Origin of the sequence: Pseudomonas brassicacearum (assembly GCF_009601685.2) — a bacterium.
In the GTDB taxonomy this organism is placed as follows: Bacteria; Pseudomonadota; Gammaproteobacteria; order Pseudomonadales; family Pseudomonadaceae; genus Aquipseudomonas; species Aquipseudomonas kilonensis_B.
In genome coordinates, this window is sequence record NZ_CP045701.2 from 4,877,643 (window position 1) to 4,991,492 (window position 113,850).

Below are 113,850 nucleotides of genomic sequence, written 5' to 3' on the forward strand. Positions count from 1 at the left end.
GCCAAGGCCATGCAGTACCTCTGCCGCGGTTACGAACAGACCCTGGAAGAAGTCACCAACGGTGCCTTGTTCAGCTCCGACAACAGCGAGATGGTGCTGGTCAAGGACATCGAGTTGTACTCGTTGTGCGAACACCACCTGCTGCCTTTCATTGGCAAGGCTCATGTGGCCTACATCCCGAGCGGCAAGGTGCTGGGGCTGTCGAAAGTCGCGCGCATCGTCGACATGTATGCGCGTCGCCTGCAGATCCAGGAAAACCTCAGCCGCCAGATCGCCGATGCAGTCCAGCAAGTGACCGGCGCCCTGGGCGTGGCGGTGGTGATCGAGGCCAAGCACATGTGCATGATGATGCGCGGTGTGGAAAAACAGAATTCCTCGATGATCACCTCGGTGATGCTCGGCGAGTTCCGGGAAAACGCCGCCACGCGCAGCGAATTCCTCAGCCTCATCAAGTAATCCGTCGCATGAAGAAAACCGGCATCGATCGCCGGTTTTTTTTCGCCTGTGAAAAATCAGGTAAGCTGCGCGCCCTCTTCTTCCCTGCCGCGAGGCTTAATACCGTGATCGTCAAAGCGCTTCGGGTTGGCTTGGGCCAGCTCATCATCTTCATCGACTTCATCACCCGCCCGGGCAAGAAACAGCGCCCGGCCGAGGCCCAGGCGCAGGTCGAGCAGGCCGCTCGCAGCCTGACGCTGTATCAGTTCCACGCCTGCCCGTTCTGCGTGAAGACCCGCCGCACCCTGCGCCGCCTCAACGTGCCGGTGGCCCTGCGCGATGCGAAAAACAACGAGCAGGATCGCCAGGCACTGCTGGAGCAAGGCGGCAGGATCAAAGTACCTTGCCTGCGTATTGAAGAAAATGGCGAGACCACCTGGATGTATGAGTCCAAGGTGATCATTGATTATCTGGATAAGCGGTTCTCGGCAGCCTGATGGTTTTGTGGTGTGGCCACTGACCTCATCGTGAGCAAGCTTTGCTCTCACAGGGACAGTGGTGAATACAAATCCAGTGTTCACCAAGGCCCCCTGTGGGAGCAAAGCTTGCTCGCGATGGGGCCAGCCCCGTCACCACATAAGTCAGGCTGCCTTTACCGCCAACGCCTCCCGCACCACCCCCGCCAACCGCTTGAGCCCCTCATCCAACCGCGCCGGGTCGATGTGGCTGAAGTTCAAGCGCAAGTGCCCCGGATGCTGGTCCGGCTCAGGAAAGAACGGCTCCCCTGGCATGAACGCAACGTCGGCCGCCAACGCGGCGGGGAGCAAGGTGCGGGTGTCCAGCGGTTGCCTTAGAGTCAGCCAGAAAAACAACCCACCCTGGGGCACGTTCCAGTCCGCGATGTCGCAGAAGTGCTTTTGCAGCGCCGCCTGGAACCGATCGCGACGATCCCGGTAGAACTCCCTCAACTCACTCAAATGGCTGCGGTACTGCTCGGTGCCGATCCATTGCAGCGCCTGCCATTGGCCGATGCGATTGGTGTGCAAGTCCGCCGACTGCTTGAGTCGCAACAGGTGCGGGAACAAATCCGGACTGGCGATCAGGTAACCCACCCGCAGCCCCGGCAACAGGGTTTTGGACACGGTGCCGGTGTAGATCCAACTGGCCTTCTTCAAGCGACTGACAATCGGCGTGGCACTGCCACCATCGAACGTCAGCTCGCGGTAGGGTTCGTCCTCGATCAAGGTCACGCCAAATTCGTCTAACAGCGCCGCCACCGCATCGCGCTTGGCTTCGCTGTAACGCACCGCCGAGGGGTTCTGGAACGTCGGAATCAGGTAAATGAACGCTGGCCGATGCTGCTCCAGGCGGGCCCGCAACTGTTTCAGGTCCGGACCGTCGGCCTCCAGGGGCACGGTGATGCAGTCGGCGCCGAACAGTTGGAAAATCTGCAACGCGGCCAGATACGTCGGCGCTTCGAGCATCACCTGCGTGCCCACGTCGATGTGCAACTTGGCCGCCAGGTCGAGGGTTTGCTGAGAGCCACTGACCACCAGCACCTGACTCGCCTCACACGCCACGCCCAGCCCCCGCGCCTGGGCCGCCAGGGCTTCGCGCAGGGCGGGTTCGCCTTCGCTCATGCCGTATTGGCCCATGGACAACGGCATGGCTGCCCATTCCACTTTCGGCAACATGGCTTCGGCCGGCAGGCCGCCGGCGAACGACATCACTTCAGGGCGCTGCGCCGCTGCAAGGATTTCTCGAATCAAAGAACTTTTGAGGCGCGAGACACGTTCGGAAAAAGCCATGGGGTCACCTGTAGCGGGGCACGGGAAGAATGAGTCAAACTGATTGACCGAAATTACGCCGACCTCTGTGGATACGTCAATATGCTTGACCTTAAAAACCCGATTTCCCAACAAAAGGCCATGGAAGCGTTCTTCTTCGGTTACCAGGCGTTTACCGCCAAGGCCGATGAAATGCTCGAGCGTCGTGGGTTGAGCCGGGTGCACCAGCGCATCGTTTTTTTCGTCGCCCGCTACCCATCCCTGAGCGTGAAGGAACTGCTGGCGCTGCTCGGGGTAAGCAAGCAGGCGCTGAACATGCCGTTGCGGCAACTGATGGAAATGCACCTGGTGAACAGCGTCGCGTCCGAGACCGACAAGCGCAAGCGGCTGCTGGAGCTGACGACCGAGGGCGAGCGGTTCGAGCAGGCGTTACGGCGTGAGCAGGTGAAATTGCTGGAGCGGGTGTTTGCCGAGGCTGGGGAGGAGGCGGTGAATGGGTGGTTGGCGGTGAATCTGGGGTTGGGGAAGGGTCAGGTGGCTGTCGACTGAGTTTCCTCTGCAAGGTGTGTATTGCCCGGCCTATTGCCATCGCGGGCAAGCCTTGCTCCCACAGAGGGTCTCAACGGACGCCTGCCGTGCAAGCAAGGCTTGTTCCCATAAAAGGTCTCAACGGACGCCTGCCGTGCCAGCAAGGCTTGTTCCCATAAAAGGTCTCAACGGACGCCTGCCGTGCCAGCAAGGCTTGTTCCCATAAAGGGTCTCAACGGACGTCCGCTGTGGGAGCAAAGCTTGGTCCCATAAAAGGTCTCAACGGACTTCCACTGTGGGAGCAAAGCTTGCTCGCGATGGCGCCCCCAAGGTCGATATATCCCTATCGACCGACATTTCGTCGACAACACAGAAAACATTATTTGCTTTATTTGTATACAAAAGCATAATTCGCTTCGTGCGAGTTCCTGACCATCAGGTCAACATACTTCGCCAGCCTTACCTGCCTCAGCGCATCGCAGCCACCCCCAGGGCGTGTGCGGTGCTGGAAATAACAATAAGACTCTTGAGGAGTACTCGCTGTGGAAAGCCGCAAACCCGAAGCCCAGACGCTGGACCTCTCGCCGCCGCTACGTAGTGGCTGGCTGGAACGCCTCTTCAAACTCAGCTTGCATGGCACCACGGTGAAAACCGAGCTGATTGCCGGCCTGACGACCTTCATCACCATGGCCTACATCATCTTCGTCAACCCCAACATCATGGCCGATGCCGGCATCGATCACGGCGCCGCATTCGTCGCCACCTGCATCGCTGCGGCCCTGGGTTGCCTGTTGATGGGCCTGTACGCCAACTGGCCGGTGGGCCTGGCGCCAGGCATGGGCTTGAACGCTTTCTTCACCTACACCGTGGTCGGCACCATGGGCTACAACTGGGAAACCGCGTTGGGTGCGGTGTTCGTTTCCGGTGTGCTGTTCATGTTCCTGACCCTGTCACGGGTGCGGGAGTGGCTGCTCAACAGCATTCCGGTGAGCCTGCGGTTTGCCATGGGCGCGGGGGTCGGATTGTTCCTCGGGCTGATCGGTCTGAAAACCGCCGGGATCATCGTCGACAGCCCCGCCACCCTGATCAAGCTCGGCTCGTTGCGTGAGCCCGGTCCGCTGTTGGCCGCGGTGTGCTTCCTGATGATCGCCGTGCTCAGCTATCACCGTGTGTTCGGCGCGATCCTGATCAGCATCATCGCTGTGACCCTGGCCGGTTGGGGCCTGGGATTGGTGCAGTACAACGGCGTCATGTCGACACCACCGAGCCTGGCCCCCACCTGGATGGCGATGGACGTGGCCGGTGTGTTCAACGTCAGCATGATCAGCGTGGTCCTGGCCTTCCTGTTCGTGCACATGTTCGACACCGCCGGCACCCTGATGGGCGTGGCCCAGCGCGCCGGCCTGGTGAAAGCCGATGGCAAGATCGAGAACCTGTCCCGCGCCTTGAAAGCCGACAGCGCCTCCAGCGTCTTCGGCGCCATGGTCGGCGTGCCGCCAGTGACCAGCTACGTGGAAAGCGCCGCCGGTGTGGCCGCCGGTGGCCGCACCGGGCTTACCGCCGTGACCGTCGGTGTGCTATTTATTGCCGCCATGTTCTTCGCACCGCTGGCCGGGATGATCCCGGCCTACGCCACGGCCGGGGCCTTGATCTACGTCGCGATGCTGATGATGGGCGGCATGGCCCACATCGAATGGGACGAAGCGACCGACAGCATCCCGGCCATCGTCACGGCCATCATGATGCCCCTGACGTTCTCGGTCGCCGACGGTATCGCACTGGGTTTCATCACCTATGTGGTGCTCAAGGCCGGCACGGGTAAACACAAGGAAATCTCCGTGAGCCTGTGGGTGCTCTGCGCGATCTTCATCGCCAAGTTCATCTTCTTGTAAGCGAGACCGTTTTCACCCGCCTCACCCATTGGGTGAGGCTTTTGTACATCAGGAGCAAAGCAATGAATCTGGAAACCTGGCTGTTGTTCAGTGGTGCCGCCTTGGTGGTGATCCTCATCCCCGGCCCGTTGTCGTTGTTGATGATCGGCAATAGCCTGAACTACGGCCTGCGCCGCTCGTACCCGGCGTTCCTGGGTGGGGTGATTGCCTCGATCTGCCTGCTGAGCGCCTCGGCGCTGGGGCTTGGTGCATTGTTGATGGCCTCGGAGCAGTTGTTCAGTGCCCTGAAGATTGTCGGTGCCCTGTACCTGTTTTATCTGGCCTGGCAGAGCTGGCAGCAATCGCGCCAGCCGTCCCAAGGCACCGACGTGCCGCAAGCCGCCACCGTCCCGCGCTTTCGCGCCCTCTTCGGCCGGGCGTTCGTGCTGGGTGCGAGCAACCCGAAAGACATCCTGTTCTTCGCCGCTTTCCTGCCGCAGTTCTTGAGCGCCGAACAAGCGTTCATGCCGCAGTTGCTTATCATGATCGCCACCTGGACCGTACTCGACCTGCTGTGCAAATTGGCCTACGGCCTTGGCGCCCACGGCGCGGCGCGATATCTGCGCACGGGTAAAGGCCAGGGCTGGTTCAACCGGGTCAGTGCCGGGTTGTTTGGCGGTGCGGGGGCGGCCTCCCTGCTGAGCCGCTAAAAAAGCAAAAGCTTCGCGAGCAAGCCCGCTCCCACAGGTTTTTGTGAACGACAAAAATCCAGTGTGGGAGCGGGCTTGCTCGCGAAGACGCCCTCCCAGACACCCTATTTTTCATGGACGAAAAAAAGCCCGCAGTGTGAGCGGGCGAAAAACCAAAGAAGCTCTATGCGCAGTGGCTTCCAGGACCAGGCAGTTGCTTGGGGGATCAACTGCCTCGATAGGTTGAATAAGCGTAAGGCGAAATCAGCAAGGGCACGTGGTAATGCTCCTGCTCGGCCGAAATGCCGAAGCGCAGCACGACCACATCCAGGAACGCCGGTTCGGACAACTGGACACCACGGGCGCGGTAGTAATCGCCGGCATGGAATTGAATCTGATAGACGCCCGAACGGTAGTCATCCCCTTGCAGCAACGGCGCGTCGCAGCGACCGTCGCTGTTGGTCAGCGCGCTGGCGACCAGTTGCAGTTGCGAACCTTCCACACGGTACAACTCGACTTTGATCGAGCTGCCCGGGCAGCCGTGTGCAGCATCCAAAACGTGAGTAGTCAAACGTCCCATTGATTGTGCGCGCCTCGCTGCAGTGCAGTCCGGCCCGACGCCTCCTGAATCAGTTGAAAGACAGGCCGCACCGTTTCGGAGCACGAAACGCCACGGCGATGAACGAATTAAGACACTTTAAAAGAAAATTGTACACAATAAAAAATCAATATTTTGCCCCTGTGCGTTCCGACCAGGGTTCCAACCCAATCCGAAGCCAAACCAATGGATACGCTATCCTTACATTGATTAATTGACCAGATGGGCAGGTTTCTTGCAGTGTAGACAAACCAAGGGCAGCGGTGAAAATTGCAAAAAATCAGGCTTACAAATCGCACATAAAGTTGTATACAATCATCCCATCGTCGTGACGCCAGCCTATGCTCCATCGCCAGGGCGCCACCCACATGGTTCGAACAAGAAGGAAAACTGCAGTGAGCGCTGACTACCCACGCGACCTGATCGGTTACGGCAGTAACCCGCCCCATCCCCAGTGGCCGGGCAATGCCCGCATCGCCCTGTCCTTCGTGCTCAATTACGAAGAAGGCGGCGAGCGCAACATCCTGCATGGCGACAAGGAATCCGAGGCGTTCCTCTCGGAAATGGTCGCGGCGCAACCGCTGCAGGGCGAGCGCAACATGAGCATGGAATCGCTGTACGAGTATGGCAGCCGTGCCGGGGTCTGGCGGATCCTCAAGCTGTTCAAGGAATTCGATATCCCGCTGACCATCTTCGCCGTGGCCATGGCCGCCCAGCGCCATCCAGACGTGATCCGCGCCATGGTTGCCGCCGGTCACGAAATCTGCAGCCACGGCTATCGCTGGATCGACTACCAATACATGGATGAGGCCCAGGAACGCGAGCACATGCTCGAAGCGATCCGCATCCTCACCGAAATCACCGGCGAGCGTCCGCTGGGTTGGTACACCGGTCGTACCGGCCCCAATACCCGCCGACTGGTCATGGAGGAAGGTGGTTTTCTCTATGACAGCGACACCTATGACGACGACCTGCCCTACTGGGAACCAAACACCCCCGACGGCAAGCCGCACCTGGTGATCCCCTACACCCTCGACACCAACGACATGCGCTTTACCCAAGTGCAGGGTTTCAACAAGGGCGATGATTTCTTCCAATACCTCAAGGACGCCTTCGACGTGCTGTATGCCGAAGGCGCCGAAGCCCCCAAGATGCTCTCCATCGGCTTGCACTGCCGCCTGATCGGCCGTCCTGCCCGCCTGGCGTCCCTCAAGCGCTTCCTTGAATATGCCAAGGGTCATGAACAGGTCTGGTTCAGCCGTCGCGTCGACATCGCCCGCCACTGGCACCAGACCCACCCGTGCCCACAAGCTTCGAAATCAGGAGCTTCGAAATGACTGCCTTCCAGACCCTCAAGCCTTCCACCTTGAGCCGTGACGCCTTCGTCCGGGCTTTTGCCGATATCTACGAACATTCGCCATGGGTCGCCGAAAAGGCTTTCGACCTGGGTCAGGACCCGTCGATCGACCAGATCGAAACCCTGCACCAGCGCATGAGCGATATCCTGTTGAGCGCCGATCACGCCAGCCAACTGGCGCTGATCAACGCTCACCCGGACCTGGCCGGCAAAGCCGCCGTTCAGGGCCAACTGACCGAAGCCAGCACGAACGAACAGGCCGGCGCCGGTATTCACCAATGCTCGAGCGATGAGTTTCAGCGCTTCACTGAGCTGAACGACGCCTATAAGGCAAAGTTCAAGTTTCCCTTCATCATGGCGGTAAAAGGCAGCAACCGGCATCAGATCCTCGCGGCGTTCGAAACGCGCATCCATCACTCGGTAGCCACCGAATTCAAATGCGCGCTGGCAGAGATCAACAAGATCGCGTTGTTCCGATTACTGACCCTTTAGCGAGCAGCCCCGCGACCCGAGGCCCTGCAAGCATCCCCAGCCACTTATTTAAAGGCAGACAAAAAGAATGAAAGCTTACGCCGTACCTTTCGAGAAGTTCGTCAACCTGGCCGACGCCCGCCTGGGCACCAAGATCATCTCGGTCACCGATGACTGGTTCGCCGACGCCAACCGTTTGTTCCAACCGACCCCGGCCGTATGGAAGGAGGGCGTGTTCGATGACAACGGCAAGTGGATGGACGGCTGGGAATCGCGGCGCAAGCGCTTCGAAGGCTACGACAGCGCGGTGATCCGCCTGGGTGTGGCCGGCTCGATCAAAGGCGTGGACATCGACACCTCATTCTTCACCGGTAACTACCCACCGTCGGCCTCCCTGGAAGCCTGCTTCCTGACCGAAGGCGAGCCAGACGAAAACACCCAGTGGACCGAAGTGCTGTCGGCCGTAGAGCTGCAAGGCAACAGCCACCACTACCACGAAATCAACAACGACCAGGCCTTCAGCCACCTGCGCTTCAACATCTACCCCGATGGCGGTGTGGCCCGGTTGCGGGTCTATGGCATTCCATACCGCGACTGGTCAGCCGTGGGCGACAACGAACAGATCGACCTGGCTGCCGCCCTCAACGGCGGTCGCGCCCTGGCCTGCTCCGACGAACACTTCGGCCGCATGAGCAACATTCTCAACCCCGGTCGTGGCATCAACATGGGCGATGGCTGGGAAACCGCCCGTCGTCGTACCCCGGGCAATGACTGGGTCATCGTCGCCCTGGGCCATGCCGGCGAGGTCGAGAAAATCATCGTCGACACCCTGCACTTCAAGGGTAACTACCCGGACAGCTGCTCGATCCAGGGGGCGTTCGTCAAGGGCGGCACCGACAGCCAGATCGAAACCCAATCGCTGTTCTGGCGCGAGCTGCTGCCAAGCCAGAAGCTGGAAATGCACGCCGAACACACCTTCGCCGAGCAGATCAAGGCCCTGGGGCCGATCACCCACATCCGCCTGAACGTGTTCCCGGATGGCGGGGTGAGTCGCCTGCGGGTGCTGGGCAAGGTGTCGAAATAAACAACGTACCTGTGGCGAGGGAGCTTGCTCCCGCTGGGTTGCGAAGCGACCCCGCTTTTCAAATGGGACTGCTGCGCCCGAGGCGTCGGACCGGTCCAGCGGGAGCAAGCTCCCTCGTCACAAAAGCTGAACCACAACACAGAATTTTTGGATAAGAAGACCAGCATGCGCACACTCAAGATCGAACCGTTGACCAAAGAAGCCTTCGCCCCGTTCGGTGACGTGATCGAAACCGACGGCAGCGATCACTTCATGATCAACAACGGTTCGACCATGCGCTTCCACCGCCTGGCGACGGTGGAAACCGCCACGCCGGACGACAAGGCGATCATCAGCATCTTCCGCGCCGACGCGCTGGACATGCCGCTGACCGTGCGCATGCTGGAGCGCCATCCGCTGGGTAGCCAAGCGTTCATTCCGCTGCTCGGCAACCCCTTTCTGATCGTGGTCGCGCCACTTGGCGATGTACCTGTATCAGGCTTGGTCCGCGCCTTCGTCACCAACGGCAGGCAGGGCATTAATTACCATCGCGGCGTCTGGCACCACCCGGTGCTGACGATCGAAAAGCGGGATGACTTCCTGGTGGTTGATCGCAGTGGCACAGGCAATAACTGCGATGAGCATTTTTTCAAAGAGGATGAGTTATTGATCCTCGCCCCCCACCAATAAGAGAAGGTCCGATCACGCGAAAACAAGCGTGACGGGCGAGAGGTAAAGACTGTGGAAGCACATATGCTGGAATGGCTGAACCTGAGCGTACGCTGGGTTCACATGATCACTGGCGTGGCCTGGATCGGCGCGTCGTTCTACTTTGTCTGGCTGGAAAACAACCTCAATCGCGTCAACCCCAGGAGCGGCCTTGCCGGCGACCTGTGGGCCATCCACGGTGGCGGCATCTACCACCTGGAAAAATACAAACTCGCGCCACCGTCCATGCCGGACAACCTGCACTGGTTCAAGTGGGAAGCCTACTTCACCTGGATGTCGGGCATCGCGCTGTTGTGCGTGGTGTTCTATTGGAACCCGACCGTCTACCTTCTGGCCCCCGGCAGCAGCCTGAGCGGCCCCGAAGGCGTCGCCCTGGGCCTCGGTTCGTTGCTCGTCGGCTGGTTCGTCTATTCCTTCCTATGCGACTCGGCCCTGGGCAAGCGCCCTGCCCTGCTCGGCCTGATCCTGTTCGTGCTGTTGATCGCCGCGGCCTACGGGTTCAGCAAGGTGTTCAGCGGTCGCGGTGCCTACCTGCATGTCGGGGCGGTCATCGGGACGATCATGGTCGGCAACGTGTTCCGCATCATCATGCCGGCCCAGCGTGCGCTGGTGGCGGCCATCGCCGAGAACCGCACGCCCGATCCTGCACTGCCGGCCAAGGGCTTGTTGCGCTCGCGCCACAACAACTACTTCACCCTGCCGGTGCTGTTCATCATGATCAGCAACCATTTCCCGAGCACCTACGGCAGCCAGTACAACTGGCTGATCCTGGCGGGGATCGCCGTGGCGGCGGTGTTGGTGCGCCATTACTTCAATACGCGCCATGACAGCAACCGGTTTGCCTGGACGCTGCCGGTCGGTGCCCTGGCGATGATCTGCCTGGCTTATGTCACAGGCCCCAAGCCCATGCCCACCGCACCGGAGGTGGCCAAGGCCCCTGGCGTGATCGAGTACCAACCATTGCCGGAAACGGCAGTGGGGGGTGGCGCGAAACCGGCGACGGCCCCCGCCGCACCGACATCGGCGCCCACCCAGGCCGCCAACGTCCAGGGCCCGTCGTTCGAGAAGGTCCACAGCGTCATCCAGGAACGCTGCTCGGTCTGTCACTCGGCCAAGCCCACCAGCCCATTGTTCAGCGCCGCACCAGGTGGGGTGATGTTCGACACCCCGCAGCAGATCCAGCAACAAGCGGCGCGCATCCAGGCCCAGGCCGTCACCAGCCAGATCATGCCGTTGGGCAACATCACCCAGATGACCCAGCAGGAACGCGATCTGATCGGCGCGTGGATCAACCAGGGCGCGCGGACCAACTGAGCCTCGCGCGCCAATAGCGTCACATGTCATACCGCTGACAGGCCGACCGGTTCACCACCGGTCGCCCGTCAGCGACTGCCTGCGCCTCAACAATAAAAACAAGAGGAAAGCACCAGATGATCCAGCCCCGCCATCACGCCCCAAATTCGCCACGGATGCGCCGTTGCAGGGCACTTGAGCCCCTCAAGGCAAGCCCGTATCCTGCGCGGCCGCTCGAAGCCGGCCGACAACAAAAAACCATCCAATCCTGACCGCCCCGCCAACTTATCCGGGCGCTGGCGGACAAAAAACGCGCCCCTGAAAAACCCTTTACCACTGTTCAAAAAGCAGCTGGACGAGCCTTTTTTGGCGTTGGCTCAGCTCTTGCTATCAGCACTGGCCACAAGCGAAAAGCTGACCAAACGGATGTTTTTATCCGAGGAAAAAGGCGCCACACCAGAGCGCTGATCTGAAAAAAAAGCGGTACCACTTACCTTTGGGAGCAAACCGAATGAAACGTACGTGCACCAGCCTGATACTCGCAGGATCCTTGCTGGCCGGAGGCCAAGCGATGGCCGACGACCTGTTCCAGTGGCAGAACAACAGCCTGACCTACCTGTATGGCAAGGATTTCCAGGTCAACCCGCGCATCCAGCAGACCGTGACCTTCGAACACGCCGACGCGTGGAAATACGGGGACAACTTCTTCTTCCTCGATCGGATCTTCTACAACGGCCAGGACGACAGCCAGTCCGGCCCGAACACCTACTACGGTGAGTTCAGCCCACGCCTGTCGTTCGGCAAGATCTTCGACCAGAAGCTGGAACTGGGCCCGATCAAGGATGTGCTGCTGGCCATGACGTATGAATTCGGCGAAGGCGACAACGAGTCCTACCTGATCGGCCCGGGTTTCGACCTGGCAATTCCCGGCTTCGACTACTTCCAACTGAACTTTTACAACCGCCAGACCGAAGGCCCACGCGCCGGCGACAATGTCTGGCAAATCACTCCGGCCTGGGCCTATACCATCCCCATGGGCTCATCCGACCTCCTGATCGACGGTTTCATCGACTGGGTGGTGGACAACGACACCAACGCCAAGGGCACCTACCACGCCAACCTGCACATCAACCCGCAGATCAAATATGACCTGGGCAAGGCGTTGAAGCTCGGCGCCAAGCAGTTGTATGTGGGCGTGGAGTATGACTACTGGAAGAACAAGTACGGGATCGAAGACAGCGACGGCTTCAAGACCAACCAGAGCAATACCAGCTTCTTGCTGAAGTATCATTTCTGATCCCTGAATTTACATCCGCAGCAATACCCGGTGGGAGCGAGCTTGCTCGCGATAGCGGTGGACCGGCTTGCATTGATGTTGAATGTACCGCCGTCATCGCGAGCAAGCTCGCTCCCACATTGGTTTCGTGAAAGCTAGGATTTAGCGCCCACCGCCAATCCCTTGTGGGAGCGAGCCTGCTCGCGATTGCGATGGACCTGCCTGCATCAAATCAGGACAACCCCAGGAACCGGCTCAATGCCTCACGCTGCGCCAACGCATCCTGGCGTCCCAACTCGATCAATTCGCTGCAATACCCTGACTCGAACAACAGGTAGCTCAGCACCCCCGCACCACTGGTCTTGGTCGCACCCGGCCCGCGCAAGAATAACCGCAGCGCACGAGGCAGCTCCTGGCGATGGCGGGCGGCGATTTCGTCTATTGGCTGGCTTGGGGAAATCACCAATACGTCCACCGGTGCCGCGCCGAGGGCGTGGGCCGGTACGTCATCGGGCAGCAGGTGACTGAAGCCGTTCAGGCGCTCAAGCAACTCGATGTCGCTTTCCAGGCTGTCAATAAACGTGCTGTTGAGCATATGGCCGCCGATCTGCGCCAGGGTCGGTTGCAGGCCGGTGTAGCTGCGCTCGGAGGGATCCTGCCCGCCAGCGCCACGGGGGTTGCCACTGACGCCGATCACCAGCACGCGATTGGCCCCCAGGTGCAAGGCCGGGCTGATGGGCGCCGATTGACGCACCGCGCCGTCACCGAAGTATTGCGGGCCGATCCTGACCGGCGCGAACAACAAGGGAATCGACGAACTGGCCAGCAGGTGCTCCACCGACAACTGCGTCGGCACGCCAATGCGTCGATGTCGCAGCCAGGCACCAATGGTCCCGCGCCCCTGGTAGAACGTAACGGCCTGGCCGGACTCATAACCGAACGCCGTCACCGCCACCGCCCGCAATTGCTGCTCGGCGATGGCCTGTTCGATGCCCGAGGCGTGGAATTGGCTCTGGAGCAGTTGGCGCAACGGCGAACTGTCGATCAACGCCACCGGCAGCTTGGCCCCCAGGCCCAGCAGGCTATGAATGATGAAACGCCTGGCCTGGGCAATGACGCCCAGCCAGTCGCTGCGCATGACCTGGTGGCTGCGCACCGCTTGCCAGAACGCCGTCAGCCGCTCGATGGCGCTCTTGAAGTCCATCGCCCCACTTGCCAGGCTAACCGCGTTGATCGCCCCGGCCGACGTACCGACAATCACCGGAAACGGGTTTCGCGCCCCTTCCGGCAACAATTCGGCGATGGCCGCCAGTACGCCCACCTGATACGCCGCTCGAGCCCCGCCGCCGGAAAGAATCAAACCTGTAACCGGTTCAGCTGGGGTCATCGCAATGCTCCGTGCTCGAGGTGCTGTTGAAAGTGGCGGATGTTGGCTCAACCGCGTTTGTCGTACAGCTTGGGCTCGCCCGGCGGACGGCTCTTGAAGCGCCGATGGGCCCAGAGGTATTGCTCGGGACAATCGCTCACCGACTGCTCGACCCACTGGTTGATGCGGATGCAATCGGCCTCCTCGGTCTCGCCCGGGAAATCCGTCAGCGGGGCCTGGATCACCAGGCGATAACCGCTGCCGTCGGCCAGGCGCTCCTGAATGAATGGCACCACCAGCGCCTTGCCCAGGCGGGCGAACTTGCTGGTGGCGGTGACCGTCGCCGCCTGGATGCCGAACAGCGGGACGAACACGCTCTGCTTGGCGCCGTAATCCTGGTCCGGCGCATACCAGATCGCCCGCCCGGCCCGCAGCAGCTTGAGCATGCCGCGCACGTCGTCACGCTCCACCGCCAGGGAGTCGAGGTTGTGCCGCTCGCGGCCCCGGCGCTGGATATAGTCGAACAGCGGGTTCTTGTGCTCGCGGTACATGCCATCGATGGTGTGCTGCTGGCCGAGCAACGCCGCGCCGATTTCCAGCGTGGTGAAATGCAACGCCATCAGGATCACGCCCTTGCCCTCGCGCTGGGCCTGCTTGAGATGCTCCAGCCCTTCGACATGGGCCAGTTTCGCCAGGCGCGAGCGCGACCACCACCAACTCATGGCCATTTCGAAAAAGGCGATGCCGGTGGAGGCAAAGTTTTCCTTGAGCAGACGCTTGCGCTCGGCAGCGGACTTTTGCGGGAAACACAGTTCCAGGTTACGACGGGCGATGCGCCGTCTGTCGCCGGCCACCCGGTACATCAGCGCGCCCAATGCACGACCGACCCGCAGCAATAACGGATAAGGCAACTGGACGATCAGCCACAACAGCCCCAGGCCGCACCACAGCAGCCAGAAACGCGGATGAAAGAATGCAGCTCGAAAACGCGGGCGATCCATTACAGCTTCCATTAAGACATGGGCCGCGCATTCTACATTGTTCGACCCGGGTTGCGGCTGGCGGACGATCTCGTTATAAGTCTCGGCACTTTTAGTGACAAGCCGTTGTACGCCGACCATGAGCCAAACCGAACCGCTAGACCAAGATCCCGTGTTCCAGCTGAAGGGCAGCATGCTCGCCATTACGGTGCTGGAGCTGGCCCGCAACGACCTGGAAGGCCTTGACCGGCAGTTGGCGGCCAAAGTCGCCCAGGCACCGAATTTCTTCAGCAATGCCCCGCTGGTGCTGGCCCTGGACAAGCTGCCGGCCGGCGAAGGCGCAGTGGACCTGCCGGGCCTGATGCGCGTTTGCCGCCAGCACGGCCTGCGCACCCTGGCGATCCGCGCCAGCCGCATCGAAGACATCGCCGCCGCCATCGCCGTGGACATCCCGGTGCTGCCGCCGTCCGGCGCCCGGGAGCGCGTGCTGGAACTGAGCCCGGTCCAAGCCAGGAAAGCCCCGGAAAAGCCACCAGAGCCCACCATCAAGCCCACGCGCGTGATTACCTCGCCAGTACGCGGCGGCCAGCAGATTTATGCCCAGGGTGGCGATCTGGTCGTGGTGTCCTCGGTCAGCCCGGGGGCGGAACTTCTGGCCGATGGCAACATCCATGTATACGGCCCGATGCGCGGTCGCGCGCTGGCCGGCGTCAAGGGGGATACGAAAGCCAGGATCTTCTGTCAGCAATTGAGCGCTGAACTGGTCTCCATCGCCGGGCAGTACAAGGTCTCCGAGGATTTGCGCCGCGATCCGTTGTGGGGGGCCGGCGTTCAGATCAGCCTGTCGGGCGACGTGTTGAACATCATTCGGCTTTAACGGATACTGCCGCATTTTCCAAGCATCTCTAAAACGAGCGAAAACGGCTTAAACGACGTAGGAAAAAGGATCAGGCAGTGTTTACCGGAGGTAGACCCCGCCCGACATCCGATTCCAGCCAAGCCTGTCCAATTGCAGCGGTTTTCCAGAGATGTTTTTCAGGGGCTGAAAAAGTCCTTTTTCCTTAGGGGTGAAACACCTTGGCCAAGATTCTCGTGGTTACATCCGGCAAGGGTGGTGTGGGTAAGACCACCACCAGCGCCGCTATCGGTACCGGCCTCGCTCTGCGCGGCCACAAGACAGTCATCGTCGACTTCGACGTCGGCCTGCGTAACCTGGACCTGATCATGGGTTGCGAGCGTCGCGTGGTCTACGACTTCGTCAATGTGGTCAACGGCGAAGCAAACCTGCAACAAGCCCTGATCAAGGACAAGCGCCTTGAGAATCTCTACGTGCTGGCCGCCAGTCAGACCCGCGACAAAGACGCGCTGACCCAGGAAGGCGTGGAAAAAGTCCTGATGCAACTCAAGGAAGACTTCGAGTTCGTGGTCTGCGACTCCCCGGCCGGTATCGAGAAAGGTGCCCACCTGGCCATGTACTTCGCGGACGAAGCGATTGTCGTGACCAACCCGGAAGTGTCGTCGGTCCGAGACTCCGACCGCATGCTGGGGCTGCTGGCGAGCAAATCCCGTCGCGCCGAGAAGGGCGAAGAACCGATCAAGGAACACCTGCTGCTGACCCGCTACAACCCGCAACGGGTCAGCGATGGCGAAATGCTGGGCGTCGAAGATGTCAAGGAGATCCTCGCCGTCACCCTGCTGGGTGTCATTCCGGAATCTCAAGCGGTACTCAAGGCCTCCAACTCCGGCGTGCCGGTGATTCTCGACGACCAGAGCGACGCCGGCCAGGCATACAGCGATGCCGTCGATCGTCTGCTGGGCAAAACCGTAGCGCATCGATTCCTCGATGTAACGAAGAAGGGTTTCTTCGAGCGCCTGTTTGGAGGTAGGTAATGAACCTTTTTGACTTCTTTCGTGCCAACAAAAAGCCCAGTACCGCCTCGGTCGCGAAAGAGCGTCTACAGATCATCGTGGCGCACGAACGCGGCCAACGCAGCACCCCTGACTACCTGCCAGCCTTGCAGAAGGAACTGGTGGAAGTGATCCGCAAATACGTCAACATCGGTAGCGATGACGTGCACGTGGCGCTGGAAAGCCAGGGCAGTTGCTCGATCCTGGAACTCAACATCACCCTGCCGGATCGCTGATAGATCCTGCGGGAGCCACGGCGGCTCGGGCTTAGCGCCCTTGTGTAGGAGCTGGCGAAGCCTGCGATCTTTTGATCTTTCACTTGAAACTCAAGGAAGCTCGGAAAAGATCGCAGGCTTCGCCAGCTCCTACATATAGGACGACGGGCCCGAGCCGCCGTTGGCGTTTGTAACGAGACTGTTTTCAATGCCCCTGTCCAACATCCGCATCATTCATCAGGACGCCGCCGTCCTGGTGGTCGACAAGCCGACCCTGTTGCTTTCCGTGCCCGGCCGGGCCGACGACAACAAAGACTGCCTGATCACCCGCCTGCAGGAAAACGGCTATCCGGAAGCCCGAATCGTGCACCGACTGGACTGGGAAACTTCCGGCATCATCCTGTTGGCCCGCGACCCGGACACCCATCGCGAACTGTCCCGGCAATTTCATGATCGCGAAACCGAAAAAGCCTACACCGCGCTGTGCTGGGGCCAACCGGCACTGGACAGCGGCAGCATCGACCTGCCCTTGCGCTACGACCCGCCGACCAAACCTCGGCATGTGGTGGACCATGAACACGGCAAACACGCCCTGACCTTCTGGCGCGTGCTGGAACGTTGCGGCGATTGGTGCCGGGTCGAACTCACGCCGATCACCGGCCGCTCGCACCAATTGCGCGTGCACATGCTGTCCATCGGTCACCCGCTGCTGGGCGACGGGCTCTACGCCCACCCGCAGGCCCTCGCCGCCTGGCCACGCCTGTGCCTGCACGCCAGCATGCTGAGCTTCACCCATCCGCAAAGCGGCGAGCGCCTGCGCTTCGAGTGCCCAGCACCGTTCTAAGAAATGCCACCGTCATTTTGTTGTAGGAGCTGTGTAGGAGCTGTCGAGTGCAACGAGGCTGCGATCTTTCCAAAGACACTTGAATCTCAAGCGAAAAATCAAAAGATCAAAAGATCGTCCGAACGCGGCCCGAGCCTTCGCCATCTCCTACAGAGCCCAGCGGGAGCAAGCTCCCTCACCACAGGTTCAACAACCAGACGCCCCTATAGCTGCGCTCTCTCCTCCCCATCGACCACCAATACGGTAAACTGCCGCCCATTGCTGTCTGGAGTTACTTATGCGCGCAGAGTTGAACCAGGGCCTGATCGACTTCCTCAAGGCCTCCCCTACCCCGTTCCATGCCACCGCCAGCCTTGCCAAGCGCCTGGAGGCGGCAGGCTATCAGCGTCTTGACGAACGCGAGACCTGGTCCACCGAGGCCAACGGTCGCTATTACGTCACGCGCAACGACTCCTCGATCATCGCCTTCAAGCTCGGCCGCAACTCACCGTTGCACGATGGCATCCGCCTGGTCGGCGCCCACACCGACAGCCCCTGCCTGCGGGTCAAGCCGCAGCCGGAACTGCAACGCCACGGGTTCTGGCAACTGGGCGTGGAAGTCTACGGCGGCGCGCTGCTGGCGCCGTGGTTCGACCGCGACCTGTCCTTGGCCGGGCGGGTGACCTTGCGCCGCGACGGCAAGGTCGAAAGCCAACTGATCGATTTCAAGGCGCCGATCGCCACGATTCCGAACCTGGCCATCCACCTCAATCGCGAAGCCAACCAGGGCTGGGCCATCAACCCGCAGAATGAATTGCCGCCGATCCTCGCCCAGTTCGCCGGGGACGAGCGTGTCGATTTCCGTGCCGTGCTCACCGATCAACTGGCCCGCGAACATGGCCTGAATGCCGACGTGGTGCTCGATTACGAGTTGAGTTTCTACGACACCCAAAGCGCCGCGGTCATTGGCCTGCACGGCGATTTCATTGCTGGCGCGCGCCTGGACAACCTGCTGTCGTGCTACGCCGGCCTGCAGGCTTTGCTGAACGCTGACACCGAAGAAACCTGCGTACTGGTGTGCAACGATCACGAGGAGGTCGGTTCGTGCTCGGCCTGTGGCGCCGACGGTCCGATGCTGGAACAGACCCTGAGGCGCCTGCTGCCTGAAGGTGAAGAGTTCGTGCGCACCATTCAGAAGTCCTTGCTGGTTTCGGCCGACAATGCTCACGGCGTGCACCCCAACTATGCCGACAAGCACGACGCCAACCATGGCCCCAAGCTCAACGCCGGACCGGTGATCAAGGTCAACAGCAACCAGCGCTACGCCACCAACAGCGAAACCGCCGGGTTCTTCCGTCACCTGTGCATGGCTGAAGAAGTGCCGGTGCAAAGCTTCGTGGTGCGCAGCGACATGGGCTGCGGCTCGACCATCGGCCCGATCACCGCCAGTCAGTTGGGCGTACGCACCGTGGACATCGGCCTGCCGACCTTCGCCATGCATTCGATCCGCGAACTGTGTGGCAGCCATGACCTGGCGCATTTGGTGAAGGTGCTGAGCGCGTTCTACGCCTCTCGCGAGTTGCCATAGCCACACTGGGCTGCAAGAGATGTGTAGGAGCTGTCGAGCGAAGCGAGGCTGCGATCTTTCCCCAAACACTTGAGCCCCAAGCGAAAGATCAAAAGATCGCAGGCTTCGCCAGCTCCTACAGACCTCTGCGGGAGCAAGCTCCCTCGCCACAATGATGTCTGCCTAAAGATTCGAGGAGGCCATGACATACGTCATCCCACCCCAGCCAAACCCCGACTAGACTGACCTTATCCTTCCCCGACAAGGCTGTCGCCATGATCTCGATGTCTTCGTTCAACGCCATGCTGGTGCCCATCATTGCCGGCATGATCCTGCTGGCCATCGGTTTCAACTTCCGTGACAAGAACGTCGGGGTCTTTGCCATGTGGATCGGCATGTTGCTGATCCTCGTCACGGTGTTGTTCCGCATCCTGGCCAAGCTCAACGAGTCGGCCTGACACCACCTCAGGCGGCAGGCGGTTGCTCCGGCACGTCTACCCCGACATGAATCGCATCGTGTCGCCAGAACTCCAGGTCGCAATCGATCAGCCGCTGATGCTGGTCATAGTTGACCCGGGCAATCCGCAGCCCCGGACTACCCACCGAAACCTTCAACGCCGCCGCCGCTTCCGGCTGTAGAGAGGTGGGCACGATTTCGAACTTCACCCGACCGTAATGCAGGTCGTAATGGCGGGCGTACAGCTCGGTGATGGACTGGTTGAGGTCGAACCCCAAGATGTCCGGAAAATATTGCGGGTTCAGGTAGTGCTCGACGTACAGCACCAGCCGCTCGTCGATACGTCGCACGCGGCAGATCTGGATCACGCTGGACAGCGCCGGCAACTGCAACCAGGCACACACCGCCGCCGAGGCGGGTTGCAGGCGCGCCGAGATCACTTGGGTAGAAGGCACACGCCCCTGGGCCGCGACCATGGCGTGGAAATGGCTGCGCTGCATCAGGTTGTAGGCCAGGCGGGGTGGCGAGACGAACCAGCCCCGGCGCTCCTCCCGATAAATCTGCCCCTGGGCTTCGAGCTGCAACAACGCCTCACGCACGGTAATGCGCGTGGTCCCGAACAATTCACTGAGCTTGCGCTCGGCCGGCAACTTGCTGCCGGGCGCCAGCAACCCGTGGTCGAGCTGCTCTTGCAGGACCTGTCCGATGGCTGTCACCGCTTTGGTTGCATCGATGCGCATCAACGTTACCTATCTGGACTAGACCAGCACTGTTTCGGGGCAAGATCGACTGTTCATCGATCCGCTTCTTCGTCCAGCAAGCCTAGGCACTGCACATGACTGGCAGATGACAGAGCCGCCGAACGGTCGTTTTGCAAGCGTGCAAATTAACGGCCAAGTCCTTGCAGATCAGTTGTTTAACCATGGTCTACGCTTAATTCGCAACCAACCTCCATGAGCCGGGCGTTTCCTGGACCCTCCAACACCGACATCAAAATGTCACAGGGCTCGCCTACATTGGCTCAGGTATTGCTGACCTAGACCAACACAACCGCAAACGCAGCGTTGAAAACGCCCATAGGAGCTTCGGATGAAACAGCTTTTCCTGGCATCACTGTTAGGCTCGACCATTGCCATGTGCACCGCCGCCATGGCCGCTGACACCGATCTGAAAACGTTGGAAGCCGCTGCGAAAGCGGAAGGTGCCGTGAACAGCGTCGGCATGCCCGATGACTGGGCAAACTGGAAAGGCACCTGGGACGACCTGGCCAAGGTCTACGGCCTGAAACACATCGACACTGACATGAGCTCGGCCCAGGAAATCGCCAAGTTCGCCGCCGAGAAAGACAACGCCAGCGCCGACATCGGCGACGTCGGTGCAGCGTTCGGCCCGATCGCGGTCAAGCAGGGCGTGGTCCAACCCTACAAGCCAAGCACCTGGGAACAAGTACCTGCCTGGGCCAAGGACAAAGATGGCAACTGGGCCTTGGCCTACACCGGCACCATCGCGTTCATCGTCAACAAGAAGTTGCTGCACGGTTCCGAAGTGCCGACCAAGTGGGCAGACCTGAAGACCGGCAAATACAAGGTATCCATCGGTGACGTGAGCACCGCCGCCCAAGCCGCCAACGGCGTGCTGGCCGCGGCCCTGGCCAACGGCGGCGACGAGAAGAACGTTCAGCCGGCGCTGTTGATGTTCGCCGACATAGCCAAGCAAGGACGCCTGTCCATGGCCAACCCAACCATCGCCACGATGGAAAAAGGTGAAGTCGAAGTCGGCGTGGTCTGGGATTTCAACGGCCTGAGCTACAAGGCCAAGATGGCCAACCCGGATGACTACGTCGTACTGATTCCGTCCGACGGCTCGGTCATCTCCGGCTACACCACCATCATCAACAAATACGCCAAGCACCCGAACGCCGCCAAGCTGGCCCGTGAGTACATCTTCAGCGACGCTGGCCAGATCAACCTGGCCAAGGGCAACGCCCGTCCGATCCGCGCCGAGCACCTGACCCTGCCGGAAGAGGTCAAGGCCAAGCTGCTGCCCAACGAGCAGTACAAAGGCGTGACCCCGATCAAGGACGCGGATGCTTGGGAAAAAACCTCCAAGACACTGCCGCAGAAGTGGCAGGAAGAAGTGATCATCAATATGGAGTGAGGCAATAGCTCCCGCTCGGCTATCCACAGGCAATGCAATTGTGGGAACAGGCCCTGTGGGAGCAAGGCTTGCTCGCGATAAACGATGACACGGTCTTGCAGTTGAACCGTGTCGCCTTCATCGCGAGCAAGCTTTGCTCCCACAGGCCTGCTCTCACAGTGGAGCTTGCTGGATCCGAGTTTCCTGGTATCTGTCCGGAGTCCCGGTACCCATGAAGCACAACGTCATCCTGGTGGTGCTCGACGGTCTCAACCATGAGGTCGCCCGGCATGCCATGGGGCATTTGCAGGCTTACGTCGGCGCAGGACGCGCGGCCCTCTACAAACTGGAATGTGAGTTGCCCGCCCTGTCCCGCCCGCTCTATGAATGCATCCTCACCGGCGTCGTGCCCATCGACAGCGGGATCGTGCACAACAACGTCTCGCGCCTGTCGAACCAGCGCAGCATTTTCCACTACGCCACCCAGGCCGGCTTGAGTACGGCGGCCGCGGCGTATCACTGGGTCAGCGAGCTCTACAACGTTTCGCCCTTCGTGGCCGGTCGTGATCGTCATACCGACAACCCCGACTTGCCGATTCAATATGGGCATTTCTATTGGAATGACCACTACCCCGATTCCCATCTGTTCGCCGACGCCGAACACCTGCGCCTGCGCTACATGCCGAACTTTTTGCTGGTGCATCCGATGAACATCGACGATGCCGGCCACAAGCATGGCCTCGACACTGCGCAATACCGCAACAGCGCCCGCTCGGCCGACATCAACCTGGCGGTCTACCTGCAAGGCTGGCTCGATGCCGGTTACCAGGTGCTGGTGACGTCCGATCACGGCATGAACAACGACCGCTCCCATAACGGCCTGCTGGCCGAAGAACGGGAAGTGCCGCTGTTTGTCCTGGGCAGCGGCTTCAGTCTCGATCCCGCGGCCACGCCCCGGCAGACCGAACTGTGCGGCACCATTTGCCAATTGCTCGGCGTCGACCACGACAAACCCTATTGCCAGGAGATACTCAAGTGAACGCCATGACGCGCGGCAAATGGCTGGCAGCGTTGTGCCTGGTGCCCTTCGCGATTTTCTTCATCGTGTTCCAGATCGCCCCGCTGTTCTGGGTGCTGGTCAATAGCCTGGAATCGCAAGAGTTCGGCTGGGGCCTGGCCAACTTCAGCAAGATCTTCAGTTCCAAGTTCTACCTGCAAGCGATCCAGCACAGCCTGGAAATCAGCTTCTGGTCCAGTGTGTTCGGCATCGTCATCGCTGTGCTCGGCAGCTACTCCCTGCGCCGCGTGGATTCGCGGCTGCGCAACTTCGTCAACGCCTTCGCCAACATGACCAGCAACTTCGCCGGCGTGCCCCTGGCCTTCGCCTTCATCATTTTGCTCGGGTTCAACGGCAGCATCACGATCATGCTCAAACAGGCTGGGATCATCGAAGATTTCAACCTGTACTCCAAAACCGGGCTGATCATTCTCTACACCTACTTCCAGATCCCCCTGGGCGTGCTGCTGCTCTATCCGGCCTTCGACGCCTTGCGCGAAGACTGGCGCGAATCCGCCGAGCTGCTGGGCGCCAACGGCTGGCAGTTCTGGCGACACATCGGCTTGCCGGTGCTGACCCCGGCGCTGCTGGGCACCTTCGTGATCCTGCTGGCCAACGCCCTCGGCGCCTACGCCACCGTCTATGCCCTGACCACCGGCAACTTCAACGTGCTGCCGATCCGCATCGCTGCCATGGTCTCTGGTGACATTTCCCTCGACCCGAACATGGCCAGTGCCCTGGCCGTGATATTGGTGGCGTTGATGACCGTGGTGACCATCGTCCACCAGTTGCTGCTCAAGAGGAGCTACCATGTCTCGCGCTGAACCGGGCTCCGTCGGGCTCTATCATCGGGCGGTGGTGTACTTGCTGTTCGCCATCCTGCTGCTGCCCCTGGCCGGCACGCTCGTCTACTCCATCGCCAGCAGTTGGTCGGCCACCGTGCTGCCCAGCGGCTTCACGTTCAAATGGTATGTGCAGTTGTGGAGCGATCCACGTTTTCTCCACGCCTTCGGTCAATCGCTGCTGGTCTGCGTCGGTGCGCTGGTGCTCTCGGTGGTGTTGATCCTGCCATTGCTGTTCGTGGTGCATTACCACTTCCCCAGACTCGACGCGCTGATGAACATCCTCATTCTGCTGCCCTTCGCGGTACCGCCGGTGGTGTCATCGGTGGGGCTGTTGCAACTCTACGGCTCCGGGCCGTTGGCGATGGTCGGCACGCCGTGGATCCTGATCGGCTGCTACTTCACCGTCGCCCTGCCGTTCATGTACCGGGCGATCACCAACAACCTGCAAGCGATCAATCTGCGCGACTTGATGGACGCCGCCCAACTGCTCGGCGCCAGCACCTTCCAGGCCGCGTTGCTGGTGGTGCTGCCAAATCTGCGCAAGGGCTTGATGGTGGCGTTGCTACTGTCGTTCTCGTTCCTGTTCGGCGAATTCGTGTTTGCCAACATCCTCGTCGGCACCCGCTATGAAACCCTGCAGGTGTACCTGAATAACATGCGCAACAGCAGCGGCCACTTCACCAGTGCCTTGGTGATTTCCTACTTCTTCTTCGTACTGGTCCTGACCTGGGCGGCCAACATCTTGAGCAAGGACAAAAGCCAATGAGCTACGTCAGCGTCCAACACCTGCAAAAAAGCTACGCCGGCACACCGGTGTTCAGCGACATCAACTGCGAGATCCGCAAGGGCGAATTCGTCACCCTCCTTGGCCCTTCCGGTTGTGGCAAGTCCACGCTGTTGCGCTGCATTGCTGGCCTGACCGCGGTGGATGCCGGCCAAATCATCCTGGACGGGCAAGACATCGTTCCGTTGAGCCCGCAGAAACGCGGCATCGGCATGGTGTTCCAGAGCTACGCCTTGTTCCCCAACATGACCGTGGAACAGAACGTCGCCTTCGGCCTGCGTATGCAAAAGGTCGATGCCGCAGACAGCCACAAGCGCGTGCTGGAGATCCTGCGCCTGGTGGAGCTGCATGATTTTGCCGGTCGCTATCCCCATCAACTGTCCGGCGGCCAATGCCAGCGCGTCGCCCTGGCCCGCTCCCTGGTGACCCGGCCGCGCCTGTTGCTGCTGGACGAGCCGCTGTCGGCCCTGGATGCGCGGATTCGCAAGCACTTGCGCGAACAGATCCGACAGATCCAGCGCGAGTTGGGCCTGACCACGATCTTCGTCACACACGACCAGGAAGAAGCCCTGACCATGTCTGACCGGATTTTCCTGATGAACCAAGGAAAGATCGTACAAAGCGGCGATGCCGAAACCCTTTACACCGCGCCAGTCGACGTCTTTGCCGCCGGTTTCATCGGCAACTACAACCTGCTGGACGCCGACAGCGCGACCAAACTGCTGCAACGGCCGGTGAGCGGCCGTATCGCCATCCGTCCGGAAGCCATCGAGCTGAGCCGCAACGGCGAGGCCGATGCGCTGATCCGCAGCCACAGCCTGTTGGGCAACGTGATTCGCTATCGGGTCGAGGCCCGTGGCGTGGAATTGGTGGTGGATGTACTCAATCGCTCGGCCGCCGACCTGCACCCCGATGGCGCACGGCTGTCACTTTCCATCGATCCGTCGGCGCTGTGTGAGGTAGCCTGATGGCTTTATTGATTTTGAAGCTGATCTTGAAAAGGAAAACGCGCTGATGGCCCTGGCAATTTTTGATCTGGACGAAACCCTTATCCACGGCGACTGCGCCACCCTCTGGAGCGAACAGATGGGACGCCTGGGCTGGGTCGACCCCGAGTCGTTCATGCAGCGCAACAACGCACTGATGGACGCCTACAGCCACGGCAAGCTGAGCATGGAAGAGTACATGGACTTCAGCCTGGAACCGATGATCGGCCGCACACCGGAAGAAATCGAACACCTGGTGGCGCCCTGGGTGGAAGACTTCATCGAACCGATCATCTTCAGCGACGCCACCAAGGCCATCGCCGAACACCGCAAGGCCGGTGACCGGATCCTGGTGATCTCGGCCTCGGGCACGCACCTGGTCAAGCCGATTGCCGAACGCCTGGGCATCGACGAGATCCTGGCGATCGAACTTGAAGTGAGCCATGGGGTGTACAGCGGCCAGACCGTGGGCACCCTGACCTACCGCGAAGGCAAGATCACCCGCCTGCTGGACTGGCTGGATGCCGAGGAAGAGAACCTGGAAGGCGCAAGTTTCTATTCCGATTCGCGCAATGACCTGCCGCTGTTGCTGCGGGTGGATTTCCCCCATGTGGTGAATCCGGACCCAGTGTTGAAGGCCCATGCCGAGCTGGCCGGGTGGCCAATCCATACCTGGAAATAAGCCCCCTAGTGGGAGCGAGCTTGCTCCCACAGGTTCAGCCCAGCAGCAGCCACAGGCTCCAGCCGAGCAACAACAAGCCGCAGAGACGACTGAGCCAGAGTCCCTGCGGCAGGTTTTTCTCCAGCAAGATGAAGGCACCGATCACTGCCACCCAGAGCAGGTTCATTACGCCGACCACGAACAGCAGGCCCATCAGGGCCCAGCAGCAGCCCAGGCAGTAAGCGCCATGGGCCAGGCCCATGCGCCAGCCGCCGAGCACGTTGGGACGCCAGTAACTGAGCAGGAAATGCAGCGGCCCGCGACAATGCTCAAGGCAGACCGCCTTGCCTGGCAGCCACTGATAGACGCCGGCGACCAACAGCAGGCCGGCGCCCAGCGCGGTACTGGTGCTGCGCATCCCCGGACTGAGCAGGGCGAGTTGCTCGAGCGCCCATTGCAACGCCGTGGCGCCCAGGGCGAAACCGGCCCAGACCAGAACGTAGGCGCTGCAGAACAGCAACAGTGCCAAGTGTCGCTGCGGTGCCGGCATGCGCTTGCGCAGCATCTGCTGGTAGATCAGCAGCATGGGCAGGGTGCTGGGCAGCATCATGCCGATCATCATCACCACCCACATGGCGAACATCAGCAGCGCATCGGCCAGGCTCCAGGGCATGAGCATGCCGCCCATTGCCGTATCAGCCATGCCGCCCGGCGCACTCATGTCGCGGCCCATCTGCAGGAGCATCAGCCAGGCCAACGCGGTCAGCGCGAGCAGGCAGAGCAGGAGCAGCAGTTGCTCGCCTGTCAATCGCTTGCTCCGCATCACCGCCTGAGGTTGTGCCATCTTTACGGCTCTATGCCATGGCCGGTGAAGTGCACGTGGGCGAGGTGGCTATGACTGCCCTGGGATTGTAGTTTGAGGGCTGAATGCGTCTGGTAGCTGCCGCTGGCCACTTCGGCCTCAAGGAACTCGAAACCGTTGGGCAGGGCCAGGCGGACTCGATGAGGGGAGCCGTCGATCGGGCTGCGGATCGGCTCGCCGCTGGCCTGCAACACCCCTGGAATGTCCAGGTGCGCCAAGCGCTGATCGACATCGATGGAGAGGGTGATGGGCACGAACAGCGGTTCGAACGCTTCACTCATGGTGCTACTGAACACCTGAAACACGTTGGCCCCAGGGTCGCTCTCCAGGCCAGAAAGGATGGTCAGCAGGGCCTGGCGTTGCGCCTCGTCGGCGCGCTCATCGATGAACACCTGACAACTGCCGTTGCCCTCATGGATGGCGCCCGGCCAAGCGAAGGTGGCGGCCCAGCACAAGCCGTCCAGCGCTACCTGATTGAAATACCCGTGTTCCACTCGCATCGACGCCACCGCCTGGCAGTGACCATGGGTCGGTGGCGCATTGAATTGACAGGGGCAGCCCCAATTACAGTTGCAGGCAATGAATTCGACGCCCTGCATGCGCCATTCGGCGATGGCCATGATCAACCTCTTCACCTGGCGGGTGAGTTGAAAGCTGCGGTAACCCCATCCCCCATTAATTAACGCTAGCAGGGCGCGCGCATCGGATACGGGCTGCCGACCGAAGGTCAGCTTGCCCGTGGGCGCTGGTGAGAGGTGCAAGCCACCGTCGATTGGAGGCCTTGGCTCAACTCCCACAAGGGATTTGGGGTGAACACCGGCTCTATGAGCACCCGAAGCCCCTTGTGGGAGCAAGGCTTGCCCGCGATGGCGGCCGTACATTCAGCATCGATGCAAACTGACCCATCGCTTTCGCGAGCAAGCTTTGCTCCCACAAGTCCGCGTCCAGCTCCGGAAGTCAGCTCAGGCTTTCATCGATCACCAACACGAGCTTGCCGGACACCTGGTTGCTCGCCAGCTCCGCAAACGCCGCTTCGGCGTCCTTGATCGCAAAGGTCTTGGCCAATTGCGGGCTCAAACGCTTGTCCGCAAACAACGGCCACACCTGTTGGCCCAGTTGGCTGATCAGGTCGGCCTTGAACTGCTCGTCACGGCTGCGCAAGGTCGAGCCAAGCAATTGGATGCGCTTGCCCAGCACCTGCGCCAGATCAAGCTCGGTGGAGCGCCCGCCCATCAGGCCGATCAATACCCAGCGGCCGTCAACTGACAAAAGTTTCACGTTGAGTTTGGCGTAGCTGCCGCCCACCGGATCGAGGATCACGTCGAAGGGACCGAGGTCATTCAGACCCTCCAGGCCATCGGTGCGCACCACGCCGCCCTGGGCGCCCAGCGCCTCGCAATAGTCCAGCCGCTCGGTCGAACCGACACTGACCCAACACGGGTTGCCAAACGCCTTGCACAGCTGGATCGCGGCCGAACCGACACCGCTGGCGCCAGCGTGCAGCAGCACTTTCTCACCCGGCTTGAGCGCCGCCAGCTGGAACAGGTTCAGCCATGCGGTGCTGTAGACCTCAGGCAGCGCGGCCGCTTCGGCCATCGACAGGCCTTCCGGCACGGGCAGCACATGACGGCCATCGACCACCACTTCCTCGGCCATCCCACCACCGGCCAACAACGCACAAACGCGGTCGCCGACCTGCCAGGAAGAGCCCGGTCCGACTTCGCTGATCACCCCGGAACATTCCAGCCCCAACACCTGGCTGGCGCCGGGTGGCGGCGGGTAAAGTCCGGCTTTTTGCAGCAAATCGGCCCGGTTCAGGCCGGCGGCTGCCACACGAATACGAACCTGCCCGACATCACACGTCGGATTCGGCTCATCTGCCCATACCACTTGGCCTTCAACGCCTTGCAATGCTTTCACGGTGCCTCCATAGTGAGTCTCGACTGGGCCCGCTGCTTCAACGCCGGGCTTTCTTGCATTATGCGCCCGGGCCACATGGAACCGGCGACTTCAAAGACGGCCTAATATGCGTTATCAATTGTCCCTGCGTCGAATCAGCATGAAGCACCTGTTCCCCAGTACCGCCCTCGCGCTCGTCATTGGCCTCGGCCTGTTACCGCTGTCGAACGATACGTTCGCTGCCAACAGCTGGGACAAGCTTCAGCCCGATCGTGACGAGGTGATTGCCAGCCTTAACGTGGTCGAATTGCTCAAGCGCCATCACTACAGCAAGCCACCGCTCGATGATGCGCGCTCGGTCATTATCTATGACAGCTACCTGAAGCTGCTCGATCCATCGCGCAGTTATTTCCTGGCCAGCGACATCGCCGAATTCAACAAGTGGAAAACCCAGTTCGACGACTTCCTCAAGAGCGGCGACCTGAACGCCGGGTTCACCATCTACAAGCGCTATCTGGACCGCGTGAAGGCGCGCCTGGACTACGCCCTTGCCGAACTGAACAAAGGCGTCGATAAAATCGACTTCAATACCAAGGAAACCTTGCTGGTCGACCGCAAGGACGCTCCTTGGCTCAAAAGCACAGCCGAACTCGATGACCTGTGGCGCAAGCGCGTCAAGGACGAGGTGCTGCGCATGAAGATTGCCGGCAAGGATCCCAAACAGATCCAGGAAACCCTGACCAAGCGCTACAAGAATCAATTGGCTCGCCTGGACCAGACCCGTGCCGAAGACATTTTCCAGGCGTACATCAACACCTTCGCCATGTCCTACGACCCGCACACCAATTATCTGTCGCCGGATAACGCGGAAAACTTCGACATCAACATGAGCCTGTCCCTGGAAGGCATCGGCGCGGTGCTGCAGAGCGACAACGACCAGGTGAAAATCGTGCGCCTGGTCCCGGCGGGCCCTGCGGACAAGACCAAACAGGTCAGCCCGGCGGACAAGATCATCGGCGTTGCCCAAGGCAACAAGGAAATGGTCGACGTGGTCGGCTGGCGCCTGGACGAAGTGGTCAAGCTGATCCGTGGGCCGAAAGGCTCGGTGGTGCGCCTGGAAGTCATCCCGGCCAGCAATGCGCCGAACGACCAGACCAGCAAAGTCGTGTCCATCACCCGTGAAGCGGTGAAGCTGGATGACCAGGCAGCGAAAAAATCAGTCCTCCACCTCAAGCAGGACGGCAAGGACTACAAGCTCGGCATCATTGAAATCCCGGCCTTCTATCTGGACTTCAAGGCCTTCCGCGCCGGGGATCCGAACTACAAGAGCACCACCCGTGACGTCAAGAAGCTGCTGACCGAACTGCAGAAGGAAAAGGTCGACGGCGTGGTCATCGACTTGCGCAACAACGGCGGCGGCTCCCTGCAGGAAGCCACCGAGCTGACCAGCCTGTTCATCGACAAGGGCCCGACCGTGCTCGTGCGTAACGCCGATGGCCGGGTGGATGTGCTGGAAGACGAAAACCCGGGCGCGTTCTACAAGGGGCCGATGGCCTTGCTGGTCAACCGACTGTCGGCTTCGGCCTCGGAGATTTTCGCCGGTGCGATGCAGGACTACCACCGTGCGCTGATCATCGGCGGCCAGACCTTCGGCAAAGGTACCGTGCAGACCATCCAGCCGCTCAACCATGGCGAACTGAAACTGACCCTGGCGAAGTTCTACCGGGTTTCCGGCCAGAGCACCCAGCACCAGGGCGTGCTGCCTGACATCGATTACCCGTCGATCATCGACACCAAGGAAATCGGTGAAAGCGCCCTGCCCGAAGCCATGCCATGGGACACCATCCGGCCTGCGATCAAACCGGCCGTGGACCCGTTCAAACCGTTCCTGGCCCAACTCAAGTCCGACCACGATGCGCGCTCGTCCCAGGACGCGGAATTCGTGTTCATCCGCGACAAGCTGGCCCTGGCGCAGAAGTTGATGATGGAGAAAACCGTCACCCTCAACGAAGCCGAGCGTCGCGCGCAGCATGCAGACATCGAGACCAAGCAACTGGCCATGGAAAACCTGCGTCGCAAGGCCAAGGGCGAAGAACCGCTCAAAGAGCTGAAGAAAGAGGACGAAGACCTGATCACCGAGCCGGAGAAAACCAAGCCGGAAGACGATGCCTACCTGAGCGAGACCGGGCGGATCCTGCTGGACTACCTGAAACTCAACACGGCGATCGCCAAGCACTAAGATGATGGCCATTTAATGGTGACACTCGTCTGAGTGTCATCAAACTGACATCAGTCTGTCGTGAAATACAGGACTGGGTGCCGCGCACCCGGTCCTTTTTTTATCGCCAGAGATTGCCATGACCACGACAGAACAGCTGAGTGCCTTGAGTTCGATCCTGGCTCAAAGCGGTTTGCACAGCCTGTTCCAACCGATCATCTGCCTTTCCGAACGGCGCATCGTGGGTTATGAAGCCTTGACCCGCGGCCCCTCCAACAGCCCGTTGCACTCGCCCATCGCGCTGCTTTCCGTGGCGCGCCAGGCCGGCCGTCTCAGCGAACTGGAACTGGCCTGCCGCCGCAGCGCCTGCCAACGCTTCAATGAGCAACAATTGCCGGGCAAGCTGTTTCTCAACGTCTCGCCCGAGTCTCTGCTGGAATCCGCGCACCAGACGGGGCGCACACTGCAACTGCTGCAGGACCACGGCATTGCGCCCAGCCAGGTCGTGATCGAACTGACCGAACAAACCCCCATCGATGACTTCCAGCTCCTGCAAACCGCGCTGCATCATTATCGTGCGATGGGTTTTTCGATTGCCCTAGACGATCTGGGCGCCGGTTATTCGAGCTTGCGGCTGTGGTCTGAATTGCGGCCCGATTATGTGAAGATCGACCGGCATTTCATCGACGGCATCCACCAGGACGCCCTCAAGCGCGAGTTCGTGGGCTCGATCCTGAAAATCGCCCGGGCATCCCGTGCCCAAGTGATCGCCGAGGGAATCGAACTGTCGGAAGAACTGGCAGTGCTGATCGAAATGGGCGTCGACCTGGTCCAGGGGTATCTGCTGGCCCGGCCTCAGGAACAACCGTCACGCGACGCCCGGGCGCTGATGCCCAAGCAGGACAGCGGCGTGGCGGTCTTGACCGATGAGGTCAACGACCTCAGTGCGCTGCTCAACGAACAACCGGCAGTGGCCCACAACACGCCGACAGCCAACGTACTGGAAGCGTTTCGTCGCCAGGCCAACCTCAACTCGCTGGCGGTGCTGGATGATCAAGGGCAGCCTTGCGGCATCGTCCATCGCCATTCACTCTCGGACGCCCTGCTCAAGCCCTTCGCCACCGACCTGTTCGCCCGCAAACCCATCAGCCGCTTGATGAGCGATGACTTTCTCGCAGTGGAGTTGAACCAGTCGCTGCAACAAGTCAGCCGCCTGATCACCAGTCGCGCCCGACAACGCATCGAAGAAGACTTCATCATCACCCTCAACGGCGGCTACCTGGGCCTGGGCCGAGTGATCGACGTGCTCAAGCTCATCACCGAACTGAAAATCCAACAGGCCCGCTACGCCAACCCCCTGACCCTGCTGCCGGGCAACGTCCCGATCCAGCAATGCCTCACGCGCCTGCTGCAACAACGGCAAGAATCGGTGATCTGCTACGTGGACATCGACAGTTTCAAACCCTTTAACGACATCTACGGCTACGGTCGCGGCGACGAAGTCCTGCTGTGCCTGGCCCAATGCCTGAACGAACGCATCGACCCCAGCCGCGACTTCGTCGGCCACATCGGCGGCGACGACTTCCTGCTGGTCCTCGGCCCGGAAGACTGGCGCAGACGCCTGGACCAACTACTCAGCGACTTCCAGACCCACTGCCGCCGCTTCTACCGCCCCGAACATTTGGAGGCGGGATGTTTTACCGCGTTGAACCGACAGGGCGTTCGACAGGAGTTCGCGCTGTTGTCGTTGTCGATTGGCGTGGTGCACCTGCGCGCCGAGGCCTGTGAGGAGTTGGATGCCAGTCAGTTGGCAGAACTGGCTTCCCAGGCCAAGCATCATGCCAAGGATATTTTGGGCGGGAGTGTGTATTTGGTGGAGGGTTTGGCTGGGCGAGAGTCTGTGGGGGCGTTGGGGTTGACGGTGTGAAATATGTGGCGCAGCCCCGTGCCGAGGGCGCCTGCTCCCGCTGGGCTTTGTAGGAGCTGGCGAAGCCTGCGATCTTTTGATCTTGATCTTGATCTTTCGCTTGAGATTCAACTGTCTGGGGAAAGATCGCAGCCTCGCTTCGCTCGGCAGCTCCTACAGGCGCAGCGGGAGCTAGTTCCCTCGCCACGAAAAGCGGTTTGGTGGTGCAGTAGGGGTCCGTTTCGATCATTCCCACGCTCCTGCGTGGGAGTGTCGCCAAAGGGACGCTCCGCGTTCCGCTTCTGGATGTGACGCAGAACGTTGCGGGATTCATTCCCATGCAGGGCGTGCGAACGTCAATTCTCGGCTTGATATCTCATTAAAGAAGCCAGTAGGACCCGCATAAATTGGCGCTGATCATTAACAACGTCGTCAAAATACGTATCCAAATTCAAGAAAACTCTATCAAAGCTATCACCATTCTCTAGGAAGTAGCTGAGAGTATTAATCAATAAAACTTGCTCTTTTTGGCTATGAAATAAAAACTCCGGACGAATCAACAAATCAAATAGTTGACCCAATTCTTCATCATCATTTACATTTTTTGAAGTTATTACTTCCTCACGCGCCACGTCATGAGTATTTTCAATACTGAAAACAAACAATAACCCCCAGACATCATGCATATCATATGTATTTTTCATGCACCTGATCCTGTATAGGCTGTTTTAGGTCGGCCACTTCCATCAAGAATGACAATCGCCTTCGTACTTTGACCATACTCTAAACTTCCTCGCTTATAACCTTCACCAATTACACGCCCCATTTCAATTGGCTTCTTAGACGCCACAATGCCTGCTCGCCTGAAAATCAACTGAGCACGATGAATAGCATTGAGTTGGTCGCGATGACTAAAAAAACGAGTTGCGGCAGACGGAATGGCAGGTTGGCCTGCATTACTTCCGCTTCCATAAACATCGATTTCCCCAGTGCCCGGGTTTCGGCCTGTCATAACGCGTTCTAGCTGAGCATCCGCCGTAGTTTGAGCACCATGTTTCTGTAAGAAATGCGCGCCCTCAATTGATCGCTCCATCTCATCCAACCGCCGATAGGCATTCGCTTCCGCCAACTCATCAATCCGCGCCCGCCGCTGCTCTGCCGTCATCGGCAGCGCCGGCTCACCCTCATCCACTCCAAGCTTAGCCGTCGAATCTTGCTTACCGGCGGCAGGCTTTTTACACCCGTCGCTTCCCGGACAATCGTCCAACCCCAACGGATCCACCCACCCCGTCGGGTTCAGGGTGTACCTATACCCATTGAGCCCTCCCGCCAGTTTGCTCGGGTCAGGCGTCAAATAGCGGCCGGTCTCGGGATTGTAGTAGCGGTGGCGGTTGTAGTGCAGGCCGCTTTCGGGGTCGAAGTATTGGCCCTGGAAACGCAAGGGTTGTTCAAGCTGTTCGCCGCCGCCGTGCTGGAGTTCGGTGAGTTTGCCGTAGCCGTTGTAGCGCGCCGACCAGACGACCTGGCCGCGGTAGCTGGTCAGTTCCTGGGGCGTGCCCAGGTGGTCGAGGTGGTAGTAGAACGGCGTGGCTTTTTCCGGGCCTTCGCCGTCGAGCATCGCCAGCGGGCGGAAGGTGCCCGGTTCGTAGACGTAGCTGCGGTGGTGGCGTGGGCTGTTTTCGGCGACGACCTGGTCGCCCTGCCAGAAAAATTCCGTGGTCAGGCCGTCTACGGTCTTGCTGATGCGTCGGCCAAAGGCGTCGTAGCGGTAGGAGGTTTCGCGGCCATCGGCCGTGGTGACGCCGATCAGGCGGTGCTGGCTGTCGTAGCGGTAGGTGCTGACCAGGGCCTGGCCGCGGCGTTCGCGGGTGAGGTTGCCGAAGGCGTCGTAGTCGTAGTGGCGGTCGCCCTCCTTCAGCAGGCGGTTGCCCTTGAGGGTGGTCGGGCCGGGGCGGTCCTGCATCATCAGGTTGCCGGCCGGGTCGTGGCAGAAGTGTTCCGGCGGTTCGCTGTGGGAAAAGTCGATGCGGGTCAGGCGATCCAGCGGGTCGTACTGGTAGCTGCGGCGGTTTCGGTTGTCGGAAAGGGTCTGAAGATTGCCCTTGGCGCTGTAGGCATAATCGCGCCAGAACAGTTGCTGCTGTCGGCTCTGCCACACGGTCTGGGCCTTGAGGCGGCCCTGTTCGTCATAGTCGTAGTCACTGAGCAGCCGGCCCTGCTGGCGTTGCCGTTCGCGACCGCCGACGAACCGGTGTTCGGTCAGGCGCGAGCCGTTGAGGTCGATGGCGGTCAGCGCGCCGCCCGGGGCGTGGTGGTAGTCGAGCTGGCTGTCGTCCGGCAGGCGCAAGTGGTTGAGGCGCCCGCAGGCGTCGTAGCGATAACGCAGGGTGCCCCAACCCTGGTGTTCGCAGACCAGCCGGTCCTGGGCGTCGTACTCGAAGGCCAGCGGATGATCGCTGCCGTCGTTGACGTGGACCAATCGGCCCAGTTCGTCGTAGCGGTATTCGATGGCCTGGCCGTCGGGCAAGGTCTTGACCCGCAGCCGCCCGGCCGCGTCACGCTGGTACTGGGTAACCCGTTGCGAACCGTCCTCGCCGTGCTCGGTTTTTTCCAACAGGTGGCCGTTGAGGTCGTAGGCGTAGGCGGTGCGTTGGCCGTCGAAGCCGACCTGCTGTCGGATCAAGCCGTTGGGCGTGTAGTCCAGCTGATATTTTTCGCCGGATTCGTTTTCGATTTCGGTCAGCAACAGCCGAGCCGAGTCGTAGCGGTACTTCAGTTCGCTGCCGTCGGGGTTCAGGCGGCGGCTGACCAGGTGCAGGTCGTCGGCGTATTCGTAGCGGGTGACCCGCCCCTGCTCATCGCACTCGGCGGTGACCTTGCCGTAGGCGTTGTAGCGCCAGGTCCGGGTGGCACCGTTGGGCAAGGTGACTTGCAGCAGCCGGCCGACAGCGTCCCATTGGTAGTGCGTGAGCGCACCGTGTTCGTCCTCACGGCTGAGTAAACGCCCCAGGGCATCGTAGGAAAAACACCGGCGACTGCCGTCGGGCAGGATCTCTTCGGTCAGTTGGCCCAGGCGACTCCAGGTGAACCGATGTTCGCCACCGTCCGAGTCATACGTCGCCAGCAGTTGTCCGTGGGGGGCGTAGGCATATTCCGTGCGCTGGCCGTCCGGGCCAATGAGGACGATCACATCGCCGCGGGCATTGCGCCGGTAGGTCCACACGGCCTTGCCGCGTGAACGGGTGTGCAGGAAACCGTTGCGGTATTCGTAGGACGTCGGCGCCTCGTCCGGTGGAATCAACGCCACCAACCGTCCGACCTCGTCGTAGCGGTATTCGGTCACGGCGCCCAGCGGGTCCTGCTCGGCGATCAGCCGACCTTGTTCGTCGTAGGCCTTGAGGTGCTCGCCGCCGTCGGGTTCGACCTGGCGCACCAGCCGCGCCCGCTCGTCGTGGACGTACACTTCCTGGCTGCCATCGATATTCTGGACAGTGACGCTGCCGTCCTCTCCCCAGGTGTAGCGGCTGTCCATCTGCGCGAACGAAGCCCAGTGCCGCACACAGCGGACCGCCGGGCCGACGCCTTGCCATTCCCAATAAAAACTCGCGCCACCGGCCAGTTGTCGCTGGAGGATGACGTGCTGGTCGTCGTAGTCGTAGCGTTCGCTTTCACCGGCGGCGTTGGTCGCTTCGATCAGTCGGAAACGTCCGTCGTAGCGGTAGGACACCAGCGTCTGTTCGGTCCGCCAGGCTTCGTCTGGCAGCAGTTCAGGGTGAAAGCTCTGGTAGTCGATGGCGACCAGGTGGCGATGCTCGTAACGCAGGCGCAGGCTGCGCCGGGCGCCGTTGTCCAGGCGGCTGATATCGCCGTAGATGTTGCGCTGGATGGTCAAGCGGTTGTCATACCGATCGCTCAGGGCAATCAGATGGCCGTCACGAAAGTGCAGGAATGCTGCGCCGTCACCGGGTTGAGCGACGATCAGTTCGTCCGCCTCGGTCCCCAGGTAGATCGCCGCGCGGGCCAGGCTGTTGTGGATCGCCGGACGTTGCAGGCTGGGGCGGGGAAAGGTGGTGCGGCGGTTTTCCTGGTCGATCCAGATGACCGCCTCGCCTTCGATCAAAAGGCGATGGGCCAGGGCATGGCTCCAGCCGCGCCCGAGGCCGATGTCCAGGTCGGCGGCGCTGGTGCGGTACAAACGGGTGAAGACGAACGGCAAGCGGCCATCGAGGGTGCCGTCGTCGAGGGTCAGCAGTTCTTCGCCGGTGACCATCGACACCGGGCAGCCGTGGGTGCGGGTCTGGGCCGCGGTGTCGGCGCTGTCGCCGCTGGGGTTTTTCGATTGGTTGGAGGCGTCGTCGTGATGTTCGTGTTTTTTCAGCGTGGTGTTGCGCTGCGCATCCCAGCGCAGTTGCATCCGACCTTTCTTGATCCCCGCCGCAATGCCGCGTGCCGCCACGCTCTTGTAGCGGTCCACGTAGTTCATGAAGCCGTTGACCACCGCGAAGATCGCACGGATGAAACGCTGCAGGACACCGAGCAGGCGTAGGCCAACATTCCCCAGGCGCATCGCCAGATAAGCGATACCGGCACCCGCCCCGATGAAGGTCAGGACGACACCGATCAACAGATCGATCAACAGCTGCACCGCCATTCTCGACAAGGCTTCGGCCGTTTCGCCGGCAACCTCACTGGGCGGCAGCATGTCCAGCCAGAGACTGGCGGTGCGTACCAACAGGCACAGCGCCGCTTCGTCGCTGGCCAGCAGTTGCAGCTTGGCCATCACCAGCGGCGTTTTTTTCGCCAGGTCCTCCAGCTGCTTGGCGCTTTCGCCCAACCGATCAGCAAACTGACCGGGATCCTTGAGAATGTCCGAGATCAAGCTGATGCTGTCCCACACACTTTCAATCGCCGCCCAACTGCCGGCGAGCAACCCGTTGCCCACCGCCGCCGCCGACGTTGCCAAGGACTGCTGCGCCCATAGCGGCTTGAAACCCTGCCACTCACCGCGCAACCAGTCCGTCAGATCACGGGTCAAGCCGTCGTATGAAGAAAACAGATGCTCAATCTGCCGGGGAGAAACCTCGCCCTGAACGTGAACCCGATAGGATTTGCCCGCCTCCCCCGTGAAGGTCCCCAGGCCCTGGGCATCCAGGGTGACCGGCGTGACCTCGCCGCTGTCCACATCCACCACATCCACCACGATGTCGCCCAGCGGGATGTCGTACACCGACTCGAACTTGCTCTCGATCGTCATCGGCCCGCCCTTGGGGCACTGGACGACCGTGGAGAGGAAGTCATCGTCACCGGTGCTGACAGCGGTGGTGCTGTCACCAAAGCGGATCACCCGCTCCATGCCCATCAGCGACGGCAGGTCCGCCGCATGACTGGCACGGTCCGCCGCTCTGCCGTACCAGCGCTCGAGCTGCTCGCGGTAGATCGACAGGGTGTCTTTGAAGCTGTCGAGTTCCTGCTCGATATGGCTCACCTGATCCATCAGGACAGGGCTCGCTCAAGGGCCGGCAGGAAAAAACGGTCGAACATGGGCAGACGTCTCGCAGCGCTCAGGGAGCGCGAGACTTTGCCAGGGGGGACTGGGGAATTAAGTCAGGGGAAAGAGATAGAGCGCGTAGGGCGATTCGCTAAATCGTCTGGTCTGCATAACGAATCGCCTGCGGATAATCCTAGAGATCGCGAACTTCAAGTGATTTGAGCTTGATTTCGGCCAGCGGGTGCCCGGCTTTCGCCGCCAAGGCCCACCAACGTGCCGCGTCAACCGGGTCCGGCGCCTTGCTGGCCGTGCCTGCCAGGCTGATCACACCAACCTGGTAGGCAGACTTGCCATCACCGGCCAATGCCGCCAGCCGTAGCAGGCGAATCCCTTCTTCACGGGCACCCAGCCCTTGGCCGCGAAACGTGAGAATGTGCCCATAGAAGCTTTGCGCACCGACGTCACCCAGGTTCGCCATGCGGGAGAATTGGCCCTCGAGCCAGGCCCAGCCACGCGGCTGGCGAACGAACCAGGACCAATGAAACAACCGACGCGCCAGCCAGTAACTGGCCCGCGCCTTGAGTCGCCAGAGCATTCAGGCCTCCGCCGATTCGGGGTACTCGTATTCGAATACCCGAACCACTTCTGAAGCGTGCCAGGAAGCGGCGGCCACGCCATCGGAAGGCCCGGAAAAACGACCCAGGCGTTCAACGCACTCGAAGAACCCCGTGCGCGGCAACCGACTGGCGCCCTGGCTGATCACCAATGAACTGCGCAACGGCTGTTCCGCCCGGGCGTCCAGCGCCGCCAGGTGTTCAAGGGCCGCGGTCAAGGTCAGCATGGCCGGGCTGGGCAGTTGCAGACGCTCCAGCAAGGCGCGGTAGGTCAATAAGTGGCGCTGGCGACGCGCCTGGTCCAACTCACCCAACAACCCATCCCAATGCTGCCGACTGATGCGTACGCTCACGATTCTTCCCTCCAACCCGGCACCGTCAACTCCCAGGCCAGACTGCGCCGAATCGCGGCATCGGGCTGACGCTCGCCGCTCTCGATCAAGGCCAGATAAGACGGGCTGATACCTACCGTGCGGGCCAGCGCCTCGATGGCGATGCCCTTCCCTTCGCGCAAACTGCGTAATTGATCCAGGCCAGGGAGAACCTGGCCCGGTGCCGCCGCGTGACGGACTGTCGCTTCGCGCGGCGGTGCTTGATCGATGCCTGCTGCCTTCAACAACGACTGGTACTGATCCCACGGCAAAACCGCATATTCGGGCTCTCCGTCACGTGTGATTATTTGAATATCCATGTCTACCCCGTAGGACAACAACACTTAGCGAGTCAGCCTTTTTTCTTGGAAGTGTAATCCTAATACCGGCTAAGGTCGCGGGGCGATGAATTCTCAGGGGTAAGTGCTACCGAATCAGGTTTCTTTCTGGCCTTGAAGTTGGAGTTGTTCCGGGGTATCGGGAAGCCTTTCGACCCGGGCCAACTTCTCGGGCGATTGCCGATAACGCCAGGCGCGGAAAGCCTCGAGTTCCACGTCGAGGGTTTTCATGACCCAGGCCAGCACGGCGATATCATCGAACATGCCAAACATTGGCAAGATGTCCGGGATCGCATCCAGGGGGCTGAGGAAATACATGAGTCCTGCCACCACCGACAGCATCGACTTGGCACTGACAGCGCGGTATTCGCCTCGCCAGTAGGCCAGGCACAAGGCCTGCAACAGACGCAGGTCCTCCTTGAGCTTGCCCAGCCGTCCACCCTCACGGGCACTTTTGCTCGCGACGGCGAACAGCAACGTCGGCAATCGACCGCGGGCCAGCAAGCGGCCTGCCAAGGGCAGAAATCGCGCAAAATTCCACGGGGCCTTCATTTTTTCTCCCACTGAAATGTTATCCACACAAATTGTGGATAACCTTGTGAACAGAGCTGCATTTCACCGCTGAAGCCCCCGTTTCATAAGGGCTCGGCTTAGATCGGGCGTTTTTTACTCACATAAAAAAACCCAATATTTCATTGACTTGACCGGCTGACTGCGTCTAGCACAGCGACTGTATTGCCTATGACTATACCCTGCATCCCGCGTTCGGTTTTTTTGCCATATTGCCGCAGCCCAGATGCAACAACGCCCCGCATAAGCGAGGCGTTGTCGTTCTAGCAGACGCGATTACTTGGCTGCGTCTTCTTTTGCCGGATCCTTGATCGCCAGCAGTTCCAGGTCGAACACCAGGACCGAATTGGCCGGGATGGCCGGGCTCGGGCTCTGGGCGCCGTAGGCCAGGTCGCTCGGGATGTACAACTTGTACTTCTCGCCAACGTGCATCAGTTGCAGGCCTTCGACCCAACCCGGGATCACGCCGCTGACCGGCAGGTCGATCGGGCTGCCACGTTCAACGGAACTGTCGAACACGGTGCCGTTGGTCAGTTTGCCGGTGTAGTGAACAGTCACTACGTCGGTTGGCTTAGGTTGTGGACCATCGGCTTTCTTGACCACTTCGTACTGCAGGCCCGAAGCGGTGGTGGTGACACCGGCTTTCTTGCCGTTTTCTTCGAGGAATTTCTTGCCGGCGGCTGCCGACTCTTCGCTCATCTTGGCCATGCGCTCTTCGGCACGCTTTTGCAGCGCGGCAAAGGCTTCGACCAGTTCTTCGTCTTTCAGCTTCTGTTCTTTCTTGCCGACGGCATCTTCGATGCCCTGGGCGACCGCTTTGGAGTCCAGGTCATCCATGCCTTCCTGAGCCAGGCTCTTGCCCATGTTCAGGCCAATACCGTAGGAAGCTTTCTGCGCCGGGGTCTTCAGCTCTACGCTGGTCTGCGAGTCGCAACCCGCGAGTACCAGGCCAACCAGGGCCACCGCCGCCGCCAACCGATGCTGTTTCATGCTATTTCCTTGTTCATGCGCCTAAAGGGCAATCGAATAAAGCCGCGAGCTTATCAGGCGGCCACGACCAATGGCTACCGGCATGTGAGCCACAAAGTGGCGATAAGTTCAGGTCCGCAAACGCTTTTTAAGCCTGTACCAATGAAGCATCTGTCATCTGTTACGCATAGGGACAAATTGCCGCTCCTCCACAGGCCAGGGGTAATGGCCACTTGCCCGTCGCGCAACACTGAGGCATAAGGGCTTATCAAAAAAACAAGGACGTTACCGTGCGCCTTCTCTCTCGCATTCTCTTGCTGCTCCTCGCGCTGCTGATCGTCGTCGTGGCCGTGGTGCTTTATTACGTTGCCAATCCTCGCTTGCCGTTCTACACGCCCGTCGAACAGGTGCATTACCTTGATCAATGGAGCGCTGCCGAGCGCAAGACGTATTACTTCACGCCACAGGGCACCCAGGTCAAAGGCCTGCGCTATGACTGGTTCACCGCCCTCGAATTGCCGTTTTCGCAACAACGCTTCGCTTCGCCTGAATATCTGGCGCGCTTTGGTTTCCTGGTCGATCCGGCGCAGAAAGCCTCGCCAGACAACCCAGGCAACTTGCCGGTAGGGTTTGCGCGGCACCAGAACCCGGGCAGCACCGACCAATTCCTGGATATCACCTGCGCGGCGTGCCATACCGGCGAATTGCGCTTCAAGGGCCAGGCGATACGGATCGATGGTGGTTCGGCTCAGCACGTGCTGCCTTCCAGTGTTCCTACATTACGCGGTGGCAGTTTCGGACAGGCATTGGTCGCCAGTCTGGCGTCTACCTACTACAATCCTTGGAAATTCGAGCGCTTCGCCCGCCAAGTATTGGGCAAGGACTACGACGCCCGCCACGAGGAATTGCGCAAGGCGTTCAAGGTTTCCCTGGACACGTTCCTGCGGGTGGCCTGGAACGACACCCATCGCGGCCTCTACCCCACCGAAGAAGGCCCTGGCCGTACCGACGCCTTCGGCCGCATCGCCAATGCCAGCTTTGGCGACGCCATTTCAACCAAGAACTACCGGGTGGCCAACGCACCGGTGGATTACCCGCAACTGTGGGACATATGGACGTTCGACTGGGTGCAATGGAACGGATCGGCCCAGCAACCGATGGCCCGCAACGTCGGTGAGGCGCTGGGGGTCGGCGCCACGCTGAATTTCTTCGACGCCCAGGGCAAACCGCTGCAGGGCGATGCGCGATACCCCTCCAGCGTGCGTGTGCGCGACTTGAACAAGATCGAAGAAACACTGCAACTGCTCAAGCCGCCTGAGTGGCCTGAAGCGCTGCTGGGCTCAATCGACAAGCCGCTGGCGGCCAAGGGTCGGGCCCTGTTCACCGAAAACTGTGCCGGCTGCCATGTACCCAAGGTGGTCCAAGGACCCGACAGGCCGGTCCAGCAATTGCACATGCTCCCCGTGCAGGTGATCGGCACCGACCCGGGCACCGCCAATAACATCGCCGACCACCGCTTCGACCTGACCAGCCTGCAGTGGGATCCGGCCGAGCTGGCGAAGCTGGAAGTGCAACTGCACCCAACCCCGACGGAACCGCTGGACCTGAGCCAACTCTCGGTCGCCAAAGGCCTGGCCTACGTCACGGCATTCGTCGAGAACCGCGCTTACCGCGACGCCGGCGTCACCCCCGCCGAGCGCCCGGCCCTGGATGGTTTCGGCCTGCCCATCGGCGTACGTGAATTGCGCGCCTACAAGGCCCGGCCGCTGGCCGGCGTCTGGGCCACGCCACCGTTCCTGCACAACGGCTCGGTGCCGACGATCTATCAACTGCTGTCACCCCAGGACGAGCGCGCGACCACGTTCTATAAAGGCAACTTCGAATACGACCCGCGCCACCTGGGCTATCGCACCGAAGCCTTTACCAACGGTTTTCTCTTCGATACCCGCATTACCGGCAACCACAACAGCGGTCACGAATTCCGCGCGGGCGAGCGAGGTAACGGCGTCATTGGCCGCTTGCTGCAACCGCAGGAACGCTGGGCCTTGCTGGAATATTTAAAGGTGCTGGGCGGGCCACTGGAGTCGCAACTGTAATGATGAACCCCACAGGTAAAAGGAAGTTTCAATGTTGATCACGCTCTGGCTGCGCCTCGGCGCCTTTTTGGGCAAGACGCTCCTGTGGCTGCTGGGCATCGGGCTGCTCGGCTGGGCACTGTCCACGGCCTGGTTTGCCTGGCAACACAAGGGACCGGTGCCGGACAAGGAGCAGGTCGCGCCCGGTGAAGCCGCCATGACCCAGGACATCATCCAGACTGCTATTCGCATCGTCGACCAGCACCGCGAGGGCACGCGCTATCTGCGCGACGCCCACGCCAAGGCCCACGGCTGTGTCATGGCCGAAGTCCAGGTGCCGAACGACCTGCCGACACCGTTGCGCCAAGGGGTATTCGCCGAGCCGGGGAAGGTCTGGCAGGCGACGATCCGCCTGTCCAACGGCAACGCCTATCCGCAGTTCGACAGCCTGCGCGATGCACGGGGAATGGCGATCAAGCTGATGAACGTACCGGGCAAGCAATTGCTCGCTGACCGGCAATCACAGGGTGAGCAGGATTTCGTGATGTTCAACCATCCGAACTTCTTTGTCAGTGATGTCGCCGAGTACCGTCAGAATGTGGCCGCCCAGGCCGATGGGAAGAAGGCGATGGCGTTCTTTCCGAGCGTGGATCCGCGCACCTGGCAGATCCGTCATCTGTTCATCGCCCTGGCGACCCTCTCACCGCCACCGGCCAGTCCGACCCAGACCACGTATTTTTCGGTATCGCCCTACAAGTTCGGTGACGCCAACGCCAAGTTTCGCGTCGCGCCGGACCCGGACAGTTGCCCGAGCTACACCCTGCCTCCCCAGAACCAGGACCTGCCGAATTTCTTGCGTAGCGCGTTGAATCAGCAGTTATCCACCGACCGGGTGCCGGCATGTTTTGTCTTGCAGATTCAGCGTCAGGATCCGAGCAAGTACATGCCCATTGAAGACACCAGTATTGAATGGCAGGAAAGTGATGCGCCGTTCGAGACCGTGGCGCGGATCAAGGTTCCGGCTCAGGATTTTGATACGCCCAAGTTGAATCTGGCTTGTGATAATCAGTCGTTCAATCCCTGGTTTGGTATTGAGGCGCATCGGCCTATTGGTGGGATCAATCGATTGCGTAAGGCGGTGTATGAGGCGGTCAGCGATTATCGTCATAGTCGGAATGCTGAGCAGTAGACGATGGGTTTTGGGGGTATATCCGTTTCTTCGGTAACGGATATACACAAAAAAAGAACCAAAAAAAAACGACGCTCTTCCCTGGTAAAGGAAAAGCGTCGTTTCTAGTAGCCACCTGGCGTTCAGCATTCCAGATAACCGAATATGGCGCAGCGGACGGGACTCGAACCCGCGACCCCCGGCGTGACAGGCCGGTATTCTAACCGACTGAACTACCGCTGCGCGTAACACTGAAAGTTTGGTGGGTGATGACGGGATCGAACCGCCGACATTCTGCTTGTAAGGCAGACGCTCTCCCAGCTGAGCTAATCACCCTTCACTTCCGATGCGGGGCGCATTCTCTCACAATTTTTTGTAACGTGCTGATTTAATTAGCAAATTCATCAAAAAACATGAGCAACGCACACCACGGGAACTTCAAACAGCAAAAAGCCCGCGTTAGCGGGCTTCATGTGGTGACCTGGCGTTCAGTGTTCCAGGTTACCGAATATGGCGCAGCGGACGGGACTCGAACCCGCGACCCCCGGCGTGACAGGCCGGTATTCTAACCGACTGAACTACCGCTGCGCGTAACACGTTGAACGAATGGTGGGTGATGACGGGATCGAACCGCCGACATTCTGCTTGTAAGGCAGACGCTCTCCCAGCTGAGCTAATCACCCTTCGCTTTCGGTGTGGCGCGCATTCTACGGAGCACTCTTTAAGCTGGCAAGCACTTTTTAAATTAATTTTTTCAGGCCTTCCAAAGGCTTAGCGAAGGGTTGGCCTATGGCGCCGCGAAGAGAATAATGCCCCCCTTTGTATAAAGGAGAGACTCACCCCATGTGGTTCAAAAACCTGCTTATCTATCGCCTGACCCAAGATCTGCCTTTTGATGCCGAGGCGTTGGAAACTGCACTGGCCAGCAAACTGGCGCGTCCATGTGCAAGCCAGGAGTTGACCACTTACGGTTTCGTCGCGCCGTTTGGCAAAGGCGAGGATGCACCACTGGTGCACGTCAGCCAGGACTTCCTGCTGATCGCCGCGCGCAAGGAAGAACGCATCTTGCCGGGCAGCGTCGTGCGCGATGCCCTGAAGGAAAAGGTCGAAGAGATCGAAGCCGAGCAAATGCGCAAGGTCTATAAAAAGGAACGGGACCAACTCAAGGATGAAATCATCCAGGCGTTCCTGCCCCGTGCGTTCATTCGTCGCTCGTCCACCTTCGCCGCCATCGCGCCGAAACAGGGCCTGATCCTGGTGAACTCGGCCAGCCCGAAACGCGCCGAAGACCTGCTGTCTACCCTGCGCGAAGTCATCGGCTCCCTGCCGGTACGCCCGCTGACGGTCAAGATGGCTCCGACCGCCACCATGACCGACTGGGTCAAGACCCAGAAAGCCGCGGACGATTTCTTCGTGCTCGATGAATGCGAACTGCGCGACACTCACGAAGACGGCGGCATCGTGCGCTGCAAGCGCCAGGACCTGACCAGCGACGAAATCCAGCTGCACCTGAACACCGGCAAGGTGGTAACGCAACTGTCGCTGGCCTGGCAGGACAAGCTGTCCTTCGTGCTCGACGACAAGATGGTGGTCAAGCGCCTGAAGTTCGAAGACCTGCTGCAGGACCAGGCAGAACAGGACGGTGGCGACGAAGCCCTCGGCCAACTGGACGCCAGCTTCACGCTGATGATGTTGACGTTCGGCGAGTTCCTGCCGGCGCTGGTTGAAGCGTTGGGTGGGGAAGAGATTCCGCAGGGGATCTAAACCCCGCCCCGCTGTGGGAGCGGGCTTGCTCGTGAAGACTGACTGACATTCAACGATGATGTTGAATGACACTCCGCTATCGCGAGCGAGCTCGCTCCCACATTAGTATTCGGTGTTCTTAATAATAAGGATCAGGTCATGCGCGCATTGGCTGCATTAAGTCGCTTTGTCGGCAACACCTTCGCTTACTGGGTACTGATTTTCGCGGTCCTGGCCTTCCTGCAACCGCAGTGGTTCGTCGACCTGAAAGTCGCCATCGTGCCGCTGCTGGGCCTGGTGATGTTCGGCATGGGCCTGGCACTCAAGCTGGAAGACTTCGCCGAAGTGGCCCGTCATCCAGGACGTGTAGCCTTGGGGGTGATTGCCCAATTCGTGATCATGCCCGCCACGGCGTGGCTGCTTTGCCAAGCGTTCAGCCTGCCGCCGGAGATCGCCGTCGGGGTGATCCTGGTGGGTTGCTGCCCGAGCGGCACGTCGTCCAATGTCATGACCTGGCTGGCTCGCGGTGACCTGGCCCTGGCCGTGGCGATTTCCGCCATCACCACCCTGCTCGCCCCTCTGCTGACCCCGGCGCTGATCTGGCTGCTGGCCTCGGCCTGGTTGCCGGTGTCGTTCTCGGCGCTGTTCTGGTCGATCCTGCAAATTGTCCTGTTGCCGATCGCACTGGGTATCGTTGCCCAACGCCTGTTGGGTGCCAGGGTGCGTCATGCCGTAGAAGTGCTGCCGCTGATATCGGTAGTGAGCATCGTGATCATCGTCGCGGCGGTAGTGGCAGCCAGTCAGGCGAAGATCGCCGAATCCGGCCTGCTGATCATGGCCATCGTGATGCTGCACAACAGCTTCGGTTATCTGCTGGGGTACTACACCGGGCGCTTGTTCGGCTTGCCGCTGGCCCAGCGCAAAACCCTGTCGCTGGAAGTGGGCATGCAGAACTCCGGCCTGGGTGCAGCGTTGGCGAGTGCACACTTTTCGCCACTGGCGGCAGTACCCAGCGCGCTGTTCAGCGTCTGGCACAACATTTCCGGGGCCCTGCTCTCGACTTACTTGCGGCGCATGAGCGAGAAACTGGACCGTGAGCTACAGGCCCGTCAAGCGGCGGACTGAAGGGTGATCTTGACCGAGTCGTCAGCATTGGGCACTCTTGCGCCCAATGTGGGGACGACCCCGCAACGCTAGAGCGATCGTTATCCGGGGACGACCCCATCCATCGATGAGGTGTGTGATGTCCTGGATCATTCTTTTTTTTGCCGGCCTGTTCGAAGTCGGCTGGGCTGTCGGCCTGAAATACACCGACGGCTTCAGCCGCCCTCTCCCCACTGCACTGACGATCGCCGCCATGGCAATCAGCCTCGGCCTGCTCGGCCTTGCAATGAAGGAACTGCCGCTGGGTACAGCCTATGCGATCTGGACCGGGGTCGGTGCCGTGGGCACGGTGATCGCCGGGATCATTTTGTTTGGTGAGTCGATGGCACTGGTTCGCCTGGCCAGCGTGGCATTGATCGTTGCTGGGTTGATCGGGCTCAAGGTCAGCGCCTGAATTCTCCTGCAAGAGCCAAACCTATGGGGGCAAGGTCTGTGGGATTTAAGCCTGTGGGGAGCAAGGTCTGTGGGATTAAACCTGTGGGAGCAAAGCTTGCTCGCGATGGCGTCCTTGCGATCGCTATCGCGGGCAAGCCTTGCTCCCACAGACCTTGCTCCCCACAGGCTTTAAACCCATTGGGCTTGCTCCCAAAAGCTTTTTGCTTCCACAGTTTTTGTTCTAGCGGACAGTCCCACGCAATTGCCCCACCAACGCCTGCAACTTCGCCGGCTCAGCCACTTCCACCGCGACCGCCGAACCCGCCACCAGCGTCACCCGCGACCAGAACCGGCGAAACAGCCCTTTGGCCGGGTCGCGGCTGAAAAAACTGCCCCACAAGCCCTGCAACGCCAGGGGAATCACCGGCACCGGTGTCTCCTGGAGGATGCGTGTCAGTCCGCTCTTGAACTCATTGATCTCACCGTCACCGGTCAGTTTTCCTTCAGGGAAGATGCACACCAACTCACCGTCCTTCAGGTATTGGGCGATTCGCTTGAAGGCATTTTCGTAGATGTGAATGTCTTCCTGGCGCCCGGCGATCGGGATCGTCCCGGCGGTGCGGAAGATGAAATTCAGCACCGGCAGGTTGTATATCTTGTAGTACATCACGAAGCGAATCGGCCGACGCACCGCGCCGCCAATCAGCAAGGCATCGACGAAGGAGACGTGGTTGCAGACCAACAACGCAGCGCCTTCGTCCGGGATCGCCTCCAGGTTGCGGTGCTCTACGCGGTACATGGAATGGCTCAGCAGCCAGATCATGAAACGCATGCTGAACTCGGGGACGATCTTGAAGATGTAGGCGTTGACGCCGATGTTGAGCAACGACACCACCAGGAACAACTGCGGGATCGACAGCTTGACCAGGCTCAGCAAGACAATGGAGACGATGGCCGAGACCACCATGAACAACGCGTTGAGAATATTGTTGGCGGCAATCACCCGCGCCCGTTCGTTCTCTACAGTGCGCGACTGGATCAGCGCGTACAGCGGCACGATATAGAAACCACCGAAGACGCCCAGGCCCAGGATGTCGATCAGCACCAGCCAGGCGTGGCCGAAGCCGAGCACTTCAAGCCAACCGTGGCCATCGATGCTGTCGGGGACCCCGCCGGAATGCCACCACAACAGCAGGCCGAACACCGTCAGCCCGAACGAACCGAACGGCACCAGGCCAATCTCGACTTTACGCCCGGAAAGCTTTTCGCAGAGCATCGAACCCAAGGCGATCCCCACCGAGAATACCGTCAGGATCAAGGTCACCACGGTTTCGTCACCGTGCATCCACTCCTTGGCATAGGCGGGGATCTGCGTCAGGTAGATCGCACCGACGAACCAGAACCAGGAGTTGCCGACAATCGAACGGGACACTGCCGGGGTTTGCCCCAGCCCCAGTTTCAGGGTGGCCCAGGATTGGCTGAAGATGTTCCAGTTCAAGCGCATTTGCGGCGAAGCTGCGGCCGCGCGCGGAATGCTGCGGCTGGCCAGGTAACCGAGCACGGCAACGCCGATGATCGCGGTGGACACCACGGGTGCGTACTGCGCCGAGGACATCATGATCCCGGCACCAATGGTTCCGGCCAGGATCGCCAGGAAGGTGCCCATCTCCACCAGCCCATTGCCGCCGACCAACTCCTCCTCGCGCAAGGCCTGCGGCAGGATCGAATACTTCACCGGGCCGAACAACGCCGAATGCGTGCCCATGGCGAACAGCGCTACCAGCATCAGTGATAAGTGATCAAACAGAAACCCTACTGCGCCGACCGCCATGATGGCGATTTCGCCGAGCTTGATCAGACGAATCAACGCGTCCTTGGCGAATTTTTCCCCGAACTGCCCTGCCAGCGCCGAGAACAGAAAGAACGGCAAGATAAACAGCAGCGCGCAGAGGTTGACCCAGATCGAGCGATCGCCCTCGATGGTCAATTTGTAGAGGATGGCGAGGATCAGCGACTGCTTGAAAATGTTGTCGTTGAACGCGCCCAAGGACTGCGTGATGAAGAACGGCAGGAAACGCCGCGTGCGAAGCAAACTGAACTGCGAAGGGTGACTCATCTTCCATGTTCCTGAGTGGCGTGGACGCTTATTGAAATGAACGTTTTTCGATCCAGGCCACACATTACCTGTCTTTAGCGATTATTTCGCCAGCCCTGCAATACATGGCGACACAAACAACTCACCGTGCCAGGCGCCCAGTACCGTACGCCGCCCGACGATCAGCCACATCACCACCAGCATCGCCACCAGCACAGCCCCGAACGCGCTGAAAAAAGCCAAGCCCAGCAGATCCGCAAGCTTCAACGTGGTCAACGCGTACACGCCCAGGGGAAAGGTAAAGCCCCACCAGCCAAGGTTGAAGGGGATGCCTGCGCGCAGGTAGCGCGCGGTGATCAGCAGTGCCATCAACATCCACCACAGCCCCAAGCCCCACAGCGTGATACCGGCGACCAGGCCCAACCCGGCGGCGATTTCGCCCACGCCGGGCAGGCCATTGGCGGCAAAAATCAGCGGGGCATCGTTGCCCAGCAGCAACATGCCCAGGGCCCCGGTGCCGATCGGGCCGAGAGCCAGCCAACTCGAGGCGGCCATGTTTTCGTGAGGCAGTTTGTGCAGCGCCATGCGCAACAGCAAAATCGTCAGGATGCTGAACGCCACCGGCAGGGAAAAGGCCCAGAGCACGTAGCTGGTCACCAGCATGACCAGTTGCCCATGAGCGTCGGCCAGATGAGGCGCCAACAGTCCGCCACTGGCCGCCGCGACTTCGGCGGCCACCACCGGCAAGAGCCACACGGCGGTCATTTGATCGATGCGGTGTTCCTGGCGGGTGAACATCAAGAATGGGATCAGCACACCACAGGCCAGCGACAGGGCTACATCGATCCACCATAACGCCTCGGCCACTGCCACCACACCGCTCCCCCAGCGCGGCAGCCCAAATACCAAAAAGCCGTTGATGATGGTCGCCAGCCCCATGGGAATAGTGCCGAAAAACATCGAGACCGTTGAATGGCCGAAAATCCGACGCGCTTCATCGAAGAACAGCACCCAACGGGCCGTGTACATGAGGGCGAACACCACGAACAACAACATGTTGAACATCCACAAGCTTTCACCCAAAGGGCGCAGGCCCGGCACATTCCCAGGCCATTGCGCCAAGGCCAGCGCCAGCACACCGGTGCCCATGACCACGGCAAACCAGTTAGGCGTGAATTGGCGAATGGCCTCCAGCGGCCTGGGCAAATGGCTCAATGGACGCAAACGGTTTTTTGCAGCGCAGCATGTCATGGCGAACTCCTGTCCCCGGATGAGGTGGAGCCATGCTAGAGCCGAATCGAATATCTATATAACGGGTAATTTCTCTATATGTTATAGATTTTGCAGATAACCATCAGACACTGCCTTCGGTCTCGATCACCAGGATCCTCGCTTCGCCCAAGGGCTTGGCCACATGCTCGGTGCCCACCGAGGCGTAGAAAATATCCCCAACCTGCAGCAAAGTCTCCTTTTCGACACCCTCTTCCCGATAGCACATCCGCACTTGTCCATCGAGCACCACGAAGACTTCCTGGCCGTCATTGATGTGCCATTTGTACGGCTGGTCGGTCCAGTGCAGGCGCGTGGTGATGCCGTTCATGTTGGCGATATCCAGCGCCGCCCAGGCACGGTCCCCGGTGAAGGATTTGCTGCGAATGATTTTCAAGAGTTCGTCCGGAAAAAGGCTCAGGCGCCAAGACTAACCCACAGCCGATGGCGCTGCATGCTTGGCTTCAAGGCCCAACGCCATCGCTCAGTGGTTTTATGGACTGACGCACCCCCCACAACGCAGCGGCACACAGCACAATCAACACCGCGCCATAGCCATCGGTGGTTGGGATCAATCCGAACACCCGCGTCAGGTTCCCCGCCAGCAACGACGGCACGCTGAAGGCCAGGTAACTGAGGACATAGAACGCCGACATCAAGCCCGCCCGTTCGTGGGGCAACGCCAGCGGCATGATGCTGCGCAACGCGCCCAGGAACCCGGCGCCAAAGCCGCCGCCGGTGACCAGTGTGCCGGCGAAGAACAAAGGCAAGCTGGCGTCGTGCACCGCTGCCAGTACCAGCGCCAGGCCAATCACCAGCAGGCTCGCGGACAGGCGCAACATTTTGTCTGCTTCTTGGTTGCGCAGCAGGTAGATGGACGACGCACCACTGAGGGTCAGCACCGCCACCAGCGCGCCGCCGATCAGATTGGAGGTCGATCCGGTTGCCGTCCGTACCAGGGACGGTGCCAGCGACAAGTAGAAACCGCCCACGGCCCAGGCCGCCAGATCCAGTGGCAGGACCCGCCACAAGGCTTGCCGTGCCTGGCGCGGCACGTGCAGGGTTGGCCGCAGGGACTGCCAGGCACCGGGTTGCGGGCTGACGCTTTCTGCCAGGCGCCAGAGGTAAATGGCCTGGACCAGGAACAAGCCCAACAGAAGCCAGTACGTCAGCTGCAAGGGCAACGGCGCGAACTCGGCCAGCAGGCCACAGCCCAGCGCCCCGCATGCCATGCCCAACAGCGGCGCGACACTGGTAATCAGCGGACCTTGGCGACGGTCGAAATCCAGCAAGGCAGCCCCCAGCACGCTGGTGGCCATGCCGGTGGCAAATCCCTGGAGCAACCGGGCACTGATCAACCAGGCAACGCTGTCGGCGCAGATAAACAGCAGCATCGCCAGCATGTTGAGCAACAGTGCCACGAAGATCACCGGTTTGCGGCCTAGGTAATCCGACAGCGAACCCACGGTCAGCAAGGCCGCCAACAGGCTGAAGGCGTACACACCGAAAATCAGCGTCAGGATGGCCGGGGAAAACTGCAAGTGTTCCTGATAGAGGTGGTACAACGGCGTCGGCGCGCTGGACGCGGCGAGAAAACCGAGCAAGGTGAGCGCCAGGAATATCAGGCTGGCGCGGGTCGAAGCTGGACGGGACATGGGCACGCTCCACAAGAACATTCACAAAAGCTAATTTTTTGCTTTTGCGGAGTGTGCTACCGGCGTGCGCTTAAAGCAAATTCTTTGTGTTAAGGTCTGACGCATGGCAATTAAAGAAGGTTTACGCCCCGGCGGTAGAAGCGCCCGGGTCCAAGAGTCGATTCATTCGGCTGTTCGCGCCCTGCTGCAAGAGCAGGACCGTGCGACCCTGACCGTGCCGCAAATCGCTGCGCGCGCCGGGGTGACGCCGTCTACCATCTACCGGCGCTGGGGCGATCTGGCGGCGCTGCTGGCCGACGTCGCCATCGCCCGCATGCGCCCTGACGGTGAACCGGCCGACACGGGCAGCTTGCGCGGCGACCTGCGCGCCTGGGCCGAGCAGTATCTGGACGAAATGAGCTCCGAACCTGGTCGCAACATGATGCGCGACATCCAAGCCTGCGCCACCCCGGGGTATTGCGTGGGGATCATCAGCCGTCAGTTGCAGATCATCCTGGATCGCTACCCCGATGAGCCCAATCCAGGCGTCGAACGGCTGATCAATGTGGTGGTGGCACCGACGGTGTTTCGCATTCTCTTTGCTACCGCGCCGTTGGCGGTTGAGGAGTTGTATCGGTTGGTGGATATCGCGCTGGCTCAGTAAGGCCGCCATCGCGAGCTTGCTCGCGATGAGGCCAGCCCCCCCCTGCATAACCCAAGAATCCCCCCCTCTGCGACACCCCACCACGCCTCGACCTTGGTCGACACTGACGAACCCGAGCGGGCATGCGAGACTGTCCTGCCGGGCTCAAGTCCCGGTGTCTTTGTCCGGGAGTTTCCATGTCGCTGTCCAGCGGGCTGATCGCCTTCGTCGCCCTGGTCTATATGGCCACCATGTTCGCCATCGCCTTCTACGGCGACCGGCGCAGCACACCGCTGCCGCCACGGGTGCGGGCCTGGGTCTACAGCCTGTCGCTGGCGGTGTATTGCACCAGCTGGACGTTCTTTGGCGCCGTGGGCCAGGCCGCCGAACAGCTCTGGTCATTCCTGCCGATCTACCTCGGGCCGATCCTGCTGCTGGTGCTGGCGCCGTGGGTCCTGCAGAAAATGGTGATGATCAGCAAGCAGGAGAACATCACCTCCATCGCCGACTTCATCGCCGCCCGCTATGGCAAGTCCCAATCCCTGGCGGTGGTGGTTGCACTGATCTGCCTGGTCGGCGTGCTGCCGTACATCGCCTTGCAACTCAAGGGCATTGTGCTCGGGGTGAACCTGTTGATCGGTGCCGGCGCCGATGCCATGGGCACCCGCGCCCAGGACACCGCGCTGATCGTCTCGCTGATCCTGGCGCTGTTCACTATCGTGTTCGGTACCCGCAACCTGGACGCCACCGAACACCACCGCGGCATGGTGCTGGCGATTGCCTTCGAATCCCTGGTCAAGTTGTTCGCCTTCCTGGCGGTCGGTGCGTTCGTGACATACGGCCTATACGACGGCTTCGACGATCTGTTCAACCAGGCGATGCTCGCCCCACGCCTGGAGCAGTACTGGAAAGAAACCATCAACTGGCCGTCCATGGTGGTGCAGACCGGGGTGGCGATGATGGCGATCATCTGCCTGCCAAGGCAGTTCCACGTGACCGTGGTGGAAAACATCGAGCCCCAGGACCTGCGCCTGGCCAAGTGGGTATTCCCCGCCTACCTGGCCCTGGCCGCGCTGTTCGTGGTGCCCATCGCCCTCGCCGGGCAAATGATGTTGCCCGACTCGGTACTGCCGGACTCATTCGTCATCAGCCTGCCCCTCGACCAGGCCCACCCGGCCCTGGCAGTGCTGGCGTTCATTGGCGGCGCCTCGGCGGCGACCGGCATGGTGATCGTGGCCAGCGTGGCGCTGTCCACCATGGTCTCCAACGACATGTTGTTACCGTGGCTGCTGCGCCGCAACAACGCCGAACGGCCCTTCGAAGTGTTCCGCCAGTGGATGCTGTCGGTGCGTCGAGTGAGCATCGTCGTGATCCTGTTGCTGGCCTACGTCAGCTACCGTCTGCTGGGTTCGACAGCGAGCCTGGCGACCATCGGCCAGATCGCCTTTGCCGCCGTGACCCAACTGGCCCCCGCCATGCTCGGCGCGTTGTACTGGAAACAGGCCAACCGCCGCGGTGTGTTCGCCGGCCTCGCCATGGGTATTTTCCTGTGGTTCTACACCTTGGTATTACCGATTGCCGCCCATAGCCTGGGCTGGTCGCTCGGCAGTTTCCCCGGCCTGGCTTGGCTGCACGGCAACCCCTTGAACCTGCCGATTACCCCATTGACCCAAGGGGTGGTCCTGTCCCTGGCCGGCAACTTCACGCTGTTTGCCTGGGTGTCCGTGCTGTCGCGCACACGCGTCTCGGAACACTGGCAGGCCGGACGCTTCATCGGCCAGGAAATCAGCGCCCGCCCCAACCCCCGCTCAATGCTGGCGGTGCACATCGAAGACCTGTTGCAACTGGCCGCCCGTTTCGTCGGTGAGGAGCGGGCGCGACAGAGTTTCATTCGCTTTGCCTACCGCCAGGGCAAAGGCTTCAACCCGACCCAGAACGCCGACAGTGAATGGATCGCCCACACCGAACGCCTGCTGGCCGGTGTACTCGGAGCCTCTTCGACAAGGGCTGTGGTAAAAGCCGCCATTGAAGGCCGGGAGATGCAGCTCGAAGACGTCGTCCGGATCGCAGACGAAGCCTCGGAGGTGCTGCAGTTCAACCGCGCGCTGCTGCAAGGCGCCATCGAGAACATCAGCCAGGGCATCAGCGTGGTCGACCAGTCCCTCAGGCTGGTGGCCTGGAATCGTCGCTACCTGGAACTGTTCAAGTATCCGGACGGCTTGATCAGTGTCGGCCGGCCCATTGCCGATATCATCCGTTACAATGCCGAACGTGGCCTCTGCGGCCCAGGCGAAGCCGAAGTCCACGTCGCCCGACGCCTGCACTGGATGCGCCAGGGCCGCGCCCATACCTCTGAACGGCTGTTCCCCAACGGACGGGTGATCGAGCTGATCGGCAACCCGATGCCCGGTGGCGGTTTCGTCATGAGTTTCACCGACATCACAGCCTTCCGTGAGGCCGCACAAGCGCTGACCGAAGCCAACGAGGGGTTGGAGCAACGGGTGGCCGAACGCACCCGGGAGTTGTCACAGCTGAACCTGGCCCTGACCGAAGCCAAGAGCACCGCCGAAGCGGCCTATCAATCCAAGACCCGGTTCCTGGCGGCGGTCAGCCATGACCTGATGCAACCGCTCAACGCTGCGCGGCTGTTCTCTGCCGCACTGTCCCACCAACACGACAGCTTGCCGAGCGAGGCCCGGCAACTGGTCCAACACCTGGACAGCTCGCTGCGCTCGGCTGAAGACCTGATCACCGACCTGCTGGATATCTCCCGCCTGGAAAACGGCAAGATCAACCCCGACCGCAAGCCCTTCGCCCTCAATGAGTTGTTCGATACCCTCGGCGCAGAATTCACGGCGCTGGCCCAGGAGCAAGGCTTGAAGTTCCGGGTCCGCGGCTCGCAACTGCGGGTGGACAGCGATATCAAGCTGTTGCGGCGCATTTTGCAGAATTTCCTGACCAATGCCTTTCGCTACGCCAAAGGGCCGGTGCTACTGGGCGTACGCCGGCGCGACGGCGAGTTGTGCCTGGAAGTCTGGGATCGCGGGCCGGGCATCGCCGAAGATAAGTTGCAGGTCATTTTCGAAGAGTTCAAGCGTCTGGACAGCCACCAGACCCGCGCCGAAAAAGGCCTGGGCCTGGGCCTGGCCATCGCCGACGGGCTATGCCGTGTGCTGGGCCACACCTTGCGCGTGCGCTCTTGGCCGGGGCGCGGCAGCGTGTTCAGTGTCAGCGTCCCATTGGCTCATACACAAGCCGTCGTACCGAGCCCCGCGGCCGAACCCAACGGTCATTTGCCAAGCGGCGCCCAGGTGCTGTGCGTCGATAACGAAGACAGCATCCTGATCGGCATGAACAGCCTGCTGACACGCTGGGGTTGCCAGGTATGGACGGCGCGCAACCGGGAAGAATGCGAGCGTTGGCTGGCCCAGGGCGGTCGACCGCAACTGGCGTTGGTGGATTTTCATCTGGACGGCGGCGAGACCGGCACTGAGCTGATGGCCTGGTTGCGCACGCGCATGGGGGAACCCGTGCCAGGGGTGGTGATCAGCGCCGACGGCCGCCCCGAAACGGTGGCCCAGGTGCACGCGGCGGGTCTGGATTACCTGGCCAAGCCGGTGAAACCGGCGGCGTTGCGGGCGTTGTTGAGTCGGCATTTACCGTTGTAGGAAAATCGAGTTCCTACCGCCAGGCATCAAACTTGTGGCGAGGGGGTTTATCCCCGCTGGGTTGTGCAACAACCCCAAGATCAGACACTTCGGTTCAGCAGATGGACCGTGCTAGCCGATTTGCGACTGCTGCGCAGCCGAGCGGGGATAAATCCCCTCGCCACAGGTTTTTGTTTCAACTTAGGGCTTGCATCAACCTTGAGAGGACCCGGCTTCTTCCGGCAACTCAGGCAGCCCATCCGCATCGGTCATCGCCCGTTCAAGCAATTCGCTGGGCAGGCTCTTGCTGGCCCGGGCGCCGAGCAGCTTGAGCTGTTCGCTGCGGCTGATCAGGTTGCCGCGCCCTTCCGTCAGTTTGTTGCGCGCTGCGCTGTAGGCTTTGTCCAGCTGCTGCAAACGACTGCCGATCTCGTCCAGATCCTGGATGAACAAGACGAACTTGTCATACAGCCACCCGGCCCGCTCGGCGATTTCCCGGGCGTTCTGGCTCTGGCGCTCCTGCTTCCACAAGCTGTCGATCACCCTTAGCGTCGCCAGCAATGTGGTCGGGCTGACGATCACGATGTTGCGGTCGAAGGCTTCCTGGAACAGGTTCGGCTCGGCTTGCAGGGCGGCGGAAAACGCCGCTTCGATCGGCACGAACAACAACACGAAATCCAGGCTGTGCAAACCGTCCAGGCGTTTATAGTCCTTGCCGGCAAGGCCCTTGACGTGAGCTCGCAACGACGCCACGTGTTGCTTGAGGGCGTGTTGGCCGATGGCGTCATCTTCGGCGGCCACGTACTGCTGATAAGCCGTGAGGCTGACCTTGGAGTCGACCACCACTTGCTTGTCGCCTGGCAGATAAATCAACACGTCCGGCTGGAAACGCTCGCCGTCGGGGCCCTTGAGGCTGACCTGGGTCTGATACTCGCGGCCCTTCTCCAGGCCGGCATGTTCGAGCACCCGTTCCAGAATCAGCTCGCCCCAGTTGCCCTGGGTCTTTTGGCCTTTGAGCGCCCGGGTGAGGTTGGTGGCCTCGTCGCTCAAGCGCAGGTTCAGCTGTTGCAAGCGCTCCAGTTCCTTGCCCAGGGAGAAACGTTCCCGGGCCTCGGCCTGGTAACTTTCTTCGACGCGTTTTTCGAACGACTGAATGCGCTCCTTGAGCGGATCGAGCAACTGACCCAGGCGCTGCTGGCTGGTTTCGGCGAAGCGCTGCTCGCGCTCATCGAAGATTTTTCCGGCGAGCTCGGCGAACTGTGCCCGCAACTCGTCTCGCGAACCTTGCAGATCATCCAGGCGTTGTTGATGGCTTTCCTGCTGCTCGCGCAGTTCGGCATGCAACGACGCTGCCTGGGCATCGAGCCGCCGCAGTTCGGCTTCCTTGTTGGCGCGTTCGAGGCTCCAGGCGTGGGCCGCATCCCGGGCATTGTCACGCTCGATCTGCAACAACTCGACTTCGCGACAGGCCGCGGCAAGCTCGGCTTGCTTGGCGGCGTTGGCTTGGCTCAGGTCGCTGATCTCGTCACGGCAGGCATCGAGTTGGGCATTGAGGCCGTCGTGGGCCATATGCGCGGTGGCCAGGCGTTCTTCCAGCAAGGCCTGTTCGGTCTGCGCGGCACCGGCCTGGCGTTGCAGGTGCCAGGCCAGTGCCAGCAATGGCACCGCAGCGCCCGCCAAGCCAAACAACAGGCTGGTCAAATCCATAGCCATGACAATTCCTGCCGATCAAATAAAGCCCGAAGGGTAACCAAGCGGCCAGGGGTTGCCCAGCTCGGTCTTCGTTTTCAGCCTTCGATTTCACCGAGGGCCCGGCGGGCTCGATCATCGCCGGCCCGCGCGGCCTGGCGCAGCAGGTCCTGGCCGATGCGGCGATCCCGGGCGTTGCCGCATTCGCGGCACATCAACTGTCCGAGGCGACTTTGCGCGGCTACCACGCCTTCACGGGCCGGTTGCTTGAGTAAACGGCCGGCCAGGTGCTTGACGCTGGGGCTGTCCCCCAGTCGCGGGCTGTCGAGCAGCCACTCGGCCACCCGCATCGAAATACGCTTGGGTGCGGTAACACCAGGGGGTGTGGAGGTAACAGGATTTGATACTGAGCGAAACTTCATAAAACACTGTGGGATAGATCGGAAGGCGCGCCACTCTACTCCTTTTTTCGCACGGGTAAAGTCGAAAAAAAACCAGCACGCCCGTGCTAGAGCAAGCGCTTGGGACAATCCACAGAAGCTGTGGATAACTCAGTGGACAACCCACCCTGAACTCGCGCAAACCCCTGTGGAACGGGGCCTGCGCTCAAACTGACGATTTTTTCACCAGTAAAAAAAAGCGATGTTTTTCATTGACTTAAATTTTGGATACAGGCACCCACCCCGGATTGTTTCGACATGACAGTACGGTGACAAGTGGTGTAGCGAGTGTGCACAAGTAACAGCCGAACGGGTTATAACGCTGCGCTTTTTTGGCGCATCGGGCGGTAAAACCTGGGGATAACCCTCAGGCCTTGCCCGCGATGCGCGTGGCATGGGCACACCTGCGCACGCTTGAATCCTGTGCTATACGCTCGCCTACCCACAGTGAGTTATCGCTCTTTTGAATATTTTTTAACCAACACCCTTTCCTTCATGGTTTCGATCCGTTAGTATCTGCGGCGTTAGTACCAAGCTGAAAGTCAATTCCGGGTCGAACACATCTCCACGGTCAGCCATCCTGCAAAGGACGCCTCACCGAAAAAAGAGATCGGCCTCCTCGATGGTTTCCAGGTAAACCTTGCGCCAACACAGCCTTTGATCGAATGCAAAGGGTGTTGCCAGGCTCATTACTCTGACCGAACCAACCTGCAAAATTGATCAGGATCTTCACCCCGGGCCCAGAACCTTTGCCCTCGATGTGTTGCCTGCCCTCCTAAGTACCTACCTGCCAGCCCAAGCGCGCACTTTTTATAGCGCTCAAACTGGCTGCTTTGTTCCAGTCGGGTTCTTCGTTCGACCAATGGTGGTCGACGTTACTGGAACGTTTTAACGTTGCACGGTTCTTAACCGTGTCATTTGTAGGAACACCCATAACATGTCTACTCAAATCCATACCCAGGACGCTATCCGCACCCTGACCAACGCTTTTGCTCCAATGAACTGCCTGATCATGGCCGCTCGCAAAGGCTGCTTCAGCTTCACCCTGGTCAACGAACACGGCATCGCCCGTCATAGCGAACGCCTGTACCCCGATCAATACTCCAGCGCCGAACCGCTGCAGGCCGTGATTGAGCGTACCCGCCAGGCACTGGTTGCCTGAGGCGCCAGAAAAGCTGAAACCCCAAAGGCCCCGTCAAAAGCGGGGCTTTTTATTGCCTGGAATTTCTCGATTAAGCGAAACGGCGTAAGTACCAAGGGATATAACAGTTATAACCGCTCGTTGAAGATGTTTTAAAAACAGTCCTTTACAACGTAAATATGACACTACACTTCAAGTCAAGCGGCATGATCCGCTTCCGGCGGGGCCTGGACCGATCCACCGCTGCCAAGCCCACACTCTTCAGGTCCCGCCCATTCACACTTCGAGGGTTTTATGGGTATCGCTGCCAGCGAACTGTGTCGATATGTGATCCGCCCGACACTCCTCTACCTTGAGCGTCATAGCGCAACTGCGGAATCCTTGTTGCTTGGTATTGCTGCGAGCCAGTCAGCCCTGGGTTCAGCCCTGCATGATCGCCGCGGGCACGGCCTGTATCGCATTACCGAGTCTCGACACCAGGCACTCTGGGATCGTTACCTGGCGCTGGACCCAGAACGTGCCAGCCTGGTGCGCGGCCTGGCCAGCCAGCACGCCTTTCTCAGCGGCCCGCATCTGGAACTGACCGTCAACCTGCGCTATGCCACCGCCATTGCCTGGCTGTTGGTAGAGGAACAGAACACCCCGCTTCCCGAAGCCGATGACCTGTTGGGCATGGCCCGCATCTGGCGACAAACCTTTCACCCCCAAGGGCGTCTGCGAGATTTCACTTGCGCCTGGCAAAGCTGTGTTTCACCACTGAACCAGGTCGCTTGCTGATAGGAAATTTGGAAACTTCCTACAACGGTCGCGAATTTGGTCGGATTGTCCTACAAAACACCTCTAAATCAAGCGATACAGGCTATAGCGCTTGGCCGAAAATGTTGGTAATTTTCGCTCCGGTGATCATCAGGAGTTCTAACAATGAAAAAAATCGTGCTCAAAACCACCCTTGGACTTGCCGTGACCTTGGCATCCAGCCAACTTTTCGCCAGTGGCTTTGCCTTGAACGAACAAAGCATCAGTGGCATGGGCACTGGTTTCGCGGGTCGCTCTTCCGCTGCCGACGACGCCAGCACTGTATTTGGTAACCCTGCCGGCATGTCGCGCCTCAAGCGTCAGCAAGTGACCGGTGGCTTCGCCGCCATTGACGCCTCCACCGACATCAACGATGCCAGCGGCACCCAGTCCGGCACCAACAAGGGCGACATGGTCCCACTCACGGGCGTTCCGATGGGCTATTACGTCAAGCCTATCGATGATCAATGGGCTTTCGGCCTGGGTGTCTACGCACCGTTCGGCCTGATCACCGACTACGAAAACAGCTTCCAGGGCCGTAACTTCGGCAGCAAGAGCGAAGTGAAGGTCGTGACCTTCCAGCCCACCGTCAGCTATGCCTTCAATGACAAGGTGTCGATCGGTTTTGGCCCGACTATCAACCGGATTTCTGGTTCCCTGGAGTCGTCGCTGACCACTCCATTTTCGCCTAACGACGGCAACGTGCAGATCAAGGGCGACGACATTGGCTACGGCTATAACGTCGGTCTTTTGGTCCAGGCGACCGACACCACTCGTGTTGGCCTGACCTACCACTCCAAGGTCAAGTACAAGCTTGAAGGCCACACTGAAGTGGATGCGGCTGCAGGTACACCTGGGTTCTTGCTGAGTGACGGGCGTTACGACGCTTCGCTGGACATCACCACGCCTGAGTCGGTGGACTTTTCGGTTACCCAGCAAATCAATGATGCCTGGACCGTCTACGCCGGCAGCACCTGGACCCGCTGGAGCCGCCTGAAAGACATTACCGTGAACAATGACGTAACAAGTGGTGGCGCCCTGAACCCGACCCTTTTCGGCACCATCACCGAAGAACAGAACTGGCACGACACCTGGGCCTACGCCATCGGTACGTCCTACCAGTTGAACAAGCAATGGGTACTGCGTACCGGTCTGTCCTTCGACCAGTCGCCTGCCAACAACACCGACCGTTCGCCTCGCATCCCTACCGGCGACCGGACCATCTTCAGCCTGGGCGCCGGCTGGAGCCCGACCGAAGACCTGACCATCGACGTGGCTTATTCCTACCTCAAGGAAGAGAAAGTCAGCGTCAACCGCAGCAATGCTCTGGGCCAGACCTACAGCGCTGAATACGAAAACAGCGCCAACGGTTTCGGTGTCGGTGCAACCTACCGCTTCTGATGTTTCACGGCGAACCTGAACCACTCGCCACCTGAAGCAAAAAAAGCCCCGCACTCTGTAAAGAGGCGGGGCTTTTTCGTGGCAGGGTAGGCGTCAGGGTTTGGAGGCAATGGCCGCTTCTACCGCCTTGATGAAATCGGGATCGTCAGGCTTGATCCGGCTGGAAAAACTGGCAACGACCTTGCCCTGACGGTCCACCACATACTTGTAGAAATTCCATTTCGGCGCGCCGGATTGTTCAGCCAGGTGCTTGAACAGCGGTATCGCATCCGCACCGCGTACCGGCTGAGGTTCGGTCATGGCGAAGGTCACGCCGTAATTGACGTAGCAGACCTTGGCAGTCTCAGCACCGTCCTTGGACTCCTGCTTGAAGTCATTGGACGGCACACCCAGCACTTGCAACCCTTGGTCCTTGTAGCGCTGGTTGAGCGCCTCGAGGCCTTTGAATTGCGGAGCGAACCCACAGAAGCTAGCGGTGTTGACCACCACCAGCGGCTTGCCGGCGAAGCGCTGACACAAATCAATGGTTTCCTTGGCCCGCAGCTTGGGCAACGAACCCTCCAGCAACGGTGGGCAACCGGCGGCCCAGACTTGCCCGGTCACAGCCAGCAACAGGGCGGGAACAGCAAACCAGCGCGTCAACATGTCGATTTTCCTTAAAAGCACGTCAGACCACGACGTTACTCGCAGCGTCCGATGCCGTCCATTGTTCAGCAGGTGCCCATGCCCAATTGCATCAAGGCCAACCCGCCCTGATGCCACCCCCACCAGGCAAATGCCAGCAGCAGGCCGGCACCGATAGCGATCAACCACGGGCCAATGCGACTCATGCTGCGCCGGCCTGGACTTGCAGGCGCGCCACCGGACGTTCACGTACTGGCCAATTCAACGCCGCCGCCAACAGGCTGAGCAGGATCGACACCTGCCAGATCAAGTCGTAGCTGCCGGTACGGTCGTATACCACCCCGCCCAACCATCCACCTAGGAACGAGCCCAACTGGTGGAACAGGAACACGATCCCACCCAACATCGAGAGATTTCGCACACCGAACAAGGTCGCCACCGTGCCGTTGGTCAACGGCACGGTCGACAGCCACAGCAAGCCCATCGCCATGCCAAACAGGTACGCCGTCGTGGTGGTCACGGGCAACCACAGGAACAAGCCGATCACCACCGCACGCACCAGGTACAACCCGGTCAACAGGCGTGGCTTGGACATGCGTCCGCCCAGCCAGCCCGCCGTGTAGGTGCCGAAGATATTGAACAACCCGACCAGGGCTAGCACGGTGGTGCCGACGCTGGCTGGCAGGTGCTGGTCCACCAGGTATGCCGGCAAATGCACGCCGATGAACACCACCTGGAACCCGCAAACGAAAAAGCCAACCGCCAGCAGCCAGAACCCGGAATGACTGCACGCCTCACGCAAGGCTTCGACCAGGGTTTGCTCATGGCCGGCGACCGGCAACGGCGCGTCCTTGAGCATGCTCACCAGCGGCACGATCAACGCCACCAGCAGCCCCAGCGCCAACAACGCCGCCGACCAACCGAGCCAACCGATCAGCCCCAACGTGCCGGGCAACATGGCGAACTGGCCGAAGGAACCGGCGGCGCTGGCGATACCCATGCCCATGCTGCGTTTTTCCGGCGGCACAGCCCGGCCGACCACGCCGAGGATCACCGAAAACGACGTGCCAGACAGGCCAATACCAATCAACAGACCCGCACTCAATGACAACGACCATGGCGAGTCAGCCATACCCATGAACACCAGGCCGACGGCATAGAGAACGCCACCGATCAACACCACTTTCGCCGCACCGAAGCGATCGGCCAGCGCGCCGGTGAAAGGCTGCGCCAGGCCCCAGATCAGGTTCTGCAAGGCAATGGCGAAGGCGAATACCTCACGGCCCCAGCCGAACTCGGCACTCATGGGCGCCAGGAACAGGCCGAAGCCATGCCGTATGCCCAGGGACAACGCCAGGATCAGCGCGCTGCCCACCAGGACCCAACCACAGGTACGCCACATCGATGTCATTCTTGTTCTCCGATCGCGGGTATATACCCACTTATTATCGAACAAACCGGCTTCACGCCAGTTCATCCAGCAAGGCCAGCAAGGTCGCACGCTTTTCGGCGCCCAGCTTATCAATCAGTTTCTGCTGCGCCGCTTCCCAGGCCGGCAACGCCGCCGCGAGCCGGGCCTGCCCCGTTTCAGTGAGCACGACGATGCGGTTACGCAGGTCGTCACCCTCGGCCAGCGCCACCAGCCCTTCGCCTTCCAGCACCCGCAGGTTTCGTCCCAGGGTGCTGCGGTCCAGGCCCATGGCCTCGGCCAGGGAAGAAATGCTCGGCTGGTCCAGGCGCGCCAGGTTGCTCAGTAAAGAATACTGGGCAACGTTGATCCCGAAGCCGTCGAGGGCGCCGTCGTAATACCTGCTGACGCCACGAGCGGCACGACGCAGGTTGATGCACAGACATTGGGAAGGAAGCATGATGCGTGTATATACCCGCGACTGAATGAATGCAAATTTAAATGAACACAGCCCTGCCAGCTAGATCCAGATTCAACTCAACACCGACGCTACCAGAACGGCCACTTCCAGCAGCTCCAGCAAGGCGCCCGCCGTATCCCCGGTGCATCCTTGCAGCCTGCGCAGCATCATCCGCCGCAACCCGATGAACACCAGCGCGGCAACCACCAACATCCACAGCCCCGCCCAGCCCAACAGCAGCAAGCACCCCAGCGCACAGGCCGACAACACCTGCCAACCCGAGCGTCGCGGCAGGTGATCGGCGAGCGCCTGGCCTAACCCACCGGCACGCACATACGGTGTCGTCAGGAATAATCCCAGCAATGCGCCACGCCCCAACATCGGCACGATGAGCAACGCCAAAGCCTGCCCCTGCTCGATCAACGCCACCAGCGCAGCCCATTTGAGCAGCAACACCACCACCAGCGTCACGACGGCAATCGGCCCGCTGCGCGGATCCTTCATGATCAGCAACGTCCGTTCGCGATCACCGAAACCGCCGAGCCACGCATCGGCGCTGTCGGCCAAGCCATCCAGATGCAACCCACCGCTAAGCAGCACCCAGGCCATCAGCAACAGCGCAGCATGAAGCAGCAACGGCGCGTCGAACAATAACGCATCCAACGCCCATAACAGCCCGCCGAACAACAGCCCCACCACCGGATAGAACAACAGCGAACGGCCCAGCTGTTCAGGCTCGGGCATGCCGGACAGGCGCACCGGCAGGCTGCTGAGAAATTGCAAGGCGATCCAGAAAGGCAACATCGTCAATCCGCCTCTTTGAGCACAGGCCCTGCCGACACCGCCAGGGAAAACAGTGCGCCATGGCAAACCTCGACATTGAGCAATTGCTCCCGAGGCAGGCCTCGGGCCTGGGCCAGCAGCAGGCGCATCACGCCACCATGGCTGACCAGCAAGACTCGCTGTCCGGCATAGGCCGTGTGCAGGCGTTCGACTGCCGCCAGCACGCGGCTGGAAAACGCCAGCACCGGCTCGCCCTCGGGCGGTGTAAAGGCATAGGGATCGGCCCAGAACTGCCCTAGCGCTTCGGCGTCGGTGTCCATCAACGCCGCTGCGCTGCGGCCTTCCCAGGCGCCGAAATGCAACTCTTGCAGGTCTTTGTCCAGCTGCACCGGCACACCGAGTCGGCCACCCAGTTGCTCGGCGAAATGGGCGCAACGCTGCAACGGCGAGCTGACCAGGCGATCCCAGGGCCCGCCTTGGGCGACAGCCGCGTGCATCTGCTCCCAGCCCCTGGCCGTCAAGGCATCGTCGAGGCTGCCGCGCAAGCCGCCGCCCAGCTCGGTTTCGCCATGACGCAGCAGGTCCAGGCGCAAGGTCATGCCGGACAATCCGCCACGGCCGCTTCGGCAAACGTCGCCATCTGCCCGTGCAGATCACAGGCCAGGCGCAACAGCGGTACCGCCAACGCCGCACCACTGCCCTCGCCCAGGCGCAGGCCTAGCTCCAGCAGCGGTTCGGCACCGAGGGTTTCCAGCACGTGGCGATGGCCCGGTTCGGCACCGCGATGGCCGAACAGCAACCACGGCCGGCACGCGGGATTGAGCCGCACCGCCACCAGGGCCGCGACGCTGCAGATGAAACCATCCACCAGCACCGCGACGCCCTGCTGGGCACAGGCCAGATAAGCGCCGACCAAGGCTGCGATTTCAAAACCGCCGAGGTTGAACAGGGCCTGCAATGGGTCGTCGCCCTGAGCACCGTGCCGCGCCAGGGCGCGCTCGATGACTTGGGCCTTGCGGCTGACACCCGCCGCGTCCAAACCCGTGCCCGGCCCGACCAGATGGGCCAGCGGGCATTCGAGCAACGCGCAAGCCAGGGCACTGGCAGCGGTGGTGTTGCCGATGCCCATCTCGCCACCGATGAACAACTGCGTTCCGGCGGCGACGGCACGGGCCACGCTGTCACGTCCAGCGTGCAAGGCCTGCTCGCCCTGGCTCGAGGTCATTGCCGGACCATGGGCAAAATTCGCCGTGCCCGGCCCGACGTTCAGGTGCCGTACGCCGGGCAGATCCAGCGAAGGCGTGACGGTGCCCAGGTCCACCACTTCCAGCGACGCCCCCAGCTGCCGCGCCAGGACGCTGATGGCCGCGCCGCCGCTGACGAAGTTGAGCAGCATCTGCCCGGTGACCTCCTGGGGATAGGCCGATACGCCTTCGGCCACCACGCCATGGTCACCGGCAAAAATCGCGATCCACAGCCGCTCCAGATTCGGCTTGACCTGCCCTTGCAGGCCCGCCAGCTGCACCGCCACCGATTCCAGCCGGCCCAGGGAGCCCGTCGGTTTGGTCAGTTGTTGCTGACGGGCCGTAGCCTGCTCCAGGACCTGGGTATCGACGGGCTTGCACGGGTCCAGCCACCAGCTGTGATTCATAACGCAGTACCTTTGAGAGTCAGGGGCAGGCCGGCGACGGTCAACACGACGCGCTGACAACGTTCGGCCAAGGCTTGATGCAGCCAACCGGCTTCATCGACGTAACGGCGAGTCAGCTCGCCCAGCGGCACGACACCCATGCCGGTCTCGTTGCTGACAAAAATGATCTCCCCGGGCAACGCGGCCAGGCAGTCCAGCAGTGCTTCGCGTTCGGCGTTCAGTTGCTCGGGGTCGTCGAGCATCAGCAGGTTGGTCAGCCAAAGGGTCAGGCAATCCACCAGCAGGCATTGCCCGGGGGCGGCGTTTTCCTGCAGCACCCGCGCCAGGGCCAGGGGCTCCTCCACCAGCGCCCATTCGGCTGGGCGCCGTGCGCGGTGTTGAGCGACTCGCGCATTCATCTCGCCATCCAGGGGTTGGCTGGTGGCGATGTAGGTCACTGGCATATGGGTGTCTGTGGCGAGCTTTTCCGCCAGGCGACTCTTGCCGGAACGGGCGCCGCCGAGGATCAGTTGCAGCATGGTGTTTTACCTTTCAAATGGCGGTGTTGCTGCCGGCCCCATCGCGAGCAAGCTCGCTCCCACAGTTGATCTAGGGTGTACATGAATTCTGTGGTCATCAGAGATCCAATGTGGGAGCGGGCTTGCTCGCGAAGGGGCCGGTACAGCCACCTCAAATCCCACAAAGTTCACGCAACACCCCAGTATCCAGATGCCGCTCCACCAGATCCGCCAGCCGCTCGATGTCCCGCTCGCGCAACCCGTGGTAGTCCACCGCCTGCACATCCTGCAACCCGGCCCAGCGCAACAACGCGCTGCTGGCCTGGGGCGATTCGAACAGCCCATGCAAGTAGGTGCCTAACACCTGCCCGTCGAGATTCTGGGCACCGTCGCAACGACCGTCCTCCAGATGCACCGCCGGGTTTTCCAGGGCCGGGCCGGTGGTCACGCCAGCGTGGATCTCGTAACCGCTGACCTCAGCCTCTTCCAAGGCCAGTCGCCCACGCACATTGCGCAATTGCTTCTCGTGTTCCAGCGTCGTTTCGACATCCAGCAGGCCCAGTCCGGCACTGGAACCGGCCGCGCCTTCCAGCCCCAACGGATCGTGGACCTGCTGGCCGAGCATCTGCAAACCGCCGCAGATGCCCAGCAGCTTGCCGCCGTAGCGCAGGTGACGATTGATCGCTGTCTCCCAACCGTTGGCGCGCAGGTAGACCAGGTCGCTGCGCACGCTTTTCGAACCGGGCAGGATGATCAGGTCGGCCGACGGGATAGGCTGGCCGGGGCCGATGAATTGCAAGTCGACCTGCGGGTGCAGGCGCAGTGGATCGAAATCGGTGTGGTTGCTGATGCGCGGCAACACCGGCACCACCACCTTGAGCACCTGTTCAGCCTTGTCGGTTTGGCGCTGGTCGAGGCCGTCCTCGGCTTCCAGGTGCAGGTCCATCACATACGGCAACACGCCGATCACCGGTTTGCCGGTGCGCGCCTCCAGCCAATCCAGGCCCGGTTGCAGCAAGGCGATGTCGCCGCGAAAACGGTTGATGATGAAACCCTTGACCCGCGCCTGCTCGCTGGGCGAAAGCAGCTCCAGGGTGCCGACCAGATGGGCGAACACTCCGCCACGATTGATATCGGCGATCAGCAGCACCGGGCAATCCACCGCCTCGGCAAAGCCCATGTTGGCAATGTCGCCGGCACGCAGGTTGATCTCGGCCGGCGAGCCGGCGCCCTCCACCATCACCACGGGATAGGTCGCGCTCAAGCGCGCGTGGGAGGTCAGCACAGCTTGCATCGCGATGGATTTGTAATCGTGATAAGCCACCGCATTCATGGTGGTCACGGCGCGGCCATGAATGATGACCTGGGCGCCGGTGTCGCTGTTGGGCTTGAGCAGCACCGGGTTCATGTCGGTGTGCGGTTCGAGCCCCGCCGCCTGGGCCTGCACCGCCTGAGCGCGGCCGATTTCGCCGCCGTCGGCCGTCACGGCGCTGTTGAGGGCCATGTTCTGCGGTTTGAACGGCACCACGCTCACACCCTGGCGCCGGACCCAGCGGCATAAAGCCGTGACCAAGGTACTTTTGCCGGCATCGGACGTGGTGCCCTGCACCATCACTGTGGTCATTGAGTGTCCTTGGCATAGGCCTCGAAGGCCTGTTCGAGGCGCAAAAATTCGCTGTCGTCGGCGGGCAGCCCGAAGCGCAGGCTGCTGGTGTTTGTAAACAAGCGCAGGAGAATGCCGCGATGGGCCATGAAATCGTGAAGCCCCAGGGCGTGTTCGGTGACCAACCATTGGAACAATCCGCAGCCGCCCTGCGGCTTGAAGCCGTGGCGTTCGAGCATCAGCGCCAGGCGATCGCTGGTGGCTTCGCAGCGTTGGCGCTGGCGCGCGTGGGCGTCGGTGTCGCGCAAGCACGCCTGGCCCAGCACCCGGGTCGGCCCGCTGACGACCCATGGCCCGACCTGTTCGGCGAGCAACTTGAGCAAACGGCGTTCGGCCAATACAAACCCCAGGCGAACCCCGGCCAGGCCAAAGAACTTGCCGAAAGAACGCAGCACGATCAACCCGACCAGATGGGTGTGCGCCGCCAGGCTCAGTGCCGGGGTGACGTCCATGAAAGCTTCATCCACCACCAGCCAGCCACCGCGCTGGGCCAGGCGGGCATGCCAGTCCAGCAAGCGCTCGGGCGCAAGGCTCAGGCCGGTTGGGTTGTTCGGATTGACCACCACCAGCACGTCGAGGCTGTCGAGAAAGAAATCCACCTCCGACTCCAGCACTTCGCGCACGATGTAGCCGCTGCGGCGCCAGGCTTCGGCGTGCTCGGCGTAACAGGGCGACAAGACACCGACCTTGCCGGCCCGGCGCAGACGTGGCAGCAGCTGGATGGCCATCTGCGAACCGGCCACCGGCAGCACATCCAACGCACCGTAGTAATCGCAGGCAGCCTGTTCCAAGCCGTCATCGGTTTCCGGCAGGCGCGCCCAGGCCCGCAGGGGAATCGCCGGGACGTCGAACGGCCACGGCGCCAGGCCGCTCGACAAGTCGAGCCAGTCAGCCTCGGCAATGCCGTATTGCCGGGCTGCGTTGCGCAAACGGCCACCGTGCTCAAGCATAAAACTCAGCTCCCAGGCAGAGAATCAGCAGCCATAACCATACGCCGCGCTGGACCAATTGCCAGCCGCGATCAATAGCGTCGGCACTCGCCGGCACGCCCTCGCCCAGCGCTGGACGTTGGTGCAGTTCGCCGTGATAAACCGCCGCCCCGCCCAACTCGACACCCAGCGCCCCGGCACCGGCGGCCATCACCGGCCCGGCGTTGGGACTGTCCCAGGTCGGCCCCTGGGTGCGCCAGCACTTGAGCGCCAGACGGGTTTTGCCGAGCAGCGCGTAGGTCAGCGCCACCAGGCGCGCCGGAATGTAGTTGAGCCCATCATCGATTTTTGCCGCCGCCCAACCGAAGCGCTCGAAGCGTTCGTTGCGATAGCCCCACATGGCGTCAAGGGTATTGCTCAGGCGGTACAGTACCACCCCGGGCGCGCCGGCCACGGCGAACCAGAACAGCGCGGCGAACACCGCATCACTGCCATTTTCCAGCACCGACTCGGTGGCGGCGCGGGCCACGGCAGTTTCATCCAGTTCAGCCGTTTCGCGGCTGACCAGATAGCCGACACGCTTGCGCGCCTCGTCCAGATCACCGCTGCGCAACGCCCGCGCCACCGGCTCGACATGTTCACCGAGGCTGCGCAGGCCGAGGGCACAGTACAAGGCGAGGATCTCCACCAGCCAGCCCACCATCGGCGCCCACGAAAGGGCCGTGGCGAGCAAGGTCAACGGCACCACGGCGATGATCCACGCCGTCACCCCATGGCTGCGCCAACCGCGACCTCCGGAATTGAAACGTTGTTCGATGCGATCGGCAAAACCGCCGAACGCCACCAGCGGATGCCAGCGCCGGGGCTCGCCCAGCAGCGCATCCAGCGCCACTGCGGCAGCACTGAGCAACGCCACGCTCATGGGCTCACTCCCCAATGGTTTTCATACAGCAGTTCATTGAGCGGACGCGGTTGCGCCCAGCCCTCCAGGGCGAGCATCGGCGCCGGGTAAAAACCCTCGACCGGCCCCAGGCAGAGGATCGCCAGCGGCTTGGCCCCGGCGGGCAGGCCCAGCAGGTCGGCCAGGGCCTGGGGCTCGAACAGCGACACCCAGCCCATCCCCAACCCTTCGGCGCGGGAGGCCAGCCACAGGTTCTGGATCGCGCAGGACAGCGAGGCCAGGTCCATTTCCGGCAAGGTCCGACGACCGAAGATGTGCCGCTCGCGATCCTCCATCAACGCCGCCACCAACACTTCGGCGCAGTCGTCGATACCTTCGACCTTGAGCTTCATGAATTCATCGCTGCGCTCGCCCAGGGCCTCGGCGGTGCGAATGCGTTCCTGCTCCACCAGCTCGCGGATCTGCCCACGCAAGGCGCGGTCACTGATGCGGATGAATCGCCACGGTTGCATCAGGCCGACGCTAGGGGCCTGGTGCGCGGCTTCCAGCAGACGGCGAAGCAAGGCCGGCTCAACCGTGCCACCGATGAAATGGCGCATGTCGCGGCGTTCGGCGATGGCGCGGTAGATGGCGTCGCGTTCGGCTTGAGAGAAAGCGGTGTCTGTCATGGCCTCTTCGCGAGCAAGCCCGCTCCCACATTGGCTAGCGTTGCACTTGAGATCACTGGGTCCCCTGTGGGACCGAGCTTGCTCGCGATAGCGGTCTCAGGATCAGGCGCAAACAACGCAGCAATCGCCTTGGGATTGGACGGAAAATAAAAATGCACATAGGAAGCCGTCATCCGCCCCTGCCGGAACACCGCTTCCGCCCCACGCCCGCCGTTGGGGCTATGGCCACGGGCAATCGGTTCGAGTTCGGTACTGGTCAGCGAATGATGATAGGTATGCCCACGCAAGGTGCCTTCCGGCAAGTCCACCGATTGCAGCGCCAGGGCCGCCAAGCGCTTTTGCATCTGCGCATCGCCAGCCAGCAAACCCAGCAGTTCGGCGCGCACGCCTTCGACATCGGTCAATGAATCCAGCAGATACAACATGCCGCCGCATTCGGCGAGCAACGGTTTATCGGCTGCGTGATGGGCACGGATCGCCGCGAGCATCGGCGCGTTCCCCGCCAACGCAACGTGGTGCAGCTCTGGATAACCGCCAGGCAGATAAAGGCTGTCCGCCTCGGGCAGTTCGCTGTCATGCATCGGCGAAAAGAAGCTCAACTGCGCGCCCACGGCTCGAAGCAGATCAAGGCTCGCGCCATAAGTGAAGGCAAACGCTTCGTCACGGGCCACGGCGATGCGCACACCGGCGAGCCACGGCTCAACGGCGATCACCTCGGGCGCGGCGAACTCCACCGCTGGCGGCAGCGCCACTTCGCAACTGCCGGCCAGGGCCTCGGCGGCCGCGTCGAGGCGCACGTCCAAGTCGTTCAACTCGCTGGCCTGGACCAACCCCAGATGACGGCTGGGCAATTCGATGCCGGTTTCCCGGGACAGCGCGCCGTACCAGCGCAGGCCTTCGGTCAGGCTGCCTTCGAGCAATTGCGCGTGGCGCAAGGTGCCGACCCGGTTGGCCAGAACCCCGGCGAACGGCAGGTCGGGTTGATAACGGGCCAGGCCCAGGGCCAGCGCGCCGAAGGTCTGGGCCATGGCCGTGCCATCGATCACCGCCAGCACCGGCACGCCGAAATGTCGCGCCAGGTCGGCGCTTGACGGGGTGCCGTCGAACAGCCCCATCACCCCTTCGATCAGGATCAGGTCCGCTTCGGCAGCGGCTTCCCACAATAGTCGGCGACTTTCCTGCTCGCCAACCATCCACATGTCCAACTGATAGACCGGCGCGCCGCTGGCCCGCTCCAGGATCATCGGGTCGAGGAAGTCCGGGCCGCATTTGAATACGCGCACCTTGCGCCCCTGGTTACGATGCAAGCGGGCCAGCGCAGCAGTCACGGTGGTCTTGCCTTGGCCCGAGGCTGGCGCTGCGATCAGCACCGCCGGACAGTGGCGGCGGGTCATGGCGGGATCGCTCACAGTTCGACGCCTTTCTGCGCCTTGATACCCGCCTGGAACGCATGCTTGATCATGCCCATTTCAGTCACGGTGTCGGCCAGCTCGATCATCTCGGGCTTGGCGCCGCGACCGGTCACCACCACGTGCTGCATCGGTGGGCGAGCCTGCAGATCGCTCAGCACTTGATCGAGGTCGAGGTAACCGTGCTTGAGGGCAATGTTCAACTCGTCGAGCACCACCAGGCCGATGGACGGATCACTGAGCAACTGGCGCGATACTGCCCAGGCGGCTTCGGCGGCAGCGATGTCGCGCTGACGGTCCTGGGTTTCCCAGGTGAAGCCTTCACCCATGACGTGAAAGCGCACCTGCTCCGGGAAACGACGGAAGAACAGTTCTTCACCGGTGCTGTTGCGCCCCTTGATGAACTGCACCACGCCGCATTGCATGCCGTGGCCCATGGACCGCGCAAGCATGCCGAACGCCGAACTGCTCTTGCCCTTGCCGTTGCCCGTCAGCACCAGCAACAAGCCGCATTCATTTGGCGAGTTGGCGATGCGCTCGTCGATCACGGCTTTCTTGCGCAGCATGCGCGCCAGGTGGCGTTCGTCGCGATCAGGGGTGTCGGTCATGGGAGCTCTCCGTTGGGATTGGATAACGGCGGGCGGGCACAAAAAAAGACGGCAACAAGCCTGGCATCGCCCACCGTGATGCCGTTGGATGAATCAGGCCGGTCTCCGGGCTCATGAGCGGCGTGGTGCCTGGCTGCGCGCCTTCCCATGTCTGCGACACAGTGGTTTGTGGCCTGCGTGGCCACAAAGCGCAGCGTTGACTCATTTACCGTTGCGGGGGCAGCGCCGGGTTCGTGTGCACTCACCGGCTTCCCTGTTTCACTCTGTCGACCGCAGCCACAGAGCACCTGAAACAAGCCGCGAAGGTTAGAGGGTTGGGGGTGGAGCGTCAATTAAAGCCGCCTGTCGGGGCAATCATTGGCGCCGATCAATAAAATGACGCCAATCTTGTGTGATTCTGCAGCAAGTGATATCAAAGCGACATTACGACCCGATATCACAACAACAAGAGGGCAAAACATGCAAGGCATGCTCATCAGCAATCCGAAATTGGAATTCCTGCGCCCGATGCTGGAACGCTGGTTTGACTGTATCGACCGCTACAACGCCGTGCGTGGCGATAACGACACGCCTTACTGGTTCGATGAAAAAGCCAACCTCGGATTGCTGTCGGCCGCCGCCTGGATGGCTGAGATGGTCACGCTGCAGAACGCGCCGACCCGCAAGCAGAATGAAGAAGGCGAACGCAACGTCAGCGCCGATCTGTTCATCGCCAACACCGAGGAGCGCGCCTTCATCCAGGCCACTCAGCGCTGGCCCAAGGTCAATAACCTGAACCTGACGCAGCCGCTGCTGGAAGCCACCAGCGATGCCAAGCGCATCAGTTATGCCAGCGACCTGAAGCTAGGCTGCCTGTTCGTCTCGCCGCAAAAAGCCCAGCAAAGCGCCACGCCCGAAGAATTGCAGGACATGATTGACGACCTGCAAAAGGAAAACACCTGTGCCGTGGCCTGGTATTTCCCTTACGCCTATCGCAAGTTGCGCAACGAAGCCGGCCATTACCATCCAGGCATTGCAGTGCTGTTCAAGCAAGCCCACGGCTGATTCATTCAACAAGCAACTGGGTAAACAAGCCCCCCACAAGGAGCTTGTTTGCCTGGTTGACGAGGCCTACACGCGGTTGAACCATCACGCGTCTACGCTCCTCTATGAATAACTACATGCATTCATAGGGAAGCCAGCATGCTCAAGCCACCCCATCTTTTGATCGTCGCCCTTGCCGCCGGGCTTGTCGCTTGTGGCGAGTCTTCCACCTTGCAAGTGTCCGACGGCACCGGCCCAGCGCCGAAACTGCCCGAACCGAACAAGACCCTCATCCCCACCGTCAACATCGCCGAAGCCATCGGCTGGCCGCAAGTCGCCAAGCCGACCCCGGCCCAGGGCCTGCAGGTGGGCGCGTTCGCTGAAGGGCTTGATCATCCACGCTGGCTCTATGTGTTGCCCAATGGCGATGTGCTGGTGGCCGAAACCAACGCCCCGCCCAAGCCGGACGATGCCAAGGGCATCCGGGGCTGGGTGATGAAAAAAGTCATGGGCCGAGCCGGCGCCGGCGTGCCCAGCCCCAATCGCATCACACTGCTGCGCGATGCCAATCACGACGGCATCGCCGAAACCCGCACAGTGTTCCTGGAAAACCTCAACTCACCGTTCGGCATGGCCCTGGTCGGCAATGACCTGTACGTGGCCGACACCGACCGGCTGATCCGCTTCCCTTATCGGGACGGTGACACGCAGATCAAGGCACAGCCGACCAAGGTCGTCGACTTGCCGGGGGGCTCCATCAACCATCACTGGACCAAGAATGTGATTGCCAGCCGCGACGGCAGCAAGCTGTACGTCACCACTGGCTCGAACAGCAACGTCGCGGAAAACGGCATGGAGGCCGAAGAAGGTCGCGCCGCCATCTGGGAAGTGGATCGTGCCAGCGGCAATCACCGCATCTTCGCCTCGGGCTTGCGCAACCCCAACGGCCTGGCTTGGGAGCCCCGCAGCGGCGCGCTCTGGACAGCGGTGAACGAGCGCGATGAGATCGGCAGCGACCTGGTGCCGGACTACATCACATCGGTCAAGGAAGGTGCCTTTTATGGCTGGCCTTACAGTTATTACGGGCAGAACGTCGATGTCCGGGTCGAACCACAGAACCCGGCCCTGGTGGCCAAGGCCATCGCCCCGGACTACGCCGTCGGCCCTCACACCGCCTCGTTGGGCCTGACCTTTGCCGAGGGCAGCACCTTACCTGCACCGTTTACCGAAGGGGCCTTCGTCGGCCAGCACGGTTCCTGGAACCGTAAGCCCCACAGTGGTTATAAAGTGATTTTCGTACCATTCAACGGCGGCAAGCCGGTGGGGCAACCCGTGGATGTGCTGACCGGCTTCCTGAACGCCGACGAAAAAGCCCAGGGCCGGCCAGTGGGCGTGGTGATCGACAAGCAAGGCGCGTTGCTGGTGGCCGATGATGTGGGGAACAAGATCTGGCGGGTGTCAGGTAAATAAAGCGACACCCCCCTTGTGGCGAGGGGATTTACTCCTGACCTGTGGGAGCAAGGCTTGCCCGCGATGAAGGCGATGCGGTCTCTCAGAGATCGAGCCGCCTGTTTCGCGAGCAAGCTTTGCTCCCACAGATCAGGGCAACAACAACTCAGGGATTACGCGCCAGATGCTCCGGCTGCAACACACGCTTGGCGCCCAGATAGGCCTTCTGCCAATAGGCCTTGGACAGGCTATCGAGCTTGACCGTGCCGCCTGTGGCCGGCGCATGGACAAAACGGCCCTCACCGACATAGATCCCGGCATGGCTGACCTGGGAGCCGCCGCTGGTGGCGAAGAAAATCAAATCGCCAGTCTGCAAGGCTTCCTTGCCGACATCCGGGGCACGCATGCCGATCATCTCGCGGGTGGAACGCGGCAGGGAAATGCCGGCAACGTCGCGGTACACATAGCCAATCAGACCACTGCAATCGAAACCCGAATCCGGCGTGTTGCCGCCCCAGCGATAAGGCGTACCCACCAAACCCAGCGCCCGGAAGAGCACGTCTTCGGCGACCGGGGAAAAGGATTGCGAGGGTGCAAAGACCACCGGGGCCCGCACTGGAGCAGGCGGCGGAGTGCGGCTGGCGCATGCGCTGAGCAGCGCGGCAAGAAACATTAGAGCGAGGCGGGCCGACGTCGACATATGCAGAACAATCCTGATCTGGATGCGGCTTTTCTGCCGTGGACATGAAAACAAATCCGCCCGCGGAGTACGCAGGCGGATTGCCATCAATCAATGATCATGGATTCTAGCGGCTATGAGGCAAACTTCAAGTAAGACTTTAAGTTTGCCTTACAAACTGTGCGCTTACTTGCGAGCAGTGACCACAGTCGGTGCCATGGCGAGGGCGCGCTTGGCTTCGATGAAGGTCTTGCTCCAGTAGCTGTCGCCCAGGTTGTCGATCCGCACGCCACCGCTGCGGCGGCTGCTGGAATGGATGAACTGGTTGTCGCCCAGGTAGATACCGGCGTGGCTGACGCGACCGCGACGACCGTTGGTGCTGAAGAACAGCAGGTCACCGGGTTCAAGTTGGTTGCGAGCCACCAGTGGGGCGTTCACGTTGATCATTTCGCGAGTGGAACGCGGCAGGTTCATACCGGCCTCTTCGCGGAACAGATAACCGATGAAACCGCTGCAATCGAAGCCGGCTTCAGAGGTACCGCCGAAACGGTAGCGGGTACCGATCAACGACATGCCGCGCTCCAGGATGCTGTCGGCCAGTACTGGAAGCTGGTAAGGCTTGCTGTCGGTGAAGGCTTCGAGCTCTTTGTCGGAGGCCATTTCTTCCTGGAGCGCAACGGAGGAAGACTGGGCGGTAACGGAGTTCTTGACCTGTGGTTGTTGCTCTTGCTGGGACACTGGGGAGTGGACAGCGCAACCAAACAACAGGGTAACGAGTGCGAGAGGCACGAGGGGTGCGAAGCGACTTAGCATGGGCACGACCGTGGCTGAAGTAGTAAAGATGGCGAGACTATGCCTTCTATCAACCTCATTTGCAAATTCAATCGATGCAAATGTGACTTCTCGGTTTTACGTTTACATCTAAGCGCTTAAGCCCATTTTGAACGTCACATGGCCTGCAGCCCGGCAGGACCGTGGGTTCCGTCGCGCCCAAAGAAGGCCATGAGCCACTACCTGCAACGGTTCTACCAGCCCAGGGTTTCTTTCAAAAAAGGAATAGTCAACTTGCGCTGGGCCTGGAGTGAGGCCTGGTCGAGGCGTTCAAGCAGCTCGAACAATGCGCTCATGCTGCGGGTACCCCGGGTTAGGATGAAATGCCCGACTTCGTCGGTCAGGTGCAGGCCACGCCGGGACGCGCGCAACTGCAAGGCGCGGAGTTTGTCTTCATCGGACAGCGGGCGCATCTGGAAAATCAGCGCCAGGGTGAGACGGGACTTGAGGTCCGCCAGCTTCACCGGCAGCTCCCGCGGCGACGTCGACGCGGCGATCAGCAGGCGCCGACCGCTGTCGCGCAACCGATTGAACAGATGGAACAGCGCTTCTTCCCAGTCAGCCTTGCCGGCCACGGCCTGGAGATCGTCCAGGCAGACCAGTTCGTACTGTTCGAGGTTGTCGAGGATCTCGACGCCGCGGTCGAGCAACTCGGCCAACGGCAGGTACACCGCCGGTTCGCCCAATTGCTCGAACCGCAGGCACGCGGCCTGCAATAGATGCGTGCGCCCTACCCCGTCCTTGCCCCACAGATAGATCAGGCTTTCGGTCCAGCCGGCGTCGGCTTCGCAAAGCCGCTCGACATAGCCGAGTGCTGCGGCATTGGCGCCTGGGTAGTAGTTGATAAAGGTGGCGTCATCACGCAGACGCACACCTAGGGGCAGCTGAATCGGTTTCATGCTGACTGAACAGTTCCTCGGGAACCGTTAGTGGCCTCTGTGTAAAGTGAGCAAAGTTTATACCCGTGGCGCGGACCGCACAATGCGCCGGACCACGAGCAAAATCAAAGGTTTGCAGCGGCAAGGGCACGCAGCGTCAGTTTCCCTGACACTCCGCCCGCCATTCGCTCTAAAGATCAGGGTCTTCAACGCTGCTATAGATATCTGAATCCTTGTACAAATCGTGCATATGGCGCACCAGCACCATGATCACCGCCGCCACCGGTAGCGCCAGCAGGATCCCGGTGAAGCCGAACAACTCGCCCCCCGCCAGGATCGCGAAGATCACCGCCACCGGATGCAGGCCAATGCGATCGCCCACCAGCAGCGGCGTCAGCACCATGCCTTCCAGGGCCTGCCCGATCATGAACACCGCGACGATGCCCACCATCGGGTACAGGTCGCCACCGAACTGGAACAACCCGGCGATCAACGCCGCGCCAATCCCAATCACAAAGCCCATGTACGGCACGATGGCGGCCAGGCCGGCGATCAAGCCGATCAACAGCCCCAACTCCAGCCCCACCAGCATCAGCCCTGCCGCATAGATGAAGCCCAGGGCCACCATCACCAGCAGTTGCCCGCGCACGAATGCACCCAGCACTTCGTGGCATTCGCCGGTCAGGGTCATAATGCGTTCTTCGCGATGACGCGGCAGCAGGCTGCGAATCTTCGCCATCATCAGGTCCCAATCCCGCAGCAGATAGAAGGCCACCACGGGAATCAGCACCAGGTTCGCCAACCAACCGATCAACGCCAGGCCCGAGGCCGTGGCCTGGCTCAGGACCACGCCAACGATGTCAGAAGTCTGGCCCATGTGCTCGCTGATGGCCGCCTTGACCTTGTCGAACCTCCAGAAACCGTCCGCCAACCCCAGCTTCGACTGCACCCACGGCACCGCGCTGTGCTGCAACCAATCGAGCATCTGCGGCGCCAATTCGTACAGGCGCACCAGTTGCTTGGCGAGCATCGGTATCAGCACCAGCAGCAGCGCGCTTACGATCAGCGTGGCCAGCGCGAACACTGCCACCACGCCCCAGGTCCGCGACAGACCGAGTTTTTCCAGGCGATCCACCACCGGGTCGAACAGATAGGCCAACAACAGCGCAACCAGGAACGGCGTCAGGATCGGATGCAGCAAATAGATAAGCGCAATCAGCAGGGCCACCCCGCCCAACCAGAACCAACGCCGCGTATCGCCCATGAACCACTCCTAGCTATATAAAGAAAGAAAACCTACCAGCGGAACCGCAGATTGGCTGCCGGCGCCGGCAAAGGTGCTGCAACCGGGGCCGAGCCATCGGCGGCGGGCGGCGCCACAGGCAATGGCGCAACGTCTTCGCCGGGCGGGATCTCCTGCAGTTTCGCCAGGGCCAACTGCGCCTTAAGTTGTTCGGCACTGCCGTTGACCCGATAGAAGATCCGGTCGCCTTCAACCCGCTGCAACTGCCCACCGAACGGTTCGAGCAGGCGTCCAAGCGCCGCGTAACGCTCCAGGTTCATGCCCTGCACTTCCAGCAGTTGCTCGGTGGCCACGCCCGGCTTGGTGACGAAGCGCGGCGCCAGGCGCTGGCTCACCGCAAGCATGACCGCGTCGGCCAGGGCCGCAGCATTGGCACCCTGGGCAGTGCCCTGCTCGCGCTGATCGCCCAGCCACAGGCGCCAGGTGCCGTGCCACTGCTCGCCTTCTTCCTTGGCATGGACCGCCAGCAAGGCGTCTGTTGCGTAGCGCTCCGAGGCATCGCGCAAAGGCGCCGGGTCACTGCCTTCCAGGTTCGGCGCGGTGGCAACGATCTGCTCGCTCAAGTCCGCCAGAGGCAGGTGCAATGCCAGGCCTCGATGCTGGGCGGCACGCCGCAATGGTGTGGCGCTGGCCTGGCCATCGCCCACCAGGCTGGAGCCCTCGACCGAGTCGTTCAGCCACCAGCCCAGGATCGATGGCCGATTGGCGCTCCACAGCGACAACCCTGCCGAGCGCAGTGCCCGGTCGGTGCTCGTCGGGTCGAAGTCCACCTTGAGGCTTTCCGGCGGGCCGGCGTCGTAGCCATATTGAAGAATGATCTGCTGCGGGTCCTGGCGCAGTGCCGCCAACCCGGGATTCTGGGCAGCCTTGGCGTCGCCGGTCAGGCGCAGCACCAGCGTATCCAGGGCGCGCAGCGTCGCCTGGTTGCGCTCCTCCGGTGTTTGGCTGGTGACCGGTTCGAGCACCTGATAGAGACCATTGACGGTTTCGGCATGGCTCGCCAGGCTGATCAGCGACAAGCAGCTCACGGACAAGAATTTGAACAAACGCATGGAAGATTCCCGGACATAACGGCTGGAACAGGCCGTGTGAAGAAGATTGAGCATGGCTGTGACCACAGCACCCGGCAAAACATTCACACGCCCGGTGGAAGTTTCGCACGGTCATCACCATAACCGGTTACCGCTACACCTTATACAGACGCGCTACGCAGTACCAATATAAGAAATATCGGTTTTTTTCCGTGGATATGTCCCTGCCCGTCGGCGCGAGGATGGCCGCTGCCCCTCAAGCCTGATAAAATCGCGCGCCTTCGCAGACCGGCAATGGCTGGGCACCTGGAATAATTCGTACAACGGTTATTCAATGGCCCCGGCGGTCGGTCGTTACCCAGAAATCCCCCCTAAAGGCCTGGATCATGAGCAAGCAACCCTCCCTGAGCTACAAGGACGCCGGTGTAGACATCGACGCCGGTGAAGCATTGGTCGAACGCATCAAGAGCGTCGCCAAGCGCACTGCGCGTCCGGAAGTCATGGGCGGCCTGGGCGGTTTCGGCGCCCTCTGCGAGATCCCGGCCGGCTACAAGCAACCGGTCCTGGTCTCGGGCACCGACGGCGTTGGCACCAAGCTGCGCCTGGCCCTGAACCTGAACAAGCACGACAGCATCGGCATCGACCTGGTGGCCATGTGCGTGAACGACCTGGTGGTCTGCGGCGCCGAGCCCCTGTTCTTCCTCGACTACTACGCCACCGGCAAACTGAACGTCGACACTGCCGCCCAGGTCGTGACCGGCATCGGCGCCGGCTGTGAGCTGTCCGGCTGCTCCCTGGTCGGCGGCGAAACCGCTGAAATGCCCGGCATGTACGAAGGCGAAGACTACGACCTGGCCGGCTTCTGCGTCGGCGTCGTGGAAAAGGCCGAGATCATCGACGGCTCGAAAGTCGCCGCCGGCGATGCCCTGCTCGCGTTGCCGTCCTCCGGCCCGCACTCCAACGGCTACTCGCTGATCCGCAAGATCATCGAAGTCTCGGGTGCCGACATCGAAAACACCCAGCTCGACGGCAAGCCACTGGCCGACCTGCTGATGGCCCCGACCCGCATCTACGTCAAACCGCTGCTCAAGCTGATCAAGGATACCGGCGCCGTCAAGGCCATGGCCCACATCACCGGTGGTGGCCTGCTGGACAACATCCCGCGCGTCCTGCCAAAAGGCGCCCAGGCAGTGGTCGACGTGGCGAGCTGGACCCGCCCGGCGGTGTTCGACTGGCTGCAAGAGAAAGGCAATGTCGATGAAACCGAAATGCATCGCGTGCTGAACTGCGGCGTGGGCATGATCATCTGCGTGGCCCAGGAGCACGTCGAGACGGCCCTGAACGTACTGCGTGAAGCCGGCGAACAGCCTTGGGTCATCGGCCAGATCGCCACCGCGGCCGAAGGCGCTGCACAGGTCGAGCTGAAAAACCTTAAGGCGCACTGATGTCCGCAACCTGTGACGTGGTGGTGCTGCTGTCCGGCACCGGCAGCAACTTGCAGGCCTTGATCGACAGCACACGGACCGGCGACAGCCCGGTCCGTATCCGCGCGGTGATTTCCAACCGCGCCGATGCCTACGGCCTGCAACGCGCCAAGGAAGCGGGCATCGATACCCGAGTCCTGGATCACAAGGCGTTCGAAGGCCGCGAAGCCTTCGACGCCGCGCTGATCGAACAGATCGACACCTTCAATCCGCAACTGGTGGTCCTCGCAGGCTTCATGCGCATCCTCAGCGCCGGCTTCGTGCGTCACTACCAGGGCCGCCTGTTCAATATCCATCCCTCGCTGCTGCCCAAATACAAAGGGTTACACACTCACCAGCGGGCGCTGGAGGCCGGAGACACGGAGCATGGCTGCTCGGTGCACTTTGTCACCGAGGAACTCGATGGCGGACCACTGGTCGTACAGGCAGTAATACCGGTAGAGTTGCACGACACGCCGCAAAGTCTGGCGCAACGGGTCCATGCCCGCGAGCACCAGATCTACCCGATGGCCGTGCGTTGGTTTGCCGAAGGAAGGCTGACCCTCGACGATCGCGGTGCCTCACTGGACGGCCAGTTGCTCGCCGCCAGCGGCCATTTGATTCGATACTAGGAGATTTTATGCGTCGCGCCCTGCTCTTCGCTTGCGCTCTGCTTGCCCTGCCCCTGGCACAGGCTGCAGAACTTCAACCATTCTCCGCCAGCTACACAGCCGACTGGAAACAGTTGCCCATGAGCGGCACCGCCGAGCGCAACCTGACCAAGGAGGCCAACGGCACCTGGAAGCTGAGCTTCAAGGCTTCGATGATCATCGCCAGCCTGACTGAAGAAAGCACCCTGACCCTGGACAAGGACACCCTGCTGCCGCAGTCCTACCACTTCGAACGAGGTGGCCTGGGCAAGGCCAAGAAGGCCGACCTGGACTTCGACTGGAACACCAAGATGGTTACCGGCACCGATCGCGGCGACGCGGTCAAGCTGCCGCTCAACCGTGGCATGGTCGATAAATCCACTTACCAGTTGGCCCTGCAGCACGACGTGGCAGCCGGCAAGAAAAGCATGAGCTATCAGGTCGTGGACGATGGCGAAGTCGATACTTATGACTTCCGCGTCCTGGGCTCTGAAAAGGTCGACACCAAGGCCGGCCAGATCGACGCCATCAAGGTCGAGCGCGTGCGCGACCCGACACAAAGCAAGCGCATCACCGTGCTCTGGTTCGCCAAGGACTGGGACTACCTGCTGGTGCGCCTGCAACAGGTCGAGACCGACGGCAAGGAGTACAACATCATGCTCCTGGACGGTACGGTCAACGGCAAGACCGTGAAAGGCAGCTGATCGACGCCGATAACAAAAAGCCCCGCACATGCGGGGCTTTTTGTTGCCTGGATTTCATGGCCACCCGCTCCCACAGGTATTGGCCTTCATCATGAGCATTGTGTCCCACATGAAATCTTCTTCATGAAAGCCCCCTGCGACCGAATGCCGCGCACTGCCTGGCCTGCAGGAAGCGTGCGACTTTCATGAAAACTTCTTAACGCGCCGAAGCGTTTACTTAGCACGCTACCAAAATCTATAACAAAGTCCTGCACACGCCTTGCTGCAGATAACAGAGATTGGAGCTTGCAAGATGACTGTGAAAGTAACTGAACGCGACGACGCCCACATGTCCCACGAAGGTATTGCCGCCGGTATCCGGATCTGGGATGTGCATCAACAGGATTTGCTGGTGGGGATGTTCCACTCCGAAACGGACGCCCACAGCTACAAGGCCGAGCTGGAGCGTGAGGAACGGCAGCGCTCGCGTGAGACCGCAGAGTCCTGAACAACAGAAACCCCATGGACCTATGCCCCTGTGGGAGCAAAGCTTGCTCCCACAGACTCCCACAGTTTCCCTGGAGACCTCTGCAGATGCTCCAGGTTTTGTGTTTAGCTTGCTGTCCGGCTTACCACATCAAATCATCAGGAATCTGATACGCCGCGTACGGATCATCAGCATCCACTTCTTCGGTCTGGGTGTTGAGCTGGACTATGCGTTGGGGGTCGCGTTCCTGGATCTTCAGGGCCGCCTCGCGCGGGATCACTTCGTAGCCGCCGGCATGGTGGACGATCGCCAGCGAGCCGCTGCTCAGCTTGTTGCGCATCAGGGTATTGACCGAGATGCGCTTGACCTTCTTGTCGTCGACGAAGTTGTAATAGTCCTCAGTGGTCAGCTTCGGAAGGCGCGAGACTTCGATCAATTGCTTGATCTGCGCGGCCCGGGCCTTCTGTTCGGCCTTTTCCTGCTGCTGACGGTTGAGTTCCTGGTCGCGCTTGACCTTTTCGGCCATGGCCTCCTGGGCGGCACGCTGCTGGGAGTCATCCAGTTCGATCTGGCCTTTATGGGCCAGGCGTTGCTGCTTCTGTTTCTCTTTGCCGACCTGCTTGGCCTGCTTTTGGTTGACCAGCCCTGCTTTGAGCAACTGGTCGCGAAGGGAAAGGCTCATGGTGCTTACTCACTTAGGCAACGGCCTCAGCCACAGCTGGGCAAATTCTTTTCCTGACGTTTGGCTTCGCCCCACAAGGCGTCCAACTCTTCGAGGGTGCAATCTTCCATGGGACGATGGGTGTCGCGCAATGCCTGTTCGATAAATCGGAACCGCCGCTCGAATTTTCCGTTGGCGTCGCGCAGTGCGGTTTCCGGGTCGACCTTGAGGTGACGAGCCAGGTTCACCACGCTGAACAGCAGATCGCCGATCTCGTCGCTGATGGCCTCCGGATCGTTGTCGGCCATGGCTTCGAGCACTTCGTCCAATTCCTCACGGACTTTGTCGAGCACCGGCAGCGGGCCAGGCCAGTCGAAACCGACCTGACCGGCACGCTTTTGCAACTTCGCCGAACGGGACAACGCAGGCAGTGCCCCCGGTACATCGTCGAGCAACGACAATTGCTCGGGCGCCGACGCTTTCTCAGCTCGTTCCTCAGCTTTTATTTCCTCCCAGCGCTGCTTGACCTGTTCTTCGCTCAGGCGCGGGATATCCACGGGCGCGTACAGATCACCGGTAGGGAACACATGGGGATGGCGACGGATCAGCTTGCGGGTGATGCTGTCGACCACGCCGGCAAATTCGAAGCGATTTTCTTCCCGGGCCAACTGGCTGTAGTACACCACCTGAAACAACAGGTCGCCCAACTCGCCCTGCAAGTGATCGAAGTCGCCGCGCTCGATGGCATCGGCCACTTCGTAGGCTTCTTCCAGGGTATGGGGGACGATGGTCCGGTAGGTTTGCTTGATGTCCCACGGGCAGCCGTACTGCGGGTCCCGCAGGCGGTTCATCAGATGGAGCAGGTCTTCAAGGCTGTACATCAATCCATCCCATCACAAATAACCCTGTGGGAAATAATCCAATAGGAGCAGCCGGTGGTGAGAGCCTGTGGGAGCAAAGCTTGCTCCCACAGGCTCTCACATTTTCGGACTGCGCTTAACCCGGCGTCCGGTTGCGCCGTGTCTCGATGATGTTCGGCAACTGGGAAATCCGCCCCAGCAACCGCCCCAGCGCATCCAGCCCCGGAATTTCGATGGTCAGGGACATCAGTGCAGTGTTGTCTTCCTTGTTCGAGCGGGTGTTGACCGCCAGCACGTTGATCCGCTCGTTCAGCAACACCTGGGACACGTCACGCAGCAGACCGGATCGGTCGTAAGCGCGGATGACGATGTCCACCGGGTAGGTGAGCACCGGCACCGGCCCCCAGCTGACCTGGATGATCCGCTCCGGCTCGCGACCGGCCAGTTGCAGCACCGAGGCACAATCCTGGCGGTGAATGCTCACGCCACGGCCCTGGGTGATGTAGCCGACGATCGCATCCCCTGGCAATGGCTGGCAGCAGCCCGCCATTTGGGTCATCAGGTTGCCCACGCCCTGGATCTGGATATCGCCGCGCTTGCCCGGCTTGTAGCCGGTGGCCTTGCGCGGGATCAGCTCCAGTTGCTCGTTGCCCCGCTCCGGCTCCACCAGTTGCTGGGCGAGGTTGACCAACTGCGCCAGGCGCAGATCGCCGGCACCGAGGGCGGCGAACATGTCCTCGGCGGTTTTCATGTTGGCTTTTTCGGCCAGCTTGTCGAAATCCACCTGCGGCAGGCCCAGGCGACCGAGTTCGCGCTCGAGCAGGGTCTTGCCGGCGGCGACGTTCTGGTCGCGGGCCTGCAACTTGAACCAGTGGACGATTTTCGCCCGCGCCCGCGAAGTGGTGATGTAGCCCAGGTTCGGGTTCAGCCAGTCACGGCTCGGCGTGCCGTGCTTGCTGGTGATGATCTCAACCTGTTCACCGGTCTGCAGGCTGTAGTTGAGCGGCACGATCCGCCCGTTGATCTTGGCGCCACGGCAGTTGTGACCGATCTCGGTGTGGACCCGGTAGGCGAAGTCCAGCGGCGTCGCGCCCTTGGGCAGGTCGATGGCGTGGCCGTCGGGGGTGAAGATGTAGACCCGGTCCGGCTCGATATCGACCCGCAGCTGTTCGGCCAGGCCGCCGATGTCACCCAGTTCCTCATGCCACTCGAGCACCTGACGCAGCCAGGAGATTTTCTCTTCGTAGTGGTTGGACCCGGACTTGACGTCAGTGCCCTTGTATTTCCAGTGGGCACACACACCCAGCTCGGCTTCCTCGTGCATGGCATGGGTGCGGATCTGCACTTCCAGTACCTTGCCCTCGGGGCCGATCACTGCGGTGTGCAGCGAGCGATAGCCGTTTTCCTTGGGGTTGGCGATGTAGTCGTCGAACTCCTTCGGAATGTGCCGCCACAAAGTATGGACGATCCCCAGCGCGGTGTAGCAGTCGCGCATTTCCGGAACCAGCACGCGAACGGCGCGAACGTCGTAGATCTGGCTGAATTCCAGACCCTTGCGCTGCATTTTTCGCCAGATCGAGTAGATGTGCTTGGCTCGGCCACTGATGTCGGCTACCACGCCGGTGGCCTGCAATTCTTCCCGCAGTTGGGTCATCACATCGGTGATGAAACGTTCGCGATCCAGGCGCCGTTCATGCAACAACTTGGCGATCTGCTTGTATTGATCGGGCTCCAGGTAGCGGAAGGACAAGTCCTCCAGCTCCCACTTGATGTGACCGATGCCGAGACGGTGGGCCAGGGGTGCGTAGATGTCGAACACCTCCCGGGCGACGCGATTGCGTTTTTCGTCATCGGCAGACTTCACGGCGCGGATCGCGCAGGTGCGTTCGGCCAGCTTGATCAGCGCGACGCGCACGTCGTCGACCATCGCCACCAACATCTTGCGCAGGTTTTCCACCTGGCCCTGGGTGCCCAGCACCATGGACTGGCGCGGGCTGAGGCTGGCGCTGATGGCCGCCATGCGCAGCACGCCGTCGATCAACTTGGCCACCACCGTGCCGAAACGCTGGCTGACCACCGGTAGCTGGATCTGCCCTTCGCGCACGCCGCGGTACAACACCGCCGCCACCAGCGAATCCTGGTCGAGCTTGAGGTCAGCGAGAATTTCGGCGATCTCCAGGCCCGTCTGGAAACTCGAGGTGCCTTCGGACCACAGGTTCTTCGCTGCGTTGTGTTGCTGTTCCGCCTCGCGAGCGAACTCGCAGGCGGCTTTCAAGGCTTCGCGATCCAGTGCCGGATCGATACTGACCGCGTGATCGAGCCAAGCCTCGAGATTGATACTGCCGTCGGTGTTGATCGGCTGGTGTGCTCTCACCTGTACCATCTTTACTTACCTTCCCTACGACGCAGATTCAATGCGTCAACTTCGCTGACCTTCATGCCCGTGTTTGCGCCCAGGGCTGTGGCGGGTTGGCACGAACGGGTCAGTCGGACAAGCCATCCTGGCTCGCTTCAAATAACGCCATGGCCTCGACATGCGCCGTTTGAGGAAACATATCGAGAATCCCGGCACGTTTTAACCGGTAGCCCTGCTTGATCAGTTCGACCGTATCCCGGGCCAAAGTTGCCGGGTTGCACGATACATAGACCAATCGTTTGGCACCCAGGGACGACAGCTTGCGCACCACCTCGAAAGCACCGTCACGGGGTGGGTCCAAGAGTACCGCAGAAAAGCCCTCGCCGATCCATTCGGCATCCGCCAGAGGCTGGGATAAATCGGCCTGAAAAAAGGCAGTGTTATTCAAATTGTTGCTGACGGCATTGGCCGCCGCACGATCCACCATGGTCTGCACGCCTTCGACGGCCACCACCTGGCGCACGCTTTTGGCCAGCGGCAAGGCAAAGTTGCCCAGGCCGCAGAACAGGTCCAGCACCCGCTCCTCGGCTTGTGGCGCCAGCCATTGCAAGGCTTGGGCGATCATTGCCTCGTTGACCCCGGCGTTCACCTGGATGAAATCCCCGGGCCGGTAAGCCAGTTCAAGGTCCCAGGCATCCAGGCGAAACCCCAGGGCCTGCCCAGGCTCGACCGGTTGCGGCTCGCCTTCACCATGCAACCACAACTGGGCTTCATGAAACGCGCAGAAGTCCTTGAGGATCGTCAGGTCGGCGTCGGACAACGGCGCCATGTGCCGCAGCAATACCGCAAGAGACGAACCGGCGAACAACTCCACATGTCCCAACGCATGGGGTTTGCTCAAGCGACGCAGCATGTCCGGCAGGCGGCTCATGATCGGCTGCAAGGGCTGTACCAGCACCGGGCAATCACCGATAGCGACGATGTCCTGGCTGCCGACGGCACGAAAACCCACTTCGAGTTTTTTCGCCTTCTGGTCCCAACGCACCGCCACCCGGGCGCGACGCCGGTAACCGAACTCCGGCCCGCTCAGGGGGGCGGCCCATTCCTGCGGCGCCACTCCGGCCACCCGCGACAACTGTTCGGCGAGCATGCGCTGTTTCAGGGCGAGTTGTTCGTCATGGGGCAAATGCTGGACGCTGCAACCGCCGCAACGACCGGCATGGCTGCACGGCGCCGCACGACGAAGGTCACTGGGCAGGAACACACGCTCGGTGCGTGCCTCGACCACTTTGCCATGGGCACCGAGTACCCGAGCCTCGACTTCTTCGCCAGCCAGGGCACCGATGACAAACCAGGTGCGCCCGTCAACAAAGGCGATGCCCCGGCCATCATTGGCCAGACGCTCGATGGTCAAGCGCTGCTTTTTACCGGTGGGCACTTGCGGGGCCCTGCTTCCGCCGCTGGGCTGGAAGCGCAAGCCTCTTTCTTGCTTGGCCATCAGTTGGGCGCGTCGAAAATGCCGGTCGACAGGTAACGGTCGCCACGGTCGCAGATGATCGCGACGATCACCGCATTCTCAACTTCCTTGGACAGGCGCAGCATCCCCGCCACGGCACCGCCCGAGGACACGCCGCAGAAGATGCCTTCTTCGCGGGCCAGGCGACGGGTCACGTCCTCGGCTTCGCTCTGGGCCATATCGATGATGCGGTCCACGCGGTCGGCCTGGTAGATCTTCGGCAGATATTCCTCGGGCCAGCGACGAATGCCCGGGATGGCCGAACCTTCCATCGGTTGCAGGCCGATGATCTGCACGTTCGGGTTCTGTTCTTTGAGGTAGCGCGAGGTGCCCATGATGGTGCCGGTGGTGCCCATCGAGCTGACGAAATGGGTGATGGTGCCATCGGTCTGGCGCCAGATCTCAGGGCCGGTGGTGGTGTAGTGGGCCTCGGGATTGTCGCCGTTGGCGAACTGGTCCAGCACCTTGCCACGACCCTCGGCCTGCATGCGCTCGGCCAGGTCCCGGGCGCCTTCCATGCCCTGCTCCTGGGTCACCAGGATCAACTCGGCACCGTAGGCGGTCATCGCCGCCTTGCGCTCGGCGCTGGAGTTGTCGGGCATGATCAGGATCATCTTGTAGCCCTTGATCGCCGCCGCCATCGCCAGGGCAATACCGGTGTTGCCGGAAGTCGCCTCGATCAGCGTATCGCCGGGCTGGATCTGCCCGCGCAATTCGCCACGGGTGATCATCGACAGCGCCGGCCGATCCTTGACCGAACCCGCCGGGTTATTCCCTTCGAGCTTGAGCAAAAGCGTATTGGTGGTCACGCCAGGCAAGCGCTGCAAGCGGACCAGCGGAGTGTTGCCGACGCAATCGGCGATGGTTGGGTACTGCAAAGTCATGGCGTATTCGCAATCCGGGCTGCGGGGGCGCCTATCATACCGGCAAACCTGGCGAGGCCATATCACGCAAAGTAAGGGGGTTATGGCTTATGGGAATAAGCGAGGCGTAAGCCGGGGGCACTGCTGTGTGGAAGTAATCCTTTCCCTACAGAGCCGAGAGCTCAGATCGTGCACACATACCTGCTGTAAGCACCGTCTGTCAGCATTCCTTCTGCCTGCTTGTGGGCTCGTTCCTTTTACATGGAGGGCAAGCATCCCAGGCTATCTGGCTTTTGCACCGTGTTTCTTTACAGTTGCACCGCTAAACGTACAAGCAGGATGCAAAGCAATAACGATGGTCAACGCTTGGTGGAAACAAAGAGATCCGCAGCCCAGCGCCCGGCTACGCTTTGACTGGGTGGGGGGTCGTGGAACGCTTACGTTTTTGGGACCGTTTCGCGCCACGGCGAGAGCACGCTCCCTTGCAATAGGGTCCACGTTCGATGAGCTATGGGGCGTTACCTGTCCCAAAGCAACTGCAAGACGACAGGAGCGTATCCGAACGGGGACAAGTTATAAGACCTATTTTACAAAGATCCCCCGCCCGCAAATCGCTACACTGCGCAGGTAATGCGTGCCGGATGCGCGCAATGCTCAATCAGACCGCTGGATGCAGGAGACAAGTGTGCTCAAGAAACTGGGAATCAAAGGCCGTGTGCTGTTGCTGACCCTGTTGCCGACCAGCCTGATGGCGCTGGTCCTTGGCGGCTATTTCACCTGGATGCAGCAATCGGACCTGCACGCCCAGTTGTTGCAACGTGGTGAAATGATCGCCGAACAACTTGCGCCGCTGGTCGCCCCGGCCATGAGCCGCCAGGACACCGATATACTGGAACGCATCGCCACTCAGTCCCTCGAAGAGACAGACGTGCGCGCTGTAACCTTCCTCGCTCCCGACCGCATACCGCTGGCCCACGCCGGCCCGACCATGCTCAACCGGGCGCCGGAGGGCAACAGCACGCATCTGCTGCAACGCACCGGCAACGACGCCACGCGCTACCTGCTGCCGGTGTTCGGCAAGCACCGCAACCTGGCGGGCGAACTGATTCCCGAAGAATCCGACCGCCTGTTGGGCTGGGTCGAGCTGGAGTTGTCCCACAGCGGCATGTTGCTGCGCGGCTATCGCAACATGTTCGCCAGCCTGCTGCTGATCGCCGCAGGCCTGTGCCTGACCGCGTTGCTGGCCCTGCGCATGGGCCGCACGATCAATCGCCCGCTGAGCCAGATCAAGCAGGCCGTGGCGCAACTCAAGGACGGTCACCTGGAAACCCGCCTGCCGCCGCTGGGCAGCCAGGAGCTGGACGAACTGGCCTCAGGCATCAACCGCATGGCCAGTACCTTGCAGAACGCCCAGGAAGAACTGCAGCACAGTATCGACCAGGCCACCGAAGACGTACGCCAGAACCTGGAAACCATCGAGATCCAGAACATCGAGCTCGACCTGGCCCGCAAGGAAGCCCTGGAAGCGAGCCGGATCAAATCCGAGTTCCTGGCGAACATGAGCCATGAAATCCGCACACCGCTCAACGGCATCCTCGGCTTTACCCACCTGTTGCAGAAAAGCGAACTGACCCCGCGCCAGCTCGACTATCTGGGCACTATCGAGAAATCCGCCGACAGCCTGCTGGGGATCATCAACGAGATCCTCGACTTTTCGAAGATCGAGGCCGGCAAGCTGGTGCTCGACAGCATTCCGTTCAATCTGCGGGACCTGCTGCAGGACACCCTGACCATCCTCGCCCCCGCCGCCCACGCCAAACAGTTGGAACTGGTGAGCCTGGTCTACCGGGACACGCCGTTGTCGCTGGTGGGCGATCCGCTGCGCCTCAAGCAGATCCTGACCAACCTGGTGAGCAACGCCATCAAGTTCACCCGCGAGGGCACCATCGTCGCCCGGGCCATGCTCGAAGACGAGCACGAAGATAGCGTGCAGTTGCGCATCAGCATCCAGGACACGGGTATTGGCCTGTCCAACCAGGATGTGCGAGCGCTGTTCCAGGCGTTCAGCCAGGCCGACAACTCACTGTCGCGGCAACCTGGGGGTACCGGGTTGGGCCTGGTGATTTCCAAGCGCCTGGTGGAACAGATGGGCGGTGAGATCGGCGTCGACAGCACACCGGGCGAAGGCTCGGAGTTCTGGATCAGCCTGCGCCTGCCCAAGACCCGTGACGATGCCGAGGACCTGCCCGGCCCGCCGTTGCTGGGCCGCCGAGTGGCGGTGCTGGAGAATCACGAACTGGCCCGCCAGGCCTTGCAGCACCAGCTCGAAGACTGCGGCCTGCAAGTGACGCCGTTCAACACCTTGGAAAGCCTGACCAACGGCATCACCATCGCCCACCAGACCGATCATGCGATCGACCTGGCCGTGCTGGGCATCACCAGCAACGACATGCCACCGGAGCGCCTCAACCAACACATCTGGGACCTTGAGCACCTGGGCTGCAAAGTGCTCGTGCTGTGCCCCACCACCGAACAGACCCTGTACCACCTCTCGGTGCCCAACCCTCACAGCCAGCTCCAGGCCAAGCCCGCCTGCACCCGCAAGTTGCGCCGCGCGCTTTCCGACCTGGCCAACCCGCGCCCGGCCCGCAGCGAACCCCATGAGCCGGTATCCAGCCGTGCCCCGAAAGTGCTGTGCGTAGACGACAACCCGGCCAACTTGCTGCTGGTACAGACCCTGCTCGAAGACATGGGCGCCAAGGTGCTGGCCGTGGAAAGCGGCTATGCGGCGGTCAAGGCCGTGCAGAAGGAAACCTTCGATCTGGTCTTGATGGACGTGCAGATGCCCGGCATGGACGGTCGCCAGAGCACCGAGGCGATCCGCCAGTGGGAAAGCGAGCGGCACTGCACACCGCTGCCGATCGTCGCCCTCACTGCCCACGCCATGGCCAACGAAAAACGCGCCCTGTTGCAAAGCGGCATGGACGACTACCTGACCAAACCCATCAGCGAGCGGCAACTGGCCCAGGTGGTGCTTAAATGGACTGGCCTGGCCCTGCGCAACCAGTCACCGGAGCGCAGTGGCGACGCCCAGGGCGGCAGCGAACTGCTGGTGCTCGATCACGAAGAAGGCCTGCGCCTGGCCGCCGGCAAGGCCGACTTGGCGGCGGACATGCTGGCGATGCTGCTGGCGTCCCTGGAAGCTGACCGTGAAGCGATCCGCCAGGCCTACGAGGCCAACGACCAGAACGCCCTGATAGAGCGCGTCCACCGCCTGCACGGCGCCACCCGCTACTGCGGCGTACCGCAATTGCGGGCGGCCTGCCAGCGCAGCGAAACCCTGCTCAAGCAACAGGATCCCAAGGCCGCCGCCGCCCTGGAAGAATTGGAGCGGGCCATCAACCGCCTGGCCAGCGAGGCACGTATCAGCGCCTGATCCAGGGCAATATCCTGGGAACCGGATTCGCTGAAAATCCACGTTCCGACCCAGGACCGTAGGAGCTGCCGAGCGAAGCGAGGCTGCGATCTTTACGCTGACGATTGAGTCGCAAGCGAAAGATCAAAAGATCGCAGCCTCGCTTCGCTCGACAGCTCCTACGAACTTGTTTTTTGTGCCCGGAGGCCGCCATGCGCGTGATTTTTTTCAGCAGCCAGACCTACGACCGCGACAGCTTCAGCAACGCCCCGGCGCCCGCCGGCCTTCAACTGCAGTTCCAACCCGCTCGCTTGAACCTGGACACCGTGGCCCTGGCCGAACGCCATGAAGTGGTGTGCGCCTTCATCAACGATGACCTCAGCGCCCCGGTGCTCGAGCGGCTGGCCCAAGGCGGCACGCGGCTGATCGCCCTGCGCTCGGCCGGCTACAACCATGTCGACCTGCTTGCCGCCAAGCGCCTGGGCTTGAGCATCGTCCGGGTGCCGGCCTACTCGCCCCATGCCGTGGCCGAACATGCCGTGGCGTTGATCATGGCCCTCAATCGCTGCCTGCACCGCGCCTACAACCGCACCCGGGACGGCAATTTCAGCCTTCATGGGCTGACCGGGTTCGATCTGGTGGGCAAGACGGTCGGGGTGATCGGCACCGGGCAGATCGGCGCGACGTTCGCACGGATCATGGCCGGCTTCGGCTGTCAGTTGCTGGCTTACGACCCCTACCCCAACCCGCAGGTCGAAGCCTTGGGCGCCCGCTACCTGCCCTTGGCCGATCTGCTCGCGCAGGCGCAGATCATCAGCCTGCATTGCCCGCTCAATGAACAAAGCCGACACCTGATCAACGCCCAATCGCTGGCTTCGATGCAACGCGGTGCCATGTTGATCAATACCGGGCGCGGCGGCCTGGTGGACACACCGGCCTTGATAGAGGCGTTGAAAAGCGGCCAGTTGGGCTACCTGGGCCTGGATGTGTACGAAGAAGAGGCCCAGTTGTTTTTCAAGGATCGCTCCGACCTGCCCTTGCAGGACGACGTGCTGGCCCGGCTGTTGACCTTCCCTAACGTGATCGTCACCGCCCACCAGGCGTTCCTGACCCATGAGGCCTTGGCGGCGATTGCCATGACCACTCTGGACAACATCGCCGCATGGGCGGCCGGTACGCCGCAAAACCTGGTGGACAGCTGATCCCACAGGGATGGAGTTTCGTCGGTCAGATCCCTTATGGATCATCCCAAGCCATGCCCCGTGCTAGCATGTCGCGCCTATTTGGAGGACCCATGGCCGAACACGATTTCCGCTACACCCTGATGAACCCGCAGCACACCTTGACCGAAGTCCGCGCGCTGGCGCCGGGCCGCTACCAGGTCACCGGCAATGGCGGTTCGATCCAGGCCAACGATGTGTTGCTCGTCACGCTCAAGGGCAGCAAGGACTTGTCCATGCGCCTGACCGTGGACACCGTGCGGCACCTGCTCAAGCCCATGGGCCAATGGACGGCCATGACCACCGGCCCGGTGTTCGGTGAACTGGCGATTCATACCTGGCAGGTCAATTGTGACGCTTGCGCCAAGGAACTGAGCTTCGAATTCGCCGTCGATGCCAAGCTTGGCGTCAAGGCCGAGAAACCGGCCGCCACCGCGCGAATCGCCGAACTGGGCTGGACCACCGTGGGTGAAAAACACCTGTGCCCGAAATGCCAGGAAGCCGCCTGATGAAACGCTTGGCCCTTTGCGCGTCGATCGGCATGAGCCTGTTGGGGTGTGCCGCGGAACCTGTGCAGCTGCAACATGACCGCAGCTACATCCTGGAGTGGATCGGTGAGCGGCCATTGATGGACTACAGCCACCTGACCATCACCCTTGGGGATGACGGTCGCGCCTATGGCAATGGCGGCTGCAACCACTGGTTCGCGCCCTACACCCTGGAAGGCCACCGCTTGAGCTTTGGCAAGATCGGCAGCACGCGCAAACTCTGTGCCCCGGCGGTGATGGAGCAAGAGAGACGCTTCTTGCAAGCCTTGGAAAAGGTCGAACGCTGGGACATCTCGCCCATCGAACAAATACGCTTCTGGCCAGCCCAGGGCAAGCCGCTGCGTTGGTGGCTGGAGGAAGGCTGAGAGGCCTCTGTGGCCAGAGATAGCTCCCGCTGGACTGCCCTGTAGGATCTGCCGAAGGCTGCGATCTTTTGATCTTGATCTTTCGCTCAAGATTCAATTGTCTGGGACAAGATCGCAGCCTCGTTGCACTCGACAGCGCCTACAGCGCCTGCAACGCCTTGAGCTTGGCCATCACCCCCGCTGCCGTCTGCTCCCCCAGCAGTTGCTCACGCATCTTGCCCTGGTTATCGATGATGTACGTCACTGGCAGCCCTTCGCTGCGAGGAAGGTCGAAGATCTCGGCCGGATCCCGGGCCAGCACCGTGAAGCCAATCCCCATCTTGTCGCTGGCACTCTTGAGCTCTTCGCCCTGCACCTGGTCGAAGTTGACCCCGAACACACCGATGTTGCGGCCCTTGAGCTGTTCGGCCAAGGCGTTGAATTCGGGGATTTCGGTACGGCACGGTGCGCACCATTCGGCCCAGTAGTTGAGCACCACCCATTGCTTGTCCAGACGCTGCGAGGCAATGGCCTGGCCGTTCTGGTCCACCCCGTAGTCGTTTCCGCAGCCGGTGAGCAACAAAATGCCGATGAATGTCAGTGCCGCCGTCAATCGCCTTGCCATGTGCCGATCCTTGTCTGAATGTGAACGCTGCTGCGACCCGTCGCCTCTCTCTGGTGCTAGGGACTTCGCGGCACAGTAGAATAGCCGCCACCTTACGCAAGATGCGACCCGCTCATGACCGATCTGACGCTTTATCACAATCCGCGCTGCTCGAAATCCCGCGGTGCGCTGGAACTGTTGGAGGCCCGTGGCCTGACGCCCACCGTGGTCCGCTACCTGGAAACCCCGCTCGACGCCGCGCAACTGGAACGCCTGCTGGGCAAGCTCGGCATCAGTGCCCGGCAATTGCTGCGCACCGGCGAGGACGAGTACAAAGCGCTGAACCTGGCCGACGAAAGCCTGAGCCAGGCCCAACTGATCGCGGCCATCGCCGCCCACCCGAAACTCATGGAACGGCCGATTCTCGAAGCCGGGGAAAAGGCCGTGATCGGCCGTCCGCCGGAGAAAATCCTGGAGATCCTGCCGTGACCACACCGTACATCCTGGTGTTGTATTACAGCCGTAGCGGCTCCACCAACGAAATGGCCCGGCAGATCGCCCGCGGTGTCGAGCAAGCCGGGCTGGAAGCCAGGTTGCGTACGGTGCCGGCGATTTCTGCCGAGTGCGAAGCGGTTTCGCCGGACATCCCTGAGCAAGGCCCGCTCTACGCCAGCCTCGATGACCTGAAGAACTGTGCCGGCCTGGCCCTGGGCAGCCCGACCCGTTTCGGCAACATGGCCGCGCCGCTCAAGTATTTTCTCGATGGCACCAGCAACCTGTGGTTGACCGGCGCGCTGGTGGGCAAACCGGCCGGGGTGTTCACCTCCACCGCGAGCCTGCACGGCGGCCAGGAAAGCACCCTGCTGTCGATGATGCTGCCGCTGTTGCACCACGGCATGTTGATCACTGGCCTGCCCTACAGCGAATCGGCCCTGATCGACACCCAGGGTGGTGGCACGCCCTACGGCCCGAGCCATCACGCTGGGGCCGATGGCAAAAGCGGCTTGAACGAACATGAAGTCGCCCTGTGCCGTGCCTTGGGTTCGCGCCTGGCAAAAACTGCCCTGTTGCTGGAGAACGGCCGTGGCTAAGAAGCCGAAGATCCTGCCTTCGATCCAATGGCTGGAACCGCGCGTACGCATCGCCCGCGCCCTCAGCCTGCTGTGCTTTTTCGGCCTGATGGGGTTGCTCAGCGCGTACTACCTGCTGATCGCCGACCTGCACGGCGCGCGCCCCTGGGTCATCCTGTTGATCGAACTGGTGCCGCTGCTGATACTCGCACCCGGCATGCTCACCGGCAGCGCCCGCGGACACTCGTGGATGTGCTTCGTGGTGAACCTGTATTTCATCAAGGGCGCACTGGCGGCCTACGACCCGAACCGGCAACTGTTCGGCATGCTGGAAATGGCGGCGAGCGTGGCGGTGTTTTGCTCGGCGTTGCTGTATGTGCGTTGGCGGTTTCAGTTGAACCGGCGGTTGGCGGGGGAAGGCGAGGTCTCCGTCGCCTGATAGGCCGCCATCGCGCGCAAGCTCGCACACACTGGGTCTTTGGCGTTCACAAAACCCTGTGGGAGCGAGCTTGCTCGCGATAGGCGCGACGCGGTCTCAATGATTGACGGTATACGCCAGCATCATCGAAATCTGCGACATCGGCCGCCCACCACTCTCTTCATGCCACTGGTTGAAGGCATTCTGCACGGTCGCCAGGTCTCGCAGGCTGGTGGGGACTTTGTCGATGATGTCCTGGGCATTGAGCGCCGCCACTACGTCATAACTGGGCACGAAGGTGTCCTTGCCCATCATCCGCAAGAAGCGCGGCGCCGACAGGCCGCCCAGTTGATGGCCGTGCTTTTTCAGGTAGGTCCACAGGCCGACGATGTCGGTCACCGGCCAATCGGCGACCAGCGCGCTGAAGCTGCCCTTTTCATGGGCCACATCCAGTATCAACTGCGCGTTGCGCGGCACGCTCTTGAGCTTGCCCAGGTGGCGGATGATCCGCGCGTCCTGCATCAGCCGCTCCAGATGCTCGGCGCTCATCAGCACGACTTTCTCCGGATCGAACTTGAAGAACACCTCTTCGAAGGCCGGCCATTTGGCGTCCACCAGACTGTGCTTGAGCCCGGCGCGGAACACCCGCAGCGCCATGGTCGAGAGGTAGCGGTCGTCGCTGATCTTGCGCAGTTGCGCCGGGGTCTTGGGCACCGGCAGGTGGGCTTCCAGTTCAGCCGCCGAACCGAAGCGGTTCAGACAGTACTCGTGCAGCCACTTGTAATCGCGCATGCCCTCTCCTGGGGTCGGAAATGAAAACGGCGCCCTAAGTGGCCTGCATGGCCACTGGCGCCGTGAATAGAAGCCCTGCCCTCGTCAGAGGTTCACCACATTGACGAACCGCGGCGTGGCGTTTTCATCGATGCGCAGGCTGGTGAAGTCGAACAGGTTGCGGTCCGCCAACTGCGACGGAACGACATTCTGCAAGCCGCGGAAAATGCTCTCGGTACGGCCCGGCGTCTTGCGCTCCCATTCCTGGAGCATCTCCTTGACCACCTGGCGTTGCAGGTTTTCCTGGGAGCCGCACAGGTTGCAGGGAATGATCGGGAATTGCTTGAAATCCGAATAGGCCTGGATGTCTTTCTCGCTGCAATAGGCCAGCGGGCGGATCACCACGTTGCGCCCGTCATCGGCGCGCAGCTTGGGCGGCATGGCCTTGAGCGAGCCGTTGTAGAACATGTTCAGGAAGAAGGTCTCGACGATGTCGTCGCGGTGGTGCCCCAGGGCCATCTTGGTTGCGCCGATCTCGTCGGCGAAGGTGTAGAGCGTTCCGCGCCGCAGGCGTGAGCACAGCGAACAGGTGGTCTTGCCTTCGGGAATCAGTTCCTTGACCACCGAATAGGTGTCTTTCTCGACGATGTGATATTCCACGCCCAGCGACTCAAGGTAGGCCGGCAGCACATGCTCGGGGAACCCGGGCTGCTTCTGGTCCATGTTCACCGCGACGATGTCGAACTTGATCGGCGCAACCTTCTGCAGATGCATCAGCACATCGAGCAAGGTGTAGCTGTCCTTGCCGCCGGACAGGCAGACCATGACCTTGTCGCCGTCCTCGATCATGTTGAAATCGGCGACCGCCTCACCGGCCTGGCGGCGCAGGCGCTTCTGCAGTTTGTTCTGGTTGACCGTAAGAGTGCCCATGACGCGAGATCCGTGAGGTGTGACGAAAGGCCGGCATTTTACGCAAAAATCCGCCGCCGGCGAAGGCTGATGACCGACACTTTTGTGGCGAGACCATTGTGGGAGCAAAGCTTGCTCGCGAAAACAGACAGCTGGGTTTCTGAAAGACCGCATCGCGCGCATCGCGGGCAAGCCCTGCTCCCACAAGGTGAATTTCCATGCCAGGGCTGTGTACAGACCCATCGGCGATTAGCACCACGACCTACAGCGCGATTTGCTCTAAGCCCCCCATCCCCCTTGCGGTGACTCCTTTCTATACTGCGACATAAGGTCGCACACACTTACAGACCTTTACTTACCCGGCCATTTGGCCCGTAGGCGCTCCGTTGGGGGGCGATGGCAATAACAAAGGAGTGACTGACTATGATCCATCATGTCGTGGGGCTCTTTACCCACCCTGATCAAGAATGGAAAGAAATCCGTGGCGATCAGGAGGAAAGCATCAGCCACATGTACCTCACCCACACGCTGATCCTGGCGGCCATTCCCGCGGTATCGGCGTTCATCGGCACCACGCAGGTGGGATGGGTCATCGGCAATCGTGCACCGGTCATGCTTACCCAGGAAAGTGCGCTATGGATGACTGTCATGTCGTACCTGGCCATGTTGGGCGGTGTGGCAGTGATGGGCGCCTTCATCCACTGGATGGCCCGCACCTATGACGCCAATCCGAGCCTGGCCCGTTGCGTCGCGTTCGCCACCTACACCGCCACACCTTTGTTCATCGGCGGCCTGGCCGCGCTCTACCCGCACATGTGGCTGGGGATGATCGTCGGCACGGCGGCAATCTGCTACACGGTCTACCTGCTGTATGTGGGCTTGCCGACGTTCATGAACATACCCCAGGACGAAGGTTTTCTGTTTTCCAGTTCGGTGCTCGCCGTCGGCCTGGTGGTGCTGGTGGCCATCATGGCGTTCACGGTCATCGTCTGGGGGCTGGGCGTCGGCCCGGTCTATACCAATTGAAGGATTGAAACGGTCCCGATAGCACCCTCCAATAAAAAAGCAGGATCTGCCGACACAGGCCGCCGCAAGGCGGCCTTCCTGTGTTTGAGCCGCTCGAAACGACCACTGGGCGCCTGGACGATTCGCAACGGCCGACGCTTGCGGCATACTCGGGCTTCTGGAGACCCGTAAAGCATGCTCGAGCAACTCAATACCCGCGTCGAAGAGTGTTACCAACAAGCCGAATCCTTTTTCAAACGTCCTTTCAAACGCCCAGTGGTCAGCTTCAAATTGCGTGGCCAGAAGGCCGGCGTTGCGCACCTGCATGAAAATCTGCTGCGCTTCAATCCGCAGTTGTACCGGGAAAACGCCGAAGACTTCCTCAAGCAAACCGTCGCCCATGAAGTCGCGCACCTGATTGCCCATCAACTGTTTGGCGAACGCATCCAGCCCCATGGCGAAGAGTGGCAGTTGATCATGCGCGGGGTGTACGAACTGCCGCCCAACCGCTGCCACACCTACGAAATCAAACGCCGTAGCGTGACCCGCTACATCTATAAATGCCCCTGCGACGGCAGCGACTTCCCGTTCTCGGCCCAGCGCCACAGCCTGGTGCGCCAGGGGCGGCGGTATTTGTGCCGTAGCTGCCGCAATACCTTGGTGTTCAGTGGGGAGACCCGGGTCGAGTAGTCAGGCTTTGTGGTGTCTGGCGGTCCTCATCGCGAGCAAGCTCGCTCCCACAGGGGGGGTGTGAGCGGCGAAGATCCAATGTGGGGAGCTTGCTCGCAATGAGGCCCTAAAGGGCACTACATAATCACCTTGGCACTGCGCAATTGAGCGATCCGCTGCGCACTGAACCCCAACTCCCCCAACACCTGGTCCGTATGCGCCCCCAGCCCTGCGCCAATATGCCGAGGCTTGGGCAACCCTTCGCAAAACTTCAACGGACAGGCCATCTGCGCCTGGCTCGAACCATCACCCCGGGGCACCTGTGTCACCAGCCCCCGAGCCTGTAACTGCGGATGCCGCACCGCCTCCTCCAGGCTCAGCACCGGCTCGACGCAGGCATCGATCCCTGCAAACAAGCTGCACAGCTCGGCAAAATCATGTTTTTCAAACTCGGCTTGCAACGCCTGCTTAAGGGCGTGTTGGTGTTCAGGCTTGGGCGACAACCCCTGGGCCGCCAGTTCCGGCCGCCCCAAGGCCTCGCACAGTGCCTGCATGAACGCCGGTTCCAGGCTGCCCACCGACATCCAGCGGCCATCGCGGGTGCGGTAATAGTCATAGAAGCTGCCGCCGTTGAGCAGTTGGTCCTCCCAACCCGGCTCGACACCGCAGGCCAGGTAACCGGCACCGGCCATGGCGTTGAGGCTGAACACACAGTCCGTCATGCTCACGTCCAGGTGCTGGCCCTGCCCGGTCTGCTGACGGGCGATGACCGCCGCCAGCAGCCCGATCACCCCGTGCAACGAACCACCGGCAATGTCCGCCGCCTGGATGCCCAACGGCAACGGACCGCTGTCGGCACGGCCGGTGTGGCTGGCCAGACCCGCCAGGGCCAGGTAATTGATGTCGTGACCAGCGCGGTCCTTGTAGGGCCCGGTCTGGCCGTAGCCGGTGATCGACACGTAGATCAGCCGCGGATTGATCGCCTTCAAGGCCTCGTACCCCAGGCCCAGTCGCTCCATCACGCCGGGGCGGAACTGTTCCAGCAGGATGTCGTAGGCCCCCAGCAATTGCGTCACCACCGCCAACGCCTCCGGCTGTTTGAGGTCCAGGGCCAGGCTGCGCTTGTTGCGGTTGAGGTAGGCGTGGCTGGCCGATACCCCTTGGTCATGGGGCGGCAGTATCCGCAACAGGTCCTGGCGGGTCGGCGACTCGATGCGTAACACCTCGGCCCCCATGTCCGCCAGCAACAGCGAGGCGAACGGGCCGGGCAGCAGGGTCGAAAAGTCCAGAACCTTGAGCGATGCCAGTGGGCCTTGCATGGGCGATCTCCGAGGGGTGATGGCTAGAGACTAGGCAGAGGCTGGTGGTGGGGCAATCACCGCAGGTGTCGTTCGGGCTGACAAATCCGCTCAGCGAGGGAGCTTGCTCCCGCTGGGCTCTGTAGGCGCTGGCGAAGGCTCGGGCCGCGTTCGGACGATCTTTTGATCTTTCGCTTGAGTCTCAAATGTCTGTGGAAAGATCGCAGCCTCGTTGCACTCGACAGCTCCTACAGCCCAGCGGGAGCAAGCTCCTCGCCACAGAAGTACCTCCCCCGGAAAACACGGCGCAAAAAAACCCGCCGAAGCGGGTTTTTCATTGCAGCCTGAAGATTACTTCGCTGGCGCGGCTTCAGCCGTTGCAACCAGATCATCTTCTTCACGGACGTCGGAGATACCACGACCACCGGAAGCCAGCTCGGTGTGCAACTGGTCTTCGTCCAGCTCCTTGACCCACTTGGCAACCACGATCGTGGCGACGGCGTTGCCCACCAGGTTGGTCAGGGCGCGGGCTTCGGACATGAAGCGGTCGATGCCCAGGATCAATGCCAGGCCGGCCACCGGCAAGGTACCCACAGCCGACAGGGTGGCGGCCAGTACGATGAAGCCGCTACCGGTCACGCCAGCAGCACCTTTGGACGACAGCAGCAGCACCAGCAGCAGGGTGATCTGGTGAGTGAGGTCCATCGGGGTGTCGGTGGCCTGGGCGATGAACACCGCGGCCATGGTCAGGTAGATCGAAGTACCGTCGAGGTTGAACGAGTAGCCAGTCGGGATGACCAGGCCTACGACCGACTTCTTGGCACCCAGGCGCTCCATCTTGATCAACATGCGTGGCAGGGCCGATTCCGATGAGGAAGTGCCCAGCACGATCAGCAGCTCTTCACGGATGTAGCGGATCAGCTTGACGACGCTGAAGCCGTGGGCGCGGCAGATGGCGCCCAGCACTACCAGCACGAACACCACGCAGGTGATGTAGAAGCAGATCATCAGCTGGCCCAGTTGTACCAGCGAACCGACACCGTAGGCGCCGATGGTGAAGGCCATGGCACCGAAGGCACCGAGGGGGGCCAGCTTCATGATCATGTTGATGATGATGAACATCACATGGGCGAAGCGATCGATGAAGTCCAGCACCGGCTTGCCGTAGGCACCCAGGCGATGCAGGGCAAAACCGAAGATCACCGAGAACATCAGCACCTGCAGGATGTCGCCGTTGGCGAACGCACCCACGATAGTGTTGGGGATCACGTTGAGGATGAAGGCGATGATGCTCTGGTCTTTACCGGCATTGATGAAACCGGCGATCTTGCTGGTGTCCAGGCTCGACACATCGATGTGCATGCCGGCGCCCGGTTGCACGACGTTGACCACGACCAGGCCAATCAGCAGGGCGATGGTGGAAACGATTTCGAAGTACAGCAGCGCGTAGCCACCGGTCTTGCCCACCGACTTCATGTTCTGCATGCCGGCGATGCCGCTCACGACAGTACAGAAAATGATGGGGGCGATGACCATTTTGATCAGTTTGATGAACCCGTCGCCGAATGGCTTGAGGGCAACACCGGTCTGCGGGTAGAAGTGGCCGAGCAAAATACCGATGGCAATGGCTACGATCACCTGGAAATACAGGGATTTGTACAGTGGCTGACGAGTCGTCATGGGCAAACCTTCCTCAAGAGTCCCGCATGACGACTTCCACCTGTCGTCCACGGCACCTCAATTGCGAACCCTCCTGCACTGGAGGGATTTGTTTTTTGTCGGCTGCACGCGGCAGACCTGGGTGCTCTATCGCAAGGCCCGTGCCATTTTTCAGAAACTCCCTACAAGCGTTATTGCAGAAGGGCCCTGGAACTATTCGCGGGTTAAACACGGGCGTGGAATGTGGCGGATTTCCGCCCACAGGGCGTTTCTCACTCCGGGATTTGGCGGATATCCGCCTTGTCGAGCCGCAGTGCCCTGCTACCATCGCCCGCTCAACGGACGGACTTCAGCCATGCGCCAACGCACGATCGCCAGCCACTTCGCCCGCGCAGCCCTGGGCGGCGCGCGTCGGCAAGGCTTCGACTATTTTCCTGTGTTGCAACAGCTGGGCATCAGCCCAGAGCTGTTGGATGAGCCGCGCGCGCGGATTGCGCCCGAGCAGTTCGCGCGCCTGTTGCAGGCGCTGTGGCTGGCATTGGGGGACGAATACCTGGGATTCGGCAGGGCTGCGAGTAAACCCGGGACGTTTGCCATGATGTGTCACGCGTTGATCCACTGTCGGACCTTGGGCAAGGCCCTGCAGCGCGGCTTGCTGTTCTATAGCCTGTTCCCCGACGCGCCGAGCCTGACGCTGGAAGCCGAAGGCGAGCGAGTGCGGTTGGTGCTGGACGATTCGACGCTGTGGGACCCGGATCATTTCCTGACTGAAAGCTTGCTGGTCGTCTGGCATCGCCTTGCCAGTTGGCTGATCGGCCAGCGGATCGGCCTGGAACAGGCGACCTTCGGCTACACCAAGCCCGCCCACGGTGCCGAATACGACCTACTGTTTCCCTGTCCGCTGGTGTTCGACGCACACAACAGCAGCCTGTTGTTCCACAGCCGCTACCTGGACATGCCGCTGCTGCAGGACGAACGCACCCTCAAGCATTTCCTCGAACGCTCCCCCGCCGACCTGCTGTCGCGCCCGGACGATGGCCACAGCCTGAGCAGCCAGCTGCGCCGCTTGCTCAGCCGCGACACCGCGCGCTGGCCCGACCTGGACACCGTCGCCGGCCATTTGCACATCAGCCCGCAAACCTTGCGCCGGCATTTGCGTGAGGAAGGCACCAGCTTCCAGGAACTCAAGGATCAGCTGCGGCGGGATATCGCCATCTATCATCTGGGGCGTGCGGATTTGTCGTTGCAGCAGATCGCCGAGCAGCTGGGGTTCTCCGAACCGTCGGCGTTTCACCGGGCGTTCAAGAAGTGGACGGGGCTGACGCCGGGGGCTTATCGGGAGTTGGAGAATTGAGTGATGACATCCAGTTTCTGCGGGGATAAACCCCCTGTGGCGAGGGGGTTTATCCCCGTTGGGCTGCGTTGTAGGAACTGGCGAAGCCTGCGATCTTTTGATTTTGATCTTTCGCTTTGGATTCAAGTGTCAGGGGAAAGATCGCAGCCTCGTTGCACTCGACAGCTCCTACACAGCTCCACAGCTCCACAGCTCCACAGCTCCACAGCTCCTACAGGCCCAGCGGAGCATCTCGGGCCACAGGGGCTCGCACACAGCGAAAATATCCCAGTCAAACCACCGGAAAATGAATCCTGAACGCCGCCCCGCCCAGCTCTGAATCCCCCAGGGTCAACTTGGCGCCGTAGCTCTCGATGATGTCCTTCACCACGGCCAGCCCGATCCCCTGCCCCGGATGCTGGCGATCCAGTCGCTCGCCCCGTTGGAGAATCCGTGCACGTTGATCCGGTGGCACGCCCGGTCCATCGTCCTCGACACTCAACTCCGTGCCGCCGAGGGTCTGATGCACGCTGACGCGCACCTCGCCCAGGCACAGCCGATAGGCGTTTTCCAGCAGGTTGCCGAGCATCTCCAGCAAGGCGCCCTGTTCGATCGGCACCTGGCAGTGCTCCGGCAGATCGAAACTGACATTGACCCGTTTGTCTCGATAGACCTTGTCCAGGGTGTCGCACAGGCTTTGCAGCACCGGGCGCAAGCGCACCTGATGGCGCACCAGCCCGCTCTTGCGCAAGCTGGCGCGTTGCAGTTGGTAGCCGATCTGCTGGCTCATGCGCTCGATCTGGGATTGCAGCACCCAAGCCTGTCCACGGTCCTCGGGGCGCCGGGCCATGTCTTCGCTGACGCCCTGCAACACCGCCAACGGAGTCTTCAAGCTGTGGGCCAGATCATCGAGGGAATCGCGATAACGGCTGCGTTGCTCCCGCTCGCCGTGCAGCAGGCGGTTGAGGGAGCCGGTCAGGCGCAACAGTTCCCGGGGATGCTCGGTACTGAGGCTTTCGCGAGTCCCGCTTTCGATTTCGTCCAGCTCCTGGCTCAAGCGCCGCAAGGCCCGAAGGCCCCAGGTCAGGCCGATCCACAACAAGGCCAGCAACACCGCCAGGGCCGCACCAAAGCCCAGATAGAGATTGTCCCGCAACCCTTGCAGCGTCACTTCATAGTCGCGCACCGGCTGCAGGGTGACGATGCTGAACGCCGCGCTCTGGCCGCCGAGCAGCTTGATCTCGACGTCATAGACAAAAAACTCCTGGCCGTCGTTCTCGCGAATGCGCGCGAACTGGTTGCCCAAGCCGTCATAGCGTGGCGTGTAGTTGATGTTTTCTTCCCGGGTGGCCTTGGATCGCCAGACCAGGCGCCCCTCGCGATCATAGATGTAGCCCAGCAGGCGGGCATCGGCGAGGTTGAAACGCTCATCGGGCAACTGCGCCGGCATCTTCAAGCGATTGTTTTCCACCCGGGCGGCGGAAATCAGCGTGGTCACGTCCGAGGCCAGGCGTTGCTCGATGGATTCCTGTAGCGCCAGGCTGAACGCGCCTTGCATGGCCGGCAACAAGGCCAGCATGAACAGCACCGCCAGGGTCATGGCGGCCAGCATCAAGCGCAGGCGAAGCGAACGAATCACTGGCAGCGCTCGTTGAACAGGTAACCCAGGCCACGCACGGTGTCGATCGGCTTGAAGCCGGCCGGGGCTTCCAGCTTACGACGCAGGCGCCCGACCAGCACTTCGATGACATTGGGATCGCGCTCGTCGTCATCGGGGTAAAGCTGCTCCATCAAGCGGTCCTTGGCCACCACTTGCTGGTGATGGCGCATGAGGTATTCGAGGATGCGGTACTCGTAGGCGGTCAACGCCAGCGGTTGCTCATCGAGGGACGCCTGCTTGCGATTGAGGTCCAGCAGCAACGGACCGGCTACGATGGTCGATTGGGTAAAACCACTGGAGCGGCGCAACAGGGCGTTCAAGCGGGCCTCCAGCTCTTCGAACTGAAACGGCTTGACCACGTAGTCGTCGGCACCGGCGGCCAGGCCTTCGACCTTGTCCTGCCAATTGCCGCGGGCGGTCAGGATCAGGATGGGAAACGTCTTGTCCTGCGAGCGCAGCCGGCGGATCAGTTCCAGCCCGCTGATGCCCGGCAGGCCCAGGTCGATCACCGCCAGGTCATGGTTGAATTCCCGGACCTGGTACAAGGCCTCTTCGGCATTGGCCACGGCCTGCACCACATGGCCGCTGTCGGTGAGACGAGTTTGCAGGTGGTGGCGCAACAGCGCTTCGTCTTCGACGACCAGTAATTTCATGGAGCCTCTCCCCAGGCAAATCAAACAATCCAGTGCCGCGCACCTCAACGAAAGGCGCCGGATCGTCTTCGACCGATCCGGCGGGATACGCTCACCATCAACCGTCTAGAACGTGTAGTTGGCGGACAGGTACGTCTGGGCGCTGCTGGTCAGGTCCAGCGAGCCAACCTTGTCGCCACCGTGCGGGCTCATCTCGGTGCTGGCATTGCTGCGCAGGTAACGGTAACCCAGTTCAACCGAGGTGTTTTGCGAAATTTGTTGCAGCACGCCCCCTTGCAAGCCCACTGCGTAACCGATGTCGCTGTCGCGGCTGAAGCCGGGAGAATCCTGGGTCAGTTTGGTCAGGCCCACCGTGCCACCACCGAACAGCTTGGTGCTGCTGGTGACCGGATAGAACACATCGTAGCTGCCCAGCAGGTTTTCCTGGCGCAGCTTGATGCCGTTGTGGGTGCCCGAGACGTTGTCGTAGGTGGCGTAGTAGCGGCCCTGATCGTTTTGCTTGCCCAGTCGCAGGCCATACGTGGTGTCCTTGCCGATGACGCCATCGGCGTTCGGGTTGTTCAGGGCGCTGTCCAGGGCGTTGGATTTCTTCACCTTGTCGCTGGTCTGGCCGAGGGTCAGGCTGGCGAAGTTGTCATCGGCGTGGGCCAGGGCGGTGGCGCCCAGCACGGTGAAAGCCAACAGCAGTTTTTTCATAGCAGTCATGATCAAGTTCCTTTGCAGCGTGGGTATTTTGTGAAGTCGCCGCCACCTTAACCAGCGATCCCTGAACACCCCTTGAACGTTCTCTGAACCTGCGCTGAATGAATCGGCTAATCTGTGCGGACCACTTTTATAAGGAGATCCGTCATGCGCAGGCTGCTTGCTGTTGTACTTCTGGCCATGAGCGGTGTGAGCCACGCCGCCATCCAGACCCAGGAGATCCCCTACACCAGTGCCGACGGCACCCAGCTGATCGGCTATTACGCGTATGACGACGCCGTCAAAGGCCCGCGGCCGGGTGTGGTGGTGGTGCATGAATGGTGGGGGCTGAACGAATATGCCAAGCGCCGTGCCCGTGATCTCGCAGGCCTGGGCTACAGCGCCCTGGCTATCGACATGTACGGCGACGGCAAGAACACCGAGCACCCCAAGGACGCCATGGCTTTCATGCAGGCGGCGCTCAAGGACGGCGCGGCGGCCAGTGCCCGCTTCCAGGCCGGTCTCGACCTGCTGAAGAAACAGCCCCAGACCGATCCGCACAAACTCGCCGCCATCGGCTACTGCTTCGGCGGCAAGGTGGTGCTCGACGCGGCGCGCCAGGGTGTGCCGCTGGCCGGCGTGGTGAGCTTCCACGGTGCGCTGGTGACCAATACTCCGGCAACGCCTGGCAGCGTCAAGGCCAAGGTGCTGGTCGAGCATGGCGCCCAGGACAGCATGGTCACCCAGGACAACGTCACCGCGTTCAAGAGCGAGATGGACAAGGCCGGCGCCGACTATGAATTCGTCAGCCTCGAAGGCGCCAAGCACGGCTTCAGCAACCCCGACGCCGACCGCTTGAGCCACGGCGAACATGGTGGACCGGACATTGGCTACAACAAGGAAGCCGATGAGCAGTCGTGGGCGGATATGCAGAAGTTCTTCAAGAAAATCTTTGGCTGAAATCCCCCTATGGCAGGGGAGCTTGTTCCCGCTCGACTACGCAACGCTTTGTAGGAGCTGGCGAAGCCTGCGATCTTTTGATCTTTTGATCTTTTGATCTTTTGATCTTTTGATCTTTTGATCTTTTGATCTTTTGATCTTTTGATCTTTCGCTTGAGATTCAAGTGGCTGGAGAAAGATCGCAGCCTCGTTGCACTCGACAGCTCCTACACAGCTCCTACAGAGCCCAGTGGGTGCAAGCTCCCTTGCCACAGAGCCTATCCCTCTTCTGCCCCACTACCCAGCCTCCCGCCAACCCGGCAAAATGCCCGGCATGAATACACTCCCCACCCTGCCCGCTTGTTGCTCGTCCCTGGATGAACACTGGCTATTGTCCGACGCCCTGCCCGACACGGTGCTGCTGAGCACGCGCTTTGACCCATTGTTGCTGGTGGGCGCCGACTTCCCCAACAGTGCCATCGAGCCCCCGGCGAGCATCCAGCGCTCGGTCGCCAAGCGCCAGGCAGAATTCCTGGCCGGGCGGATCTGCGCCCGGGCGGCATTGCAACGGCTCGACGGCCAAGCCTGCGTGCCGGCCATCGGCGAAGACCGTGCCCCGGTGTGGCCGGCCCATGTCAGCGGCTCGATCACCCACAGCACGGGTCGGGCGGCGGCTATCGTCGCGAAAAAAAATCACTGGCAAGGGCTGGGCATGGACGTGGAAAACCTGCTCGACCCCGAGCGCGCCGAACGCCTGGCCGGTGAAATCCTCACCTCGCCAGAGTTGCAGCGCATGACCGGGCTCGCGCACGATGATCGGGCCTTGCTGGTGACCCTGACCTTTTCAGTGAAAGAAAGCCTGTTCAAAGCGCTGTACCCCATCGTCAGGCAACGCTTTTATTTCGAGCATGCCGAGGTGCTGGAATGGACACACGATGGACTGGTGCGCCTGCGCTTGCTGACCGACCTGTCGAACGAGTGGCGCCATGGCAGTGAGTTGCAGGGGCAGTTTGGGGTGAAGGATGGGCAGCTATTGAGCCTGGTGGGGATCAGGGCCTGAGCACTGTGCTGCTTTTCAGGGCCTCATCGCGGGCAAGCCTTGCTCCCACAGGTCAGTGTTCCCTCCTTGAGTGTCGTTTGCTGTGGGAGCAAGGCTTACCCGCGATGGCGATCGATCAGGCACCCCTCCTATCAAGACCTGTCCTGATGCCTCGGCCAACTCAAACTGAAGCACGCCCCGCCCAGGCTCTTGCTCTTGCCGATCAGCGCCCGGCCGTCGTGCCAGTGGATGATCCGTCGCACGATCGACAACCCCAGCCCATGGCCGCCCGACGCCCGGGCGCGGCTGTCGTCCAGGCGCAGGAAGGGCTTGAAGATCCGCTCCCACGCCGCTTCCGGCACGCCGGGCCCATCGTCTTCCACATCCACCCGGCAGCGCAACTGGCCCACCTGATAGCTGACGGTGACCCGGGAACTGGCGTGACGCATGGCATTGCTCACCAGGTTCTGCAGGGCACGATGCAGAAAACGAGGCTCGGCCTCGACCCAGGCGCCATCACAATCGGCGGCCGACAGGCAGAGACCGCGCTCGACCGTGACCCCGGCCCGCAACAGGCCCAGTTCATCGATCACTTGATTGACCAGCGCATCCAGGTCCACTCGCTGAAAGTTCAAGGCCGGTGAACCCTGCTCCAGCCGCGCGTAGGTGAGCATTTCGTCCACCAACCGATCCAGGTCTTCAATGTCGTGGTCCATGCCCGCCAGGTATTTGTCCCGGGCCTGGGGCGTGCTGGCGCTGCCGAGCATTTCCAGGCCGAAGCGCAGACGCGCCACCGGCGTACGCAATTCGTGGGACACCGCCCGCACCAGCTCACGCTGAATCGCCAACAGTTGTTGCAGATGTTCGGCCATGCCGTTGAACGCCGCGGCCAGTCGCCCGACCGAGTCGACACCTCGGGCCGGCACCCGGGTTTCCAGGCTGCCTTGGGCGATCTGTGTGGCGGCCGACTCCAGGCCACGCAGGCGCCGCTCCAATTGGCGCACCAACAGGTAGACGATCAACCCGATCAGGCTCAAGCCCAGCGCCGCGATCAGCACCAGCCATTGCGGCGGATAAGGATTCATCTGGTACAGCGGACCGATCTCCAACACCCACGGCGTGCCGACCATGCCGGCGAAGACCCGGATGGAGTCGCCGCCCTTGCCCAGCGCCATTACCGTATCGCCCTCGGACACACGACGGCGCTGGTCTTCGTCCATGTCCGCCTGCTCGACGGTCATGAGTCGCAGGTCGAAACCAAAGCCTTTTTCCTGCGCCAGTTGCGCCAGCCGTTTAGGTTGTTCGGCCACGGGGTAACGCACCAGTTCATCGGCCAACAGGTAAATGGTTGCGCGGGCCAGTTGCTCGCTGATCTGCTGAACCTCCCCGACCAACATCAATTGCTCGGCATCATTGACCAGCCGATAGACTTTTGCCGCGTGCGGCCCGGTCTGCTCCACCAATGCCTGGCCGCGCAGTACGCGGGTGCGCTGGCCGAGGTCCAGGTCGGTCTGGGGAAACGTCTGCAAGGCCAGGGGAATACCCAGCAGGCGCTCCCACACCGCCAACGCCCGGCGACGCTCGGTATCGTTCATCGGCCGCAGGTTATCGGCCATCAATGAAAACGTGCCGTGGGCCAGGCGCTCGCGGTATTGCTCGCTGCGGGTCTGGTTGAGCAGGTGCAGGGCCAGTACGCCGAGGACCGCCACCAGCACCAGTGCGGCGCACATGCCGCCATAAATACGCAGGAAGATCGAATTCACGGTGCCAGGTCTACGCAGGCTTCAGGAACGAACAGGTAGCCCTTGCTGCGAATGGTCTTGATCAGCCGTGGATGGTCCGGGTCATCGCCGATCTTGGGGCGGATGCGTGAAATGCGCACATCGATGGAACGGTCCTGGCCGTCATAACCAATGCCGCGCAGGGCGGTGAAGATTTCTTCCCGGGACAGGATGCGTCCGGCATTGGACACCAGCAGCCACAGCAGGTCGAATTCGGCGCTGGTCAGCTCGATACCGTTGCCCTGCAACCAGGCTTCGCGCAGGGCGTCGTCGACTACCAACGGGCCGAATTGCAGGCGTCGCTGCTTCTGCGCCACGCTCGGTTCCGGTTCGCTGCGCCGCAGCAGGGCCTGGATGCGCGCCAACAGCAAACGCGGACGAACCGGCTTGCAGACGTAATCATCGGCGCCCAGGTCCAGGCCCTGGATCTGATCGGTGTCGTCGGTGCGGGCGGTGAGCATCAGGATCGGCCCGTCATAATGTTCGCGCACCTTGCGGCAGATGCTCAGGCCGTCTTCGCCGGGCAGCATCAGGTCGAGAACGACCAGGTCCGGCTGTTCGGCAATGATCCGCGCCGCCGCCACCGCGCCGTCGCCTTCGATGGCGACACGCAGCCCGTTGCTTTCGAGATATTCCCGGGTCAGCTCGGCCAGACGCTGGTCATCCTCGACGATCAATACCTGCCAGGCTTCTTGTTCCACTGGGGCCTCGTCTTGCTGTGAATATAAAAGGAAGGATCAACACAAAATCCTGTGGCGAACACAAATCCCTGTGGCGAGGGGATTTATCCCCGCTGGGTCGCGAAGCGGCCCCTTGCGTTCTGTCTGACACGCACGGTCGCCAATGTGGGGCTGCTGCGCAGCCCAGCGGGGATAAATCCCCTCGCCACAAGTGTTCGCTTCGAATACAGACCCTCCCCCATCTTTTTGTCATGTTAAAGGAGGATAAACACACCCACGCATGGGCCGATTGTATAAACGTCGCCTGCGCAGAAAACAAGCGAACAAATGCGTTTCGATCGGCTGGGTTTTCTGTGGTAATGTCCGCGCCCGCAAAAATCATCGGGCGGTTTTCGGATCGTCGAAACCGGCGAAAAAAGGTCCA

The 113,850-nt window shown here is 61.3% G+C and carries 108 protein-coding genes, 4 tRNA genes and 1 riboswitch (1 of these 113 cut by a window edge); of the genes, 54 read left to right on the top strand and 58 right to left on the bottom strand.

The genetic code is table 11. From position 1 onward, the window contains the following. Positions 1–456, top strand: partial view of a GTP cyclohydrolase I FolE gene (folE, locus tag GFU70_RS20925; RefSeq protein WP_010456659.1) — the 3' portion only. 90 nt of this gene lie to the left of the window's left edge; 456 of the gene's 546 nt are visible here — the last part of the coding sequence; the start codon falls outside the window, past its left edge; it ends in the stop codon at positions 454–456. Between the two features lie 104 nt (positions 457–560). After that, positions 561–932 carry a glutathione S-transferase N-terminal domain-containing protein gene (locus GFU70_RS20930; RefSeq protein WP_058546687.1) on the top strand — a complete coding sequence of 124 codons (372 nt, stop codon included), beginning with the start codon at positions 561–563 and terminating at the stop codon, positions 930–932. 144 nt (positions 933–1,076) lie between these two features. On the opposite strand, the gene GFU70_RS20935 is transcribed toward GFU70_RS20930, so the two are convergent. Next, positions 1,077–2,243 carry a PLP-dependent aminotransferase family protein gene (locus tag GFU70_RS20935; RefSeq protein WP_153388770.1) on the bottom strand — a complete coding sequence of 389 codons (1,167 nt, stop codon included), beginning with the start codon at positions 2,241–2,243 and terminating at the stop codon, positions 1,077–1,079. 81 nt (positions 2,244–2,324) lie between these two features. On the opposite strand from GFU70_RS20935, the gene GFU70_RS20940 reads away from it, so the two are divergent. The 3 genes from GFU70_RS20940 to GFU70_RS20950 all read left to right on the top strand — a co-directional run bounded on the left by GFU70_RS20940 (position 2,325) and on the right by GFU70_RS20950 (position 5,331). Next, positions 2,325–2,771, top strand: a complete 447-nt coding sequence (locus GFU70_RS20940) for a MarR family winged helix-turn-helix transcriptional regulator (protein WP_058546673.1) — start codon at positions 2,325–2,327, stop codon at positions 2,769–2,771. A gap of 521 nt (positions 2,772–3,292) precedes the next feature. After that, positions 3,293–4,642, top strand: a complete 1,350-nt coding sequence (locus tag GFU70_RS20945; protein ID WP_058546672.1) for an NCS2 family permease — start codon at positions 3,293–3,295, stop codon at positions 4,640–4,642. 62 nt (positions 4,643–4,704) lie between these two features. Continuing rightward, positions 4,705–5,331 carry a LysE family translocator gene (locus GFU70_RS20950; RefSeq protein WP_058546671.1) on the top strand — a complete coding sequence of 209 codons (627 nt, stop codon included), beginning with the start codon at positions 4,705–4,707 and terminating at the stop codon, positions 5,329–5,331. 205 nt (positions 5,332–5,536) lie between these two features. Here the strand turns inward: GFU70_RS20950 and uraH are convergent, their stop codons facing one another. Next, positions 5,537–5,890 (bottom strand): hydroxyisourate hydrolase, encoded by a 354-nt coding sequence (gene uraH, locus GFU70_RS20955; RefSeq protein WP_058546670.1) that lies wholly within the window; start codon positions 5,888–5,890, stop codon positions 5,537–5,539. Between the two features lie 413 nt (positions 5,891–6,303). Between uraH and puuE the strand changes: the two genes are divergently transcribed. From puuE to GFU70_RS20990, 7 genes are all read left to right on the top strand, one after another. After that, positions 6,304–7,245, top strand: coding sequence for an allantoinase PuuE (gene puuE / locus GFU70_RS20960; protein WP_058546669.1), 942 nt, complete (start codon positions 6,304–6,306; stop codon positions 7,243–7,245). Continuing rightward, a complete protein-coding gene (gene uraD, locus GFU70_RS20965) occupies positions 7,242–7,757 on the top strand; it encodes a 2-oxo-4-hydroxy-4-carboxy-5-ureidoimidazoline decarboxylase (RefSeq protein WP_153388771.1) in 516 nt (171 codons plus the stop codon). Before puuE ends, uraD begins: the two co-directional genes overlap by 4 nt. A 67-nt stretch (positions 7,758–7,824) precedes the next feature. Beyond that, positions 7,825–8,820 carry an allantoicase gene (gene alc, locus GFU70_RS20970; protein ID WP_153388772.1) on the top strand — a complete coding sequence of 332 codons (996 nt, stop codon included), beginning with the start codon at positions 7,825–7,827 and terminating at the stop codon, positions 8,818–8,820. A 165-nt stretch (positions 8,821–8,985) separates the two neighbouring features. Continuing rightward, positions 8,986–9,489 carry an ureidoglycolate lyase gene (locus tag GFU70_RS20975; RefSeq protein WP_064106976.1) on the top strand — a complete coding sequence of 168 codons (504 nt, stop codon included), beginning with the start codon at positions 8,986–8,988 and terminating at the stop codon, positions 9,487–9,489. A gap of 51 nt (positions 9,490–9,540) precedes the next feature. Then, positions 9,541–10,842, top strand: coding sequence for a urate hydroxylase PuuD (locus tag GFU70_RS20980; RefSeq protein ID WP_058542326.1), 1,302 nt, complete (start codon positions 9,541–9,543; stop codon positions 10,840–10,842). A 174-nt stretch (positions 10,843–11,016) separates the two neighbouring features. Beyond that, entirely contained in the window at positions 11,017–11,289 is a 273-nt protein-coding gene (locus tag GFU70_RS20985) for a hypothetical protein (RefSeq protein WP_153388773.1), read from the top strand. Positions 11,290–11,332: 43 nt separating this feature from the next. Beyond that, positions 11,333–12,118 (top strand): outer membrane protein OmpK, encoded by a 786-nt coding sequence (locus GFU70_RS20990; protein WP_058542327.1) that lies wholly within the window; start codon positions 11,333–11,335, stop codon positions 12,116–12,118. A 211-nt stretch (positions 12,119–12,329) separates the two neighbouring features. Here GFU70_RS20990 and GFU70_RS20995 read toward each other — a convergent pair whose 3' ends face one another. Continuing rightward, entirely contained in the window at positions 12,330–13,484 is a 1,155-nt protein-coding gene (locus GFU70_RS20995; RefSeq protein ID WP_058542328.1) for a patatin-like phospholipase family protein, read from the bottom strand. 47 nt (positions 13,485–13,531) lie between these two features. Beyond that, positions 13,532–14,464, bottom strand: coding sequence for a lipid A biosynthesis lauroyl acyltransferase (locus tag GFU70_RS21000; RefSeq protein WP_057452459.1), 933 nt, complete (start codon positions 14,462–14,464; stop codon positions 13,532–13,534). A 118-nt stretch (positions 14,465–14,582) separates the two neighbouring features. On the opposite strand from GFU70_RS21000, the gene minC reads away from it, so the two are divergent. The 6 genes from minC to GFU70_RS21030 all read left to right on the top strand — a co-directional run bounded on the left by minC (position 14,583) and on the right by GFU70_RS21030 (position 19,414). Then, positions 14,583–15,320, top strand: coding sequence for a septum site-determining protein MinC (gene minC / locus GFU70_RS21005; RefSeq protein WP_058542330.1), 738 nt, complete (start codon positions 14,583–14,585; stop codon positions 15,318–15,320). A 200-nt stretch (positions 15,321–15,520) separates the two neighbouring features. Continuing rightward, on the top strand, positions 15,521–16,333 hold the full coding sequence (gene minD / locus GFU70_RS21010; protein ID WP_058542331.1) for a septum site-determining protein MinD: 813 nt from the start codon (positions 15,521–15,523) through the stop codon (positions 16,331–16,333). Next, positions 16,333–16,587 (top strand): cell division topological specificity factor MinE, encoded by a 255-nt coding sequence (minE, locus tag GFU70_RS21015; protein WP_003179111.1) that lies wholly within the window; start codon positions 16,333–16,335, stop codon positions 16,585–16,587. The genes minD and minE overlap by 1 nt, the downstream gene beginning before the upstream one ends. Before the next feature lie 187 nt (positions 16,588–16,774). Beyond that, the gene (locus tag GFU70_RS21020) at positions 16,775–17,410 is read left to right on the top strand and encodes an RluA family pseudouridine synthase (protein WP_025214990.1); all 636 of its coding nucleotides are present in this window, start codon (positions 16,775–16,777) and stop codon (positions 17,408–17,410) included. Positions 17,411–17,687: 277 nt separating this feature from the next. Then, positions 17,688–18,977, top strand: coding sequence for a M18 family aminopeptidase (locus GFU70_RS21025; protein ID WP_058542333.1), 1,290 nt, complete (start codon positions 17,688–17,690; stop codon positions 18,975–18,977). Positions 18,978–19,231: 254 nt separating this feature from the next. Beyond that, positions 19,232–19,414, top strand: coding sequence for a hypothetical protein (locus tag GFU70_RS21030; protein WP_058542334.1), 183 nt, complete (start codon positions 19,232–19,234; stop codon positions 19,412–19,414). A 7-nt stretch (positions 19,415–19,421) separates the two neighbouring features. Here GFU70_RS21030 and GFU70_RS21035 read toward each other — a convergent pair whose 3' ends face one another. Next, positions 19,422–20,153 carry a UTRA domain-containing protein gene (locus GFU70_RS21035; RefSeq protein ID WP_058542335.1) on the bottom strand — a complete coding sequence of 244 codons (732 nt, stop codon included), beginning with the start codon at positions 20,151–20,153 and terminating at the stop codon, positions 19,422–19,424. A 349-nt stretch (positions 20,154–20,502) separates the two neighbouring features. Here GFU70_RS21035 and GFU70_RS21040 point away from each other — a divergent pair, with 349 nt between their 5' ends. The 6 genes from GFU70_RS21040 (at position 20,503) to GFU70_RS21065 (ending at position 25,903) form a co-directional block, all read left to right on the top strand. Beyond that, positions 20,503–21,570, top strand: a complete 1,068-nt coding sequence (locus tag GFU70_RS21040) for an ABC transporter substrate-binding protein (RefSeq protein ID WP_058542336.1) — start codon at positions 20,503–20,505, stop codon at positions 21,568–21,570. Positions 21,571–21,781: 211 nt separating this feature from the next. Beyond that, the gene (locus tag GFU70_RS21045; RefSeq protein WP_058542338.1) at positions 21,782–22,588 is read left to right on the top strand and encodes an alkaline phosphatase family protein; all 807 of its coding nucleotides are present in this window, start codon (positions 21,782–21,784) and stop codon (positions 22,586–22,588) included. A gap of 5 nt (positions 22,589–22,593) precedes the next feature. Next, positions 22,594–23,430: an ABC transporter permease gene (locus GFU70_RS21050; protein ID WP_175359939.1), complete on the top strand. Its 837-nt coding sequence runs from the start codon at positions 22,594–22,596 to the stop codon at positions 23,428–23,430. Further along, complete coding sequence (locus GFU70_RS21055) at positions 23,417–24,217, top strand: ABC transporter permease (protein ID WP_116641515.1); 801 nt, start codon at positions 23,417–23,419, stop codon at positions 24,215–24,217. Before GFU70_RS21050 ends, GFU70_RS21055 begins: the two co-directional genes overlap by 14 nt. Continuing rightward, the gene (locus tag GFU70_RS21060; protein ID WP_116641514.1) at positions 24,214–25,203 is read left to right on the top strand and encodes an ABC transporter ATP-binding protein; all 990 of its coding nucleotides are present in this window, start codon (positions 24,214–24,216) and stop codon (positions 25,201–25,203) included. Before GFU70_RS21055 ends, GFU70_RS21060 begins: the two co-directional genes overlap by 4 nt. A gap of 46 nt (positions 25,204–25,249) precedes the next feature. Beyond that, positions 25,250–25,903 (top strand): HAD family hydrolase, encoded by a 654-nt coding sequence (locus tag GFU70_RS21065; RefSeq protein WP_153388774.1) that lies wholly within the window; start codon positions 25,250–25,252, stop codon positions 25,901–25,903. 34 nt (positions 25,904–25,937) lie between these two features. On the opposite strand, the gene GFU70_RS21070 is transcribed toward GFU70_RS21065, so the two are convergent. The 3 genes from GFU70_RS21070 to GFU70_RS21080 form a co-directional block, all read right to left on the bottom strand. Next, positions 25,938–26,726, bottom strand: coding sequence for a DUF2182 domain-containing protein (locus GFU70_RS21070; protein ID WP_116641513.1), 789 nt, complete (start codon positions 26,724–26,726; stop codon positions 25,938–25,940). Positions 26,727–26,728: 2 nt separating this feature from the next. Next, entirely contained in the window at positions 26,729–27,364 is a 636-nt protein-coding gene (locus tag GFU70_RS21075; RefSeq protein WP_058542344.1) for a DUF1326 domain-containing protein, read from the bottom strand. 337 nt (positions 27,365–27,701) lie between these two features. Continuing rightward, positions 27,702–28,664, bottom strand: a complete 963-nt coding sequence (locus GFU70_RS21080) for a zinc-binding dehydrogenase (protein ID WP_058542345.1) — start codon at positions 28,662–28,664, stop codon at positions 27,702–27,704. A gap of 139 nt (positions 28,665–28,803) precedes the next feature. On the opposite strand from GFU70_RS21080, the gene GFU70_RS21085 reads away from it, so the two are divergent. Continuing rightward, positions 28,804–30,882, top strand: a complete 2,079-nt coding sequence (locus GFU70_RS21085) for a carboxy terminal-processing peptidase (protein ID WP_165826074.1) — start codon at positions 28,804–28,806, stop codon at positions 30,880–30,882. A gap of 118 nt (positions 30,883–31,000) precedes the next feature. After that, entirely contained in the window at positions 31,001–32,788 is a 1,788-nt protein-coding gene (locus GFU70_RS21090) for a bifunctional diguanylate cyclase/phosphodiesterase (protein WP_116641512.1), read from the top strand. A gap of 335 nt (positions 32,789–33,123) precedes the next feature. Here the strand turns inward: GFU70_RS21090 and GFU70_RS21095 are convergent, their stop codons facing one another. The 7 genes from GFU70_RS21095 to GFU70_RS21125 form a co-directional block, all read right to left on the bottom strand. After that, positions 33,124–33,471, bottom strand: a complete 348-nt coding sequence (locus tag GFU70_RS21095; protein WP_153388775.1) for a hypothetical protein — start codon at positions 33,469–33,471, stop codon at positions 33,124–33,126. Continuing rightward, a complete protein-coding gene (locus GFU70_RS21100; RefSeq protein ID WP_153388776.1) occupies positions 33,468–38,261 on the bottom strand; it encodes an RHS repeat-associated core domain-containing protein in 4,794 nt (1,597 codons plus the stop codon). Before GFU70_RS21100 ends, GFU70_RS21095 begins: the two co-directional genes overlap by 4 nt. Positions 38,262–38,448: 187 nt before the next feature. Beyond that, positions 38,449–38,850 (bottom strand): sel1 repeat family protein, encoded by a 402-nt coding sequence (locus GFU70_RS21105; protein WP_058544019.1) that lies wholly within the window; start codon positions 38,848–38,850, stop codon positions 38,449–38,451. Next, positions 38,851–39,222, bottom strand: coding sequence for a hypothetical protein (locus tag GFU70_RS21110; RefSeq protein WP_058544018.1), 372 nt, complete (start codon positions 39,220–39,222; stop codon positions 38,851–38,853). It lies immediately after the preceding gene. Beyond that, positions 39,219–39,560 (bottom strand): helix-turn-helix domain-containing protein, encoded by a 342-nt coding sequence (locus GFU70_RS21115; RefSeq protein WP_003204574.1) that lies wholly within the window; start codon positions 39,558–39,560, stop codon positions 39,219–39,221. The genes GFU70_RS21110 and GFU70_RS21115 overlap by 4 nt, the downstream gene beginning before the upstream one ends. 114 nt (positions 39,561–39,674) lie before the next feature. Continuing rightward, complete coding sequence (locus tag GFU70_RS21120; protein WP_058544017.1) at positions 39,675–40,130, bottom strand: YkvA family protein; 456 nt, start codon at positions 40,128–40,130, stop codon at positions 39,675–39,677. 294 nt (positions 40,131–40,424) lie between these two features. After that, a complete protein-coding gene (locus GFU70_RS21125) occupies positions 40,425–41,138 on the bottom strand; it encodes an FKBP-type peptidyl-prolyl cis-trans isomerase (protein ID WP_003204577.1) in 714 nt (237 codons plus the stop codon). Between the two features lie 269 nt (positions 41,139–41,407). Here GFU70_RS21125 and GFU70_RS21130 point away from each other — a divergent pair, with 269 nt between their 5' ends. Both GFU70_RS21130 and GFU70_RS21135 read left to right on the top strand, forming a co-directional pair. Next, positions 41,408–43,213 (top strand): di-heme-cytochrome C peroxidase, encoded by a 1,806-nt coding sequence (locus tag GFU70_RS21130; protein WP_116641509.1) that lies wholly within the window; start codon positions 41,408–41,410, stop codon positions 43,211–43,213. Between the two features lie 31 nt (positions 43,214–43,244). Further along, complete coding sequence (locus tag GFU70_RS21135; RefSeq protein WP_058544015.1) at positions 43,245–44,381, top strand: catalase family protein; 1,137 nt, start codon at positions 43,245–43,247, stop codon at positions 44,379–44,381. A gap of 145 nt (positions 44,382–44,526) precedes the next feature. On the opposite strand, the gene GFU70_RS21140 is transcribed toward GFU70_RS21135, so the two are convergent. From GFU70_RS21140 to GFU70_RS21155, 4 genes are all read right to left on the bottom strand, one after another. After that, positions 44,527–44,603, bottom strand: a tRNA-Asp gene (locus tag GFU70_RS21140). Positions 44,604–44,620: 17 nt separating this feature from the next. After that, positions 44,621–44,696: transfer RNA gene (locus GFU70_RS21145), tRNA-Val, on the bottom strand. 175 nt (positions 44,697–44,871) lie between these two features. Next, positions 44,872–44,948, bottom strand: a tRNA-Asp gene (locus GFU70_RS21150). A 19-nt stretch (positions 44,949–44,967) separates the two neighbouring features. After that, positions 44,968–45,043, bottom strand: a tRNA-Val gene (locus GFU70_RS21155). Between the two features lie 160 nt (positions 45,044–45,203). Between GFU70_RS21155 and rdgC the strand changes: the two genes are divergently transcribed. The 3 genes from rdgC to sugE all read left to right on the top strand — a co-directional run bounded on the left by rdgC (position 45,204) and on the right by sugE (position 47,661). Continuing rightward, positions 45,204–46,124 (top strand): recombination-associated protein RdgC, encoded by a 921-nt coding sequence (gene rdgC, locus GFU70_RS21160; RefSeq protein WP_014339706.1) that lies wholly within the window; start codon positions 45,204–45,206, stop codon positions 46,122–46,124. Positions 46,125–46,262: 138 nt separating this feature from the next. Beyond that, a complete protein-coding gene (locus GFU70_RS21165; RefSeq protein ID WP_058544014.1) occupies positions 46,263–47,228 on the top strand; it encodes a bile acid:sodium symporter family protein in 966 nt (321 codons plus the stop codon). A gap of 118 nt (positions 47,229–47,346) precedes the next feature. Continuing rightward, positions 47,347–47,661 carry a quaternary ammonium compound efflux SMR transporter SugE gene (gene sugE / locus GFU70_RS21170; protein ID WP_003204587.1) on the top strand — a complete coding sequence of 105 codons (315 nt, stop codon included), beginning with the start codon at positions 47,347–47,349 and terminating at the stop codon, positions 47,659–47,661. Positions 47,662–47,883: 222 nt separating this feature from the next. Here the strand turns inward: sugE and GFU70_RS21175 are convergent, their stop codons facing one another. The 4 genes from GFU70_RS21175 to GFU70_RS21190 all read right to left on the bottom strand — a co-directional run bounded on the left by GFU70_RS21175 (position 47,884) and on the right by GFU70_RS21190 (position 52,661). After that, positions 47,884–49,758, bottom strand: a complete 1,875-nt coding sequence (locus GFU70_RS21175) for an MFS transporter (protein ID WP_153388777.1) — start codon at positions 49,756–49,758, stop codon at positions 47,884–47,886. 81 nt (positions 49,759–49,839) lie between these two features. Further along, positions 49,840–50,988, bottom strand: a complete 1,149-nt coding sequence (locus GFU70_RS21180; RefSeq protein WP_153388778.1) for a TDT family transporter — start codon at positions 50,986–50,988, stop codon at positions 49,840–49,842. 103 nt (positions 50,989–51,091) lie between these two features. Beyond that, positions 51,092–51,403, bottom strand: coding sequence for a cupin domain-containing protein (locus tag GFU70_RS21185; protein ID WP_058544011.1), 312 nt, complete (start codon positions 51,401–51,403; stop codon positions 51,092–51,094). A 67-nt stretch (positions 51,404–51,470) separates the two neighbouring features. Continuing rightward, a complete protein-coding gene (locus GFU70_RS21190; RefSeq protein WP_116641504.1) occupies positions 51,471–52,661 on the bottom strand; it encodes an MFS transporter in 1,191 nt (396 codons plus the stop codon). A 103-nt stretch (positions 52,662–52,764) separates the two neighbouring features. Between GFU70_RS21190 and GFU70_RS21195 the strand changes: the two genes are divergently transcribed. Together GFU70_RS21195 and GFU70_RS21200 are read left to right on the top strand one after the other, a co-directional pair. Then, the gene (locus GFU70_RS21195) at positions 52,765–53,304 is read left to right on the top strand and encodes a TetR/AcrR family transcriptional regulator (protein WP_064107102.1); all 540 of its coding nucleotides are present in this window, start codon (positions 52,765–52,767) and stop codon (positions 53,302–53,304) included. Positions 53,305–53,480: 176 nt separating this feature from the next. Then, a complete protein-coding gene (locus GFU70_RS21200) occupies positions 53,481–56,951 on the top strand; it encodes a PAS domain-containing hybrid sensor histidine kinase/response regulator (protein ID WP_153388779.1) in 3,471 nt (1,156 codons plus the stop codon). Between the two features lie 192 nt (positions 56,952–57,143). Here the strand turns inward: GFU70_RS21200 and rmuC are convergent, their stop codons facing one another. Then, positions 57,144–58,529, bottom strand: a complete 1,386-nt coding sequence (gene rmuC, locus GFU70_RS21205) for a DNA recombination protein RmuC (RefSeq protein WP_175360967.1) — start codon at positions 58,527–58,529, stop codon at positions 57,144–57,146. Positions 58,530–58,717: 188 nt separating this feature from the next. Beyond that, positions 58,718–59,041, bottom strand: a complete 324-nt coding sequence (locus GFU70_RS21210; protein ID WP_081264533.1) for a hypothetical protein — start codon at positions 59,039–59,041, stop codon at positions 58,718–58,720. Positions 59,042–59,996: 955 nt separating this feature from the next. On the opposite strand from GFU70_RS21210, the gene GFU70_RS21215 reads away from it, so the two are divergent. The 3 genes from GFU70_RS21215 (at position 59,997) to GFU70_RS21225 (ending at position 62,396) form a co-directional block, all read left to right on the top strand. Beyond that, positions 59,997–60,221 (top strand): hypothetical protein, encoded by a 225-nt coding sequence (locus GFU70_RS21215; RefSeq protein WP_007898912.1) that lies wholly within the window; start codon positions 59,997–59,999, stop codon positions 60,219–60,221. Between the two features lie 273 nt (positions 60,222–60,494). Then, a complete protein-coding gene (locus GFU70_RS21220; RefSeq protein WP_058544007.1) occupies positions 60,495–60,977 on the top strand; it encodes a hypothetical protein in 483 nt (160 codons plus the stop codon). Positions 60,978–61,121: 144 nt separating this feature from the next. Next, the gene (locus GFU70_RS21225) at positions 61,122–62,396 is read left to right on the top strand and encodes an OmpP1/FadL family transporter (protein WP_116641501.1); all 1,275 of its coding nucleotides are present in this window, start codon (positions 61,122–61,124) and stop codon (positions 62,394–62,396) included. A gap of 93 nt (positions 62,397–62,489) precedes the next feature. On the opposite strand, the gene GFU70_RS21230 is transcribed toward GFU70_RS21225, so the two are convergent. The 13 genes from GFU70_RS21230 to cobO all read right to left on the bottom strand — a co-directional run bounded on the left by GFU70_RS21230 (position 62,490) and on the right by cobO (position 73,997). Continuing rightward, positions 62,490–63,041 (bottom strand): glutathione peroxidase, encoded by a 552-nt coding sequence (locus GFU70_RS21230; protein ID WP_058544005.1) that lies wholly within the window; start codon positions 63,039–63,041, stop codon positions 62,490–62,492. Between the two features lie 181 nt (positions 63,042–63,222). After that, positions 63,223–64,431: an MFS transporter gene (locus GFU70_RS21235; RefSeq protein ID WP_064107103.1), complete on the bottom strand. Its 1,209-nt coding sequence runs from the start codon at positions 64,429–64,431 to the stop codon at positions 63,223–63,225. A 52-nt stretch (positions 64,432–64,483) separates the two neighbouring features. Continuing rightward, on the bottom strand, positions 64,484–64,888 hold the full coding sequence (locus GFU70_RS21240; protein ID WP_003204618.1) for a MarR family winged helix-turn-helix transcriptional regulator: 405 nt from the start codon (positions 64,886–64,888) through the stop codon (positions 64,484–64,486). A 72-nt stretch (positions 64,889–64,960) separates the two neighbouring features. Further along, entirely contained in the window at positions 64,961–65,692 is a 732-nt protein-coding gene (locus tag GFU70_RS21245) for an adenosylcobinamide-GDP ribazoletransferase (protein ID WP_116641499.1), read from the bottom strand. 2 nt (positions 65,693–65,694) lie between these two features. Then, positions 65,695–66,270, bottom strand: coding sequence for an alpha-ribazole phosphatase family protein (cobC, locus tag GFU70_RS21250; protein WP_058544003.1), 576 nt, complete (start codon positions 66,268–66,270; stop codon positions 65,695–65,697). Then, on the bottom strand, positions 66,267–67,322 hold the full coding sequence (gene cobT, locus GFU70_RS21255; RefSeq protein ID WP_153388780.1) for a nicotinate-nucleotide--dimethylbenzimidazole phosphoribosyltransferase: 1,056 nt from the start codon (positions 67,320–67,322) through the stop codon (positions 66,267–66,269). Before cobT ends, cobC begins: the two co-directional genes overlap by 4 nt. Continuing rightward, entirely contained in the window at positions 67,319–67,840 is a 522-nt protein-coding gene (cobU, locus tag GFU70_RS21260) for a bifunctional adenosylcobinamide kinase/adenosylcobinamide-phosphate guanylyltransferase (protein WP_116641498.1), read from the bottom strand. Before cobU ends, cobT begins: the two co-directional genes overlap by 4 nt. Before the next feature lie 151 nt (positions 67,841–67,991). Further along, entirely contained in the window at positions 67,992–69,443 is a 1,452-nt protein-coding gene (locus tag GFU70_RS21265; RefSeq protein WP_058544000.1) for a cobyric acid synthase, read from the bottom strand. Further along, positions 69,440–70,432 (bottom strand): threonine-phosphate decarboxylase CobD, encoded by a 993-nt coding sequence (gene cobD, locus GFU70_RS21270; protein ID WP_058543999.1) that lies wholly within the window; start codon positions 70,430–70,432, stop codon positions 69,440–69,442. The genes GFU70_RS21265 and cobD overlap by 4 nt, the downstream gene beginning before the upstream one ends. Continuing rightward, positions 70,425–71,333 carry an adenosylcobinamide-phosphate synthase CbiB gene (gene cbiB / locus GFU70_RS21275; RefSeq protein WP_057448595.1) on the bottom strand — a complete coding sequence of 303 codons (909 nt, stop codon included), beginning with the start codon at positions 71,331–71,333 and terminating at the stop codon, positions 70,425–70,427. The genes cobD and cbiB overlap by 8 nt, the downstream gene beginning before the upstream one ends. Further along, positions 71,330–71,980 carry a 5,6-dimethylbenzimidazole synthase gene (gene bluB / locus GFU70_RS21280; RefSeq protein WP_014339739.1) on the bottom strand — a complete coding sequence of 217 codons (651 nt, stop codon included), beginning with the start codon at positions 71,978–71,980 and terminating at the stop codon, positions 71,330–71,332. Before bluB ends, cbiB begins: the two co-directional genes overlap by 4 nt. After that, entirely contained in the window at positions 71,977–73,374 is a 1,398-nt protein-coding gene (locus GFU70_RS21285; protein WP_153389188.1) for a cobyrinate a,c-diamide synthase, read from the bottom strand. Before GFU70_RS21285 ends, bluB begins: the two co-directional genes overlap by 4 nt. A gap of 11 nt (positions 73,375–73,385) precedes the next feature. Beyond that, positions 73,386–73,997, bottom strand: a complete 612-nt coding sequence (cobO, locus tag GFU70_RS21290; RefSeq protein ID WP_134925410.1) for a cob(I)yrinic acid a,c-diamide adenosyltransferase — start codon at positions 73,995–73,997, stop codon at positions 73,386–73,388. A 78-nt stretch (positions 73,998–74,075) separates the two neighbouring features. Further along, positions 74,076–74,303: riboswitch (cobalamin riboswitch) on the bottom strand. A gap of 153 nt (positions 74,304–74,456) precedes the next feature. Between cobO and GFU70_RS21295 the strand changes: the two genes are divergently transcribed. Beyond that, positions 74,457–75,041: a hypothetical protein gene (locus tag GFU70_RS21295; RefSeq protein ID WP_058542586.1), complete on the top strand. Its 585-nt coding sequence runs from the start codon at positions 74,457–74,459 to the stop codon at positions 75,039–75,041. 138 nt (positions 75,042–75,179) lie between these two features. Then, positions 75,180–76,490 (top strand): PQQ-dependent sugar dehydrogenase, encoded by a 1,311-nt coding sequence (locus GFU70_RS21300; RefSeq protein WP_153388781.1) that lies wholly within the window; start codon positions 75,180–75,182, stop codon positions 76,488–76,490. Positions 76,491–76,635: 145 nt separating this feature from the next. Here GFU70_RS21300 and GFU70_RS21305 read toward each other — a convergent pair whose 3' ends face one another. The 5 genes from GFU70_RS21305 to GFU70_RS21325 all read right to left on the bottom strand — a co-directional run bounded on the left by GFU70_RS21305 (position 76,636) and on the right by GFU70_RS21325 (position 81,212). Next, complete coding sequence (locus GFU70_RS21305; protein ID WP_116641493.1) at positions 76,636–77,169, bottom strand: C40 family peptidase; 534 nt, start codon at positions 77,167–77,169, stop codon at positions 76,636–76,638. A 165-nt stretch (positions 77,170–77,334) separates the two neighbouring features. Beyond that, the gene (locus tag GFU70_RS21310; RefSeq protein WP_153388782.1) at positions 77,335–77,961 is read right to left on the bottom strand and encodes a C40 family peptidase; all 627 of its coding nucleotides are present in this window, start codon (positions 77,959–77,961) and stop codon (positions 77,335–77,337) included. Positions 77,962–78,173: 212 nt separating this feature from the next. Further along, positions 78,174–78,878 carry a DnaA regulatory inactivator Hda gene (hda, locus tag GFU70_RS21315; protein WP_003178999.1) on the bottom strand — a complete coding sequence of 235 codons (705 nt, stop codon included), beginning with the start codon at positions 78,876–78,878 and terminating at the stop codon, positions 78,174–78,176. Between the two features lie 169 nt (positions 78,879–79,047). Further along, positions 79,048–80,121: an AI-2E family transporter gene (locus GFU70_RS21320; RefSeq protein WP_153388783.1), complete on the bottom strand. Its 1,074-nt coding sequence runs from the start codon at positions 80,119–80,121 to the stop codon at positions 79,048–79,050. Positions 80,122–80,153: 32 nt separating this feature from the next. Continuing rightward, complete coding sequence (locus GFU70_RS21325) at positions 80,154–81,212, bottom strand: DUF2066 domain-containing protein (RefSeq protein ID WP_058542581.1); 1,059 nt, start codon at positions 81,210–81,212, stop codon at positions 80,154–80,156. Positions 81,213–81,577: 365 nt separating this feature from the next. Here GFU70_RS21325 and purM point away from each other — a divergent pair, with 365 nt between their 5' ends. The 4 genes from purM (at position 81,578) to GFU70_RS21345 (ending at position 84,495) form a co-directional block, all read left to right on the top strand. Next, complete coding sequence (gene purM / locus GFU70_RS21330) at positions 81,578–82,636, top strand: phosphoribosylformylglycinamidine cyclo-ligase (RefSeq protein ID WP_058542580.1); 1,059 nt, start codon at positions 81,578–81,580, stop codon at positions 82,634–82,636. Then, the gene (gene purN, locus GFU70_RS21335; RefSeq protein WP_014339750.1) at positions 82,636–83,286 is read left to right on the top strand and encodes a phosphoribosylglycinamide formyltransferase; all 651 of its coding nucleotides are present in this window, start codon (positions 82,636–82,638) and stop codon (positions 83,284–83,286) included. Before purM ends, purN begins: the two co-directional genes overlap by 1 nt. An 8-nt stretch (positions 83,287–83,294) precedes the next feature. Next, positions 83,295–84,008: a DUF3108 domain-containing protein gene (locus GFU70_RS21340; RefSeq protein WP_058542579.1), complete on the top strand. Its 714-nt coding sequence runs from the start codon at positions 83,295–83,297 to the stop codon at positions 84,006–84,008. A gap of 292 nt (positions 84,009–84,300) precedes the next feature. Further along, complete coding sequence (locus tag GFU70_RS21345) at positions 84,301–84,495, top strand: hypothetical protein (RefSeq protein WP_058542578.1); 195 nt, start codon at positions 84,301–84,303, stop codon at positions 84,493–84,495. 121 nt (positions 84,496–84,616) lie between these two features. On the opposite strand, the gene GFU70_RS21350 is transcribed toward GFU70_RS21345, so the two are convergent. The 5 genes from GFU70_RS21350 to cysM form a co-directional block, all read right to left on the bottom strand. After that, positions 84,617–85,156 (bottom strand): DUF2058 domain-containing protein, encoded by a 540-nt coding sequence (locus GFU70_RS21350; RefSeq protein ID WP_058542577.1) that lies wholly within the window; start codon positions 85,154–85,156, stop codon positions 84,617–84,619. A 26-nt stretch (positions 85,157–85,182) separates the two neighbouring features. After that, entirely contained in the window at positions 85,183–86,016 is an 834-nt protein-coding gene (mazG, locus tag GFU70_RS21355) for a nucleoside triphosphate pyrophosphohydrolase (protein WP_058542576.1), read from the bottom strand. A gap of 115 nt (positions 86,017–86,131) precedes the next feature. Beyond that, positions 86,132–88,378: a GTP diphosphokinase gene (relA, locus tag GFU70_RS21360; RefSeq protein WP_058542575.1), complete on the bottom strand. Its 2,247-nt coding sequence runs from the start codon at positions 88,376–88,378 to the stop codon at positions 86,132–86,134. A 100-nt stretch (positions 88,379–88,478) separates the two neighbouring features. Beyond that, complete coding sequence (rlmD, locus tag GFU70_RS21365) at positions 88,479–89,849, bottom strand: 23S rRNA (uracil(1939)-C(5))-methyltransferase RlmD (protein ID WP_153388784.1); 1,371 nt, start codon at positions 89,847–89,849, stop codon at positions 88,479–88,481. After that, positions 89,849–90,751 (bottom strand): cysteine synthase CysM, encoded by a 903-nt coding sequence (gene cysM, locus GFU70_RS21370; RefSeq protein ID WP_058542573.1) that lies wholly within the window; start codon positions 90,749–90,751, stop codon positions 89,849–89,851. The genes rlmD and cysM overlap by 1 nt, the downstream gene beginning before the upstream one ends. 664 nt (positions 90,752–91,415) lie before the next feature. Between cysM and GFU70_RS21375 the strand changes: the two genes are divergently transcribed. The 4 genes from GFU70_RS21375 to GFU70_RS21390 all read left to right on the top strand — a co-directional run bounded on the left by GFU70_RS21375 (position 91,416) and on the right by GFU70_RS21390 (position 96,278). After that, the gene (locus GFU70_RS21375; RefSeq protein WP_153388785.1) at positions 91,416–94,166 is read left to right on the top strand and encodes a response regulator; all 2,751 of its coding nucleotides are present in this window, start codon (positions 91,416–91,418) and stop codon (positions 94,164–94,166) included. A gap of 191 nt (positions 94,167–94,357) precedes the next feature. Further along, entirely contained in the window at positions 94,358–95,347 is a 990-nt protein-coding gene (locus GFU70_RS21380; protein ID WP_153388786.1) for a 2-hydroxyacid dehydrogenase, read from the top strand. Between the two features lie 92 nt (positions 95,348–95,439). Continuing rightward, positions 95,440–95,874 carry a hypothetical protein gene (locus tag GFU70_RS21385; protein ID WP_058542570.1) on the top strand — a complete coding sequence of 145 codons (435 nt, stop codon included), beginning with the start codon at positions 95,440–95,442 and terminating at the stop codon, positions 95,872–95,874. Then, positions 95,874–96,278, top strand: coding sequence for an META domain-containing protein (locus tag GFU70_RS21390; protein WP_116641488.1), 405 nt, complete (start codon positions 95,874–95,876; stop codon positions 96,276–96,278). Before GFU70_RS21385 ends, GFU70_RS21390 begins: the two co-directional genes overlap by 1 nt. A gap of 139 nt (positions 96,279–96,417) precedes the next feature. On the opposite strand, the gene GFU70_RS21395 is transcribed toward GFU70_RS21390, so the two are convergent. Continuing rightward, a complete protein-coding gene (locus GFU70_RS21395) occupies positions 96,418–96,882 on the bottom strand; it encodes a TlpA disulfide reductase family protein (protein WP_153388787.1) in 465 nt (154 codons plus the stop codon). Between the two features lie 114 nt (positions 96,883–96,996). Between GFU70_RS21395 and arsC the strand changes: the two genes are divergently transcribed. From arsC to GFU70_RS21410, 3 genes are read left to right on the top strand one after another with little or no spacing between them, the layout of a single operon-like run. After that, positions 96,997–97,350: an arsenate reductase (glutaredoxin) gene (gene arsC / locus GFU70_RS21400; protein WP_058542567.1), complete on the top strand. Its 354-nt coding sequence runs from the start codon at positions 96,997–96,999 to the stop codon at positions 97,348–97,350. Further along, a complete protein-coding gene (gene wrbA / locus GFU70_RS21405; protein ID WP_058542566.1) occupies positions 97,347–97,952 on the top strand; it encodes an NAD(P)H:quinone oxidoreductase in 606 nt (201 codons plus the stop codon). The genes arsC and wrbA overlap by 4 nt, the downstream gene beginning before the upstream one ends. Next, positions 97,945–98,370 carry a DUF2069 domain-containing protein gene (locus tag GFU70_RS21410; RefSeq protein ID WP_058542565.1) on the top strand — a complete coding sequence of 142 codons (426 nt, stop codon included), beginning with the start codon at positions 97,945–97,947 and terminating at the stop codon, positions 98,368–98,370. Before wrbA ends, GFU70_RS21410 begins: the two co-directional genes overlap by 8 nt. A 96-nt stretch (positions 98,371–98,466) precedes the next feature. Here the strand turns inward: GFU70_RS21410 and GFU70_RS21415 are convergent, their stop codons facing one another. Both GFU70_RS21415 and ttcA read right to left on the bottom strand, forming a co-directional pair. Continuing rightward, on the bottom strand, positions 98,467–99,141 hold the full coding sequence (locus tag GFU70_RS21415) for a DNA-3-methyladenine glycosylase I (protein WP_153388788.1): 675 nt from the start codon (positions 99,139–99,141) through the stop codon (positions 98,467–98,469). 84 nt (positions 99,142–99,225) lie between these two features. Beyond that, a complete protein-coding gene (gene ttcA, locus GFU70_RS21420) occupies positions 99,226–100,050 on the bottom strand; it encodes a tRNA 2-thiocytidine(32) synthetase TtcA (protein WP_058542563.1) in 825 nt (274 codons plus the stop codon). A gap of 402 nt (positions 100,051–100,452) precedes the next feature. On the opposite strand from ttcA, the gene GFU70_RS21425 reads away from it, so the two are divergent. Both GFU70_RS21425 and GFU70_RS21430 read left to right on the top strand, forming a co-directional pair. Beyond that, positions 100,453–101,055: a Yip1 family protein gene (locus GFU70_RS21425; RefSeq protein ID WP_058542562.1), complete on the top strand. Its 603-nt coding sequence runs from the start codon at positions 100,453–100,455 to the stop codon at positions 101,053–101,055. Between the two features lie 174 nt (positions 101,056–101,229). Then, positions 101,230–101,724: a SprT family zinc-dependent metalloprotease gene (locus GFU70_RS21430; protein ID WP_003204703.1), complete on the top strand. Its 495-nt coding sequence runs from the start codon at positions 101,230–101,232 to the stop codon at positions 101,722–101,724. 116 nt (positions 101,725–101,840) lie between these two features. On the opposite strand, the gene GFU70_RS21435 is transcribed toward GFU70_RS21430, so the two are convergent. Together GFU70_RS21435 and GFU70_RS21440 are read right to left on the bottom strand one after the other, a co-directional pair. Next, the gene (locus GFU70_RS21435; protein ID WP_153388789.1) at positions 101,841–103,022 is read right to left on the bottom strand and encodes a CaiB/BaiF CoA transferase family protein; all 1,182 of its coding nucleotides are present in this window, start codon (positions 103,020–103,022) and stop codon (positions 101,841–101,843) included. Positions 103,023–103,352: 330 nt separating this feature from the next. Then, on the bottom strand, positions 103,353–104,681 hold the full coding sequence (locus GFU70_RS21440) for a dicarboxylate/amino acid:cation symporter (protein WP_058542560.1): 1,329 nt from the start codon (positions 104,679–104,681) through the stop codon (positions 103,353–103,355). Between the two features lie 334 nt (positions 104,682–105,015). Between GFU70_RS21440 and GFU70_RS21445 the strand changes: the two genes are divergently transcribed. Then, entirely contained in the window at positions 105,016–106,014 is a 999-nt protein-coding gene (locus GFU70_RS21445; RefSeq protein ID WP_058542559.1) for an AraC family transcriptional regulator, read from the top strand. 271 nt (positions 106,015–106,285) lie between these two features. Here the strand turns inward: GFU70_RS21445 and GFU70_RS21450 are convergent, their stop codons facing one another. From GFU70_RS21450 to GFU70_RS21460, 3 genes are all read right to left on the bottom strand, one after another. Then, the gene (locus GFU70_RS21450) at positions 106,286–107,632 is read right to left on the bottom strand and encodes an ATP-binding protein (protein WP_058542558.1); all 1,347 of its coding nucleotides are present in this window, start codon (positions 107,630–107,632) and stop codon (positions 106,286–106,288) included. Next, the gene (locus GFU70_RS21455) at positions 107,629–108,306 is read right to left on the bottom strand and encodes a response regulator (protein ID WP_058542557.1); all 678 of its coding nucleotides are present in this window, start codon (positions 108,304–108,306) and stop codon (positions 107,629–107,631) included. The genes GFU70_RS21450 and GFU70_RS21455 overlap by 4 nt, the downstream gene beginning before the upstream one ends. Before the next feature lie 105 nt (positions 108,307–108,411). After that, complete coding sequence (locus tag GFU70_RS21460) at positions 108,412–109,011, bottom strand: hypothetical protein (RefSeq protein ID WP_058542556.1); 600 nt, start codon at positions 109,009–109,011, stop codon at positions 108,412–108,414. A 144-nt stretch (positions 109,012–109,155) separates the two neighbouring features. Between GFU70_RS21460 and GFU70_RS21465 the strand changes: the two genes are divergently transcribed. Beyond that, positions 109,156–109,947 carry a dienelactone hydrolase family protein gene (locus GFU70_RS21465; RefSeq protein WP_116641482.1) on the top strand — a complete coding sequence of 264 codons (792 nt, stop codon included), beginning with the start codon at positions 109,156–109,158 and terminating at the stop codon, positions 109,945–109,947. Positions 109,948–110,260: 313 nt separating this feature from the next. Continuing rightward, entirely contained in the window at positions 110,261–110,986 is a 726-nt protein-coding gene (locus GFU70_RS21470; protein WP_226920970.1) for a 4'-phosphopantetheinyl transferase family protein, read from the top strand. Positions 110,987–111,117: 131 nt separating this feature from the next. Here GFU70_RS21470 and GFU70_RS21475 read toward each other — a convergent pair whose 3' ends face one another. Beyond that, positions 111,118–112,728, bottom strand: a complete 1,611-nt coding sequence (locus GFU70_RS21475; RefSeq protein WP_153388791.1) for an ATP-binding protein — start codon at positions 112,726–112,728, stop codon at positions 111,118–111,120. Continuing rightward, positions 112,725–113,447 (bottom strand): response regulator transcription factor, encoded by a 723-nt coding sequence (locus GFU70_RS21480; protein ID WP_058542323.1) that lies wholly within the window; start codon positions 113,445–113,447, stop codon positions 112,725–112,727. The genes GFU70_RS21475 and GFU70_RS21480 overlap by 4 nt, the downstream gene beginning before the upstream one ends. Positions 113,448–113,850 lie beyond the last annotated feature (403 nt).

Coding starts and splice junctions, on each gene's coding strand:
- GFU70_RS20935 (WP_153388770.1), bottom strand. CDS start 2,243: ATGGCTTTTTCCGAACGTGTCTCGCGCCTCAAAAGTTCTTTGATTCGA.
- GFU70_RS20940 (WP_058546673.1), top strand. CDS start 2,325: ATGCTTGACCTTAAAAACCCGATTTCCCAACAAAAGGCCATGGAAGCG.
- GFU70_RS20950 (WP_058546671.1), top strand. CDS start 4,705: ATGAATCTGGAAACCTGGCTGTTGTTCAGTGGTGCCGCCTTGGTGGTG.
- uraH (WP_058546670.1), bottom strand. CDS start 5,890: ATGGGACGTTTGACTACTCACGTTTTGGATGCTGCACACGGCTGCCCG.
- uraD (WP_153388771.1), top strand. CDS start 7,242: ATGACTGCCTTCCAGACCCTCAAGCCTTCCACCTTGAGCCGTGACGCC.
- alc (WP_153388772.1), top strand. CDS start 7,825: ATGAAAGCTTACGCCGTACCTTTCGAGAAGTTCGTCAACCTGGCCGAC.
- GFU70_RS20975 (WP_064106976.1), top strand. CDS start 8,986: ATGCGCACACTCAAGATCGAACCGTTGACCAAAGAAGCCTTCGCCCCG.
- GFU70_RS20990 (WP_058542327.1), top strand. CDS start 11,333: ATGAAACGTACGTGCACCAGCCTGATACTCGCAGGATCCTTGCTGGCC.
- GFU70_RS20995 (WP_058542328.1), bottom strand. CDS start 13,484: ATGACCCCAGCTGAACCGGTTACAGGTTTGATTCTTTCCGGCGGCGGG.
- GFU70_RS21000 (WP_057452459.1), bottom strand. CDS start 14,464: ATGGATCGCCCGCGTTTTCGAGCTGCATTCTTTCATCCGCGTTTCTGG.
- minC (WP_058542330.1), top strand. CDS start 14,583: ATGAGCCAAACCGAACCGCTAGACCAAGATCCCGTGTTCCAGCTGAAG.
- minE (WP_003179111.1), top strand. CDS start 16,333: ATGAACCTTTTTGACTTCTTTCGTGCCAACAAAAAGCCCAGTACCGCC.
- GFU70_RS21020 (WP_025214990.1), top strand. CDS start 16,775: ATGCCCCTGTCCAACATCCGCATCATTCATCAGGACGCCGCCGTCCTG.
- GFU70_RS21025 (WP_058542333.1), top strand. CDS start 17,688: ATGCGCGCAGAGTTGAACCAGGGCCTGATCGACTTCCTCAAGGCCTCC.
- GFU70_RS21030 (WP_058542334.1), top strand. CDS start 19,232: ATGATCTCGATGTCTTCGTTCAACGCCATGCTGGTGCCCATCATTGCC.
- GFU70_RS21035 (WP_058542335.1), bottom strand. CDS start 20,153: ATGCGCATCGATGCAACCAAAGCGGTGACAGCCATCGGACAGGTCCTG.
- GFU70_RS21040 (WP_058542336.1), top strand. CDS start 20,503: ATGAAACAGCTTTTCCTGGCATCACTGTTAGGCTCGACCATTGCCATG.
- GFU70_RS21045 (WP_058542338.1), top strand. CDS start 21,782: ATGAAGCACAACGTCATCCTGGTGGTGCTCGACGGTCTCAACCATGAG.
- GFU70_RS21050 (WP_175359939.1), top strand. CDS start 22,594: ATGACGCGCGGCAAATGGCTGGCAGCGTTGTGCCTGGTGCCCTTCGCG.
- GFU70_RS21055 (WP_116641515.1), top strand. CDS start 23,417: ATGTCTCGCGCTGAACCGGGCTCCGTCGGGCTCTATCATCGGGCGGTG.
- GFU70_RS21060 (WP_116641514.1), top strand. CDS start 24,214: ATGAGCTACGTCAGCGTCCAACACCTGCAAAAAAGCTACGCCGGCACA.
- GFU70_RS21065 (WP_153388774.1), top strand. CDS start 25,250: ATGGCCCTGGCAATTTTTGATCTGGACGAAACCCTTATCCACGGCGAC.
- GFU70_RS21070 (WP_116641513.1), bottom strand. CDS start 26,726: ATGGCACAACCTCAGGCGGTGATGCGGAGCAAGCGATTGACAGGCGAG.
- GFU70_RS21075 (WP_058542344.1), bottom strand. CDS start 27,364: ATGGCCATCGCCGAATGGCGCATGCAGGGCGTCGAATTCATTGCCTGC.
- GFU70_RS21085 (WP_165826074.1), top strand. CDS start 28,804: ATGAAGCACCTGTTCCCCAGTACCGCCCTCGCGCTCGTCATTGGCCTC.
- GFU70_RS21090 (WP_116641512.1), top strand. CDS start 31,001: ATGACCACGACAGAACAGCTGAGTGCCTTGAGTTCGATCCTGGCTCAA.
- GFU70_RS21095 (WP_153388775.1), bottom strand. CDS start 33,471: ATGAAAAATACATATGATATGCATGATGTCTGGGGGTTATTGTTTGTT.
- GFU70_RS21100 (WP_153388776.1), bottom strand. CDS start 38,261: ATGGATCAGGTGAGCCATATCGAGCAGGAACTCGACAGCTTCAAAGAC.
- GFU70_RS21105 (WP_058544019.1), bottom strand. CDS start 38,850: ATGCTCTGGCGACTCAAGGCGCGGGCCAGTTACTGGCTGGCGCGTCGG.
- GFU70_RS21115 (WP_003204574.1), bottom strand. CDS start 39,560: ATGGATATTCAAATAATCACACGTGACGGAGAGCCCGAATATGCGGTT.
- GFU70_RS21120 (WP_058544017.1), bottom strand. CDS start 40,130: ATGAAGGCCCCGTGGAATTTTGCGCGATTTCTGCCCTTGGCAGGCCGC.
- GFU70_RS21125 (WP_003204577.1), bottom strand. CDS start 41,138: ATGAAACAGCATCGGTTGGCGGCGGCGGTGGCCCTGGTTGGCCTGGTA.
- GFU70_RS21135 (WP_058544015.1), top strand. CDS start 43,245: ATGTTGATCACGCTCTGGCTGCGCCTCGGCGCCTTTTTGGGCAAGACG.
- rdgC (WP_014339706.1), top strand. CDS start 45,204: ATGTGGTTCAAAAACCTGCTTATCTATCGCCTGACCCAAGATCTGCCT.
- GFU70_RS21165 (WP_058544014.1), top strand. CDS start 46,263: ATGCGCGCATTGGCTGCATTAAGTCGCTTTGTCGGCAACACCTTCGCT.
- sugE (WP_003204587.1), top strand. CDS start 47,347: ATGTCCTGGATCATTCTTTTTTTTGCCGGCCTGTTCGAAGTCGGCTGG.
- GFU70_RS21175 (WP_153388777.1), bottom strand. CDS start 49,758: ATGAGTCACCCTTCGCAGTTCAGTTTGCTTCGCACGCGGCGTTTCCTG.
- GFU70_RS21180 (WP_153388778.1), bottom strand. CDS start 50,988: ATGACATGCTGCGCTGCAAAAAACCGTTTGCGTCCATTGAGCCATTTG.
- GFU70_RS21190 (WP_116641504.1), bottom strand. CDS start 52,661: ATGTCCCGTCCAGCTTCGACCCGCGCCAGCCTGATATTCCTGGCGCTC.
- GFU70_RS21195 (WP_064107102.1), top strand. CDS start 52,765: ATGGCAATTAAAGAAGGTTTACGCCCCGGCGGTAGAAGCGCCCGGGTC.
- GFU70_RS21200 (WP_153388779.1), top strand. CDS start 53,481: ATGTCGCTGTCCAGCGGGCTGATCGCCTTCGTCGCCCTGGTCTATATG.
- GFU70_RS21210 (WP_081264533.1), bottom strand. CDS start 59,041: ATGAAGTTTCGCTCAGTATCAAATCCTGTTACCTCCACACCCCCTGGT.
- GFU70_RS21215 (WP_007898912.1), top strand. CDS start 59,997: ATGTCTACTCAAATCCATACCCAGGACGCTATCCGCACCCTGACCAAC.
- GFU70_RS21220 (WP_058544007.1), top strand. CDS start 60,495: ATGGGTATCGCTGCCAGCGAACTGTGTCGATATGTGATCCGCCCGACA.
- GFU70_RS21225 (WP_116641501.1), top strand. CDS start 61,122: ATGAAAAAAATCGTGCTCAAAACCACCCTTGGACTTGCCGTGACCTTG.
- GFU70_RS21230 (WP_058544005.1), bottom strand. CDS start 63,041: ATGTTGACGCGCTGGTTTGCTGTTCCCGCCCTGTTGCTGGCTGTGACC.
- GFU70_RS21235 (WP_064107103.1), bottom strand. CDS start 64,431: ATGACATCGATGTGGCGTACCTGTGGTTGGGTCCTGGTGGGCAGCGCG.
- GFU70_RS21240 (WP_003204618.1), bottom strand. CDS start 64,888: ATGCTTCCTTCCCAATGTCTGTGCATCAACCTGCGTCGTGCCGCTCGT.
- GFU70_RS21245 (WP_116641499.1), bottom strand. CDS start 65,692: ATGTTGCCTTTCTGGATCGCCTTGCAATTTCTCAGCAGCCTGCCGGTG.
- cobC (WP_058544003.1), bottom strand. CDS start 66,270: ATGACCTTGCGCCTGGACCTGCTGCGTCATGGCGAAACCGAGCTGGGC.
- cobT (WP_153388780.1), bottom strand. CDS start 67,322: ATGAATCACAGCTGGTGGCTGGACCCGTGCAAGCCCGTCGATACCCAG.
- cobU (WP_116641498.1), bottom strand. CDS start 67,840: ATGCTGCAACTGATCCTCGGCGGCGCCCGTTCCGGCAAGAGTCGCCTG.
- GFU70_RS21265 (WP_058544000.1), bottom strand. CDS start 69,443: ATGACCACAGTGATGGTGCAGGGCACCACGTCCGATGCCGGCAAAAGT.
- cobD (WP_058543999.1), bottom strand. CDS start 70,432: ATGCTTGAGCACGGTGGCCGTTTGCGCAACGCAGCCCGGCAATACGGC.
- cbiB (WP_057448595.1), bottom strand. CDS start 71,333: ATGAGCGTGGCGTTGCTCAGTGCTGCCGCAGTGGCGCTGGATGCGCTG.
- bluB (WP_014339739.1), bottom strand. CDS start 71,980: ATGACAGACACCGCTTTCTCTCAAGCCGAACGCGACGCCATCTACCGC.
- GFU70_RS21285 (WP_153389188.1), bottom strand. CDS start 73,374: ATGACCCGCCGCCACTGTCCGGCGGTGCTGATCGCAGCGCCAGCCTCG.
- cobO (WP_134925410.1), bottom strand. CDS start 73,997: ATGACCGACACCCCTGATCGCGACGAACGCCACCTGGCGCGCATGCTG.
- GFU70_RS21295 (WP_058542586.1), top strand. CDS start 74,457: ATGCAAGGCATGCTCATCAGCAATCCGAAATTGGAATTCCTGCGCCCG.
- GFU70_RS21300 (WP_153388781.1), top strand. CDS start 75,180: ATGCTCAAGCCACCCCATCTTTTGATCGTCGCCCTTGCCGCCGGGCTT.
- GFU70_RS21305 (WP_116641493.1), bottom strand. CDS start 77,169: ATGTCGACGTCGGCCCGCCTCGCTCTAATGTTTCTTGCCGCGCTGCTC.
- GFU70_RS21310 (WP_153388782.1), bottom strand. CDS start 77,961: ATGCTAAGTCGCTTCGCACCCCTCGTGCCTCTCGCACTCGTTACCCTG.
- hda (WP_003178999.1), bottom strand. CDS start 78,878: ATGAAACCGATTCAGCTGCCCCTAGGTGTGCGTCTGCGTGATGACGCC.
- GFU70_RS21320 (WP_153388783.1), bottom strand. CDS start 80,121: ATGGGCGATACGCGGCGTTGGTTCTGGTTGGGCGGGGTGGCCCTGCTG.
- GFU70_RS21325 (WP_058542581.1), bottom strand. CDS start 81,212: ATGCGTTTGTTCAAATTCTTGTCCGTGAGCTGCTTGTCGCTGATCAGC.
- purM (WP_058542580.1), top strand. CDS start 81,578: ATGAGCAAGCAACCCTCCCTGAGCTACAAGGACGCCGGTGTAGACATC.
- purN (WP_014339750.1), top strand. CDS start 82,636: ATGTCCGCAACCTGTGACGTGGTGGTGCTGCTGTCCGGCACCGGCAGC.
- GFU70_RS21340 (WP_058542579.1), top strand. CDS start 83,295: ATGCGTCGCGCCCTGCTCTTCGCTTGCGCTCTGCTTGCCCTGCCCCTG.
- GFU70_RS21345 (WP_058542578.1), top strand. CDS start 84,301: ATGACTGTGAAAGTAACTGAACGCGACGACGCCCACATGTCCCACGAA.
- GFU70_RS21350 (WP_058542577.1), bottom strand. CDS start 85,156: ATGAGCCTTTCCCTTCGCGACCAGTTGCTCAAAGCAGGGCTGGTCAAC.
- mazG (WP_058542576.1), bottom strand. CDS start 86,016: ATGTACAGCCTTGAAGACCTGCTCCATCTGATGAACCGCCTGCGGGAC.
- relA (WP_058542575.1), bottom strand. CDS start 88,378: ATGGTACAGGTGAGAGCACACCAGCCGATCAACACCGACGGCAGTATC.
- rlmD (WP_153388784.1), bottom strand. CDS start 89,849: ATGGCCAAGCAAGAAAGAGGCTTGCGCTTCCAGCCCAGCGGCGGAAGC.
- cysM (WP_058542573.1), bottom strand. CDS start 90,751: ATGACTTTGCAGTACCCAACCATCGCCGATTGCGTCGGCAACACTCCG.
- GFU70_RS21380 (WP_153388786.1), top strand. CDS start 94,358: ATGCGCGTGATTTTTTTCAGCAGCCAGACCTACGACCGCGACAGCTTC.
- GFU70_RS21385 (WP_058542570.1), top strand. CDS start 95,440: ATGGCCGAACACGATTTCCGCTACACCCTGATGAACCCGCAGCACACC.
- GFU70_RS21390 (WP_116641488.1), top strand. CDS start 95,874: ATGAAACGCTTGGCCCTTTGCGCGTCGATCGGCATGAGCCTGTTGGGG.
- GFU70_RS21395 (WP_153388787.1), bottom strand. CDS start 96,882: ATGGCAAGGCGATTGACGGCGGCACTGACATTCATCGGCATTTTGTTG.
- arsC (WP_058542567.1), top strand. CDS start 96,997: ATGACCGATCTGACGCTTTATCACAATCCGCGCTGCTCGAAATCCCGC.
- GFU70_RS21415 (WP_153388788.1), bottom strand. CDS start 99,141: ATGCGCGATTACAAGTGGCTGCACGAGTACTGTCTGAACCGCTTCGGT.
- ttcA (WP_058542563.1), bottom strand. CDS start 100,050: ATGGGCACTCTTACGGTCAACCAGAACAAACTGCAGAAGCGCCTGCGC.
- GFU70_RS21425 (WP_058542562.1), top strand. CDS start 100,453: ATGATCCATCATGTCGTGGGGCTCTTTACCCACCCTGATCAAGAATGG.
- GFU70_RS21430 (WP_003204703.1), top strand. CDS start 101,230: ATGCTCGAGCAACTCAATACCCGCGTCGAAGAGTGTTACCAACAAGCC.
- GFU70_RS21435 (WP_153388789.1), bottom strand. CDS start 103,022: ATGCAAGGCCCACTGGCATCGCTCAAGGTTCTGGACTTTTCGACCCTG.
- GFU70_RS21440 (WP_058542560.1), bottom strand. CDS start 104,681: ATGACGACTCGTCAGCCACTGTACAAATCCCTGTATTTCCAGGTGATC.
- GFU70_RS21445 (WP_058542559.1), top strand. CDS start 105,016: ATGCGCCAACGCACGATCGCCAGCCACTTCGCCCGCGCAGCCCTGGGC.
- GFU70_RS21455 (WP_058542557.1), bottom strand. CDS start 108,306: ATGAAATTACTGGTCGTCGAAGACGAAGCGCTGTTGCGCCACCACCTG.
- GFU70_RS21460 (WP_058542556.1), bottom strand. CDS start 109,011: ATGACTGCTATGAAAAAACTGCTGTTGGCTTTCACCGTGCTGGGCGCC.
- GFU70_RS21465 (WP_116641482.1), top strand. CDS start 109,156: ATGCGCAGGCTGCTTGCTGTTGTACTTCTGGCCATGAGCGGTGTGAGC.
- GFU70_RS21470 (WP_226920970.1), top strand. CDS start 110,261: ATGAATACACTCCCCACCCTGCCCGCTTGTTGCTCGTCCCTGGATGAA.